Source organism: Vibrio hyugaensis, from assembly GCF_002906655.1.
Classification (GTDB): domain Bacteria; phylum Pseudomonadota; class Gammaproteobacteria; order Enterobacterales; family Vibrionaceae; genus Vibrio; species Vibrio hyugaensis.
In genome coordinates this window covers 346,030-461,372 of sequence record NZ_CP025795.1, presented here as the reverse complement: position 1 = coordinate 461,372, position 115,343 = coordinate 346,030, and the positions used below count along the sequence as shown (strand labels likewise).

The following is a 115,343-nucleotide window of genomic DNA, read 5'->3' as shown; positions in this document are numbered from 1 at the left end:
GAATACCTGCTTGCCAACTACGCAACGGTTGATGAAGTTGTCAAAGCATTACCAACATTAGAATATGCATCGATTCACATGGATGGTATGCCAGTAGAAATTAACCTGCACTGGTCTGTCACAGATAAGAGTGGCGATCGCCTTGTCATCGAAATGGATAAAGACGGCTTGAACACCTATCGCGGCGAAGAAGCGATGGTGATGACGAATGACCCTTCGATGAGAGAGCACATTGAAATGCGCAAGAAGGTTCAGCCAACGTGGGAGAACGCGAGTCGTGATACCGACTATGGTTCAATTGGTAACGGCAACTCACACAGCCGCTTTGTTCACGCCAGCTACTTTATGAGTAAGCTCACGGAGCCAACCAGTATTACTAACGGTATGATGAAGTTGTCGACTGTCCCTTACCGTGTGCCTGCGGATGCACCTTACAAAAACTTTGGTAACGGCAATGGTATGTCTGGTTACGCTACAGAGTGGACCATGACACAAAGCTTGGATACCGGTGACAGTGTGTTCGAATACAACTTTGAAGAAAACTGGAGCACGGTGAAATTCAACGTTTATGAAATGATGGGCAAAGATTTCCGTCTACCACTGACTAAGTCATTTATGGCGAAGTTCTAGTTGCTAACAAAATACTGAGTGCCATTTGCACTCAAACAAAAGCACCGCAATGTCGGTGCTTTTCTCGTTCGAGCACCAAGCCACTACTTCCCTCGCCCATACATCTGGTCGAAGTTTGGAATGTTCTTCTCCCAAATAGGCGTCTCTTCTCCAACAATGGATTTGAGTGTGTCGATGAATAGCTTCGTTTTGATTGGTGCATCTCGGTGCGGATACACGGCATAGAAGGTGCCGAAGTCATCAATGTTCAAGTCCGTCATGATAGGTACTAACTTGCCTTGTTTGATTTCATCTTGCACCATTTGTGCGGTCACTACGGCAAGCGTATTTCCTCCCGCAGCGCTTCTTGCCAACATTTCTACATCATTCACTTTATAAGCGATGTTAAGCTGGAAATGCTGTTGTTCGCCTTGCTCATCTTGATAGCCGAATTTATCGAACAACAGACCTGGTGCGGCATAGATGATGGCGGGTAGTGATTCCAATTTCTCTAGACTGTTCACCTCACCATGTTTTTCTAAAAACGCAGGGGCAGCGACAATCAACAGGCGACTTCGCGCAATCTTGCGAGTAATCAAACTCGAGTTTTTGGGACGTCCAATACGAAAACCAATATCAAAGCCTTCTTGCACCATATCAACCATGCGATCTTCTAAACGTAGCTCAAACTCCACATCTGGGTACTGTTTTTGAAACACTGAAATCGCATCTTGAACGTATTGACGTCCAAACATGGTCGAGCTGGTAATGCGCAAGACCCCACGAGGCTCTTCGTGATAGTTTTGCGCCAAACGGTGAGTATCACTGAGAAGTGTACGAAGGGATTTGCCTTGGTTGACCATTTCATTCCCGGCAGCCGTTAATGATAAGGAACGCGTGGTTCGGTTAAGCAAGCGAACGCCCAACTCCTCTTCCAAACGGCTGATCTGTTTTGAGATCACCGAACGATCCACATTTTTCTGTTCTGATACCTTGGTGAACGAGCCAAGTTCAACCACTTCAAGTAACAGCAATAAACGACTAGAGAAATCCATAACGCCTTACCTACAAAACCATTGTTGCTTTTTTAGCACCAATTATATGCCATTTAGCTTATTTTTCTCATCTTATAACAAATCTATAGTAGCTGCACACAACGGGGGAGAGACAAACCTCCTCAATACCAAACCAATAAATTCGTGTTACTGAGGTCTGCTGATCTTACTAACGCTGAGGAAACAGCTATGAAAACTCTATCAATCACACAACAAAATGGCATCGCTACTGTTGAAATCAACAACCCACCAGTGAACGTGCTGACTATCGATTTAATTAATGAAATCAACGAATTTGTCCTATCACTTAAAGATGACCGCGATACGAAAGTGGTGGTATTCAAATCACTTCATGAGTCTTTCTTTTTGGCGCATTTAGATTTGAACGTTATCAACGGCACACAAGGTGGTCAGGCAGCATCGATTGAATTCAACCACATGATTGCCAACATCAAAGCGATGAAACAAGTATCGGTTGCTGTGGTTGATGGTGTGGCTCGTGGCGGCGGTAATGAGTTTGTGATGGCGTGTGACTTGGCTTACGGCACTGAAAACGCAGCATTTGCTCAGCCAGAGATTCACGTCAATATCCCAACGGGTGGTCAAGGTGCGGTACAGTTCGCTCGTCGCATGGGCAAAAACAAAGCGCTTCAAGCACTGCTACTTGGTAACGACTTTACGGCACAACAAGCAGAGCAGTTAAACATCATTACTCAATTTGTGCCTAAAGCAGAACTGGATGGGTTCTTGGCGGCAACATTGGGCGTGATTAGCCAACTAGAAGTGCGTGACATCGTGATGTACAAAGAGATCATCGCAACCTCTATTAAAGATGAAGACGCAGGTGCAGAGCTAGAGTTGCGTTACTTCTTAGAGCGCGCAAAAGAGCAAAAAACCGCAGCGATCATCGATGCGTTCCTAAAACACGGTGGTCAAACAGAGCGTGAAGCGAAAGACATCCAAGGCATCTTTGTAGACACCGCGGCAGAGCTAAACAAACAATAGAAGTTGGTTCATCATCGACCTAAGGCACCGACAGTCCGTTGGTGCCTTTTCTATTTGCAAACTCTGAGGAATCTTATTGCATGAAAAACGATTAAATCATTCGTTTATTGCAAACTTGGCTTTTCGACAGCAATGTTAGAAACAAAATTGCGTGTGCGAAGAAATACAATGGAGACAGTTAAACAATAGTCAGATCAATAGAAAAACGAGGTCCTCCATGAATCAACTTCCCGACGAAAACCAAAAGCGATTTGTTGCCGTAATCAGTAAAAAAGTCGAGGTGGGGCGCGCCGTTAACGTATTAGGACACTTGAGCGTAAGCCTTGCGAATCAACTTTCTGATGGTGACGCGGTTTATACCGACTATCAAGATCTCGATGGCAATGTTCACCCAAACATCTCCCACTATCCGTTTATCGTATTGAGAGCGGATAATTCCAGTAAAATCAGAAAGCTTCGCCAAGAAGTGCTCGATAAAGGCATCCCCTTCTCTGATTTTACTCACACCATGGTAGAGGGCGGGTCTGAAGTACAACAACAAACCACCAAAAACACACCGGAAGCCGAATTAGAGTATTTGGGTATCTGTTTGTTCGGCAATACTGAAACACTCCGAGGATTAACAAAGAAGTTCAGCTTGTATCGGTAAAAGCGCGTGATACCTTGGTGATCCTCTCATCATTTTTTCATCAAGCTATCTGTACATTGCCACTTTTAGGGTTAGAATCTAGCGCATCTATCAACCAAAAGTGGCAACACTTACAACGAAATTAAGGAGGAATTTATGTCTTTGTGGTGTTCAATCAACCCACGTTTTTATGGCATGAAGGACCGCTCAAGAGTTTCAGATTTCGCGCTGCGATAATCTCGACTTGAGCGAATAATTACCTTTCGACGAAAACACGTCACCCGAGTACTTTCCCTTAAGCTCGAAGAATTATTGTCAGCTATGACAACGGCGTCTTACGCCCAAAATTCTTGAGAACACTATGAGTACTTTTTTAACTGCACAATCATTAACCCTTTCTCACACAGCAACACCAATCTTCAAAGATCTAACGTTTACGATTCATCGCGGCGACAAAATTGGTCTTATCGGTCACAACGGCTGTGGTAAAAGCTCCCTACTCAAACTGCTTAGCGGTCAATTTGAACCAAGCCAAGGCACGGTTGCCAAAGCCAGTTCATGCCTGATGCGGTATGTTGAGCAGCATTTACCTGAATCTTTAAGCACACATTCCGTCTTAGATGCGTTAGCGGACTCTTTATCCGATGATGAGATTTGGCGCGCCGAACTCTTATTGGATGAACTAGGATTTTCGACCACAGAACGACACATGCCGGTTGAGAATTGCAGTGGTGGTCAGCAAATGCGACTCCTGCTTGCTCGTGCGATTATCCATCAACCTGACTTACTGCTTCTGGATGAACCAAGCAACCACTTGGACTTGCCATCGCTCCTTTGGTTAGAGCAATTCCTATCAAACTGGAAAGGCTCATTCGTATTGGTATCTCACGATCAAACCTTACTCGATCGCGTCACCAACACCACTTGGGTCATGCGAGATCGATCTCTGCATCATTTCTCTTTGCCTTGTTCTCAAGCAAGACAAGCATTGAAAGAGAAAGATGAAACCGATCAACTTCGCCATGCCAGCGAGCAGAAAGAGATCGACCGAATCGAGAAAAGCGCGAAACGTTTAGCCACTTGGGGCAAAGTCTACGACAACGAAGATCTTGCTCGAAAAGCCAAGACGATGTTTGCGCGCAAAGAACGTTTAGAAGAAGAGCAAACCGAACTGACAGAAGGCACACCGTGGGCGCTACAACTTCAGGGTGAATCACTGCCAGCAAATCGACTGTTAGAGGTTTTGCCTTTCTCGGTAACGCCACCAAACAGTGACTATCATTTGTTTGATATGGCAGAAATGCGCGTGAAAAGTGGCGACCGAATTGCCGTTCTAGGCAGTAATGGTTGCGGTAAATCGACTTTATTAAACCTGCTTTATCGTCAGTATGAAGTCATCCAAACCGACCTAGGCAACCAACATGAGAGTGTGACTTTCCACGATCGCTGTCGCTTGGGTTACTACGATCAATCCCTAAAGCAACTCGACGATAATCAATCCATCACAGATGCGTTGCAGTCGTTTGCTAGCATCAGCAGTGAACAAGCAAAACGTTCGCTAATTGGTGCAGGATTCGAGTACGCAAGACACGAGCAGAAAGTCGTCAGTCTAAGTGGTGGAGAACGAGCAAGACTGCTGTTTGTGGGCTTAACCCTCGCTCGTTATCACATGCTGTTTTTAGATGAACCGACCAACCATTTGGATATGGAAGGCAAAGAGGAGTTGATTGAAACTTTGCAAAACTTCGAAGGTGCCGCCTTATTGGTGAGTCACGACCGAAGTCTGATAGAACAAAGCTGTAATCGATTCTGGTTTATTGAAAATGGCTTACTGACGGAGTATTTAAGCGCGGAGGAAGTGTATCAACGCGTGACTGATACTGCTCCCAAATCTGCCATATCGCATCATTGCAATGAAGTAATGTCGATGGAAACAAACACCGCATCTGATGAGCAATCCGAAGAGCAAATGCTGGAAAGACTGTTGGAGCTGGAAAGCTTGCTGGAAGCCGATTTAGGGCGAAAACCCAAACATCAAAAACCAGCGATGCAAAAACAGTGGCAGCAAGAGATAGAGGAAATTACGGCGCAGCTATAAAAACAAAAGGCACCATTAACTGGTGCCTTTCTACTTTCTAGCAAGGAGCTTATTAGTCTTTTTCGAACGTCGCTACGGTCTTAATCACGCCAGACATCATTTCATCAGCGTCTGATTTCTTAGCCGAACTTTGCATGGTTTGAGTATTTTGACGCAAGCGTTCACGCAATGCTTCAAGTTCCTTTTGTGTATCCGATAATTCCGCAGATTGGTTGTTGCTCATCTTATTCTCTACTTGTACTTAACGATTAATGGAGCGATTGTCATCTAAAGTTTTAATAAGATATAGTTAGTTACCATCTAAAAATTAGATACATCGTTATGTTCAATCTTCAACAACTTGAAACGTTAGTGATGTGCGTTGAGTGTGGTTCGTTTTCTGCGGCGGCAAGAAAGCTTGGTAAAGCACAGTCTGCGGTCAGTACTACGATTTCAAACTTGGAAATAGACACAGGGCTGACCATCTTTGATCGTACTTCTCGATTGCCAACTTTAACAGCACAAGGCGAGCGACTGCATGCTCAAGCCCTCTCTTTATTAGAGCATGCGCAACACATCCAAAATATGCTGCAAACGTTCAATGTGGGAGTAGAAGATAGGATCTCGATAGGGATCAATGCGCTTTTATTAACACCGCAATTTTTTGGCGTCATTGATGAGTTTTATCAGCAATTTCCGCACACCGAGCTCAATCTCAATGTATTGAAAAACAATGACATTGCTGATGCTGTCGCGAGTAATGAAGTGGATATCGGTTTTATGTTATGGGGAAGTACACAACCTAAGAACGTGCTTTTAGGTTCGATTGGTTATGTGCCGTTTTCTATCGCGGTGCATCAATCACACCCACTATTGGTTAAGGACTCCGTTTCTTTTGAAGCGCTTAAGGCGTATCGACAAATCGTATTAAAAGACTACCCTGCTCACTACAACGCAAACTTATCTAATTCACTGACCAAAGTGAATGACTTAGAAACCCTAATAGAGTTGATTAAACTGAATAATAACTGGAGCTTGATACCTGACCACCTGTTTCAAAAGCACCCAGATATCAGTCCCCTTAAGCTACAAGGGGAAGAGAAAGATTGGCTTTTACAAATTGACCGTGTGACGAGCAAAGCAAAAGAAGCAGGTCCTGTCATGCAATGGCTTACTGAGCGTTGTTTGGATTTTTATCCTAGCGTACAGCCCAAGTAATAGCCCGGAGAGCGTAGAGTGAACTGCTCAATATTACGATTGAATTTAAATGTCATCAGCCGTATCTCGATACGTTTCTGATGACATTGCGCTCGTTACTAATCAATAGCGGTCGGTGAACCAAGCCTATTCTCGATCCACGCTTCATTTTTATCTTGTTCAAAGCCACTCAATCTCAGGCCCTGCGGGCACAATCCCATTTGGATTGATGTGCTTGTGCGAAAAGAAGTAATGTAGCTTCATATAATCAATATCGATGGTGCTGTGAATACGCTCATCGGCGACCAAATCCAGCATGTAACGATACACGTTTTGGTATGCCTTTAGAGGCTTTTTATTGGCTTTGAAGTGCACTTCGTACACCGCCTCGAAACGTACCAATGTTGGCAGTAAGAACAAGTCAGATAAGGTAACGTCGTCACCATGCAAGTAGCGCGACTGCCCCAAACGCTGATCCAATTGCTCTAGCGCATCAAACAAGGTTTCACTCGCTTGGTCATATTGCGCTTGCGTGGTTGCAAAGCCGACTTGATACACCTTGCCATTCACATTGTTGTGAAGCCATCGATTTAGGCTTTCGATCTCTTCACGCAATGCTGCTGGTACCAACTCCACCGGATGTTTTGCCAAAGGTAGCCAACGCGTAGCGAGGTCCATTGCCATTACGGCTGAATCATTGCCCACAATTGCATGGTTTTGCTTATCCCATAGCAAAGAGACTGTCACACGTCCGGTGTAATCGCTTTTCGCTTTCACATACAACGCCGCTAGATTGTCCGCGCTGTATAGAGGATCAGGATGTGCATTATCAAACTCCCAACCATTGCTGTAACGCTTTGCAGCAACGGAAGAGATGGAAATGATCTCATCCAAACCAAGGTACTTGATCACTAGGTAAGGGCGATGGGCAAATGGACAAGCCAACGACATGTACAAGTGATAGCGACCCGCTTCAATCTGACTTGGTAACGCGAATTGATCTTCTGCTGTCAGCTCACTTGCGTCTTTGTTTGGATACCAAACGCCTTGTTCTAATACCGCCATACCTTACCTACCTTTCTTGATTAGCTACCCTGATGAATCGCTACTTATGCGAGTATAGATAACTTAAAGAGACTTCTCGAAAGACATCATTAGCTCACTCAGTTCCGCTGAGGTTGCGGCGTCAAATTCACCCTCTTGGAACTTGTCGTAGAAGCCGCCCAAGCTGTATGTGCCTTTTACATCGCCACCCCACCAAGGCATCAACTCAGCCATGGTTTTGATGTTAGTCGCGCCGCCGTTTGCACCTGGAGATGTGCTCACCAGTAGAACTGGTTTCTTCGTGTCACCAAAGAAAGACGTACCTTGAGGCGCAACGCGTGATAGCCAGTCGATCGCATTTTTCAGGAATGCAGGCATTGAGCCGTTGTGCTCTGGTGATGCAATGATGATCGCATCGTATTCGTTTAACGTTGCACGCAGTTTGTGTGCGTTTTCTGGGATACCCTGACCTTCAACGTCCAAACCGTACATTGGCAATTCAAAGTCGTTTAGGTCAATGGTATTTACTTCTGTTTGGGTAGCTTGGTTTGCCAACGCTTGAACCAATAGGTTGTGGATTGATTGGCTGTTGTTGCTACCAGTAAATGCGACGATCTTTTTCATAGTGGAATCCTAATTACGTTTGCCCCTACTTATGTCGGGCACTCAGTGAATGAAGTGATATTAATTAACTCCCATTAGTGAATAAACACTATAATAGTGGCTATATAGTTCACCATTAGTGAACAATAAGAATGTGAGGAAACCGCTGCGTGGATAAGATCAGAGCATTAACCGTATTTCGTCGAGTGGTGGAGCTAGGCAGTTTTGTCGCTGCTGCAGAAGATTTAAACCTTTCAAAAGCAGCCATCAGCAAGAACATCAATGAATTAGAGAGCTATTTGAAAAGCCCTCTGATTAACCGAACCACACGAAACTTACACATTACCGATAATGGTCAGCTTTATTATCAGCAAGTATGTCAGGTTCTTGATGCACTCAACAATGCGGATCGTTCGGTGATTTAATCTTCGCACACCTTAAAGGGCACACTTAAAATCAGCATGCCGATGTCATTAGGTTTGATTGAACTGAACCCCATCATCTGCGAGTTCATGAAGCTGCATCCAGAGCTGTCCATCGAAGTTGTCATGAGTGATGAACACATTGATTTGATCGAACAAGGTGTCGATATTGCGATTCGTGGTGGAGGTGAATTAGGTAACTCTAGCCTGCGATCGCGTAAGCTACTGGACATCCGCCGCGTGCTTTGTGCTTCTCCTCAATATCTTGAAGAGTCTGAGCCATTTCGGTCTCCATGTGATGTCGTAAACCATCGCCTGCTCAGTTACAGCCTCTCCTCAACTTCTCGCCGTTGGACATTTCAAAATGGCAACAGAGTATTGGAAGTCGACCTTCCTGCAAGTGTTTACACCGTCAACAGTGGTTTGGCACTTACCCAAGCAGCATGTGCGGGACACGGTGTCGCCTTACTGCCAGATTTCTTTGTCGAACCTCAGTTAGCGTCGGGCGAGTTAGTTGAAATCACTCCCGAGTGGCAAATGGAAAAGCACGCGTTGTATATCATCTACCCTTATCACAAGGAGCAATCGCAGAAGTTGCGCGCATTTATTGATTATGTCGTGGAAAATTTCCAAGCTCGTTTCAATCGCCAACCAAACCCAGAGCGGCTTTATTCTTCCATCATTAAACTGAATTCTTGATAGAATAAAGATTGCTCGTGCTTCGGAAAAAGTGACCTCGTATTGAGATATGCCCAACGAAGCACGTATTCACGAGGCAATAAAAAGGTTCACACGCTAGAGAGATGAAACCGAGAGAAGAACTAACCTACGGCAAAGACCTTTCACCTTGAGGCTACTTGGCTAAGCAATTAATTTATTTATTATTTACTGAACCAGCTACTTGATTTAACTCTAAAATATTACCAACGTTAAACTTTACTAAAATCCTACTCTTATAAGTACTAACCGTTTTATCACTTATCGAGAGCAACTCACTAATTTTCCTATTTGAATACCCTTTTAAAAGAAGCCTTAACACCGCACTCTCTCTATTCGAGAGACTAGGTGGTTCTTGTGTACTTGTATCACTATCAAACTTAAAAAAGGTATACCCTTTGCTGACAAGTTTAACTGTATCAGAGAAAACTTCGTTACTCTCAACTTTACTAATGTAAGCATCAGCTCCTGCTCGAAAAGCTAGTTGTTTATATACTTTCTGACATTCAGCAGACATAAAGATGACTTTATTATCATACCCATACGCTCTAGCTCTTTTTAGAAAATCAAACCCGTCACCATCTGAAAGATTAATATCTAACAATAAAAGACCGATCTGCCTGTTTTTTATTATGTCCAAACCATCTCGAAAAGTATTAGTAATAACTATATCATTTATTTGCTCACAATCGAGCAGTATGTTTTTAATGGCACTGCAAACTAGCGGATGGTCATCAACAACCAAACATGTTATCTCTTTCATATCTCAATCCTTAATTACTCTGTGTATCCTCAAATACTTCCTGATAAGTATTTTGTTTACAGAGATCCACATCCATTTGTTCGTTGCGTTCATTTTCAATCGCACAACTAACTATCATCGATTTTATTGAGTAATCTATTTATATTTGAATTATTATTGAACGCGCATAGACCCAAATCGACATCAAGCCTCACCTTCTAACCCTTCTGGAACGTGAGTATTTAATGTATGTATCTATGCGTTACTTTTATTTATAAGTGCGCTCCCAAAATCAAGCTCCTAACGTTATCGACACTAATGGAAACATCGAGCAGTCAATGTCTCTGAAGGTGTAACAAACAAACTATCCGTCATGTTTCCTACCTGTAGAAACCAAAAACCTATTATCAATACCGAGTCATCTTCTGGGTCAATTTTCATATCAAATGGGTCCGCATAGTGCGCAATAGACCCAATAGAATTGCGACCTTTGCCTAACCTACCTCACCGAAATACCCTGTCTTTATCATCGTCTCGCGCAGATGTAGCACATTATCAAGATTACCCGAAGGTCCCTTATCTCTCAGATATCACATACGTGTACGTGCGTAAACTCCTGAGACGACGACAGTCTAAAAAAATTGCTTAGGGTCGAAATTGGAAACATTATCTCTTTTTTATTTATCATGGAACACAAAAATAAAAATTTAATAAACAACCTACAAACAAAGGTAAACCTTCCTACATAGAATCATGAAGTATTCATAAAAAATCAGGAAAGATAAGAAATTGTAAGCCAGTGCATTTGGTTGAAAATACAAAAACCATCTATCTATAGAAGCACAAATAACCCATTTAGAGTATATAATCCACCACAATACTTTAAGAAAAATATTACACACACGAAGGAGAAGCCCTATAGAATTTCAAAGAATTTTAATCTAGTTTTTCGTGATAATTAAAAAGCCTAGCTAAAATCATTAGAACATGAGGATGCTATTTAATTCCGTAAAACTAACCTCAGGTAATTAATGGCAGTAGTTCAAAGCATCCTCAACAATACGTCACTCTATATTTGGAGAACATCTCACTTTGAGGGGAAGATACAATGACATACGATGACAAAGTTAGAACACTATTAACGACATTAATAAATTTAGAATTAACAAAACTTAACACAGAACAAAAGGTTCAGATATACAATGTTATATCAAATTATATCGCAAACCTTGTACCTTTTAATCACCCTGCTCTAAATGTAAAGCTTGTCAGAAACGAAAAGTTATTACTAGATAACGCTTACAAACCAAATAATGTCGCTTCCCCTGAATACAAACTTTTACGCAACTCTATAATAAAAGATGGTATCACCATGCCAATTATAACTGGTAGACTGCGCGCCTCTCAAAATTTAGCCATTATTGATGGTTACCATCGAAACCAATTGATTAAAACAGATCCAGACATACATGAATCATTACAAGGTTACGCCCCGATTATTACACTTGAAAAAACGCTGGATCAAAGGCTCTACTCATCCATTAGACACAATCTGGCAAGAGGTATTCACCAAGAGTCAACAGCTCAATTGATGATGAAATTGAAAGCACTAAATTGGTCTAACGAAGACATTAGTCAAGAGCTTGGAGCGGATTGTGATGAGATTCTTGGTATGCAAAAGACTGATCTTACGAAATAATTTAAAGATAACTAGTTTTCAATAGCTAGAGTGACCTTTGTTCTTTAGTGACATTCTATCTGACTATGACTATCTGAATTAAAGTGTTTCTTTAACTATAATTTCTGGACTTTCTGAGTTTGATAAAAATCGACCATTATAATCAACTTTTTTTCTACTAAGCACACATTTAATACTTTTTTGAAGTTCTTTTATAATAATTGGAGAAGCGATAATTTTCATTATATCAAACTCCATCAAATAAACTCCAACTGTATTTCCACTCTTAGATGGATAACATTTAATTACTTTAGCTTCAAATATGCTTTCACATAATCTAAGAATCGGCTTTAAGCTTGGAACAAAAACATAAGCAACCTCTTTGTCATTGATACAATCAAGCACATAGTTTGCAATTGCATATACTATAATTTCAAAGAAAATTTTAGAAGTTTGGTAATATGCCAAATTAATCAAAACACTCTTCTTAATCTTATCTTTATGTAAATCTATAAAGTATTTTTGATTTCTGACCACTTTTTCTAAATTGATATTTCTAACCAAATGTCCAAGTATAATATTGTCTTTATCTTTAACTATAATCACTTCATAACTTATATTTTTGCATTTTTTATAGATCTCATCTTTAAAGTCCTCTAATGCATCTATATTACGGTAAAATCTACCAAAAATTTCTTGATGTTCAGCAAATGAATGTTTACTTATTTCTAAATCATACTCATTAAAGCATTGACCGTAAGAGAAAGCATTCATAGAGAAATCAACACTTCTTATGAAACCTCTTACTATCGTTTGACGCCTCATACATAATTTACTTTGACAGTCAAAATCGTTCTCTAAAATAAACTTATAGAAACTCCCCCCTAAATACTTAACAACATATAACTGTTTGTAAAAAGCTGGTTTTGAATAACCACATTTCCACCTAGAAAAAGTAACCGAATCTAACTTACAAAACTCATTGTGATTATGATTATGCAATAAACGTACTGCTTCATTATTTGAAAGGTTATTTTCAACACATAACCCATACAGTATTTCAGAAAAATCCATTAATCCATCCATCTTGTAACACTAGTTTTATAGTATCCATCAATAGCTTTTTCGACTCGGGATGTGTATTTTTAGTAAAAAATTTATCCGACGAAGTCTCGCAACGATAACATAAGACACCTTAAGCTTAATAATCCAGCCATCTATGATGAAAAATCTAAGAAATAGAAAAAAAATCAAAGATTTAAGTATTAATCGCTTAACCAAGGTTATCTTACATTCTCAGTACAATTATAAACTCAAGATGTAAATATTGTTATTCAGAACAACATAAATAATAAGTCAGATTCCATTAATTTGATTATAGAAAGTTTCCTACTCTCCCTTTAATATTAACGATATCGATTATAGGATAATGCTTATTCTTGTTTGTACTTGATTCGTAAAGAAAGAATCTTATCATCACAAACCTTAGAAATAGGCGAGCCTCTATTTTCTTAGAACCATACGAAGTCTCGGCAACATGTATAATCAAATAACCCTCTAACCTCTTATTTTTGTTACATTTTATATCATTCATTGGCCATTGCCGTGGCAACCAATAAAGTACCATCGCTATGCTCATACATGTCGATAAAAGTGTTGCACTTAAAGTATGATATTAAATTAGCTAAATTCTGCTTGATTAAATCAGTAAATTCTTACTTAACAATATGTAATTACCCGCATACGTCAAGTACTTTAAGGTTTATTGTCTAAAGTGGTTCTTCACAAATGGAATATGATAATGTTTCACTTTATTATTAACCAAAATCCACAATCAAACCGTGACCATGAAATTCACCAAAAGAATAGTGGTTGCTCTCATATGCCAGATATAAGTAATCAAATCGATCTCGGATATCATGATGACTGTCGAGGTGCGGTCTCAGAGGCGAAAAGAAGGTGGCCAAATCACCGAATTAACGGATGCTATTACTGTTGTAACCCTTGCCATACAAGCTAATGTAATTTGGACTAGCGGCAATGCTAGTTCAATAACACCCAACGAAGAGGTGAACAACGCTATGCTAACGCTGTCGCAGGCTGCTATTTCGCCGATATCATCATCGACGAAATAGAATGCGGCAGGTGACTTATGAGTTACCGTTAAACAATCACTAAAGCGCTCTACTGGTTAGCAAACAACAAAGCAACATGAAAAAGCTTATAAAAAAGCCAAACAACGATGTTTGGCTTTTCATGGAGGCTATTGATGGCCGACACTTTAATCAGATAGGCAAGCTGACAGGATAAGAACTATCGGCGACGGTTATTAAAACGAGCGCGATCAGCACGTTGCTTAGATGAACGCTCTTTATGAGCAGAGGCCGCTTTCGCTTGTGAAGCGAGGATCGATTCTACTGTTAATTCCATTGGCTCACGTGGTTCTAGTCCATGGCGGAAAGTGCGCGCACGTGGTGGTAGGTTGTATTCGTATTCAGACGCCTTTGGCATGCGCTTGTAGCGGTATAGGTAAAAGTTCTCTACACGCTCGCGAGCCCACTCCGTTTTCTTCAGGTATTTAACACTGCTAGCAATACTTGGCTTGGTGTTAAAACAATTCATACGCATTGCAGTGTCTAGAATTTCCCAACCGTAATGGTCAACAAGCTGCTTCAACATGTCTTCTAATTTAAGACCGTGCAGTGGGTTGTTTTTCTGCAATTCGATTCGTTCTTCGTCGGTCATAAATTCATGGCTCATGAACGGCTCCTTACTTATGGGTGGCGAGCGTTGTACTCACCACCGTACCTTTATTAGGTTTAGATTAATTCACTATTGCGAATAACCTTTAGTTTCCTTCGTCGTAATGACGACCTTTACATCCAATTATTCGCGATGACCGGGCGCTTGGCTACGCAGCACTAAGTATTTTTTGCTGATGCGCCATGTACTCTTCAAACGTACCTTGGAAGCTCACCAGTTTTTTGTCTTTCACGTCAATAATCGAAGTCGCCAGCGATGATACAAACTCACGGTCATGGCTGACAAAGATTAAAGTGCCAGTATAAACTTTTAATGCGCTATTTAGTGCTTCAATCGCTTCCATATCCATATGGTTGGTTGGCTCATCCATCACCAGTACATTGATGTCTTGCATCATCAGCTTACCAAATAGTAGGCGGTTCTTTTCACCACCAGAACAGTTTTTGGCTTTTTTGTTCGCATCATCAGCGGTAAAGAGCAAGCGCCCCAAAATACCACGCACCATTAAGTCATTGTGTTTCACAGTACGCCATTGTGAGATCCACTCAAAAATAGTCAGATCATTATCGAAGTCTGCGCTGCTGTCTTGCGGGCAGTAACCAATGGATGCGTTTTCGGACCACTTAACAACACCTTGAGTTTGATCTAGTTGGTTCACGAGACAGCGCAGCAATGTTGTTTTACCGACACCGTTTTCTCCGATGATCGCTAAGCGAGTGCCGGCTTCTAGTAGCAAGTTACCATTTTCGAATAACAATTCGTCATCAAACGCATGGCCAAGGTCTTGCAGTTCAAGCGCTAAGCGATGCAATTTTTTACCCTCACCAAAATCAATCGATGGGCTGACACGACTGCTCGCTTTCACTTCGTCCAATTGAATTTTATCCATCTTCTTCGCACGAGAGCTGGCTTGCTTGGCTTTCGACGCGTTCGCACCAAAGCGGTTTACGAAGTCTTGCAATTCGTTAATTTCAGCCGTTTTCTTAGCGTTAGAAGCCAGAAGCTGCTCACGACGCAGACCCGATGCTTCAAGGAAGTACTCGTAGTTACCTGGGTAAATACGTAGCTCACCGTAGTCGATGTCTGCCATGTGCGTACACACTGAGTTCAGGAAGTGGCGATCGTGCGAGATGATTATCATCGTACACTTACGCTGGTTTAACTCTTCCGCCAACCAGTTGATTGTATGAATATCTAAGTTGTTGGTTGGTTCGTCGAGTAGCAAGATATCTGGATTAGCAAATAACGCCTGTGCCAAAAGAACACGCAGCTTCCAGCCCGGAGCGACTTGTTGCATCAGACCGAAATGTAACTCTTCTTCTATACCCGCTTGCAGCAAAATATCACCCGCTCGGCTTTCTGCGGTGTAGCCGTCCATCTCTGCGAATTCGCTTTCCAGCTCCGCCACTTTCATGCCGTCTTCTTCGCTCATCTCTGGTAGTGAATAGATGCGATCACGCTCCTGCTTCACTTCCCACAATTTGCGATCGCCCATGATCACCGCATCAATCACGCTATATTGTTCAAACGCAAACTGATCTTGGCTTAGCACGCCGAGTTTTAATCCAGGGGTAATAGAAACGTTACCTGAGCTTGGTGTTAATGCACCGCTCAGGATTTTCATGAAGGTAGATTTACCACAACCGTTCGCACCAATCAGGCCATAACGGTTACCGTTACCAAACTTAGCAGAGATGTTTTCGAACAATGGTTCAGCACCAAATTGCATGGTGATATTGTTTGTACTAATGATAGCAGTGCCCTCGAAGTAAATTTCTTTTAATAACAAGCTCTTAATTTACTTTCGAGATACTGTTAAAAAAGGTCATATTGAATGTGGCCGCCATTCTATATGATTCGTTAATAAGGTGATATAGGTCACATTCATATTGCGACGGATTTTTTCAAAACAAAGCATGTCTATTGCCGAGATTATTAACACCAACTCGTGGATGATTACAAACGAGCGGCCATGGGATGACTTAGGCTCATCTCTAGTAAGTCCCAAAGGTTGCCATAAAGATCCTCAAACACGGCTACCGTACCATAATCTTGTTCCGCTGGCGGGCGAACAAACTTAATGCCCTGTTCTACCATTCGGTTGTAATCACGCCAGAAGTCATCGGTATTCAAAAATAGGAAAACGCGACCGCCAGTTTGATTCCCAATAAAGTCATGCTGCTCTGGCTTCGACGCTTTCGCAAGTAACAGAGTCACACCATTTGAGCCCGGTGGAGAAACCACAACCCAACGTTTGTCTTGCTCTGGCTGGTAAGTATTTTCGACCAGTTCAAAGTTCAGCTTATTCAAGTAAAATTCAAGCGCTTCATCGTAGTCTTTAACGACCAAAGCAATGTGGATAATGGATTGTTTCATATAGTTATACCTTAAGTTTTCCGCTGATCACGGTAGTTGCTGAACCAACCAGCTTAATGCGTCCGTTTTCAAGTAATTCGGTTTGTAAGTGACCACCACGTGCTGACGCTTGATACGCTCGGAACTGTGTTTGCCCCAGCTTTTGCGACCAAAACTGCGTCAGCGCACAATGTGCCGAGCCTGTGACGGGATCTTCATTTACTCCTACCCAAGGTGCGAAATAACGAGAGATAAAGTCGAGATCTGACGAGTTTGATTGTGCGGTCACAACCACGCCACGTCCTCGGATGTTCTTTAATACTTCAAAGTTAGGCGCTAGGTCTAGCACGGTTTGCTCACTGTCGACTTCAATAAAGCCTTTGCCATCAAACTGTCCGTAAGAAACGATTTGTTCAACCCTGAGACCAAGCCCTGCAAGTATTTTTGCATCGTGTTCAACATGCATTTCTAGCTGAGTTGAGGGAAAGTCGAGCGCAATGGTGGATGGGTTTACTTTCGCATTAAGCTCACCGGAAAGCGTTTGAAATTCAATGGTGTCACCAACGTTCGCTAAGCCCTTCTCTTTTAAGATTTGTGCCGTTGCTAACGTACCGTGACCACATAATGCCACTTCCACTTTTGGTGTAAACCAACGTAGTCGCCTATTTTTCAAACATAAGAAAGCGGTCTCTGAGACTGCCATTTCTTCTGCAATAGAGAACATCAGCGCTTCTGGTAACGGCTCTTGTGAGATGCAGACTCCGGCAGGGTTTCCCTTAAAAGGTTCAGTAGTAAAAGAGTCAACTTGGTAGATATCTAGTTCCATGATGCGCTTCCTAATATTACTATTTTGACAAGATGCCCAACAGCTTATCGATTTCATTGCGAAGCGACAATGCATGCACTAAGTGTTCTGACCTATAAAGGAACAAAAAGCACCATTGCGGCACATTTTATATCCTGATTTTCGTTCAGCTCAAACCAATAACGTTCAACTTAACTGAATGAAACTTTAAAATCACTCGATGGTTCAGTTCTAACTGCAGTCACCGTAATTTCAATCAAAACATCCCCTTCTAAGTCCACTCCTAAACAAGCACGTTGTGGCCAATGATCTGGATTTGCTCCCATCCACTCGCACCAAGCCGTATCCATTTTTGGCTTTTCTTTCATATCAGCGATGTAAACTTGTGCACTCACGATTCGCGTTTTATCAGATCCTAATTCGATCAAATTGTTTTCGATGGTTTGCAGCGTCAGTTCAGTTTGACCAACGATATCAAGAGAGGTGTCATAAGACGTCGCGACAGTCCAAACGAGGTCTTTATAGGCCGATGATTTATTTCTTCCTTGGTAAATTCCGCGCTTCCTTTCAATCATTCCTTATCCTTAAGTGTTTGAATATTTACAACGTGATGTCACTCAGTCATCAACCGATAACGGCGTACTTCGTATTGGTCTTGTTCTGAATAAAACGTATTGAGAAACTCACCACCCGCCTTTTCAATCACACGCCTTGAAGCAATATTGTTCACATCACAAGTCACGATCACGGTATCTTGAATAACTTTGAGCTTTACCCAGTTCAGCATGGTTGTTGCGATGCCTTTTCCTTGCGCATCTGGCGCGGTTTCGTAACCAATATGCCCAATCACTTTTTCAAGGTAATCATTGTTACCTTCGCGAACTCGAATCGAACCAAGTATCACCCCATCTTCGATACAGAAGTAAGTCGCAGATGGCGTCCAGCCTTCGGGCAAACCTTCACCGTTGGCGTATCCAATTCTTTTTTTCAGCAGCGCTTCACTGTCGCTTTGGGCGGCAATGTACATTTCCATTCCTGCTTGAGCGCACTTTTCAACATATTGTTCAAACACTTTTAAATGACTGAGGTTAGCTTTAACTATTTCCATATAGCACCATCTATTCAGGCTTAAATATCACAAAAAATAAAGCTCAAAAGAAAGGCATTACTTTTGAGCTTTCATTGTGTTCTTAAGCTGTGTATTTAGATTTCACCAGATTTGATTTTCTGTTGAGCATCGCTAATTGTCTGCTCTCCAAATAAGATCTTAATCATCGACTCAATACGCTTGGTATCTGTACCAAATTTGTCTAAATTACCATTGTTGGACGCTTTAAATTCAACGTGGCCGACTTTCTGATCGTTCTTGTAAGCGTTAATTTTTGCATCAGCGATAAACGTTCTCAAATCCCAACTCCAGCGTGAAACATAAGTTAACGTCAGTTCGTCTGTCTTAGGCACTGTACCGTCACTTACAACAGTACATTTGCGTGCCGTGTCTAAGCACCATTCTTGCAGCGAATCCATGAACACTTCCCTTGTCGCATCATCTTTTACGATAGTGATTTCTTTGCTTTGATTCGACTGTGCAATAGGCTCAGCAGTGAATTTAGGAGCAGAACAACCTGCTAATACAATCGGAAGAGCCAGAACGAGTGCTTTTTTAAACATATTTTTTCTCTGTTTGTAAATGACAACCAATGACGCCAAATGAATAATCAGCATCGAATATTGGATTCTGGCAGCTTTAATTCAACACCTCAATAATCTTTCTCACAAAATCAACAGGGTAAATAATTCACAACTCATTTATTTTTAAGAAATGATTGGAGTTTCATTCTCGGAAAATAAACATTCAAGTGGATAAGGTAACGCAAGCATTGGCATGTCTGATTTGGAAAACCAAGCCAACTCGATAGTCTCGTCGTCTATTTCCTCGCTGGCCAGCCCTGTTTGCTTGCACTTAAACATGATCACTGTGTATTCAACTTGGTCGCCGTTTCGGTAGGTAAAACCAAACCCTTCCCCACCAAAAACACCTAGCACACGTTCAACTTCAACCGCGAGTCCGGTTTCTTCTCTGACTTCTCGAATCACGGCTTGCGAAGGTGATTCGGCTGGCTCAATCATGCCTGCAGGCAAACTCCAACTGCCATCAGATTTCTTTTGCAACAGAAGTTGCTTGCTTTGATTGAGGATCACCGCAGCAACGCCCGGAATCATTAATACTTGATTACCAACTTTGCTGCGTAGCTCTTTTAGGTAGTGACTGGCACTCATTTATCTTCCTTGAACTTAGTATTTTAGGGTCTGTTGACCTTTCGAGCTGATTTTTGCAGCGAATTGTTGAATATTTATACAAGACAGAGACTTTGCTGTGTAGCTAGCCTACATGAGAAGTCGATAACACAGTAGAAATGACCAACAAACGCTGCCCAAAGGGTTCGGCTAGGCGCCCCCGGCTAAAATCGTTTTATACTTTGTTAAGGAGTATTTGCTTAGAATGACTAGGCGACACACTCCTTGCCTCACCTAAAACGATTTTGACTAGGCGTCCCCATCCGAACAAAATTTAACCGCGAAAGATCAACAGACCCTAGTTTCTCACCAGACATTCATTTTGAAATACAACAAGAAACAGCTAATAAAGACCAAGCCACACCATGAAAAAAAGGTTATCGCCTTCTGTTCAGTCGTTGCTTCTTCAGGATCTGGGTGCAAAATGCCATAAAGGCAGGCGATGGGGATCAGCTCGTAGGTTTTGCCAATGTATTGATGCCCCATTTCGAGAAATGGTGGAACGTACAAATACACCACAGCGTAAGTAATAAAATAAAGTATGCCGAGGATCCGGTTCAAGCCAATGACTTGCCCTTCTCGATAAAACCAAATTAACGCCGCTACCCCTGCAAGTATTGCGATGAGTAAAAACATCCGTTCTTCTACCCTTCTTTTTAATTTTCTCCCACACTATTGAAAGCGCTATATTTTTCAAATGGTTATGTAGCCAAACATGATAGAGATCAAACAGATTTATTTGGTCAACTTAGCTCGATAATTGATTAGCTTTCTTCCACTGAAAGGGTGTGATGCCATTTGCACGTTTAAATGCGCGAACAAACTGAGTGGCATCAGCGTATCCCAAGTGCACAGCAATATCTCCAACGGCACTGTTTCTTTGAATCAAAACACGTTTGGCAAAAGCAAAATTGAGCGCCTCTTTTACCTCTCGAAAACTGGTGCCTTCTTGCTTCAAACTGCGCTGCACCGTGCGCTTTGAAATGCCTATTAACTCGCTAAACACTTCCAAAGACATATCAACTCGCCCTACATACGCAGACAAAGCTTGTTCAACATAGTAAGCAAAAGGCTTGTCCTCAGCGTGTACATTTATGCTTTCAATCCCTTCTAAAACGGGATACTCCAGCGCTAAATGTTCTTGACCAAGAAACTGCGGAATATCGTTTCTGATTTGGAGCTCATTTAACGACTGACCTTGCGGGTGAAGCAGATAATAAGCGCTCGGCTCTTGCAGATTTGGGGACCAAGCTTTCAGATACGCATGAAGATAAACCGTTAGAAACAGCTCTGCCTCTATTTGCTCAAAAACACTAGCATGAGCTTCTACTCGAGTGACATGAGCTGATGTTTCAACGCTCAAGGCTCTTAGCCCTAAGCTCGTTACGACGTTTTCCGGCGTGGCTTGATTGAACTTTAAATTAAGACTCGTTTGCCTCGCGATACGTTGTAATGAAGAGACAAATACCGTTGCGCCTAAGTGATGCCTCAACCCAGATAGCAACCGAGAAAATGCATGGAAAGGGATGAGCTCAGCCGTTGAAGTGTCTAGCGCAAATGGCATGTCGGCTTGTTCTTGCAGTTGCGTCAATGCTTTAGGTTCCAGAACTAACTGACCGAGAAAATCATACACGATTGTTTTTCTAATCAATGGGATGGAATGGCTCACACCTTCTCCTAAGTTCAACACGTCTCTTTTCATTACACTACTTCTGACGTTACTTGACTGGCTTTTAAAAAGATAGGACACGTGGCGCAAAATGCACATTTTCACATTCCTAACTGGCTAAGATAACCACATCGCTTGAGTGAAGCTAAGGCAAAAATTTGAGCCATAGATCGTATTTCACATCAAGTTTCCGTTATCGCTTAGAGATTGGCAGCAAGAACGTGAGTTTTGACTAATATTCAATTAGTTGAATTAAACCGTTAACGACAAAAGCCATCTCTAAACGCTAGATGCACCCATCAAAATAAACGGACTTACACTCACTATTGAGAGGTTACTATGATCAAAAAAATGTCATTGGCAACAATCACTATCGCCGTATCAATGGGCTCCGCTTACGCCAGCGTAGAAAGCAAAACGTGGCCAACCTCAGACAAAGCGAAAGCCTTTGTTCAAGACACCATTGTAATTGGCATGCTAGCGAGCCCTTATGGCGCTGGTTGGACAGACGATCAGCAACTTCTCGATTACTTCCAGTTAGCACGCGATAACGGCATTACTGGTCATGAATATACGATTACTGCGGCTGACCATAGCTTTGATGATTTCATTTTCCACCACCACAAACACCGCGCAGCCATGGCAAAAGAGCCGGACAACTTTATTGTTGCCCATTCCAACCAAGACATTGAGAAAGCGCATGTAGAAGGCAAAACTGCCGTTCTTTGGAATAGCCAAACTGCCACCATCTTAGAAGAAGACGTGACTCGTATGGCGCTGCTTAAAGACATGGGTTTGAAAAGCATGATCTTGGCGTACAACGATATTTTTCGCACTGGTTCAGGTCAATTAGCTGCCTATAATGGTCGAGATATTGGCTTAACGCCTTGGGGTCAATCGGTGATCGATGAGATGGTGAAATACCGTGTAATTCTCGACTTGAGCCATACCGGTTCCAAGACCGCGAATGATGCGATGGATTACATGGAAAAGAACCATGCTGGAACGCCATTTATCTACTCTCACTCAGTCCCAGCGGGTTTGTATAAGAGTGCACCCGATGCGACACCAAAAGGCTGTTACCGTGCAATCCCTGATGATGAAGCGATTCGTGCTGCGAAGTCAGGCGGTTACGTATCACCAACCTTTACTGAGTGGATGATGGATGGTGTATGGCCTGAGGACATCTCACCAAAACAAGCGGCAGATATGATTGATTACTATGTGAAATTGGTTGGCGTTGACCATGTTGGTATCGCAACCGATGACATGTTCTCAACAAAAGGCGTGGTCGATTTTGCGATGAAAAACGCCAAGATGTATGACGATGGCGGCTACATGATTGATGCCTTCAACAAGGGCGCAACAGGCAACGGCGAACTATCCAAGATCTTAGCCGCAATCACTGATGACTTGTGGGCACGAGGCTACAGTAACGAGGACTTAGCGAAGATCTACGGCGGTAACAAGATGCGTGTTTATGCTCAAGTCTCCGAAGGTACTGATCCAAAAGCATTCCAAAAACAGTATTCAAAACGACTAGAAATGCTGACTAAAATGCGTCACGAGCATATGGGAAAATAGCTTTGAACCAATATACAATAAAGGCACCAATCGGTGCCTTTATTGTTATTCTGTTTTGATAGCAGTTTGCTACTTGAACTCAAATACACTTCACATCAATTTATGTACTGAGCTTGCGTCTCATGTTTTAGAAACTCAACTTCTGCTATTTTTTGCTCCAATTCTTGCTCACTGATCACGCCTTCTTTTTGTAACCAATGGAATTTATTGATCTCATTTTCCGGATCATTCTCTGGGTCTACATCACCGTAGTACTTAAGAAGCTGTTGAATGCGTCTGCCCTTGATCTCTTCAATGATCACATCGTGATACCTTTCTTGTATGACATAGACTTTCATCGGTTCCATTGAAAATACACTGTATTTTACGGTGGAAAAGTACGCCCAGCAGATACACACCAACCCAATTACCATCCAAAAACCTTTACCGCTTAACGGCACGCCAGAATACATAGCGTGGCCTATTTGGAAAAGACCAATAACAATCCACAGTGCGCCCACATTTCGAAGCCACTCATTACGTTCAATGACGACTGATGACTTGCTGGGAAAATCGGCATATCGATAGTTCTCGTCACCGGAACCATTTTTGTCTTTTACGGCGTAATTGAAATAATCATCATAAAAAGTAAACGTATGTTTGTTCGATCCTTTCTTTTGTACAAGTTCCATCGTCATTCTCTATTGGTTTTATTCGCTTCCTGTATCAAGGTATGTCTTACAGTTATTACAAACCTATCAACAAGTTATCTCCGCACAGAATATTTATGCTGTTGGTAATATCATGCGAAGCTATATCAAAACCTTTACTTATAATGCGACCTTCACCATATTTTATAAACCCAAACCGTTACCTAGATTCCATTTGCTTTTATTTCATACTAAATGACTAATTTAACAATGAAAAAAGGCACCAAGCGGTGCCTTATAAGGGCAGATAAACCAAGCGATTAGCCCCCCTACAACAGCTCTCTGCTGGTTAGTGACCAAAGATATACCCGTTTGAGTAAACTGATTCTGAGTCTCTTACGAACACCTCGCTTTGACTGGTTGCATTGGGTTCTTGTAGAAACCACTTTCAACTTCGTTTTCATTTCTTTTCCATCCACCAACACAGTAGACCTCCGATGCAGTAAGCCAGCAGATCTTTCCAATCAAACGTAGCTCCCAAAATCACGGTTAGAGGCGATGAAGGTTCGATACCAAGCCAAGCCGCGACCTGAACCAATTGCCCTAACTCGACAGCAAACGCAATCAACACCACCAGCGAAGCAAGCCAGTGAACGGGCATGGAGAACAAGCTTGCAAGAAAGTAGTAGAGCCAAACCACAACGAGAGCATCACCAAATGTCGGGCGAATAAAGCTGTCTCGAACATAGAGCGCAATAACGACCAATGCGATAAAACACACCAAGCTTTTGAGTCCATTTTTTGCAGAGAATCGCAGGTGGATAGCGGACGTCTCTTCCATCATTTCGCTTGGCTGACCAGTGAGAGTTGCTCGCTTAAATATCTTCATGATTCGCCTTTGCGGTCTCTTCTGCTTTCTTATTTCGGGCGTACCAGTCGATGTTGCGAGTAATGACCATAGTGAAGCTCAAAATCGCGAAGCACAGTAATGTCCCCATGACCAATGCGTAGCTCTCTGCTTGTAACAAGCCAAACAGCAATCCGTAGAGAGTGAGCAAACACGCTCCGAATATCGCGCCGTGTTTGGTGTTGCTCAACATACCGCTCACGTACACACTTAAAAGCCCCGTCGATGCAATTGCCGACACCACATACGCCCAGTTAAAGCCGAGGTGTTCACTCATCGAAATCAGCAATAGATAGAAAAGTGCTAAAGCCAGACCAATAAAACCGTATTGTACTGGGTGAACCGGACGCGCTTGGAACAGCTCCAGCAAGAAGAAACTCGCAAATACTAATGTAATAACCAACAGTGAATAGTTCACAGCTCGATGGGACTTCAAATAGTGGTCCACGGGATCAATCAAATCTACGCCCATTTGTCGCTGTTCAAGCTCGTGACAAGCGTGATTCGATGACAAACAGCTTTGGAACAGCTGCGCGATATTGGTAGAGAAGTTATTGCTCGCCCACTGTGCGTTAAATCCATCTTCAGAGACCTCTGACGAGACTGGTAAGTAATCACCAATAAAGCTTGGATGCGCCCATGTTGAAGAGAGCTCAACCGTTGTTTGACTGCCGATTGGTGTGACTTGAAGCTGACCCATCCCTTGCAGCAAGAAGTTAAGATCGAAAGCCAAAGGTTGTTCTTTGTTTAGGTCTGCAAGTGTCAGAGCACTGTGGAAGCCTTGTGGTAACTGGTCTAACCCTGTTCCCGGCTCGACTTCAATATCAGAGCTCGCCATGGTCATGTCATCCAAACGAATCAATCCACGGCTGTCTTCAATGCCAACGACTAGGCTCATGTTTTCAATATCAAGCCCCTGCAACGCCGCGAGATCGTCTGCATCAAAAGTGCCTTTCAGTGCCACTTGTGCTTTGTATAAACGCGCGCGGTAAATGCCACGATACTTCTCAAAACTGTCCAGATTCGCGCTCATATCGAAAGTGCTGGGTAACAGGAATTTACGACGCTCTTTAATCTGTGCTTTGTCATCTCGGTAACTGGTTTCGGTGTAGTTAACCATGATGAATGGGCCAATGATGCGCTGCTCGCCGCTGCTGCTGCGTGCGATGTCGTTTCTGACTTCATCTTGGCGATATGAGCGCTCTGAGATCAGCCCTGTGACCATTGAAAGCGGGATTTGCAGTAAGACAAACAAAAACAGCACGAAGGCTAACTTCGTGCCGAGTTGGTTATTGAGGATCTTTTTCATGTTTCATTCTCCATTTGCTGATGGGAGTAATCTAAATCAGCAATTTGGAGAACGAATGGAGCTAATGTGGAGTTTCTATGGAGTTGGTAAAATCAGGGTCACTTTCACGCCAGAATCGACGTTCTCTACTTGCAACTTACCTTTGTGCAGCTTGATCACTTGCTCAACAAAATTAAGCCCAAGCCCAGTACTCTTAACACCATTTTCTCGAGCGAGGGAATAGAAGCGCTCAGTCAAACGAGGCATTGCGTAGTCGGGAATGTGAGGGCCTGAATTGAAAATCGACAAGCACACCTTCTCTTTCGTGACCTCAGTTGTCCATTCAATGCATCCCTCTGAATGAACAAAATCCAGCGCATTGTCCATCAGGTTAAAAACGGCTTGTTTCAGTAAGAAGGCATCACCAAGCACGGTGAGATGGTCATCAATTTGGATGTTGGCATCGACCGACTTAGCACTCAAGCGCGCATCCGCCGATTCAACCACTTCATTGACCATTTGTTTTAGCGAGATAGCTTCGACTTGCTCTAGCTCAGGGCGCTTTTCAAGACGAGCAAGTTCTAGCAACTTATCAATCAATGACTGCATGCGGTCGCTCTCTCGCTCAATGTTGCCAGCAAAGCGTGTGACCTTTTCTTCAGGCAACGGCATTTGCAATATTTCACTCGCGCCTTTAATTGCTGATAACGGGCTTTTCAACTCATGAGTCAGCGTCTGCACGTACTCTTCCACATACTGTTTACCATCGAGTTGGTTGCGCATTTTCTCTAATGCGTCGCTTAGCGTGCCGTACTCATAAAAGATACGAAATGTCGGCTTAGAAACCTTTTCACCCTCACCCATTTTGGTCGCGTAGTCTTCTAGCTTGTTCAGTGCCGAGTGAATTCGCCAAGCAAACAATGCCCCTGCCAATAGCACTAAACCACTCATCCACACCATCCAAAACAACACATTGCGTTTAGAAAGATCGATGAAGGGTTGTACTGAGCGATTGGATTTTGCCACCGTCACGCTGCCAATGATTTCGCCTTTGTGGTAAATGGGCGCAGCAACGTGCATAACGGTTGAGAGCGGATCTTTCGGGTCTTCGATGGTACTGCGCGCCCCGTATTGACCACGCAAAGTGAGATACACATCATTCCATTGCGAGTAGTCTTTGCCAACGTCTTGCTGCCAAGAGTCCGCAATCACGATGCCTTGTTTGTCGGTAATGTAAATTCGATGGTTAATCGCTTTTTTGCCAATTTCCCAAATGCGCGCTTGAGGTTCTCGCTGCCCATAAGCCGCTAGTAGTTTGGAGAAGCGACTCTCAGGCAACTTTCCGTTTGCAACGTCTTCTTCCGCCAATACCGCAAGCAAGTTCGCCATATCCACCAGCGTCTCTTCGGTGGTTTGGCGCACGGTTGGCTTAAGTTCTTGGACGACCGTTTTGCTCACCATGTAAGCCGTCATTCCGACTAAGATGAAGTAGAGAAAAAACAGTCTGAGTCCAAGCGGGATCTTCGGCCAGCGATTCATCATTCACCTTTAATGCAGTAAAAGTAACCAAAGCCACGCTTGGTACAGATGCGTTCAGACATCTCAAACGGCTTCAACTTATGGCGAATAGCTTTGATGTGGGTATCGATATTGCGCTCGTACGCAGCTTCCGGCGCCATGTCAGCAGCGACCATGAGCTGCTCTCGGCTCAATACATTGGAAGAGACGGAAATCAGTTTATCGAGGATCTTAAATTCGACTGCGGTCAGCCCAAGCATTTGCCCACCCACACCATAGTCGAAGTTTTGCGCAACCAAATCATGGCTCAATTGAGGTTGTTCTGGAACAGCCACAGGCTCCGGTTTGTGCTCCTTCATTGGCGTTTTGGCTTTGATTCTAAGCTTAATGCGCGCCAACATTTCGCGCGGGCTAAATGGCTTCGTCACGTAATCATCCGCGCCAATCTCCAAGCCTACCACTCGGTCAATTTCATCGCTTCTTGCGGTGAGAAAGATAATGGGAATATCAGAAAACTCACGGATGGTTTTGCACAATTCAAAACCATTGCCATCCGGCAAGCCTACGTCTAACACAAGTAACGCTGCGGAGTTGCGTTCTAAAAAGGCCAAGCCCTCTCCTGCCGTTGCAAACCACTCTGCGTGGTAGCCATCCATCTCTAATACATGAATCAGATTCTCTGCGATGGCAGATTCATCCTCAATAATGACGACGGTTGATTGGTCGCTCAATGTTCTAACCTCACTGACGATACTTGTTTAGATGCACATCTTGTTCACTTACTTTGGAGCAAAGGCTATCGAATTGATACCACAAAGGCAAAATCCGTGAATAATATTAATCAAACACCCTCTCATTCAGCGTGGTGAACTTATCACTCACGCTGATGAGTCACTACAATTGTGAATACAATGATTTCAACCATTGATATGAACAGTGTTCATTTTACACTCGAGTTATCAATTCGATTTTGTTTAAAGGACAGTAACTGATGAAAAGAGCGCTAATCCCCCTAGCTTTACTCACTTTGCTCTCTGGTTGCGCCAGCATGTCTCCGGATGAGTGCAAGACGGCGAACTGGTACAAGGTAGGTTATCAAGATGGCCGAGACGGCAACGATCCAAACGTTATTAATAGCTATACCGAAGACTGTGGTGAAGCGGGGGTGACACCAGACCGAGCGAAATGGAAAGAAGGTTTTGATAAAGGTACGATCCAATATTGCTCACCAGACAATGGTTACACTGTCGGTATCGAAGGCAAAGAATATTACGGTGTGTGCAGCAGCAAAGAGTTCATCGAGAACTACCAGTTAGGTCATCAAGAATATCAACGCCAACAACGCATCCAAGAGATCGATACTGAAATCTCGGTCATCGATAATCAACTTGATGGCAATCCAGACAAAGACAATGCCAAGCGTCTGAAAGAGAAGAGAAAGCGATTGGCTGACGAGCGTTCAGACCTCTTGTCGCCAACCATCAACTTGAATCTAAATTTCTAAATCGTTTGGATTCAGCTAACTAAATATTAGTGACCCTAGCTCAGTTCTAGGGTCATGAATTGGCTGTTCGGATCGAGTTCGTAATCACCGAACGGCTCGCAGTACGCAAAGCCATGCTTTTCATACAACAGGCGCGCAGGTTTAAAAAACTCCATCGAGCCCGTTTCTAAACTCAAGCGCTGCAAGCCTTTTTGCTTCGCTTGCTCAATCACATGAATCAATAATTGAGATGCCACTCCTTGGTTTCTTGCCGCTGGCGTGGTGCGCATGGATTTCAGCTCCGCGTGTTGGTCATCCAACTCTTTAATCGCAGCACACCCAAGCAGTTGTTCACCCTTCCATCCGGTCCAAAATGTCACTTCTGGCGCTTTGAGCTTATCCAAATCTAACGTGTGCACGCTCTCTGGTGGCGACGTGGCGTACATGTCTTGCAGATGTTCTTCTAACAATGCGATGACTGCTGTTCTTTCTAAATTGTCGATTTCAATCTTCACATCTCTTCCTTGAGTCGTTCTTCTTAATCATTCAATTCCATTGAATTTATTGCAAAGTCTGAGCTGATACAATCTTTTATTTTACTCTTACTAGAGCGCTTGTCGCATGATGTACTGAGGTCCAACTGGGCCACCGTGATACAATTTATTCATGTCTTCAAACCCCGCTTTTAGATAACACTGATACGCTGGTATATTTCGGCAATTAACGGTCAAACAGAGAAAATCAAACGCTGGGTAATGTAGTTTGGCAAAATCAGCAAACTGGCTGATGGCTCGCTTGGCAATGCCTTTGCCTTGATGACGATGATCCACCAGTAATGAGCGAACACCTAAACTTCTTTGAGGGCAGAAGTCATAATCTGCACTGTACGCAGCATCAAATAAAAAGAACCCGACCACACGATCATCTTCAAGGATCAAATGAGGCAGCTCTGTCGGTTTAAGACTTTCCAATCGCTTACCAATATTCTCAACCGTAAACTGAGCTTGATCTTCTAAGACTTGCAGCTCAAGGGTTTGCTCATGACGGCATGGCGTGTACTTTTCAATGGTAATCATAATCATCCTTGCTGTTTTTACACCCATTTCATACAGGGTATGTCGTAAATGGAAATATCTACGGTCGTATTTCCCACTCGCAGGCAAACGTTTAGCACACTATTATCCTCATCAACTGTTAGTGAGGTTGTCATGTTTCGTTTTCTGCTTTGTAGTTTTTCCCTTGTATTACTCTATCCTACCGCGATTGATCTTTACCTTGTAGGTTTGCCACAAATTGCCGAGGATTTAAACGCCAGTGAATCACAGTTACACATTGCGTTCTCTATCTACCTTGCTGGTATGGCAACGACTATGTTGTTTGCAGGGAAGATCGCCGACTCCATTGGTCGAAAACCGGTGGCTATGGCTGGCGCTGCGATCTTCATTGCGGCATCACTACTTGGTAGCATGGCTGAGCAATCCACGACGTTTTTAATTGCTCGATTTGCCCAAGGTATTGGGGCTGGCTCTTGCTATGTGGTTGCTTTTGCTATTCTGCGCGACACATTGGATGACAAACGCCGCGCTAAGGTGCTGTCGATGCTTAACGGCATTACCTGCATCATTCCTGTCATCGCCCCCGTTGTTGGCCATCTCATTATGCTCAAATTCCCTTGGCCAAGCCTGTTCACCACAATGGCAGGCATGGGTGTGGTAGTTTGTTTGCTTTCGATCTTGGTGCTGAAAGAATCAAAGCCTAGCATAATACCACAGCAAAACACCGCTTCAGCTTCTACCCAAGAAATGTTCGCGGAGCGCTTTTTTATCAGCCGACTCATCATTACGGCCATCGGCGTGACCACCATTCTTACCTACGTGAATATCTCTCCAATGCTGGTGATGGGCGAACTTGGTTTTGATCGTGGTGGCTATTCTTCTGTCATGGCAGGCACAGCATTAGTCAGTATGATCACTTCTTTCTCTGCGCCATTGGCATTGTCTTACTTTAAGCAACGTACTCTGATGCTGACTTCGCAAACCTTTCTTGTCAGTGCTGCGATGGTGATTGGTTTTGCGCATCTAAACCAATGGGGAATCCCATTTTACTTATTCGGATTTGGGCTGATTTGCGCAGGCTTCTCGATTGGCTTTGGCGTGGCCATGAGTCAAGCGCTCAGCCCTTTCTCTCTGCGTGCTGGTGTAGCAAGCTCCCTACTAGGCATTGCTCAAGTGTGTTGCTCTGCCCTCTACATCTGGTTTATGGGTTTAATCGGCGTTAATGCGCTGAATATGTTGGTGTTTGTGTTAGCTATAGGTGGCGCAATCAGCTTGGCTCTAATACTATTTATTCCTAAGCCTGCTCATGAAAGTCACTATGAAGAAATCACTAGCCCGTCTTGATCTCAACCTGCTGTTCACTCTGCAATTGCTACTGCAAGAGCAGAGTGTTTCCAAAGCATCGAAGAAATTGAACGTCACGCCGTCAACAGTGAGTAAATCGCTCAATAAGCTTCGTGACTGGTTTGATGATCCTCTGTTTGTGAAAACACCGAAAGGATTAGCACCGACTCCATTAGCGCAAAGCATGGAGCAGGATCTTGCGGAATGGCTACAAATTGGCAGTCAAATTGCGGAGAAGCGCAGCGATATAGCACCCAAAGGCGTGCGCTTTGACCTGACCATTGAGTCACCTTTAGTGCTGACGATTCTTGATGATCTTCTTGTTGCAATCCACCAGCGGTACCCAGATGCGAAAGTCAAAACCAGTAACTGGGATTACGATTCACTCGACGCGATTGTGCGTGGAGAAGCAGACATCGGCTTTACCGGCAGAGAGAGTCATCCCCGCTCAAAAGAGTCACTCGACCTACTTCCTTACTTTCTTGATTTCGAAGTGCTGTTCTCAGATTTACCTATGGTGTACCTACACAAAGATCACCCCGCATTAGAGCAGGAATGGAACCTTGAGACCTTTTTGAGTTACCAACACATCAACATTGTTTGGGAAAAGAGTGAGACGTGGGCACTGGACGAAGTGTTGAGTGAACTTGGCTTACAACGCTCTATTGGCTTAACCATGTCGAGCTTTGAACAGTCTCTGTTTATGGCCGCGCAACCACACCACAATATGCTGACCACAGCACCGCAGTACTGCGGCAGTTACACCAAAAAGCTGCATCCAGATTTGGTGTGCTTACCCATTCCATTAGAACAAACTCAACAAGATAAACTGCTGATCCCGTTCACCATGATTTGGCACAAACGTAATGCTTACAACCCAAAACTGTTGTGGTTACGGAATACCATTAAGGTGCTATATCGTTCAGAAAATAAGTAGCTACCATTCAAACACTTAACCAACTTAATGTTCATCGATTACGTGAAAAGTACATTTTTTAAACACAGAGAGCACCATTCGGCTTAGTTAACGTGATAAGCGTGCCTTTTGAAGCGGCTTGATGAAAGGCATCATCACTTACGTTTGTGTTCGCAAAGTTTGTGCGAAATAGATCGGCACGATACAAATCAACGTCTAGCATTTGCGCGTAACTCATGTCTGCATTTCGTAAATCTGCATCGCGGAACGTGGTGTTGTTCAGCTTTGCATGGCTGAAATTGGCGTAAGTGATGTCAGCCTCATTCATGTTCGTGCCCGATAAATCTGCGCCACTGAAGTTAGTGCGGATTAGGTTAGCACAACGCAGGTCAAGGTTTTGAAGTTCTAAGTGACTTAAGTCGGCATTACGTAATTGTGCACGCTGACCGCCTTGGTTTTCTAGCCAGAGTTTGTGCTGTTCAAGAATAGAATCGAGCTCTTTCTGAGTGTAGGTATTCATAGTTCACACCACCATTTTCATCGGGAATACCGGTATTAGGCATCCCTTTATTGCGTATCTCGTTATCACGTCTCTTTTTATCGCGCTTCATTTTATTGAGAACTAGCTAATCTTGCTGTGCCATATCTCGCTGTCTGGACCGATAACACATTCGCCATCAACTCGCATTGATAAACGAATCAGGCAACGTTTGGCCACTTCTTTGAAATCGTCTTCAGGCAAGTGTCTTACTGAGTCGACCAAGGCTTTACAGTGCGGAGCGGTTTGCTCTTTTAAGGTGTAGAACACCCACTTGCCTTTCTTCTCATGGTTGAGCAGGCCAGCTTTGTAGAGCATTTTAAGATTACGAGACACGTTGTATTGAGTTTCACCAATGATGTCGATTGCCTCAGCCACTGCCATGCATTCATCTACATGCAGGAACAACCAGAACAATCGCAGTCGATTCGGTTCTGATAAGGCTTTTAGCGAATCAATGTATTTTTCATCCATCATGGTTTTACCCTTCCAACTGAATAGCGCCACTCTCTATGAACGGCGCGAAGTTTTGTATTGTTCTGAGTAACCGATTTTACACAACGTATTGGAAGATAGCGCCACCAATGATGGCTGTCGTTAAGACGATTCCTACAAACGCGATTACGGCTTTTCTTTTTAGAACTGCAGATACTAGCGCGATTTCAGGCAAACTGGCACCTGTACCACCAATAATTAGTGCTAATGCTGCGCCTAAGCCCATTCCTTTAGCAATTAACACGTTAAGTAGCGGTATCGCCATCTCGATACGTAGGTAAAGCGGGATACCAATCAAGGAAGCGACCACGATAGATTGGAAGCTATCTCCGCCCACGTATTTCTCTACCAAGTCTGCTGGTAAGTAAGCTGCCGAGAATCCACTGATCGCCGCACCCAATAGTACATACGGGATGATTCGCTTAAATAAAGCCCAAGCACCACCCATTGCATTACGCATTCTTGATGCAGAAGAAGGGGCTACGCCACAAGTGTTGCCTGTGTTTTTGTTTGAACCTGAACAGCCTTTGTTTTTGGTGTCTTCAAGCTCAGCTCCGCGTTTGATCTCGTTTCTCCAAGGTGATTTAGAAATCAAGTAGCCACCTAGAACCGCAGCGGTGAAGGTCACCAAGAAGTACACCAGAGTGATCTTCAATCCAAACGCCGCATACACCATCGCCAATACGATGAAGTTACACAGTGGCGCCGAGATGATGAAGCTCATCACAGTACCTAATGATGCGCCCATTGACGCCATTGCCATGGTCACCGGAACCACGGCTGCGCTACAAAATGGGGTCAGCATCCCGAACAATGCGCCTAACAAGGTTCCCCATTTATCGTGTTTGGTCAGCGTCGCTTGGAGTTTATCTTGAGGGATATACTCTCGCATGATGCCAGTCAGTACCGACACAATAGCGATGATAACGACCAGACCTTTGGCCACATAAAAGAACTCATTTAACGCAATAACTAATTTAGCATCCACAATTGGAATCTCTAGCAAGTAAAAAGAGGGTGAATCATATACACACATGCACAATCGTGCAAGTATGTATATTTTATTTTTTAAATGACTGAGAGGAATCAAACGCGATTAAAAATCTAGACTTGGTTTTCTCCCAATGACTATTTCGTTCCAACAGGTACAAAAAAAGGGACGATACTCTCGTCCCTTTTCTCGGTTCATGCTTTGGTGTAAACGCAAGTTGTCATACACCAAAGTGTTTCCCATATTTTCGATAATACACAGGAGCTCATTTGCTAGTGGTTGTTCAATAAAAACAACTTACTAGGTTAATGCTGTTCGAAAAAATGAATGATCTTATCTACGGCTTGATCGACGTATTCGTCTTCATCATAGAGCCCAATGTGATTCGCACCTTCAATTCTAATCAGTTGTTTAGGCTGCAAAGCCGCATCAAACATTTGCTCACTTTCGTATGCGGAATCCGCTTCTGTACCGACAATCATCAACAGTGGTGTCGGTGTCAGGTTTGCAGCAATATCCAAAGCTGAAAAGTTAGCCAAAGACTCATAAGACCAAGGCAAAAACTTGCTTTCGTATAAGCCTTTTGCTCCGCGCTCTGTCATGTAGTACTGGTAGAACTCTCGAAACAGACGTGGCATTTCCTCACTGTCTTCAGCTGGTGCATGAGGCAGAAAATCAATCTGCCCAGTAGCAAGATAACGTTCTCTCGCTTCATTACCTTTAAGCAGTAAATCTAACAAACTCTCTCGACCAATGACGTTGTGATAAAAACCTCGGTGGTCAAAGTAAGCACTCACGGTCGCAAGTGATTTTACGCGTCGATCTGTCGCAACGGCGTGAGCTAAATACCCACCACCAGAACAAACACCTAACCCATGGATTTGCTCACTGTTCACATACGCTAAAGAACGTAAATATGTCACCCCGTTGCGGCAATCTTCCGCTTTATTATATGGGTTTTCATGAAATCTTGGCGCGCCTTCACTCGCGCCAAAACTGGCATGGTCAAACGTTAATACCACAAATCCCTTGGCAGCAATTTTCTCGGCGTAGATTCTTACCGTCTGCTCTTTCACACCCGCCTGTGGCGCAGCAATCAAAACCGCTGGTAAAGGGTTTTCCACTACGGATGGACGATGAATTTCCGCTGCAAGTCGGTTGCCATTGCTGAAAAATGAAGCTTCATATCTTGTTACTGTCACTCGATTCACTCTCTATGTTTAACGGTTTTTAGACGATAAAGACGAGCATTCACAAACATTTGCACTCTGCTCCTCTCTTTTAAACAAGTATAAGGAGCGCTATTATTCGGATATATATAGGCATTATGAAAACACTGTTAGGTTTATATGAACAATCTATCTTGGCGCGGTATTCGAGCGTTTATTTATGTAGCGGAATGTGGAAGCTTCACCTCCGCAGCCGAAACGATGGGCGCATCAAAGGCAAACGTAAGTCAGCTCGTGAGTGAATTAGAGTCCTCGCTAGGTGTTCAGTTACTCTATAGAACCACACGTCAGCTCCGCCTTACTGAGATTGGCGATGGTTACTTTCGTAAATGCAAAGAAGCGATGCTACAACTGGATACCGCCGCAGAATGGGCACAGCAAGCCACCAGCGAAATTAAAGGTCGGATTCACATGAATTCTGTCGGAGGTCCGATTGGCGAAGAGTTAATTGCACCATTGGTAATGAGTTTTCAAGCCGCCTACCCGAACGTAGAAGTAGAACTCGATTTCTCAAAACATCGTGTCGATCTGATAGAAGATAACTACGACCTAGTTCTACGAGTTGGCGAGATGCCAGACTCCACTCTCATCGCGCGCCGACTCACCACACTTCGCACACACTATGTCGCAAGCCCGGATTTTCTCGAACGACACCCAAATATCCTCGTCCCAGAAGATCTTAAAGCCTTACCTTTGATTCATGGCAGTGTGGAGCATTGGATCATGAAGAATCACAAAGAGCAGCGCGTCATCAATGTAGGGCAAGGTATTAAATCGGCAACGGGTAGAACAATGCGCCACGCCGCGATTTCTGGGCTAGGGGTAACGAGGCTAACCGATGTGTACTGCCATGCTGATTTAACATCAGGGAGACTTATCGAAGTACTCCCTGAGTGGTCAGAAAAAACCTTACTTTCGCTCGTCTGCCCGCCAGTCAAATATCAACTGCCAAGAGTCAAAATGCTTATGGATTGGATAAGCAACCGATTCGAAGAGCACTATAAGCAGTTCAAACTTGAATACTAATATCGAGCGAAAGAGCCTTTAAGTCGGATGCGTTTAGCGAAAAGCCATCGCCCCTTTCCCCACGCCTTCGTAGGCGATAACTTGTAGCGACTGCCCCTCACCCAAAGAGGTGGCTATTTCTTTGACAATAAATACCGCAAGGAGCTCAACCGTCGTATCAGTGTTCAACACTTCAGTCTCACTGTGTGCGATAGCAAGCTGGAACTCACCTTGTGATGTGGTGTAGCGAAAACCAAAATGAGTGTCGCAATTGATAAGGCTTGCATGCTCGCTCAGTTCGAGATTTGCGATTTCAACAAGATCTTCAATCGCTGCAAGGTAGATGTCTTGCCAGCGCTGGGCAAAAGCCAACTCGCGAGTTGTATCGCGTTGGCCATCAATCAAGATTTTGAGAGGAGAGCGATGCCCATGTGCAATACGTTGGCAGTTACCATCGTGCTTCTTCAAGCCGTGCGTATAGTGATAATATGCGCCATCAATCTTCTCGTGACGCAAAGTGATGTCTATAGAAGCCACGTTACTTGGTAGATTGCCTTTGAGTACTTTATGAATGTGCTCGGTCACGCTCTCAATAGAGATTTCTTCAGCATCAATAAAGCAGAATGCTTCATCAGGACAGTTCAAATGAATGCCCTTTTCGCCACGAGTGAGGTCGACCATCGAGTAGCCCACTTTGGCACGCGCAGAATGCACAGCTGAATTCTTGGACGGCACAAGTAACCGGTGATCGACATGTTCATCAACCAACTGTTTGATTTGCTTTTTGACTTTGGAGAAATCCAGCACCATGTTCATCTCATTGAGATCACCATGCATTACGACATCTAGAATCCAACTCTCTCCGACCATTCCTCGTGTTTCACACAAGTAAGAAGCATCAATAACGGTGAGATCCTTAACAAATAGATTCAAACTGAATTCCTCATTCATCTAGTTCACGGATTAAGATGAGTTGTTATACCATAACAACTATCTTTTCTACTCAATTTAACCTAATTCTGTACTTTACCATCTCATCTTGAGCTTTGTTTTCAGCTATAACTAATCACTTTATCAACTAATTAGTGGGGGATATTTAAAGTTACACTGCCTGCTCTCGCTGTAAATTAAGGATAAGGGATGTCGACGTTTCTACTGACTGCGATTGCTATGCTGGCCTTTGCTGCCAATTCACTGTTGTGCCGATTGGCATTGGCAGAGGGATTGATTGATGCTGGCAGTTTTACCCTTATCCGCTTACTCTCAGGTGCGGTCACACTTGTGTTCATTCTTCTACTTCGCGGAAACTGGCGTAGCCAATTACCAACAACTACGTTCAGTGTACTAGCCGGATTGGCACTATTTGGTTACGCAGCACTGTTCTCTTTCGCTTATATAAACCTAACAGCAGGAACGGGGGCCTTGTTACTTTTCGGGGCGGTTCAACTCACTCTGCTCGCACTCTATTGGTGGCAGGGACAGAGCTTTAAACCATTGGAGTTGGCTGGCATCACCGTATCTTTGATTGGGTTTGCTTGGCTAATGTTACCATCTGCAACGCGTCCAGATGCTTGGTCAGCGGTATTGATGGTTGTCTCTGGTTCTTGTTGGGCAGGGTTTACTGCGCTTGGCAAGCAAGCTCCTAGCCCAAGCAGCGGCATTACTTGGGGTTTTGTTGTCGCGTCTATTATGGGTCTGCTGCTTTCCCCTTTTCTTCTTGATTTCACAGGCTTCACCATCAAAGGCATACTGCTGGCAATAAGTTCTGGTGCGGTTGCCTCTGGCCTTGGTTACGTCTTCTGGTATCAAGTCATGCAAAAACTGTCTTTGCTACAGGCAGCAGTGAGCCAACTATCGGTACCAGTGATTGCACTAGCTCTAGGATCTTTGTTGTTGGATGAAATGCTGACGCTTCATTCATTGATGACCAGTGCGATTATTCTTAGTGGTATCACGCTAGTATTTTTATCTCGCTCCCAAAACGCGTCAAAGAACTCGCCAAGCCAATAAAAAATAAAAACTTTCCTGTCTACTTGGCTATCATCATCTATGCTTTTGTATAGGCAGTCAGTCTCACAATTTTATGGACGTGAACGCTGCTTAACGCACAGGCAATGTGTACTGATAGAAAACTTGGTTTGGTAATTCCTGCAAATCTGTATCAGTAATGAGATTATTTAGTTAAACGTTTTCTTAGTCATTCCCCCCTCACGCCATAGTCTGTGGGGGATGAACGGCAATTTGAACATTTTGACCCGATTTGGTTTTGACAAAGGATTTACAAACCGACGCTTTTCAATCGCTATATTCCGCCTCCGCATTTTTTTCAGAACGAAATTCTGATTATTGATTTAATAAATTCATTAACTTACAACCATAAGCCTGAGCAAACTTTGACACTATGAACGATAAAATCAAATTCGCCACAAAAGTCGCGCTTAGCCTAACTCTGGCTTATCTGATCCCGTTTGCGATGGGGTGGCCGCAAGCCTCAACCGCAGCAACTACCGTCATGCTGATTGCGTCTACAGGCAGCCGTCGTGAATCATTAGCAAAAGGGACATTACGTGTACTCGGCACGTTAGTCGGTGCCGTCATTGGTTTGTTGTTGGTGGGCATGTTCGCGCAAGATCGCTTGATGTACATGCTCAGTGTCTCGGTGGTGGTTTCCTTTATCTTCTACTTCCGCAATGCCTATCAAAAAGACCCAACTTTATTGGCCCTGACCGGCGTGATGGTCTTAATGATGTCTAATGGCGGTGATGCAGAAGGTGCGTTCATGTATGGTGTGGACCGTGCCCACATGACTGTTTTTGGGGTCGTACTTTACACCTTAGTTGGTACTTTCTTATGGCCGACGAAAACAGAACAAAATTTGCGCCAGATGATCGAGCAGCTTAACCAAGCTCAGCAAGCCTTATTCGCCGCCATCTTGCAGAATTTCGAAGAAAAGACGACTCCACAACACGGCACCACCCCGACTCTGGGCCAAAAGAAGGGGATGAAGAGCCCAACCCCAGTATTGACGAATTATTAGATAAAGTTTTTGCGGCTCAGAATGCTCTAGAGCAGCGCTTTGCAATGGTGAGCGTCGAATGCAGTGATGTATCTGCTTACATGAAAGAATGGCAACTCGCGGTTCACTTCAATAAGCAAATTACCCAAGAACTCAGCGTCGCAGCACACAGTCACTTTAGCCACCAGCAAGACCGAAGCTGCATCAATAACTTCAACCAAGCAGTTGAAGAAATCCAGCAATTGTTCAAGACCAGCCAAGAAATGTGGGATAACGAAGGGCCGGCTTACCGCGCGCAAGAGTTCAAAATCGATTACAACCAAGAAGCTCTCGCAAATGCTTCCCATCTTGTAAAGGGTTCCGCTCTTACACTTGGTCACTTGCTAAAACTGATGCATCAGAGCTTATCGCGCCTATCAGAAAGCATCAGCTGTATTGACTCGGTAACCAACAACGTTTCATTCAAACAAGAGCTACCAAAGCAGAAGAGCAAGTTTCTGTGGTGGGATGCAGAAAACTTTAAAACCGCAGTCAAAACTTTTACCACTTACTGGGTCGCGGGCCTGATTTGGATTTACTTTAATCCTCCAGGAGGTTACTCGTTTGTGACCTTCTCAACCCTGTTTATGTCGCTGCTGTCGTTTGTTCCGGTTCACCCATTTATGCTGCTGATTTTGTTTACCTTCGGTTTCTTGTTTGCGGTGCCTTCGTACGTCTTCATCTTACCGGGATTGGAATTAGGTTCTGAACTGGGTTTATTTATCTTCATCTATACCTTTGTCGGCTTTTACCTATTTAAGGGCCCGGTGACAATTTTCTACATGATAGGGTTGTTCGTGCTTGGACTCGATAACAACATGACCTATCACTTCGGGATTCTGATGACAATTATGACCTTGTTCTACATGGTGGTATTTATGATCATTTTTGCTCACTACTTCCCATTCAACTCACGTCCCGAGCATCTATTCTTGACCTTAAAAGAGCGGTATTTCCGGCACGTAGGTGATTTGTTTAGTAGCTACCACCAACCATCAAACTCAAGCTTCAAATCCATCAAGCGCTCACTGCACTTGGTAACACTGAATGTGTCATCGAAAAAACTCAAAGTTTGGGGCTCGAAGGTCAACCACAAACTGTTTGATAAAACGACACCAGAGGCGATAGGTGCATTCAGCAAGTCATGTGATGCGTTGAGTAACCACGTCAACATTCTGATTGCTGCTGAACAGAAACTGCTAAGTAACCCACTTATCAAACAGTTACGCAGCAAACATACCGATTCCATATTACCTCTGATGGCAGGTGCATTAGCGAGCCATCAACCAACAACTGAACTCGATTCAGTGTTCGAACAATACAGCCAAGATTACCAATCCTTTGAAAATAAACTGGAAGATTTCTTTCGTGAGTTGGATTTATCTGACTACGCTTATTCAGAGATTGCCGGTTTTTATATCTTGCTGAATTTAAAACGGAACGTGTTCGAAGCAATCAACCAATGCAAGCAAACCTACGAGGATATCGATTGGGTGAACTTACGTCAGAAGCGGTTTTAAAGGTGAGGATATGATGCTTCTAAAATTAACGAAACCAAGCCTCGCCATACTCTCTGTGCTCGGGCTGAGTGCGTGTACAACTTTGGGCCCGGACTATGCCCACCCAGAGCAAACCACGCTGCCAAGTGATTGGTCGGTAGAAAAAGCCGCACAAGACACAAAACAATTAGAGAAAAAGCAGTCAGAGCAAAAATTACAGCAGTGGTGGCAGCAATTTAACGATCCTACCCTTAACCAATTGGTCGAGATGGCCAGTCAACAAAACCTCGATCTTGAGGCGGCGGGCCTGCGTATTGTTCAAGCGCGCTCACTACTGGGTATCTCCACTGGATTACAGTACCCGCAAGTGCAAACCGTATCCGGTAACTTGGCAAGAGCTTATGTTAACGACCAAGGTGTGAATAACGCGGCACTTTCTTTTGATGCCGCTTGGGAGATGGATATCTGGGGCAAATACGCTCGTGGCATTGAGTCCGCAGAAGCGAGTTATTATGCGTCGATTGCGTCTTATCACGACATTATGGTGACCATCACTGCAGAAGTGGCGCGCAACTACATCAACTACCGTACTTTCCAAGAACGTATTCTGCTTTCTCGTCGGAATATCGAAATCCAAGAGCGTGTGGTGAATATCACTCAAGTGCAGTTTGATTCTGGCAACGTGACTGAACTCGACGTTCAACAGGCGAAAAACCAGTTGTTCAACACCAAAGCAGCGCAACCATCGCTAGAGATTGCGATGAAGCAATCACGAACAGCCTTGGCGTTGTTACTTGGCGTCTTGCCAGAGGAAGTGGAAGGCTTACTGAAATCTGCCAGCTTTGCACAACGCATGGCGGATTATGAAAACCAATTCAAATCATCAGGCAGAAAACCAGCCTTGTCCGGAAATGACGAACGTTCAATAGTGCCTCGCCCACCGCTTCTTGACGACAAAGTCGATGCAAACTTAGTGATGCGTCGCCCCGACCTTCAAGTGTCAGAAATGCAGGCTCGCGCTCAAAGCGCCAAAATTGGTGTAGCAGAAACCGCGCTTTACCCAAGCTTCTCCCTGTTTGGCTCTATCGGCATCGACAGCACAGTGCCAGATGGCCGCAGCTTTAGTTTCAGTGACTCACTCACCATGGTGGTAGGTCCTACATTCAGTTGGAACATCTTCCAATACGGTCGAGTGAAGAACAACATTCGTTTCGAGGATGCTCGCTTCCAAGAAACGCTCACCAACTACAACAAGAAGGTACTTCAAGCCGTCAATGAAGTGACCAATGCGCTCGAAGCATATGACTTGTACTTAGAGCAAAAATCATTGCGTCTGCAATCGGTGAACTCCTCCATTCGTGCGTTCAATATCTCGATGACTCAGTATGAGAATGGCCAAATTTCGTTTGAGCGGCTGCTGAACTCGGTAGAAAAAATGACACGAGCAGAAGACAGCTACGCCACCATTAAGGGCAATGTCGCCAACCAAGTTGTGGCGCTGTACAAAGCGCTCGGGGGTGGTTGGGAAACCCAAACCGGCAAACCATTCATATCCGAAACCGTCGCGAAGCAAATGCAAGACCGCAGCGATTGGGATGGTTTGTTGGATGAAGAGGAACGCGCTCTGCCACCGCTCCGTATAGAGAATTCTACCTCGAAAGATCAAGTAGAAAGCGATAACACACAGCAAGACGGTGCGCAACAAGATGGGGAGGTGCAGTAATGCCACATGAACTCTCCTGGGGTGACGTGTATTTCTCTCCCTTATTGCTAGTGCTGTTTCTCTCAGTCACCGCAACTTGGATTACAGTAATCATTTTAAATAAAACGCGTCTGTCTCGTTTCATTGCGTTTCCGTCTCTGACATTCCTTGCCATCATGGTGTTTTACGTGGTGGCCATCGACAGTTTTTATATACAGTTTTAGGTGTCCAACAAGATGAAAAAACTACTCGTTATTGCACTCAATCTTGTCATTCTTGGTGGCGCGGCATGGTTCGGCTATCAGAAGTTCGAAGAGTACTTTAATAACCCGTGGACACGGGATGGTCAGGTTCGTGCCAACGTCATTAAAGTTGCACCACGAGTCTCTGGTCCTATCGTGAAAGTTACGGTGCAAGACAACCAAGAAGTGAAAAAAGGCGATTTGCTGTTTGAGATAGACCCTACCACTTATGAAGTTGCGCTCTCTCAAGCGGAAGTAGCATTGCAAAAATCAATCGTAAGTTCACGTGGTAAGAAGATCGAATACGACCGTTTAAAAGACATTCGCGCTAAAGACCGTGGTGCCGTTTCTCACAAAGACTTGATCCGCCGCGAGATCACTTACGAAGAGTCACTACTGCAAATCAAATCCGCTGAAGAGCAATTGAAATCCGCTCGTCTGAATCTGAGCTACACCAAGGTCTATGCGTCAGTTGACGGTTTTGTCTCTAACCTAGATATCCGTGACGGTACGCAAGCAGTCGCAAACCAACCGTTAGTGGCACTTATCGATAAAAACAGTTTCTGGGTATTTGGTTTCTTCCGTGAAAACCAATTGGCTCAAATTGCTCCGGGTAGCGACGCGCGCGTGACATTGATGTCGCACCCTGACAACCCTATCGATGCCACCGTAGATTCTATCGGTTGGGGTATCGCCCCTAAAGACGGCACTGTGGGTTATAACCTTTTGCCTAACGTGAACCCGGTATTCCAGTGGATTCGCCTAGCACAACGTATTCCTGTTCGAGTGTCACTGCATGAATTGCCGGAAGGCGTTGATCTGAGATTCGGACTTTCCGCTTCCATCATGGTGATGAAGGACTCATCACAAGAACAAAAATAGGAGTTAAACAGGCAAACCATGGCTATTGGAAAAAAACTTAAAAACATTAATGAAGAGAACAACTTCTTCTACCTGACTTTGGCTCTTATCGGCCTGTTGATCGGTGGTGCATTTGTTCAGGTCGTAGGGGAAGGTGCGATGGAGCATCTTCTGCAAGGCTTCACCATTCTAACTTTCGTCGTTTGTATGGCGAGCCTGCGTTTTGACAAGAATTGGTCGCGCTTCCTATACACCTTATTAGGTACATGGGTTGTGGTCAGCGTGATCAAAACGGTGCTAGGTATAAAGGAAATGGACGTTGTCATGCTCGCCCTAACCTTCGCCTTCTTCTTTGGGACATTTAAGTCGATTGCAAGACAGATTCTCTTCACTGGGCACGTCAACACCAACAAGGTGATTGGCTCTGTTGCACTCTTCTTGCTGCTAGGTTTGATGTGGGCAATTGCCTACCTCATTCTGCTGGAATTCTCTCCAAACGCTTTCACCGGAATGGAAGCTATCTCTTGGGGTCAAAACTTCTCTAACGCAGCGTATTTCAGTTTCGTCACTCTAACCACTCTGGGTTATGGCGACATCAGCCCTCTAACACCCTTGGCGCAAGTCGTGGTGTATCTAGAGGCCATCGTAGGCGTGTTTTATATGGCGATTGTTGTTTCAAGTCTCGTCAGTTCCAACATTGAACATCAGGTAAACAAAAATGGATAAACAATCGGTAAAAATTGAAAGTAAGCTTTTCATCAGTAACATGGTGGAATCGGCAATACGAATCGGCTTGATCTTAATCTTGCTGATGTTTACATACGACATCATCAAACCTTTCATCCTTCCGGTGATATGGGGTGCCATCATTGCCGTCGCCCTGATGCCAATCTGTAAGAAACTGGCAAAAGTGTACGGTGGCAAACGTGGTCTCGCGGCAACCACCATTGCCCTGCTGGGTATCGCTCTACTGGTTACGCCTCTAGTGATGGTTTCAGGTTCTATTGTAGATGGTGCAACACATGCGTTGGATGTATTGCAAAGTGGCGATATTAAAATCCCAGGTCCAAAAGCATCGGTAGCGGACTGGCCTCTGGTCGGTGACAAGCTTTACGAAGTATGGACACTGTTCGCAACAAACCTAGAAAAAGCAATCCAAACCTTTATGCCACAAATCAAGGCAGGTCTGACTTCTCTGCTTGGTATGGTCGGTGGCGCGCTGGGTAGCTTGTTACTTTCTATCATTTCTTTAGCGATTGCAGCTGGCTTTATGACTTACTCTGAGTCTCTAGCATCTGGGCTGCAAACCATTGCGGTTCGTACTGCTGGTGAAAATGCGAAAAGCTGGACAACACTTATTGCTGCAACCATCAAGAGTGTTCTGCTTGGCGTCGTTGGTGTGGCAGCCATTCAAGCACTATTGATTGGCGCTGGCTTCTTCATCTTTGGCGTACCGGCTGCGGGCTTACTGACTCTAGTATTGATGATTCTGTGTATCGCACAGCTACCTGCGCTACTAGCGGTTCTGCCAGTTATCGGTTACATGTACATGACGCAAGACACAAGCACAGCAACAATGTTTACTGTTTGGGTTGTAGTTGCGGCATTGTCTGAAAACCTATTCAAACCAATGTTAATGGGTCGCGGCGTTGATGTACCAATGCCAGTGATTCTCCTTGGTGCTATCGGCGGTATGTTGTTCTACGGCATTGTTGGTCTGTTCTTAGGTGCGGTTATTTTAGCGATTTGGTATGAACTGTTCGTTTGGTGGTTGAGCATTGAAAAAGCGCAGCAGCAACAAGAAGCTTTAGAGGATCATTCCGAACAAGTAACAGAACAGAGCGAAGCCGGAGATGGCGCTGGTATCTAATTGTTCTATCAATTGAAACAAACCGCTGCTTGCAGCGGTTTGAGCTATTTGGCTCACAGTTTCATCGACCCGAATAAGATTAAAATGACGTTCTTGTTAAATTTTCATACTTCTTACATTCGAGAGTTGCAATAAAGCACTTTACGATGCACTCTCGGTGACCACAAATGACAGTGCTTAGGATAAAAACAATGAAATTGATCAAGCCTTTAACTTGCGCGCTTGCTCTTACAATGAGCGGAATGGCATTCGCCGACGTAACCGTAAGTGTTCCTGACGACGTTTCAGTTTTGGCAGCAAACGGCGAAAAAGTAAAACTATCTGGTGGCTTCTTCGCTTCTGAAAAGAGCTTCACTCTACCTGACGGAGTAAACCAAGTTGTTTTCCGTTACGCGCCATACTTCAGCCAAGGTAATGACCGCCTAAGCGTTGAGAGTGACGTGATCGTAACTCGTTTCGATGCGACAGATGCAGAACTGACGCTACAACTGCCGGAATACCGTGACCTTCGTGAAGCCGAAAATAAAATCAAAGATCTAGATTGGAAACTGGTTGATGGTTCTGGCAACGCGATCGCAGTAGAGCAAGACAAACTAATGAAGCCTGGCATGCAAATCGGCCGCGACTACGTTCGTGAAGTGGAAGATTACAACAAAGCTGGTGGTGCAGCGGCTATTGGTGTTGCGACTGTAGCGGCTGTTCAACCAGTAACTCTTCCTGCAAAAATCCCAGCAGACATGAAGCAAACTAAGCCTGCGACAATGAAAGCAGATTCAACGGCTGAAGAGATGCTGCATTTCTGGTACCAAAAAGCGGACGCAGAAACACAAGCGCGCTTTAAAGAGTACATCAACAACTAATAAGCCTGCTTGAATAAGCAAAAAGCTCATCGGCAAGTTGCTTTAAAGAACCACTCAATGTTAAAGCCACACATCGTTGTGGCTTTTTTGTTCAGAACTTATACGCCATTGTCAGCATCGGACCATAAAACCGATACGTTACATCCAGCGCGGTATTCTCGCTTTCGTAATCCACACCGACTTCGTAATAGTTGAATGACCCTGTCATACTAAATTGATCAGTGAATAAGTACTTAGCGCCAAAATCGACTTCCAGCAAGTAACCTTCAATATCATCCACCGCTAGATAGAACACCTGCGCGTGGCTCTTCAAAATCCAATCTGGCGTCAGTGAATATTCCGCTCGAATCCCTAAATCAGGCAAAGGCGCAGTCACGTCGCTCAACACAGCATCATCGACAAACATGACGGGAACCTCATCCACCCCGCTTACTTTTGCACCAAGCTTTCCATCTAAACCTAATGACAACCACATCACATGCAAACCAGCTAATACATCCACCGCCCATTTATCGCTGGTATAGAATTGATAGCCATAACCTAAACGTGCAATATCGATATTCAACTCTGTTGTAAGCTTGGAACCTGCCTGAACCGCGTACGTCGTACCATCTATCGTCACCTCAAAAGGCTTGGTCACTGCGGTGCGCGTTGCTTCTCGGTGTAGGCTACGCCAATCCACATACACACTGTGTTTGGGGTTAAAGTAATACTCAATTTCCACGTACGGCAGCACAGTAAACTCTTTCAAATCGAGATCCGATTCAAAATCGATGGTGCGTATTTGGTCGAGGTAAGGGTCGTAAGCGTTGAGTTTGGTATCGGTTCGGGAGAAAAATCCACCCGCTTCAATCTCCCACTCACCTGCACAAGCAGCCGATGAGAAAAGTGCCGCGAGACAGACCGCCCAACCAGCTTTGTTCATCATCCTTGATCCTAAGCTATTGAATTTATATCTGAAGAAAGTGTAGCCGCTGGAGGAGGGTTATGGAAAGACGAGTCGCTCGCAACTCTGAATAAAACAAACGATTCAAAACCGAATCAGCGAGCGACTTAGCAATTTACTACTTTAGTGCCAGAGAGCATGTCATGCAGTAAGCGTCGTTTAGGATGGAAGAAAAACAAAGTGATGTTCATCAACGGTGTAAACGGGATAAGCATTTCAATTGAGTAGCTTATGCACAGTCGCAGTGAGGCGACCACTTTAGTCGTGTCATGGCCATTCTTCATCACCACTTTAATGCCGACTAAACGCATGCCGATAGTCTGGCCTTCACGCAACAGATTCCAATTCACTAGCATCAACATCGGAATCGTCAAGATATAGTTTGCTTTCGTCTCATTGACGAGCTGGAGGTTTTCATGGAGAGAAAGCTCGAAACCGTTGATAAGTGAATTGATCGTTAAGGCAATAAGCAGCACTATCCCCGTCACGATCATGAAATCAATCAGCCCACCAATAAATCTGCGCTTTTTACTGGCAATTGAGCACCACATGCTTTCTCCTTAAATGCAAGCTGATGCATTCTAGGGATGAGGGTAAGCGTACTCAATTCAGAGAAGTTATATTTGTGACTCTCTCTCAGAAGTGAGATGGTCTAAAAATTGATCAACACTTACCAATACCTCTCGTAAATAATATTGCCACCGGTTCGGCTACGATACTTCTCTAAACCTAACTCTTGCAGCACTGGAGAGGTGTCTTTGATCATTTCTGGGTTACCACACATCATGACAAAACTGCTTTCTTTAGAAAAAGGTAAGTCTGCGCGATTGACCAGCTCTCCCGAAGCAATCAACTCTGGAATACGACCTTGTAGTTTACCGGGAATACTTTCTCGGCTGACAATAGGAACATAACGCAAGCGACCTTCGTATCGTTGTTGAAGCTGCTCGATTAGGTATTGGTAAACCAAGTCTTTTTCGTAGCGAACACCATGTACCAGCACAATATGGTCACTGTGTGGCAGCAAGTTGATATTGTCTAACAAAGAGAGAAATGGACCAATGCCAGTACCGGTTGAAAGTAACCACAAATCATTAGCTTGTTTGGGAATGGTATCGTGAATTAAGTCACCGTGAGCAGTCTCACCGACATAAATAGACTCACCTGTCTTGAGCTGTTGCAGTTTAGGAGTTAATTGCCCTTCGGGGTTGGCAACGATTAAGAATTCGAGCCATTCAAACTGTTCGCTGGGAGCATTCACCACCGAGTAAGCACGACTGATTGGGTTGCCCTGCTCGTCGAGCAACGCGAGTTTGGTAAATTGTCCGGCTTTGAAGGAGAGCGGTGCGCCGGAAACTCTTAAACTGAACAGTTCTCCTGTCCAATCGATTCGCTTTTCTACCAAGGCAAGATTGAAACCTTTCAGTTCAGTCATTGGACATCTCCTTTTGGTTACGCTTACTTAAACCTACGCCTCACAACTGACTATGTAAAGTTTTTAGTTTACAAAAATAAGCATCCATTTTATTTTACAATTTAAATACAATCTTATTACATTTTAATCAGTTCCATCTAGAATAAATACTCAAAATGATAAGTCGCTTAGCAAATTGCGGCAACATCGAGGAAAAAGGAACAAGAGCAATGGATACACTATTAAAAGACTTCTCTGTGATCACCGAAATCAAAGTGGCTTGGGGAGAAATGGATGCCCTACAACACGTCAATAATACCGTGTACTTTCGGTACTTCGAGACCGCACGTTTGGACTACTTCAACAAGATTAATCTGTTAGTTGATTTGCAGACGTCTCACATCGGTCCGGTGCTGAGTGAAACCCAATGCCGCTACAAACTGCCAGTCACGTTTCCAGATACACTCCTGATTGGCTCGCGTGTTATCGACATGCAAGAAGACCGCATGACGATGGAGTACCAAGTGCTGAGCAAAAAGTGGGGCAAGATTGTGACCATCGCAACAGCAACCGGTGTGATGTTTGATTTTAAGAACAACGTGAAAGCCGCGATTCCCGACCACGTGCGCCAATCGATTTTAGAGTTAGAAGGAACGGTGGGCAGTACGCATAATTTGGAATAGCAAATAGGCGAGAAGCGAGGGATTAGAGTCGAGATTCCCGACTACGCTCCTTCGTCGCTATCGGGAATTACGCAGAGGTACTCTTCCAGCCCACGCGATAAGAAAACCTGCTTCATTCTAGCGAGACAAGGCGAGACTAAGAATCTACTTACAGCTTGCTGCAGACCATAGAGCGATGAATAAACTCAATATAATCTGAGAGTAGATTCTCGTTTGGTACTAGCTCTACAATACCATCTCAGGCGTCATTCCGGACGAGCCTAAGCGAGCCATCCGGAATCTCTCTTTTAGACATTCACCAAATCCAATTAACAGAACGTCTCAATATACAACGCTTCCACTTTGTCTCGTGCCCATTGCGTTTTACGTAGGAACTTCAAAGACGATTTGATCGACGGATCTTTCTGAAAACAATTAACACGAACACGTTCATGCATTCCTTTCCATCCAAAATGTTCCACTAAGCGGGTAAGGATTTTCTCTAAACTCAACCCGTGCAATGGGTTATTCGGTTGTTGATTGCTCATGGTTTTGATCCAGTATTGATTTCTCTAATGCATTGCGGGCTAATCTAACTCAAACCCAGCACGTAACCTAATGTTATTACGGTTTGGCATTGAATTACTCTGCGCATCTCCCCTATAGTAGCTCAAACTTCAAAAAAGCCCTTTTCACTATGAAAGCCCTCAACGATCTCAATATCTTTGTCGAAACTGCACGCCAAGGCAGTTTTTCAAAAGCCGCTAACAGCATGGACATGACACCTGCTGCCATCAGCGCATCGATCAAACGTCTTGAAGGACAAATTGGGTTTCCGCTTTTCGTTCGCTCAACGCGCAGCTTACGTTTAACCTCGGAAGGCGAACTGTTTTTGGATAAAACCACCCAGGCATTAGCGACACTGCAAGAAGGCTTGGACCAAATTTCTAGCGCACGTGGCGAGCTATCAGGTCAACTGCACATCACTGCGCCATCCGATTTTGGGCGTAACATGCTCCTAGATTGGGTGGATGAATTCATCGATATTTACCCTAATGTGACTATCAAACTTGAGCTTTCTGACAGCCTCACCGACATGTACACCCAACCAGTAGACATTGCGATTCGTTACGGTGAACCAGCGGACTCCAACCTTGTTGTGTTGGCATTGTGTGGTGCAAATGAACGCATTCTGTGTGCCTCTCCAGAATACGTCGTGAATAATCCAGTGCTGAACAAACCGGAAGATCTTAACCAACACAACTGCTTGTGTTATATGGTCGCCGATTCGGTGTACAACAAATGGACGCTGACTCGTGAGGGCGACACCGAACAAGTAGTCGTGAGTGGCAAGCTATTAAGCAACGACAGTGACTTATCGCATCGATTAGCGATTAAAGGCAAAGGCATCGCCAACAAGTCACTGATGGACATCAGCCAAGATTTAATTGAGGGAAGATTGGTACGAGTGTTACCCGAGTGGGATTGCGGCCCTGTACCACTTTACATGGTATGTGCTGACCGCCGTTTATTGACACCGACCATTCGCACCTTCCGCGAATTCATTCACGAAAAATGCTGCCAGCAACGTAAAAAAGTACTGGCAACATTCCGCTCGGAAGCTTAACCGACAAACGTCATTGGGCGAATCTGAGAATATTCAACCCAGTCGTTATCTTCTAGCGTCGAGATAAACTGTGCGATATGTGGGCTTTGTAGGTGCTTATCTAACGCTTCTTGCGATGCCCAAATTTCTTGGAACATAAACAAGCCTTCGATCTTTTGATCCAAATACAGTTCGTATTGGCAACAACCCTCTTCTTCACGAGAAGGTTCTAGTAGACCAGAAAGTAAGTTGGTTACGTTGTCGATACTATCTGGGTACGCTTTAATTTCTGCAACTAAGTGGATCATCTCTAAACCTCTGTGAATACTGTTGTATCCCAACAATTTAAACGCTCAACGAACAGAGAAAAATCACCCTAAGCTAAAAACATCTTCAAAATAAATTTGAAAATAGGCGTTCAAGTACAGACAACCATCAACATCTAAGCTCACGATTGTGACCGTATTCCCAAAGCCTGTATCATCCAATAACCCATTGCCATTATTCGGGTACATTAAAATAAACTAGGCGAACATGATCTCGCACTACGGTGATTTCAGGGTAGGAAAACACATGGACTTGAATCTACTAACGACATTCTTGGCGGTCTATAACCATCGTTCGATTACCGTTGCTTCTGAGGAGCTCGACCTAACCCAGCCGGCGGTGAGCTCTGCAATTAAAAGGCTAGAAGCCGTTATTGGAAAGACTTTGTTTGTACGTGAGGGCCGGGGAATTGCGCCAACAGGGGCCGCTGTATCACTGGCACATAAAATCGAAGATCCGCTTACCGTGTTAAGTGGTATCGAGCAGAACAAACAAACGCTCAATGTATATTGCACAGAGAGCTTAATACAATTCATGGCTGAGATACCTAACGTACGCTTTATTGAGGCGCCACTAGACGAAGAGCAGCTTTTTGATGCTCTTACCACACAGAAAGTCGACCTGGTCATTGATGTGATATCCAACAAACGTCACTCATTGATTGAAGAGATCCTGTTTGAAGACGAAGCAGTTTGCTTAACGAGACAAGGGCATCCGAGAATCCACGAGTCCTTACACTACGACCAATACTTTGCAGAAGCACACATCGCTTTGAAAGTCAGACGCTCACAAATGAACACGATTGATTTTCTCTCCTATAAACCTATTGAGCCACGCAATGTCGTTATCGAGACCAGTTCAATATCCAGCATGTTGATGCTTGTAAGTACAACCGATTACATCGCTTCATCAACCAAGTCATTGGCCGAAAAACTAGCCCCTAAGCTCGGGTTGAATATTCACCCTATTCCTCTTGAATTGCGTCCTATCCGCTTTCGTATGCTTTACCACCGTCGCTACAGAGATGATGAGCAACACATCCATGTACGTGAGGCCATCAAGCGCGCTATCCCACAGCACGACTAATTAACCAAATTTATTCCTTAACCTAAGTTCGCTTTATTTTTCAGCAAAGCCGTTTCAGAAATAATCTCCAGCACTTGTTTTTCATATCAATGAACTGGAGATATCCATGAAAAATTTTCGTATGTTACCCCTTACATTAGCGTGCGTGAGCACCTCTGTTTTCGCCAACAAGACACAGGTCTATGTCGAGCAAAACATCGCTTCTAACGCAGCCGAACAAGGCACTTATACGACCGAGGCCGGGGCTACGATAAACACTTCCGAAAATGGTCAAGTGTACATTGGGTTTGATGACCAAGGATGGCTCGCTGCGGGTTATGGGCATGACTTCTCCCTCAGCGAATCACTCACGCTTAATTTATACGGTGAACTCGGAAAGTGGGAAACGGGCGAAGAAATGTTGCTAGAAGCAACCATCGATTATCAAGTAACCGACAATTTCAATCTCTTTGCTGGCTATGGATACAACCGCTCAAGTCAAACGCTAGAGCAACTCAGTGATACCTCCATTAATAGCAATCAACTTATCCTTGGTACAGGGCTAACCATGGGTAACTGGGCACTTGATTATCAGTACACACATGAAAATCGTGATGGTTCTAACGGAGGATTTACGCATGTTGGTGGTGATTTTTACTTCAGCCAAGATGCCTACCGCACCAATGAGCACGAACTCGTGCTGTCGACAAAAATCGATGACTGGACACCTTACTTGAAATATACCTATTTCAATACCAATGAGGGCGAGCTATCGACGTCAAGCTCCATGAGTAACATCGTCGAAAACGACAGTATTTGGACCATCGGTTTGTCCTACGATTTCTAACCCCTAACAAATCAGAACCGCTAACCTTTGGCAGATGGATTTGCCCCCTCCCTTTCACTGACATATTACGACTTATCGTTAACTGGCATGGATGGATAGACAAATAGGTAGAAAACGCATCTTGTCTAACATGATACGACAAAGTGCTAGAATCTACCCCACTAGAACGCAGTATCGAGCTAGCGAAACAGCGACTTCACCCACAGCACCAAACTGTCCCATAGCTTACCAATCCACGAGCCCTCTTCCACTACTTGGTTACTTACCAACGGATAGCTGGCCACAGCTTTATCGTCACTCTTCCACACCACTTTGCCAACCACATCCCCTTTCGCGATGGGAGCAATCAACGGCTCATTCACTACCACGCTCTTGTCTAAACCGGCGGTTAGAGAGCGAGGCAGCGTCAGGTACGCATCTTGAGCGAAGCCCAAATCAATCTCACTGACGTCACCTTTCCACACCTTTGCACTCGCCTGGACCTCGCCCTGTTTTGCCACTTGTTTGGTGTCATAGAAGCGGAAGCCATAACTGAGCAGATTCTTAGACTGGCTAATACGCGACTGTTTGCTTGGCGTTCCCATCACTACAGAGATCAATCGCATCTTTCCTTGTTTTGCAGAACTCACCAAACTGTACCCTGCATTGCTGGTGTATCCGGTTTTACCACCATCGACATCCATCGATTTATCCCACAGCAGTTTGTTGCGGTTGTATTGGGTGATCTTGTTCCACTTAAATACCTTCTCACTGTATAGCGAGTAGACATCAGGCACGTCATTGATGATAGATTGCATCAGTGTTGCCATATCATTGGGAGAAGTTTGAATGCCCTCGCTATCCAAACCATGAGAGTTAACGAAGTAGGTGTCGTTCAAGCTGAGCTTATCCGCCCAACCGTTCATCAACGCGACAAACGCCCCCTCACTGCCCGCGACATGCTCGGCAAGTGCCACACATGCATCATTACCAGATTGAATGATCACGCCACGCATTAAATTCGCGACTGTGATTTCGTCTTTGGGTTGAATGAACATTTTTGAGGAATCGGGGAATTTGGCTGACCACGCGTTTTCGCTCACTGTCACCTTGTCATCCCAATTGAGTCGCCCTGCTTTGATTTCTTGCCCTACCACATAAGCGGTCATCAGCTTGGTTAAACTGGCAGGGGCAAGTCCAGCGCGAGCATTTTGCTCAGCTATAATGGCACCGGATTGAAAATCCATCAGCACGTAACCCTTCGCCTGCAATTGAGGCGGGTTCGGCGTCACTACCGCCAATGCGGGCGCACTAATGGTCTTTAGCAGTAAACAAGCGAGCGTGATTCGGGTTAGTGACGTGTTCATCAAGCATCCTCCATGGTCAATGACCGCCAAATGTCTCGTTTCATAAAAACGGTAAGACAGTGATGTCTAAACTGCACCTATCAGATCATAGTTCACTCAGTGCATACCAACACGGAAAGATCGAAGAGTTTCTGTTTTGAGTGCCATTCCATGCCTTTCAGGCTTCAAAAATCGAGTTCTTACAACAAATCTATTGTTTCTAATAAGGAATTCGATATCGTAAAGCGACTATAAACAAGGACAGACCATAACAATGAACGCTCAATCATTTATCGACGCAGGACTGCATTACACGCCCCACTCGTTCACCGTGCCACTGGATTACCAAGATCTAAGCAAAGGCACGATCAACGTCTTCGCTCGCTCCGTTTGTTTAGTCGGCGATGAAGACTCAGACAAACCGTGGTTAGTGTATTTTCAAGGCGGTCCGGGCTTCCCTTCTCCCCGTCCAAACGGGAACAACGGCTGGATCAAACGCGCACTGAGTGAGTATCGTGTACTGCTGCTCGACCAACGCGGCACAGGCAACAGCAGCGTGATTAATCACCAGACGCTTGCACACCTCACGCCGGAGCAACAAGCAGACTACTTGAGCCATTTCCGCGCAGACAACATTGTTCGCGATGCAGAATTTATCCGTGAACAATTTGGTGTTGAGAAGTGGGCGATTTTGGGTCAGAGCTTTGGTGGTTTCTGCTCACTAACTTACCTATCGCTGTTCCCGAACAGCTTGCTGCAAAGCTACATCACAGGTGGTGTGCCTTCGGTTTCTCGCCATGCCGATGATGTGTATCACGCGACTTTTAAGCGCACGATGGAGAAGAACCAAGCCTTCTTCCAGCAATTCCCACAAGCGCAGCAACTGTGCCAAAACATTGCCAATCACTTATTGGAGCACGAAGAATTTCTGCCAAATGGTCAGCGTTTTACTGTCGAACAGTTCCAACAAATCGGGATTAACTTTGGTGTCAGTGACACCTTCTTACCCACTTACTACTGGCTAGAAAGTGCTTTGATTGAAGTGAACGGTAAGCCTCAGCTTCGATATGAATTTCTCAATGACATGCTGGCGCAGCAAAACTTCCAGACCAATCCAATTTACGCGATTCTGCACGAGTCGATTTACTGCCAAGGGTTTGCTTCTCAATGGAGCGCGCACCGAGTACGTCGAGAGCACGATGCGTTCAACTACGAACAAGGTAAGCCGTTCTACTTTACCGGAGAAATGGTCTTCCCTTGGATGTTCGACCAATACGTAAACTTAAAGCCACTGAAAGAAGCGGCAGAGTTACTGGCAGAGAAAGCCGATTGGACGCCGTTATACGATGCGCAGCAGCTGGAAAACAATAAGGTACCTGTTAGTTGCGCAGTCTATGCGGACGATATGTTTGTGGAAATGGACATCAGCCGTGAAACACTCGCTGCAATGCCGAACTCGAAAGCGTGGATCACCAACGAATATGAGCACAACGGTCTTCGCGCAGATGGTGAGCGCATTCTCGACAAGTTAATTGCGATGGGTAAACAAACCGCAGCAACGTTGAAATGAGCAGCTAGCGCTCAGAAATCGCTAAAAACCTAGATAGAAAAACGCCTCTTTATCACAAGATAGAGAGGCGTTTTTGGTTCGATTCACGTTTAAATCGACGCTAGTCTTTGACTCGCTTGGTCATCATTTTGGTGATCACGCGGTAGCCCATCTTATGGTAGAAATCTTCACCTTCGTGATTAAATGACGCCACAGTTAAACCCAGTTCTTCAATATCTTGGCCGCACAAATCGCTCTCGATTTTATCCATCAAAGACAAACCAATACCTAAGTTACGGTGGCTTTCAGACACCACCAACTCATTGATATAACCGACGCGTCTTTCTGGAGAGAGAATCGAGTTGACTTCTCGCACTGTGCCAGAGATAAAACCAACCACCTGTCGGTTCGAACAAGCAATAAAAGCCGTGATGCTGCCATCAAAATATTTATCGAAGATGTTGCGATCTTCCCTTAACTGCGCCATTTCTTCCGGAGAACGGTAGAAATCTGGCTCAGCATCATAATGAGAGGTGTCGAGTTCGACCAAGAGCGTTTTCAACAGTGGGACGTCTTCTTCTCTTAGTCTTCGGATATGAAACTGTTGCATGTTGAATTCCTTTGCCAACCAACCTGCATCGAACACAGGTCATTGCTTCAACTGATTATCGAATAAGAAGTTTTAGGAATGTGAAGCGAAACCACAGTACAAATTTCGACCATTCATGTCGAGCATGTTTTCAACACTTTGAAGATTTTTTACTAATAATTTGAACATCCACAAAAATTTTAGGGCATTCCGGTCCAATTGTTTTCAATAGCACTTTGCTTGATGGATATAGAAAATATCCGCATAGTTTGTCCGTATTTCCGACTAAATTACTCAGGTATACTCCGAGCCGCTAAAATTGTTAGGTATCGAGCCGTCGAACCATCGACCTTTTAAAGTAAGGAATAATCATGAGTCAGTATGTTGTCTGTGCCCTGTATAAGTTTGTGGAACTGGAAAACTACCAAGAGTTACGCGAGCCATTGCTTGCTCTAATGGAAGCCCTCGGTGTACATGGAACGTTGCTACTGGCGAGTGAAGGTATTAACGGCACGGTTGCAGCGAAACGCGAGGGTATTGATGCACTGCTTACACGGCTAAATGCCGAGCCGAGCCTTACTGGTATTGTTTACAAAGAGTCGTACTCAGATACTCAGCCGTTTAACCGCACCAAGGTAAAGCTAAAGAAAGAGATCGTGACATTGGGCGTTGAAGGCATCGATCCTCGTCATGTCGTTGGCACCTACGTGAAGCCGCGAGATTGGAACGATCTGATTGCTGATCCAGAAGTTTTTGTGGTTGATACTCGTAATGACTATGAAATTGAGATCGGAACATTTAAAGGTGCAGTTAACCCAAATACTGACACGTTCCGCGAATTTCCTGACTATGTAAAACAAAACATGGATCCAGAGAAACACAAAAAAGTCGCGATGTTCTGTACTGGTGGTATTCGCTGTGAAAAGTCGACTGCTTACATGAAAGAGCAGGGCTTTGATGAGGTATACCACCTAGAAGGCGGTATTCTGAAATACCTTGAAGAAGTACCAAAAGAAGAAAGCTTGTGGGAAGGCGATTGCTACGTATTCGACGGTCGCGTTGCGGTGAACCACCAGCTAGAAAAAGCGGACTACGACTTGTGTAACGCTTGCCGACTGCCAATCACCGAAGAAGACAAACAATCAGAACAGTTTGAGCAAGGCGTAAGCTGCCCGAAATGTTTTGGTAAACACAGTGAAGAGCAAGTAGCGCGCTTCCGCGAACGTGAAAAGCAAGTGTCGTTAGCAGCGGTTCGTGGCGAACAACACGTCGGTGGTGAAAGTGCCAAACAACGTGAGCAGCGACGCGCAGAAAAACTGGCGAAGAAAGACGCACAGCGCAAGCAAGCGTAAGATTCAAACACATTAAACACAAACGCCCCGCTTCTGGCTTGGAGACGGGGCGTTTTTGTTATCGTTGGAAGGTAAAACCTAAGATGATCGGATAAGGCCTGCGTAAGCTTTATCTGAGCCGCTGTCAGGAAATACGCTTTCTAGCGCACTCGATTCTATGCTCATGTGTTGTTGTAGAACGGCTTTGATCACCGCCCTCATATCATTAGCAGGCGCTAAGTCTCGCCCTTCATAAAGCTCAGCTTGGGCAAGCCCCGGAAATTCTCCCAACACCTTGCCTCCTTCGATGGCTCCACCAGCAATAAACATGGCGTTTGCTGTTCCATGATCGGTGCCTTTGGTTCCGTTTTCCGCTGCGGTGCGTCCAAATTCACTTGCCGCCATCACGACGGTTTTCGACCAGTTATCCCCTAACGCTTTCTTTAGGTTGGCAAGACCACTATCCAATGTACGTAATTGATTGGCTAACCTTCCTGTTTCTGCGCCTTGGCCTGCATGAGTATCCCATCCGCCCAGTTCCAATACCGCGATGTTAGGACCACCTTCAGCAGAGAGAAAGGTTCCCGCTTGAGACGCCAAGACAGGAAACTGCTTACCGGGACGATTTCGATTCGACATCATTTCGATCTTCAGCGCTTCTTCAAAATTACTCGCAAGCTTCTCATCACTTTGAAACAACGCCTCTAGCAGCTCCACTTGGCTGTCTCGCGCTTGCAAATTGTTTGGATACCAACTGCTGACCGCCTTCTCTCCTTGAACAATCAAAGGTAACCCTGAATCGATCGCCAAGCCTTTCGACTTCGCATCCAGTTGCAGCAATCGGTTTAACCACCCATCACGATGTAACGGATTGTCTGTGCCGTTTTCTAACACCTTTTGCCCATCAAAATGAGAGCGCTCACGATACGCGGTGGCACAAGCATGAACCATCGCCATCTGCTTATTTTGATACCACTCGAAGCTGGTTTTCATCGCCGGATGCAAACCATAAAAATCGTCGAGTTTATTCAGTTTTTCTGTTGCTAAACCAATCGTCGGACGGAGAGTTAAATACTGCTTATCAGCATAAGGAACCACAACGTTTAATCCATCCATCGCACCACGCAGCGTAATCCAAACAAAGATATTTGGAGAGCTAGATTGAGCAAAGACTGCATTAGGCAACAAGCTTGTTGCGCCCACGGCGAAAGCGGATTTCAAGAATTGTCGACGAGTCGATGTTAAGTTCGTTTGTTTATCTAATGTCATCACTCACCTCACCGATACTGAAATTGCGGGCTAAGCCAAAGTAGGGAAAGCTTCATCTCTGCAGATGGGGCTTTGTTCATCACCAACCTTGTGTGTTCGTCCAACGCATTGCCGTAGAGCTGTTGGCTAATTTGCTCAACAAAAGCTTGTGGTTTCACACCTTCGGACTTGGCACTTTTCACCGCCAGTCGAGCGATTCGATTCGCTAACTGCCACCGCTGAGTTAGCGCCGAAGGACTGTTGTAATCCGCATCTTTGTCTGGCCAACCAGCAGGAGAACCCGCCATAAAAGGAGGCTGACCTAAGCTTCTTTGCGCACCGAGTAATTTATTCCCCGACTTGCTCATTTGCATCTCATTCGATTCGGGAAAACGGACATCAGCACTGCGCAAAACTGCAAATAACCACTCTTGAGAAGTGCGAAAGCGCACCGCCTCTGCCGATTGGCTCAAAACGCTTTGAATCAACAATCGATAAACCGGAAGCAAATCCCCTTTACCTTTCAAATAAGCTTGGCTAAGCGGTTCAACCAAGGCTTCACCGGAGGGTCCTAGGAAATGCTGCACCAACTTACGTGCAATATGTTTTGCGGTATCAGGATGAAGCGCAAGATCTCTCAAACACGCTCGGCCTTGTTCAATACCTTGTTGAGAGTAGCGCTTGCCAAGCAGAGTTATCGAGCCTGGTTCATGGGTTCTTGAATTAAATTGGAAACCAACTTTTGGTGCTTTGAACCCGACACTCCAGCCAGTAATGGCTTTTGACAGTTCAATCACGTCTTGTTGTGTATATTGGCTATCAACACCAAGCGTGTGCAGCTCCATGATTTCTCGCGCGAGGTTTTCATTGAGCCCTTTACCCTGTTTGAGCCCTTGTTTGGAGTTCGGCCCTACCGACAAGTTGTTGTCCAGAAACATCAGCATGGTTGGGTGCTGACTCACCGCTAAGAGCATCTCAACAAAGTTGCCATTCCAGTGTTCTCGAATCACTTCATTTTCGACGCTTGCCACAATCGGACGCACCTTTCGAGTATCTGCCGATATGGCAAAATGGTTGCTCCAAAATTGAATCAAGCGTTCCTGAAATCCATACGGAGTGTGCAAAGTCTGCTCGTTGCGAGCCTCGACTTGCCGCAAATATTGCTCACGAAAGAACGCACCGATTTGCTTTTGCACTTCGCGCTTTTTGGTTGGGGATTGTTTGAGCTCTCGTTTGGTGTCATTGAGCTTTCTCAGTTCCAACAACACTTCATTTGTACTCGGCAACTTGGTTACTGCCTCATGCCAATAGGTCTTACTGCTTAGTTGCTTTTCTAAACTTGGCGAACTGTGTTGATAAAGGGGCCCAAAGCCGAACCGCTGCTCAGAGATAATGTCTTGAGTTGGGTAATACTGCATAGCCGATTCCGTGTGATGCTTTATGTCAGTCTAGCAAGCATCACATGGCGTCGAGTTCAATTTTTGGTTATTTCTCAGTCAGTAAAGCTGATTATCACGCAGAGGAACTTCTAATTCATTAGTACCATCTTTGGATGACTGCCCAACCATTTCGTCATAGGCACTTTGTTGGCGAAGCACCTGCTTTTTCGCTTTTAAGTTACGACACTGCTTTTGTAAATCCAGTATCGAATGCGCTCTTAAAAACTTGCCTTTATCGTCGGTGACAAAGTGTTCCTCTCCATCGACTAAGACGGATACTTGATACAAAGCGAGATCGAGAGAGTGGATAACAAGCTTGTCGATGTAGAAGAATTTTTCCAATTTACTGAGTGGCATAGACATAAAGCACCTCCTTGCTCCGTGCCTTTACGTCAACATCAATAAAATCGATCACTGAGTGAGAAATACGCCCCGCAAATACGTAGAAACCGAAAAAACAAGCGAGGGGCTCAATGCAAACCATCAACTTAGTGTGGCTAAAACGCGATTTACGCCTGACCGATCATACGCCTTTGCAACACGCTTTATCTTCGGAACATCCAACTGTGCTGCTCTATATTATCGAACCCATGTTACTGGATGACCCACATTACTCTGCTCGTCACTGGCGTTTTATTTGGCAATCACTCCAAGATATGAACAAAACACTCTCAGTGAATGGCCATCAAGTATCCGTAATGTCAGGCAGCGTAATAGATTGCCTCAGCGCGATTCAAAAACAGTTCAACATCAATGCTATTTTCTCCCATCAAGAAATCGGATTGAGTTGTACGTTTGAACGAGATAAACAAACATCGGCATGGCTTCAAGCACATAGTATTACGTGGCACGAATTTGAACATGGCGCCGTCATTCGAGGAGCAAAAGACCGACTCGGCTGGGATAAGCATTGGGATACGGTTATGCGAGCCAAAATAGAAGATATCGACCTTGAAAGTGCTTCTCTTGTTATTCTTGATACCGAAGCACTTGGTTGCTCGTTTACGCCACCTCCTTCTTGGTTGGAAAAAATCAAAGGGATGCAAACGGGCGGAAGTTCGCTCGCTTGGCAAACCATGGAAGACTTTTTTCAACGCCGAGGACGCGATTATTACCGAAGTATTTCTAGTCCAACAGCATCTCGAAATGCATGTACACGCCTCTCTCCCTACCTCGCATGGGGCAATATATCGCTTCGAGAAGTGTATCAATACCTGTTGCAACATTGGCAAGTGGCTGGGTTTCGTCGCAGCTTAATTGCGCTGTCTTCGAGACTGCATTGGCATTGTCACTTTATGCAGAAGTTTGAATCCGAATGCGAAATAGAATTTCGTTGTGTCAATAAAGCCTATGAACCTTTATTACAGCAAGCAAGCGTCAGAGATGAGGCACTACTAGACGCTTGGAAGTCAGGTACAACCGGGATACCGCTCATCGATGCTTGCATGCGTTGCCTTCATCACACCGGATACATCAACTTTCGCATGCGTGCGATGTTAGTGAGCTTTTTAACGCATCACATGAACATGGATTGGCGCGATGGCGTAACTCACTTAGCTCAGTTGTTCCTCGACTTTGAGCCGGGAATCCATTACCCACAATTTCAGATGCAAGCAGGGGTGACTGGCACCAACACTATTCGCATCTACAATCCGACGAAACAAGCACAAGAGCACGATTCTGACGGTGAGTTCATTCATAAATGGATTCCCGAGCTCGCAATGGTTCCCACGCCCTTGTTGTTTGAGCCATGGAAAATGACTGCAATGGAAACTGTCATGTACCAACTAGCTCCTGATTCCCGATATCTCGCGCCCGTCGTAAATGTAGATGCGAGCGCAAAGGCAGCAAGAGAGCGATTGTGGTCATGGCGCAAACGCACAGAAGTGAAAGTAGAAGGGGCAAGAGTTTTGGCGCAGCACGTTCGGCCTTCGAACAAAAAGAAAGCCAATTGATCGCCTAGAAAGAAGCGCGCGTACAAACAGGGACTTTTATCAGGGAGAGAGCGGTCCCCAAACAACTAAAGGAATGCACTATGTTGAAACGTATTTTGGTTACGACCACGGTTTTGTTTGCCACCTTTTCATTTTTACTGCCAGCAAAAGCCCACGAACACGGAATGATGAAAGAAGACATCGTTGATGTGGCTGTTGCAAATGGCTCTTTCAATACTCTGGTAGCAGCAGTCAAAGCCGCAGGCTTAGTGGATACACTGAAAGGTGAAGGCCCATTTACGGTGTTTGCACCGACTGACGAAGCATTTGCTAAGCTTCCAGATGGCACGGTGGATATGTTGCTGATGCCAGATAACAAAGACAAGCTGGTCGCGATTCTTACTTACCATGTGGTTCCGGGGAAAGTAATGGCCGCAGACGTAGTAAAAATGGATAAAGCGACGACAGTTCAAGGGCAAGACGTGATGATCAAAACCATGGGCGATAAAGTGATGATCAACAACGCCACCGTAATTGCCACCGACGTCAAAGCAAAGAATGGCGTGATTCATGTAATTGATGAAGTCATCATACCGAAATAAAATTAACAAGGAGGGCGGGCTCACCCGCCCCTTTCAAGGATATGGAAAACATCAAACTCTCGAAGCACGACATTCAAGCGATGGAGCAACGCCAACGCACCCGATTGATTAACTCTCTAGCGGGATACAAAAGCGCTAACCTCATCGGCACAAGGGACAGGCAGGGACAAGAGAACCTTGCTGTGGTGAGCTCGGTGGTTCATTTGGGTTCGCATCCACCTCTATTCGGCTTTATCGTTCGTCCACGCAAAAGCCGACGTCACACGCTAGAAAACATCCTCGATACCAAGCATTTCACCATCAACGCTATCGGCGTCGACTTTGTGCAAAAAGCCCATCAAACCTCCGCGCGCTACCCAAAGCATATCTCAGAGTTTGAAGCCGTAGGCCTGACACCTTATTACGATGATGCGTTTCCTGCGCCTTTTGTCCTTGAAAGTAACCTCAAGATGGGCCTAGCTTTGAAAGAACACATCAAGATTGAGAGCAATCAAACAGAGATGCTGATCGGTGAAGTATTAATGGTGCACGCACCGGAAAGAGCGATCATGCCAGACGGTTATCTCGATTTGGAACTGCTCGACTTGGTGACCATTTCCGGGCTAGACAGCTACCACGTGACACAGCGCCTACATCGGTTAAGTTATGCCAAACCTGACTCTCGTCTGTTCCCCTTAACAAGAGAAGGAGAACCTTCATCTTGGGGAGCGCTTGAAGTCGATTTGGACTAACTCCTCATACTCAAGAATTAAACACAAAAATGGCAGTTTTCTCTGTCTAAGCCGTGTTCACCTGCTCGATTGGTAAGGTGAGCGCGTCCTGCTTCCAACCCCATTTCATAGCCTTCGAGCAAGACAGATTGGCGCATAGACAATCGCTGAACGTTGAATTCATCTGGCGGAGCAACCACACGAACACGAGTGCCCTTGGGAGGATTGCGAATAAACTCAAGCGACTCATTGTAGTTCTCTGAGCGATGAAGCATAGCCTCTGCCATTTGTGGATGTTCAGCGAACAACTTCTTCATTAACCAAGGCGTCTTCACTGGCTTTTTCTCATAAGCCAAAGGATGTGAAAGAACAACTGTGATATCACGAGCACCGCGACGGTAAGCTTCTCGTACAGGAATGGAATCTGCCACACCACCATCGGTATAACAACCACCGGAGAAACACGGAGTATGTTTGTAAGCAATAGGCAGAGCGGTTGTTGCTTCCATCGCGTTGTGGAAGTTATGACGATTCACTCGATAGTAATCCGCTTTACCTGTATTGATGTTCGTCGTTGCCGCTAAGAAAGGAATGCCTTCAAACAGTTTCGCTTCATCGACTGGGTACAAACGATTTGACTCTTCAAACAACCATTTTACGTCGATCAAATCTCCACCTTTCAAAAAGCGTGTAGGATCGAAAAAGCGTTTGCTCGTCGCTAACTTGGTGATGACGTTAATGCTACGGTGCGGGTAATCAGTTAGATAACCGATCAAGTTTGAAGCCCCAGCTGATACGCCAATCGCAAAATCAAATGGTTTGTAGTCTTGCTCTAAGAATGCATCTAATACGCCGCTGGCAAAGACGCCACGCATTGCGCCACCTTCGACTACGATTGCTTTTGTTGCCATGTTTCCCCCCAATAAAGACGTTAAAAAGATTACTGAAATTCGTGCTACAGCAACAATCGGTTATTCTTATTATTGAGATAGGCGAAGTCTATGTGTTTCTTGCATTTTAAGTGGAAACTTAGGATCAAAAAATCGACATCAACCAAAGCGTTGATGTGGATATGCAGTCGTTCAAATCAGAAATTACGCAAAGACGGTTTTATACGCTTCGGCAGCACCTTCAATAAACATCTGTGTGCCAATCACCGCAAGGATCAATCCCATCATTTTGGTGATCACATTCAGGGCGCTTGGACCAACGGCTTTAACTAACTTGTCACCAAACAAAAACAGGACATAAGTCATCACACAAAGGACTGCGAATGAAGCAATGGTAATGATGGTTTCGGTGATTCCACCCGTTGTTGCAAAGTTCATCGCCGTCGCAAGTGTTCCTGGCCCTGCCAATATCGGCATTGCTAATGGCGAAACGGCAATGCTCAACGCGGCTTGTTCTTGCTCTGGTGAATAAGCCTTTTCCTTGGTCTTCTTGTGTGTCGATTCCCCTTGCAACATGTGGAAACCAATAAGGAATACTAAAATACCGCCAGTAATACGCAGTGCGTAAAGGGTAATACCAAATAGGTCAAAAATGACTTTGCCAGCAATAGCGAACACTGCAACGATAACAAAGGCGATAAATACAGAGCGAAACGCAATTGAGCGCACGGTTTGCTTGTCTTCATCCGCGGTCAGGCTTAAGAAGATAGGTATATTGGCGATAGGGTTCATAATGGCAAAAAAGCCCATGAATACAGTGACGGTATGAAGTATCAGTTCTTTCATGTTTTCTACATTCGTTAAGCTATTGATAATTCAAACCAGTATATACCTAACTTTATAAATAACGTCACTTTATGTTCACTGCACTTTCCAAGCGCCTCACTTTTGCTTGTCGCCACAGTTTGAAGCCCATGCTGGTTTACGCTCAATATAAATAGCGTTATGGTGAAGATTCAGCCAATACTAAGAACAAACTAAGGAAGTTGATTGATCATGAACAGTACGATTGAAACCATTCTCGGTCATCGCTCTATTCGTAAGTTCACCTCTGAGCCTATTGCAAGTGAGCAACTACAAACGATTCTCCAATCTGGATTAGCCGCCTCTTCTTCTAGCATGCTGCAAGTGGTCTCTATCATTCGTGTGACAGACGCAGAAAAGCGCAAACTGCTAGCACAATACGCTGGCAATCAGGCTTATGTTGAAAGTGCCGCAGAATTTTTGGTGTTTTGCATTGATTACCAGCGTCATGCAACCATCAACCCAGACGTTCAAGCTGACTTTACCGAATTGACCCTGATTGGTGCCGTGGATTCAGGCATCATGGCGCAAAACTGTTTGTTAGCTGCCGAGTCTATGGGGTTAGGTGGCGTATACATTGGTGGCTTAAGAAACAGTGCTGCGCAAGTCGATGAGCTACTCGGTTTACCTAAAAGTGCCGCGATTTTGTTTGGTATGTGTTTGGGTCATCCAGATCAAAACCCAGAAGTAAAACCACGCTTACCCGTTAACGTTATTGTCCACGAAAACCAATACCAAGCGCTGAATGTAGACGATGTACAAACCTACGATCAAACCATGCAAGAGTACTACGCGAGCCGTACAAGCAATCAAAAGCAGAGTGCATGGTCACAAGAAACCGCCGGAAAGCTCGCGGGAGAATCTCGCCCTCATATACTACCCTACTTAAACAGCAAAGGATTAGCGAAACGTTGATCAAGCCGCTCGGAGAAGGCCTCTGATGAGGCCTTTAAATATTATGAAACCATTCATTGCAATGAAAAAATCTGCATCAGCATCAAACTCTTACTTTTACACAGTTAATTCTTGTCAAAACCATAACAAACCACTATTGACCCGCCACAAAAAACAAGATCCAAATCACACTTCATAATAAATTAAATAAATATTTTCCAAAGATTCCCAACACTTATAAACATTTAATTGTTCACAAAAAAAGAAAAATTGTGAGCTATTAGCAACAATAAGAGCTAATTAAGAAAGATTTCTATCAAAAAATGGGCGAATCGCCCGCACATCCATAAAAAAAATCTATACATCACTGGATTTTAATCCATTTATCGTCTATTGCCCCAATGAACGAAATTCTTTAGAGTGCGCTCGCCAGATGCAACCCGTTTCCTATTGAGCATTTTATAAATTAAAAAAATAATTGTACTCAATACGTTATAGCGTGTTGTTTTAGCCAAAAAATAATGTTGTTCCTAGCAACTCGCTCTTTACGTCAGATGAATGAAAAAGCATGAATTTCAACCATACAAAGCTAGCCAGTTTACTCCTTTCCTCTGTACTTATCACTGGATGTACAGTACCGGGCAGCCACTTATCCACGAGTGGTAAGCACATCGTTGAAGACAGCAATGCCAGCTCGGCTGCAGACTTTAACGTATTTCCACTGACTCTTGATAACGTCTCTCAGCTGAAAAGCTCGGATGTAGAGACAAAAGCCAACCCTGCACTTGACCATCAGCTCGCGGCTTACGAGTATGAGGTAGGTCCTGGTGATATTCTGAATATCACTATCTGGGATCATCCGGAGCTAACTATTCCAGCAGGTTCTTACCGTAGTTCAGCGGAAGCAGGCAACTGGGTACATGCTGATGGCACCATCTTCTATCCATATATCGGTACTGTTGAAGTCGCGGGCAAGAACGTCCGCCAAATTCGTACCGATATTTCTAAAAAGCTGGCGAAGTACATTGAGAGCCCTCAAGTTGATGTGAGTGTTGCGGCATTCCGATCCAAGAAATCTTACATTACTGGCGAAGTAAACAAGCCTGGACAACAACCTATCACCAATATCCCCCTGACTTTGCTAGATGCCGTTAATCGTGCAGGCGGTTTAGCCGAAGACGCAGACTGGCGCAATGTCACACTGACTCGACAAGGCGAAGTCGAAAACATCTCTCTCTATGAGCTGATGCAAGAGGGTGACCTTACTGAAAACCGATTACTTCAACCAGGCGACATCGTGCATGTACCAAGAAATGACACTCAAAAAGTGTTCGTTATGGGGGAAGTTAACGATCCCAAGCTATTGAAAATGGATCGCGCAGGTATGAGCTTGACCGAAGCTCTAAGCAATGTTGGTGGTATCAATCAACTTTCTGCAGATGCGACTGGCGTGTTCGTTATTAGAAAAGCACTAGACAATCAAGCATTAGGCGATATTTACCAACTCGATATATCTGACGCAGCCGCGTTAGTAATTGGTACTGAATTTGACCTAAAGCCTTATGACATCGTGTATGTCACTGCGGCACCAGTCAGTCGTTGGAATCGTGTTATAGCACAACTAGTACCAACGATTTCAGGCTTCAATGAGCTTACAGAAGGTGTACTTCGTGTAAGAAATTGGCCGTAGCTCAAGCATTATTGACAGGGCTTATCTAGAACAGGCAAGCCCTGTCGGAAAGCTATTGATAAGGAATAAATCATGTTTTCAAACATTCTTGTTGTGTGTGTAGGTAACATTTGTCGCTCTCCGACAGGAGAACGAGTGCTTCAACAGCTTCTTCCGAATAAAACCATTTCTTCAGCAGGTATTGCCGTTGAGAAAAGCCGCCTAACTGGGAAACCAGCGGATGAGACCGCAACGCTGATTGCCTCAGAAAAAGGGTTCTCTTTAGAGAATCACCAAGCTAAACAACTGACTGCACAGTTATGTGCAAAGCAAGATCTTATCTTAGTGATGGAGCAAGGTCATATTGATGCGCTGACTAAGATCGTTCCAGAAGCCAGAGGCAAAACTATGTTATTTGGACATTGGATGAACGCAGTCAGCATTCCTGATCCGTTCAGACAAAGCAGAGAAGCCTTTGATCATGCGTTTTCTCTAATTGAACAATCCGCCCATGCTTGGGTAAAAAAACTATAACTTCAGATTACTTGGCGAAATAAAAAAACAATGGCTAACCAAACTATAAGTTCATCTGCACCAACTGATGATGAAATCGATTTAGGCAAACTGTTTGGCATATTAATCGATGCTAAATGGTTCATCATTGGTATTACGCTTCTCTTTGCAACGTTAGGCATTGCTGTTGCATTGCTATCTACACCAATCTACAAAGCCGATGCGCTTATTCAGATCGAACAAAAAAGCTCTGGCGGCATATCTGCGATGGTTGGCGACATGGGGGATCTTTTCGCTGCCGAATCCTCGGCAACTACAGAGATTGAAATCATTAAATCTCGCATGATCCTTGGCGATACCGTCGATAAGTTTAATTTAACGACCATAGCCACCCCAAACTACCTAGCGTTCGTTGGTAAAGGTCTAGCTCGCATCAATGGCACTCAAGATTACATTTCTGTCTCTACTTTCGAGATCCCGCGTACCGCACGAGCTTTAAAACATGAGTTACTGGTGACAGATGCAGAAAAGGGGACTTTTGATCTTATGATTGAAGATCAGGTCGTACTATCTGGCATCGTTGGCCAAACGATTGAAATGAATGGCTACCGCATCAAAGTAAGTGAACTGATTGCGCAAAACGAAGACAGTTTTTCAATCAGTAAAATTAGCAAACTTGATGCTATCAACAGGTTAGCTTCACAACTGTCTATTTCAGAACGCGGCGCTAAAACAGGTATTGTGTCACTGAGCATTGAAGGTGAATACCCAGAGCGTAATCAACTAATTCTGAATGACGTTGTGCAAAACTACTTCCTACAGAATGTAAGAAGAAATTCAGCAGAAGCGGAACAGAGCCTAAACTTCCTGAAAGATCACTTACCTGAAATAAAAGATAAACTAAACGGCTCGGAAGATGTTCTAAATCGTTTCAGACAAGAAAACGAATCGATCGACTTAAACCTTGAAGCGCAATCAACGCTAAAAGTGATGGTCGCTCTTGAAGCGCAGCTGAATGAACTGACATTCAAAGAAAGTGAAATCAGCCAGAAGTTCACTCAAGATCACCCTGCATATAAATCACTGCTAGATAAACGTCAGACGTTACTTCAAGAAAAAGAACGTCTTAGCCGACAAGTTCAGAAGTTACCTAAAACACAGCGTGAAGTACTGCGTATGACGCGCGATGTTCAAGTAAACCAACAAATCTACATTCAATTGCTGAATAAAGTTCAAGAGCTGAATATTATCAAAGCTGGAACCGTAGGTAACGTGCGCATCATTGATAGTGCTCAGTCATATGCGATTCCCGTTAAGCCGAAAAAACCATTGATTGTAGTGCTTGCGACTTTACTCGGTGGCATGGTTGCTATTGCTTTTGTCCTAGTTAAAACGGCTTTCCATCGTGGTGTAACCTCTCCTGATGAGATTGAACAAAATGGTATTTCCGTCTACGCGAGCGTACCAAAGTCGGTTCAACAATTAGAGGTGGCGAACAAACTCAAACGTAAGAGTAATAAAGATCTACTTCTTCTAGCAGAAGAAAACCCTGCTGACCTTTCGATTGAAGCATTACGTGGACTTCGAACTAGTCTTCACTTTGCAATGATGGAAGCAAAAAACAACGTATTGATGATCTCAGGCCCAGCCCCTTCAATCGGTAAGACCTTTGTCTCTACCAACTTTGCAGCTGTTGCTGCGAAAACAGGTCAAAAAGTACTTTTGGTCGATGCTGATATGCGTAAAGGTTACCTACAACAATGTTTTGGTCTAATAGCAGATAATGGTCTTTCTGATTTCTTAGGAGGTAAGGTTGATAGAGAGACTGTCATCAAATCAACCAAGGTTGAGAATTTGGATGTCGTCACTCGTGGCCAAGTTCCACCAAACCCGTCTGAGCTTTTGATGCATCCTCGATTTGTTGAGTTTGTAGAAAAAGCATCACAAGAGTACGATCTAGTGATTATCGATACTCCACCGGTATTAGCGGTGACTGACCCAAGTATAGTGGGCGCCATTGCTGGTACGACACTCATGGTAGCTCGCTTTGATCAAACAACATCCAAAGAACTGGAAGTTGCTCGAAACAGATTTGAGCAAGCAGGCGTAGAAGTGAAAGGTGTTATCCTTAACGCAATAGAGAAAAAAGCCGCTAGCTCATATGGTTATGGGTATTATAATTACGCCTACAAAAGCGAGTAATCTAGCCAAATAAGAATCGGCCCTGCAGCTATAGCAGGGCTTTTTTTAAATGATTATCACAATCTTGGCAATCGAAGCTGTCCTCCTTATAAATATCTCTATCTTTTCAGTGACATCAATATCATCCGTACTTATTCTCACAACTCTTATGCAAACAGTTGTAGTGCAAATATTATGTCCGTTGATTTAGGTACCCAACTTTTAGTCGTTGAATACGACCCACACTCTCACGAGTCTTTACACAAAGCCCTCAGAAACTATCGAGAAGCGCTTCACCAAGAAAACGCTTTCGATAACTTTCATTGTCATGTTCGCTTTAAAATCAAGGAAGGATGCAGCGATCAAATTGGAGAGCTTGTTGAAGATAAAATTGCTCAAAGAGTGTTTGCTTACGTTGGCTACTCTTATAAACGTGATATTCAGCCAGCTCAATCATTGAGCGGTACATATTTAACCAGTGAAGGCGCGTTCTTTCTCCGTGCGTGCCAACACAAAACACTAGAACCCGAGTTAGAGGAAACAGCCAAATTGATTTGCCACCTCGCTCGGCAATTCAATGACTCTAGTGAAATGTGGGTATCTGAAGAGCAAGTGTTTGGATTATTACCGCTTTTGATTGTAGGGCTTACTTTCCCTCGCTTGGCTTTTTATCTTGGCGGTTACACCATCCCATATTGGGACAGTGAGCACGCTCCCCACGGTGAGTTTGCGTTGGGGGTTCTAACAAACCATTTGGGTTATACCCACGATACACTGAAAGCATTCTGCTATTGTGATAACAGTGTCGCTCGAGGCTACATGTTTGATGATTCTATACATGAAAGTACAAGCGACCTATCGACTCGTAATCCGGTCACTGGATTACTTAAAATATTTCGCGAAGAGCCTGACGAATTTGAAGCATTTCGATCTTTAATGAAGCAACGCTTCGCAGACCAAGACTACCTGCAATATACCGATGATTCTCGCTACTATGTTGAACGTCCAGTGGAACGATTCATCTATTCCATCATGTCCCCCATTCATGGTATCGATATCGACGATCACGAGGTAGATCACCATAATGTGATGATGAGCAACTTTATTGACTCATCAGCAGAACATGCGGCGGCAGAGCTAACCACTGAAATCGAAGCTTATCTTGGGCGCCCCATCGTACCACCCAAAGTCATCGAAAATGAAGACGATTACTACCGTGATTACTACTATTGCCGTGGCAGTGGTATTGCCCAATGGAAGTCATTCATTACCGAAGGTTTTGATGATGGCAAAGCCATTTGGCGATATATCGAAAGTGGGGAGGACGCAGAAGTTCTTGAGCTCATTGAGCCATGTAATATTCAACTCATGGCAAGAAAGGGCAACTTCGATATCTCCGAAAAGTTCGAATATCATCTCGGACGCTATGACTCTTACCACGAAGAGATGATGACCATTGCCGGTGACATCCTACACGATTGGCACAATGAAGACTTGGATGACGCGGCGATAGCGGAAAACAATCAAAAGATCTTGCGCTTCTTTGACGTATTACATTGCTGGAACAACAAAGCGTCTTTTCATGCCGATGTGGCTCATGGGCTTGTCCATGACTTTGAGCTCATAAGTGATGAGGATTTCACCCAACGTTATAACGGTGATTGGAAGGCGCAATTTCTAAACTACGTCAAAGAATGTGGTGCATACCGAGATAATATTCGCCAGAAAGAGTCCTACCTTGCCCATGAGTTATTGAACAAACATCGTGAAGAAGCAACTGCTCTTCTCGAGCAGTTAACTGACGCGTTTGAAGATGAGTTTAGCTTAGCCAGTCAACTGGCCTTCTGTGCTGGCATGCTTTACCACGATAAAAAGCTTGGAATAAACGACAGAGCGACAGAAGCATTTGAGAACAAACTGGCCTTAAACTTAAAGTCAGAGCTTCTACTCACTTTGCGTGAAAACAGTTATTTTCATTGCATTGAAACCGAAGAAAAACCTTGGCGATATGTCCCCCTTACAGAGGAAGAAGAGTTAAAAGCACAAAAGGGGTGGGAACGAGTTAATGCATACCTAAGCAATGAAAACCATGATTTCGACAAGGCGCTAAGTTCGTTTAGAGAAAATGTTGAACCGCTCAGCGACCACAGACAAATCAACGTGAACCAACCTTACTATCAATTCCTACGTGACTTTGACGACAAAGCCCAGAAGCTATTAGTAGCCGCTCATGTTTGGGGAGCGCGACAAAATACCACAGAGCAAATCTATTGCCATCGCTTCTTTGCGCTTTGGTTGGCATTGGCGCCAGCCAAAGTTACTCGCATGCTGTCGTATTTTTACTGCGATCGTTATGGAGAGTTAAGCGACCAATCACACTCATTTATCGAGAAATTAGAATACCATTCAGAAATCGACAAACTGACTGGACAATTGGAATTACTATTATCTCAAATTGATCGCAGAGACTATGAAGAGGTTCAGTTCTTAGAGCAATATTTCGACCAATTCGAAGCAGAGCAACAGTCAGAGCAAGACCAAACACCACTAAGATTGGCGCTAAAACGCCTGCTTCCAGATGCCGAGCTGTGTTTCTTCGATTTGTTGCTACAACGGAGACCTCAAGTTCGCACAAATTATTATAATGAAGCACTACTGAACGCCATTCGTTATACCACAAGTGAGCAAATGGGACGTCGTAACCCCAATGGTTACACCATAACGAACGAGCAATCCAAAACAGTTGAGTGGATCACTGCTCAGATCGCCCAAACGACATCGCTAAACTCAGAGCAATTACAAGAATTACTGGATACACTAAAAACCAACTTCATCAGTGAGTTTGATACCAGATACGGAATCCCTAGCATTGATGAGCTGTATTGGAAGGCCTCAACACACATACAAGATAATATCTTGCGCTTATTTGCTTTAAATCCAAGTCTAGGGTTGAAGCAGCTTGAGAATGAACGTGTGCTTTCTCTACCTGAATTATTCCAACAACTGTATGAACGTGATGCGCAACTGATCGTCTTACTCAAGTATGCAATTAAGCAGCATTGGGTCAATGCGATACCTTGGTTTAATGAACAAACCGATCTAAAACCTTATACGGATCAGTTGGAGATAAGCCAACTACTTACCTTACTTGAGTTGGTCGCTAACCTCCCAGAGTTCACAAAACTCATCAGTGAATATGCCCAGCACCCATCGTTGAAAGTCCAGCAGCTTGTAGCAGATATACAGGCAGGAAAATATCGCCATGCCGCCTTTTCTCCTTTTGAGCTTCTCGATTGGGGTATCTACCATATTCCAGAAGATGATGACCCAAGCGAACTGATCAAACAAACCACGTTAATTCGGGCAGAAAACCAGCGTTGTTTCGGACTTCGTATCGGCTATTTCCCAGAAGACGGTGAAGAAGATAACTACGAACAAGAAGTAACCTTAATTGTTCGCCTAGATCACCCGTATAGGGCCTCGATAGGAGGTTATTCACACGAATATGAATCCTCAATTAAAGTGAACCACTCTAACTGCTTAACTTGGAATTTGGGCGATAAAAGTTCGAGTTCTATCGGTGTATATCGATATCGTATTTATTACCCAAATGGCGAGTTATTAGCAGATAAAGTTTTTCATGTCGTGGATGACACTTCTAGGAAAATCGAGTTACTAGAAGCAGCACAACAAAAAGCGCCGCTTGAAAGTACTCATATTGGTTCGATCTGCCTTACTCATGGCCTGCTCGATTTTGTAAACGCAAAGTCTAAACCTTATGGAATGGTCGTTGGCTGTAAACTGCCAGATAAGGCAATGCCCGTCCATAGCCTTAAAAAAGACGGTCAGTTGCAGTATGCCGAAATACACGTCACTCCTGCCGAGCCAACGCAGTGGTTCTATGCATCAAATCCAACTTATGCATACATGGAACAACGAGTAAAAAGTGGCGTCCTTCTCATAGGCAGCACAGATACAATAACGCTAACTCAGTCCAAAGAGTCGTTATGGAAAAATGTCGTAAAACAGGGCTTTCCAGTCGCTCTCATTCAACCAGATGAAACGAAAGCGACTAATGTGGCTGCGATTTATCTCGATAAAAGAGGAGCAAAAGTGTTTTATGGTTTTGATGAGAAAGACAACTTATGTCGTATTGCAATAGCGGACGTTAAATATGGTTTAGTTCGGCGATTTTTCATCCGTGTGATGAATCGCATTGCGAAAAAAATCATGAAAGATGGTGGTGAGTTTACGCCCCATTAAAGCAAAGCTCCGCTATTATCGCGGGGCTTCTTTATTTGCGCTGTAGGAACCGTTTTTATTCTTATTGCTTCTTCCATTGAAGAAAAGTGAGCACACTCAATAGCAAGAAGAAAGCAGGGTCACTCCAACCAAAGCCAACAAACACACCTGTAATGCCGGCGTAAGTGGTGATCACCACGCCTAAGAGGTTCGTGACCAGCAAAGCTTTGAACAGTTGTTTAGCCATGTTGCCAGATTCAACATCACGCAGCATCAAACTGACCGCAGCAATCCCACCTAAAAAGATCGACGTGTGCTGCGATAAAAACAGCGCATATTGGTCGTTAATTTGTACGCCATACATCGGCCACATCATGGTCGGAACAAAAAACAGCGCAAAAGCAAATAACGTGTAAATGACGCCATGAACGGTTAGAAAAGTGCGGTTAGTCATAATGTTACTCTCCGATTGGACCTTGGTTGATAGTGCTCAGTGGTGCGTTGATATCAAATATCTGCCCTCTTACTTCTTCTACACCCATCTGTTTCAACCGAGTAGTATGCATTTCAAGATAAGCTTGCGCCGTTGCTTCGTCTTCAAAAAGATAGATGCCGCCGCCAAGTTTGTCTTTCTCGCTTTCCGTCCAAATTTTCCAAATCATGCCTGGCTCTTGGTTAATTGACTGAGCTAGGTCTACCAGTGCGTTCGACATCTCTTCACCAAATGGGCCGTGAAATTCAAAATCAACTTGCAGTAATTTCGCCATCTTGAGTCTCCTCTTCTTTTTTGACTCGCTTTCGATGAGAAGATTATTACCTTTATAAAACTGACAAAAAAGTTCATAATTTTGCCATTACCTGTTGAAAAAACTGACCAATGAGACTCAAAACAACCCTAGAGCAGTGGCAAACATTACAAGCAATTGAACAAGCTGGAAGTATTCAGTCAGCCGCAGTGACGCTCAATAAAAGCCATACCACACTTATCTATTCGGTGAAAAAGCTCGAGGACCAACTCGGCATCAAACTGATAGAAGTGAAAGGTCGAAAGGCTGGATTAACCGAACACGGCAAGACCATGTTACGACGCGCGCAGTCTATGCTCGAACAAGCCCATGAACTGGAAATGATCAGTGAACAGCTAAGTAATGGGGTAGAATCGCAAATTACAGTGGCGATCGACCATCTGTGCGATCCAACCTGGCTCTATGCACCACTTAGTGAATTTTTGGCACAAAACAGTACTACCTCCGTTCAAATCGTGGAAACTTCGCTAAGTAAAACCACCGATATGGTGGTCAATGAGTTAGCAGACATCGCCATTATCAATCTTCCGATCACCAACCACCCAGCCGAAGCATTTGGAACAACAACCATGGTGCCCGTTATTGCAGTTGAACACCCATTGGCAAAGAAAGAGCACGTTTCATTGGCAGATTTTGCGACCACTAGCCAAATTGTGGTTCGAGATCTAGGTGAATCAGACAAGGCAAAACGAGACGTGGGCTGGTTGCGCGCGCGTCAAAGAATCACGGTGGATAATTTCGACCACGCTTTTCGAGCGGTAGAGCAAGGCGTTGGCTTCTGTCGGCTCCCTAAACATCTCGTCGAATACCGCCACAGTACAGGCATCAAGGTGTTAGACCTCGAACACTCTAACCAATATCAAGTCGCACTGCACCTCACGCTACCAAAAGGTGCGAAGAGCGGACCAGCCACACTCGCTCTTTATCAAGCACTGCTGGATAGTGCAAAAGACCGCATTTAACTGGCCACACAACTGTTGTCAAAACCACAAAAGTCATTTGTGTTAAGTGCTATTTTTCGCAAAGGCCATTTTCCTCATAATCTCCCTCACTGATAGCGCACCTGAGACGTGCGCTTGAACAAAATGAGAGAGTAAATTATGCCAATCGCATTATTAGCATTAACCCTAAGCGCCTTTGCGATAGGGACAACTGAATTTGTTATCGTTGGATTAATTCCAACCATGGCAGCAGACCTTAACGTTTCTTTACCTTCTGCTGGTTTGCTGGTGAGTTTGTACGCATTAGGCGTGGCTATTGGCGCGCCCGTTTTAACTGCACTTACGAGCAAGATGAATCGCAAGCACGTCCTTCTCGCTGTGATGGGCTTGTTCGTTGTCGGTAACCTGTTAGCTTGGCAAGCTCCGGGTTACAACACTCTGATCGCCGCACGTATTTTAACGGGCTTGGCTCACGGCGTGTTCTTCTCTATCGGCTCAACGATCGCCACTGGCTTGGTGTCCAAAGAAAAAGCGGCAAGTGCCATTGCAATTATGTTCACTGGTCTAACCGTTGCTCTAGTGACTGGCGTGCCTCTAGGTACTTACATCGGGCAACATTTTGGTTGGGAAACCACATTCTTAATTGTGGCCATTCTTGGTTTGATTGCATTAGTCGGTAGCGCTTTACTTGTTCCAAACAACTTAAAGCAAGACGCGACGGCTTCTTTAAAAGATCAGCTTAAAGTACTCACCCAACCTCGTTTGTTATTGGTTTATGCCATTACTGCGCTAGGTTACGGTGGCACCTTTACTGCATTCACTTATCTTGCGCCAATTTTGGAGCAGGTATCCGGCTTTGATGCCAGTGCAGTTGGCTTGATCATGCTGGTGTACGGTGTCTCTGTCGCGGTGGGTAACATCCAAGGCGGCAAAATGGCAGACAAATTTGGCCCCGTAAAAGCACTGACGATCATCTTTGCTGGCTTAGCCGCAATCTTGTTTGTACTCAACTTTACCGCATACAACCCAATTGCTGCTGTGATTACTATTTTGGTTTGGGGTGCGTTTGCTTTCGGTAACGTACCAGGATTACAAGTTTATGTTGTAAAACTGGCAGAGAAATATACACCTAATGCCGTTGATGTTGCTTCAGGTTTGAACATCGCCGCCTTTAATGTAGGTATTGCACTCGGTTCATGGAGTGGCGGTTTGATCGTAGAGAGAGCAGGCTTAATGAATACGCCATGGGTCGGTGGTGTGGTCGTCATCTCTGCACTTCTATTGACTCGCTTGAGCGGCGCGTTAGATAAGCGCGAAAACAAACAAGTTCAACAAACAGCCTGCGCTGAGCTTTCATAAACAGTCTTTAAAGCCCTAACTTAAACGTTGGGGCTTTTTTATGTGAGATCAAAGGCAGTTTTGCTTGTTTATATGATTCTAAGTTGCGAACCCCATTTCGATTACATACCATTGAAACAGCTCAAGCCTAAAGCACCCAACACTCGCGGAAAGAACTCGGTTCATGGCAACTCAACTTCCCTGCTTTCGTTAGCAGGAACAATCTGTTTTTACCTTCTTTTTAACTTCTAATAAGGCGAGTGTGGAAGAGGTAAGAAAGGTGAAAAATGCAATCTCACAATAGCTTCTCTATTAACCTTAACCAGCAAAAGTCCGTTGCGAAAAAGCGCTTAAAAGCAATCCGCCACAATGACACCAACTCACTTGATCAGGTTAAGCAGTTTCATTCCCGACCAGAAACCCTCACGCCAGAGTCTATCCAGCTTGTAGATGTTCAACACGCCCTAGCTAGAGAGCTTGGCTTACCTAGTTGGAGCAAGTTAAAAGCTCATGTGGAAGAACTAGAGAGTCACAAACTCGCTATTAATAATCAAGCAAATCCACTTGATGCCGAACTAAACACATTGCATGTCCGCTGTGGACACGACATTCAACAACAAATGAAGACATGTGGGTTCGAGGGTGACTTCTTACCCATGATTGATCCATTGTGCATAGGCCCAATTCCTAGTAATGAAAAAGGATTTGTCGCTATTCGAGCACAATACGTTGTGGACACATTACTGCCTGTAATGGGGAGAAAAGACTCGGTGCAAGAGGTAGCACAGTTTGAGCAAGGTAATATCCATACCCTGCTCGACCAGCAATACAAACGTATCGTTTTTTGGGTCGAACATGACGCCTACGATCAACTCATGCTACTTCGAGGGCTCTCTCTGCTAGAGGAAACCGAAAGCAAAATCATTGAGATCATCGAATTCAATCAGTTTCCGGGAACTGAGCGGTTTATTGGCTTCGGGCAACTTCCTGCTGAAGCGATTCGCTCGTGTTGGCAGCATAGAAAGCCAGTGACAGCGAAGCTTTTTAGCCAAGCCAAACGCTGCTGGCAAGCCTTGCAAGCTCCAACACCACAGCCACTCGTGAATCTATTAGAACAACATGAATTAGATTGCTTGCCGAACATCAAAACAGTCATCACTCGGCACCTTCAAGAACTGCCACATTCAGAATCAGGATTGAGCTTCACACAACATTTGGCTTTGCAGATATTGAACGAGCAAAACGCACCAATCAACGTGAAAGATTGGTTTCAGAAGTACCAACAACAAGAACCACTCCCTACACTTGGCGATGTCATGTTCTATGCATTACTGCTGCCACTCGCGCAAGCAGAAAATCCACTGTTTACTGTTGATTCATTGGATAAGGATTGGTGGGAACAACAAGTGAATATCAGCGAGAAAGGCCGCGCATGCCTTAATGGACACTCAACTTTCTTACAAGATTATTGGGTAGGTGGAATACACAACCTAGCAAATCGCCGCTGGGCATGGAACCACATCCAGCTCTCATCTTTACATCACTTAATCACGGCTTAGGTGCTAAATCACTAGTTCGGTAATAAAACGGAGAAACTAGCAGCGGTAGCCATCGAAAAACAGCGTGAGAATATCTTCGACGATTTTCTTGCGCTGCTCGGCACTAGGCACTGCTTGATTGGCAACCAGTTGTGGCCATAAGCAGTTCCCCTTTAATAAGCACATCAACATACTGCTCATCATTGCTGGGTCGAGTCCTTTGACCTTGTTATCCGCAATAGCTTCTGTAAACCAGTTCTCCAACAATTCGTCTTGGCGTTGAAGTTGATGCAAGTAGTTCTCTGCCAGTTCTGGTGTGCGCATAAATTCACTGATCACCATTTTTGCCAATGGCAAGCCGAAGTCCTCATACATGGAATCCAGTTTTGCATGCAAATAAGTTCTAAGCTGGGTTTCGACATCAATGTCTGATGTGTACTTAAGCTGCAAACGCGCACGCTGAGTTTCGAGCACAGTTTGAATAGACTCAATAAACAGCACGTCTTTGCTTTCAAAATGGCGATACAAGGTGCGCTTTGACGTCCCTGCTCGCTCACATACTCTGTCCATATTGGCACAACTGAAACCGTGCTCAATAAACTCCTGTTGAGCCGCTTCAATAAGCGCTAAGCGTTTTTTTTCTGACAGTTTCATCGCTCTAGATTCACCAACCTCATGTAAGTGGACGCAGAGTATAGCGCACAATAATCAAAAGTATACTTTGAAGTTTACTTTTTTAATTTTAGGAGTAAGATGCGCTCGCCGAAGTTAAGAACCCACTAAAAATACGAAGTAATAATCACTCTTAACTCTTGCTGTGGCGCTTTGTCTTTCTGACGAAGCTATGATTTTTCCGTGACACGAACGCCAGAGTCGACGCCCAATATACAAGGCCTCCGGTATTTTTGTGATAGTCACGTTCAATGAAGTTACTTATGAAATTACGCTCCTTGCTTGTTGCCGCTTCCTGTCTATTCACTGGTGCGGCTAATGCTGATTCGATCTCACTGCCAATCTGGAAAGATAAAGCAGAAGCACTTGGCTATGACTTACCAAAACCATTTGGCTTAAACCTTAGCTATATGAGTATGGAACAAGGCATCAACGTCGATTCGATTGCCCTAAGCGGACTCCATGGCTTAGAAAAAGCGCTAAACATGGAAGCGGGCGCTGGCAAACAAGCAAGCGACGTGATGACACTGCGTGGTGATGTTTGGCTACTTCCATTCTTAAACGTCTATGGCTTGGTTGGTACACTGGATGGTTATTCAGAAACCAATGTAAAAGTGAGTGTTCTTGGGCAAAAATTAGGAGAATTCCCATTTCGTCTCGACCTTGAAGGTTATACCTATGGTGGTGGTTTTGTCCTTGCCGGCGGCTACGACCAATTGTTTGCACTTGTTGATGCCAGTTATACCCAAACAAATTTAAACGTGATCGACGGTGCGATTGACGCCATCGTGGTATCTCCTCGAGTTGGTTTTGACTTCCACAAAAATGGTGTACCGGTTCGATTTTGGGTTGGTGCGATGTACCAAAACGTAGAGCAAGAACTATCAGGCACATTAAAACAAGCGGGTATCAATCTCTCGGGTCGCTTCGATGTAAAACAGCATTTGGAATCCGAATGGAACACCATTGCCGGTATGCAATACCAGATTAATGACGACTGGTATTTGTTGGGCGAAGCTGGCTTTGGCGACCGTCAAAGTATCTTCTTCTCTCTCGATCGCCGTTTCTAAGGTAAAGAGAAGATGAAAGCTTCTTATTCCCTAGTAATTGCAGCACTGTTTTGCACACCACACGTTTTTGCTATGCAGCAAGACGAGAGTAGTTTGGTGGATGACATCCTAACCAAACTAGGCTCTAGCGAAACCGTGGATGAATCGAAGTTGATCGACTGGGGCGTATTACCCGGCCCGTTCGTCAATCCAGAGCAAGGCTTTGGGATCGGTGTTGCTGCGGTGGGGTTGTACACCCCTTACGATTGGCAAAAAGGCGATCCTTATTCAACCGTCACTGTCACTTCTTACGGTTCGACGTCTGGCTCTTATGGCTTGGGGGTGAACAACCGCACTTATCTAAACAGTGACAAAGTACGCCTGCTTGGCGAAGCGTGGATCAGCCATACTCCAGGTTATTACTGGGGTATCGGCTCGCAAGCCGCAGAAAATGAGCGTAACAAAGTCCAGTATGAGGGCCAACGCCTACAACTGAGTCCCAAAATTGCCGTTGAAATAGCGCCAAATACCTACGCTAAATTAGGCTGGCAATGGCAGTCATTCAATAAAGTGGATGGCGTGGATGGCGATATTCTGCCTTCCGAAGTCACAGACGCCACCAGCAGTGGCGTATTAGTCGGAATGGAATACGATACTCGCGATTTCGAGCCTAATCCAATGAAAGGGCAATTTCTCGATATCGAATGGGTTGCGAACAGAGATTCACTGGGCAGTGATGAAGACTACGACAATCTTATTGCTAACTACCGCCTTTACCAACAATGGTCTGACACGACGATTGTTGCGATGGAGGTATATTCACAATCTATTTTCGGTGACGCGCCTTGGTTCGATTACGCCCAACTGGGTGATGACCAACGCATGAGAGGCTATTACCAAGGGCAATATCGCGACAAACATCAGCTTTCTACACAAGTAGAAATTCGCCACACCATTTCAGGTCGTCATGGCGTCGTCGGTTGGTTAGGCGCAGGTAATATTGCACCGACCTATCACGACTTATTCGCCAGCAGCTGGCTACCAACCGTTGGAGTTGGCTACCGATTTGCCTTTAAGGCGCGCATAAACGTGCGTGTCGATTTGGGCTTTGGTAAAGACAGCACCGGTTTTTATTTCCAAATCAATGAAGCATTCTAGGAGTATGGTTTGAAGAAAACAGCACTATTACTACTTAGCCTTTGTAGTGGATTCGTCCAAGCACAAGCACTGAAAGCACCGGTTGGCGTCAGGCCATGTTGCGCATTCGGAGTCGATCTCAAGGCCGAGTTAGGAAGCGTGCCAGTACCATTCTTCTCTCTTGAAAATGTCTTATCCAGCAACGAAGTGGGTACTCACCATTATAACGATGGCAGTGAGTCTGTTCCCGGTAGTTTGCTTGGATTAAATGAAGAAGCTAACGGCATCATCTTTACTGAACTGGGTGGTTTTATTGATACCGCGCACGTTCGCGATACTGCTGATTACACTTATTATTTGTTCACTCTCAACCAACATTATTTAGGTCGCGCTGCGCACCTAGATTTGCCGGAAGAGCTACGTGTTCGTCGTATTCATTGGTACGAACAAAAAGAACAACTGAGTGAAGAAGAGAAGCTCGGTCGCAGTGCTCAGGCAGCAGCGTTAACCGCTTTTCGTCTTGCTCAATGGCATGAGATCGCTCAATGGTTTGGCATGGTTTCCGTGAGTGGCTTTAAAGAACTCGCGTCTGCATTCTCTTCAGAAGATCTCTACTCCAACATGCTCGGCGCAAATTTAGCCAAGCAAGTATTATTGGACAACCCAACTCTCGACCAAAAAGGCTTTTCTCAAGCGATGGACGCCGCTTTTAAACAAGCGTTGAAGGACTTAAAAGCTCAGTCCAAAACCGTCACAAAAGAGAAAATTAAGCAACTTGATGGTGATTGGTGGGATAGCTCAAAACGCTTACCAGATAAATGGGTAGTAAGATTCCGTGACTACCATATGGCGCTGAGTCTAACGCCAAACTATTCTGGCGCGAATCATGAGCTTTCATTATCAGCCACCTTTGCGGATCAGCAGCCGATCGACCAATGGATGAGTGTCGAGTTTAGAGCGAGCGACCATGAAAAATCCTTCTCGGCACTGCCTAAATCATTAACCTCAAAATCAATTTGGACGCCTGCAGATTACCAACAGATTTCAGACTTCGCTCGTACCGTCGATAACCAAACTCGCCCACAACTAAAATAACGACACAATCAGCAAGTGAATAAAAATGCCTAGTTATGCACTAGGCATTCTAGCCTCTACCTCTATGCAAACAGTTTTCTACCATTTGAGAATGTAATAAATCATTTCCATTGGTTGTAAATTCGATAAATTTGTTAATCAGCAAACTTTTCAACCAACCAATTCGTTGCTATTTGGTTAATATTCTATTTTTTAAAGTGACTAACTTCACATCTACAGACCATTCAGAGGATTATTCTTTCGTATTTTCACACTCCACTGCTAATCTGCTCGCCGCCTTGAAGTGAACTTAAGGTGCATAACTATAAGGAGTGTTCTCATGAATACCAAGAAACCGATGTCGCTTACCAGCCGCGTAATTTTGGGTATGGTTGCGGGTATCTTGACAGGATTTGCAATTCGCACACTTTTCGCCGACAACGGATTTGTCGACGCATACATTGTTAATGGATTATTCGAAGTTGGTGGACAGATCTTCGTTGCCAGCTTAAAAATGCTTGTTGTACCGCTAGTATTTGTTTCGCTAGTTTGTGGTACCAGCTCTCTAAAAGACCTATCTACATTGGGTCGCATGGGTGGTAAAACCCTTGCTTTCTACGTAGCAACAACGGCTATCGCAATCACACTTGCTCTAACCATGGGTACGCTATTCCAGCCAGGCGCTGGGGCAGACCTAACTGCAGCAAGTTCATTCAAATCAGCAGAAGCGCCATCTTTGGGTCAGGTGATCATTGATATGTTCCCGACTAACCCAATCAGTGCAATGGCAGAAGGTAAAACCCTGCAAGTTATCGTGTTTGCCGTACTATTCGGTATCGCGATCAGTGCAGCGGGTAAGCCAGGCGAGCGTATTGCCGCTTTCTTCTCTGATCTGAATGAAGTCATCATGAAGCTGGTTGCGATTTTGATGAACCTAGCGCCTTACGGTGTGTTCTTCCTAATGGCGAAGCTGTTTACAGGTCTTGGTCTAAGCGCAATCTTCAACCTTGCTGAATACTTTGTTGTACTAGCAGGTACGTTATTGCTGCACGGCCTTGTGACTTACAGCTTGATGCTAAAAGGCTTCACGGGTCTAAACCCAATTACGTTCTTACGTAAGATGGAAGACGCGATCATGTTTGCTTTCTCTACAGCATCATCGAACGCGACGATTCCAGTGACAATGGAAACGGCTAAGCACCGCATGGGTGTTGAGAACCGCGTATCATCGTTCACAGTACCGCTAGGCGCGACCGTGAACATGGATGGTACGGCGATCATGCAAGGTGTGGCGACAGCGTTCATCGCACAGGCATTCAATATCGACCTAACTATGGGCGACTACCTAATGGTTATCATGACGGCAACATTGGCGTCTATCGGTACCGCAGGTGTTCCTGGTGTTGGTCTAGTAATGCTAGCAATGGTATTGAACCAAGTAGGTCTGCCACTAGAAGGCATTGCACTTATCATGGGTGTTGACCGTCTACTTGATATGATTCGTACCGCAGTAAACATCACCGGTGACAGCGCAGTGACTATTATTGTTGCTAAATCGGAAGGCGCATTGGATGAAGCCCGCTTCAACGATCCAAAAGCTGGGGTCGAAGAAGAAGAAGTACATCTAAAACGCGCGGAAGCTTAATTCCTTCCAAACTCAATTATCCTGTCTAAATGAAAGCCCCGATGGAAACATCGGGGCTTTTGTTTTAGCTGTCGAAGCTCAACGAAATGATAAATAAGTTCATTTTTATTCTTCGTATATTCCAGAGTCTACATAACCAGTTAACTTGCACTGACTGTATACATAAGTATCATCTTCACCAGTTCCAGAATAAGAAAAAGCGAAGTAGTAAACTTCATTGGTTACTTCACAATTCAAATTTCCCATATTTTCGCTAGCAAACTCGCAAGTCTCATAACCATCAATTGAAGATTCCCATATCGTCACCTCTTCTCCATTTGCTAGAAGAGTTTTCAGGAAAACGAGCACGAACTTCTGATCTAGGTTTAACACGCCTTGAGACTTGTGCTCTTCAAATGCAGGAAAAGCAAACGCTCCGCTGGCATCAGTAAGAATTTGAAACTCATGTATGGTTCCACGAACACCAACTCGAAGGACCACTAATTGAGATGACAACGGTTTTCCTTTCAAAGTTAGCATACCGCGGATATCTGGCGTATACCTGTACATGGAAGGCTTCTCTTAGCTAAAAACTTAAATCCAAAAGTACCCTTTCCAATAGACCAAATCTACCACTGTAAAGTGCATTGCGACGAGCTCGTGTACTTTGAGTAAATATTAAAAATAACAATTTCTCGTTTGAGTTAAACCAAACATAGACCATGTTTGATGGGCACTTTTCCTCCTACTCCGTCATCGAACTCAGCTTTTCTCTCGCTTGTTCTTCATGCTCGTCGGTAATGGCATTGCCGACCGAGTTCGCCGCTAGGGTAAGTGCTGCCATGTCATCGGTAAAGCCGACGCCTGCTAGTACGTCTGGCACCATATCAGTGGGGAGAACGAAGTAAGCTAATGCGCCACCTAGGATCGCTTTGTGGCGAACAGAGGTGTTGGAATCTGCCATCGCGAGCCATGATTTAATGCCCATGACCGCTATCTCTTCGCCTGCTTTCTTGATGGAATTTTTCATTTTACGCCAAAAGGTTTTCTCATCTGGTGCTTGCATCGTTTGGTCTAAAACGTCATCGGACGCCGAATTTACAGACATGCTTGTGGTCATCGTGCCTCCTAAATTTATGACTGTGGCATAGATATTAAGACGATGAACCTGAACGTAGGATTAATAGCGAGTAATGATAATGAAGAAAGGAAACAAAATGCCTTATTGAGCAATCTTCTCCAGTACACGCATCAGCATTTTGATACGTGGTTCAATAGACTCAAGCAACAAGTACTCTTGATCACTGTGGAAACCCGCACCGATAGGTCCTAGACCATCCAAAGTTGGAACGCCAAGAATTGCAGTGTTGTTTGCATCAGAGCCACCACCTACTTCTTTCCAGTTGATGTCGATCGCCAGTTCACTTGCGGCTTCTTCAACTAGCATCATCAGGCTTTCCGTTTGTGGGCTTGGCACCATCGAAGGCTTATAAGCTTCACGAACCAACTCTATGCTCACGCCATCAACGAATGGTGTTTCCAGCATACCGTTTAGCTTGCTATCGACATCATCGTATTCTTCGTTGCTCCAGAAACGCACATCCACGATCGCTTCAGCGTGTTCAGGGACGATATTCGCGCCGTTACCACCAGAGACAATACCGACGTTCAACGTGGTGCCAGATTCAAAGTTCGTCATTGCATTGACTGCCAAGATCCAGTTCGCCATCTCAGTGATTGCGCTACGACCATTTTCTGGCTCGTTACCTGCGTGAGCTGCAACGCCGTTGAAGGTCATTTTGTAGCGAGCCATGCCTTTACGCGCTTTAACTAAACCACCGTCTGCACGTGCCGCTTCAGCAACCAGTACATTCTTAGCATTTTTCGCAACTGATTGAATCCAATCAACAGAGTCCAGAGAGCCTGTCTCTTCATCTGGGTTCATGCAGATAGCGATAGACAACTTATCCAACACCGCTTGGTCTAGATTGCGCATCGCGTATACGATGTTCAGCAAACCAGATTTCATGTCAGACACACCTGGACCGTAGGCTTTCTCTGCATCTTGAGACATTGGACGAAGCTCAGCCGTTCCAACAGGGAACACGGTATCCATGTGACCAATCAGCATCACGTCGATTTGTTCAGCTTCCGGCTTGTTTCGAACTTCAAGACCGATGCCCGCTCTACCACAGTCGATGCGTTTTACGCTCCAACCTGACATCGCTTGATACTTCTCTTCAAATTGAGAAGCGATGAACTCGATACCATCAGTGGTGTAAGTACCACAATCCACATTAATCAGCGGACGTAGCTCTTCTAGATATTCATTTAGAGAGAATTGCATGACTCACTCCTAGACAAACAGATTCATCACCAGCATTGCGCCAAACGCGTTCAATACTGAGATTGCAATCATAACTGGGATGTAACGACCTTCAGTACCGATTGGACCCATGATACGACCCATGTACTGAACTTGAGAACCCATAAGGTAGATAGCAGGCGCTAGAATCGCAATGTGCGTGCCGTTAAGGATACCTTGGTCAAACAACGTGATAACCACACCCACTGCGCCGCCCATCGACATCCAAGCGCCGATAAGAACGGCTGCCGCTTCACCAGGAAGACCAAACACCGCCATGATTGGAGAGAACACAGTACCCATCAGATCCAGCGCGCCAGTGATTTGCAGCGCTTTGATGATAACGAACGCCATCAATACGTTAGGAACCGTAGAGGTAGTCGCAATCACCCAACCTTTCTTAGCACCTTCGACGAAGATATCCGTCACCATTGGTTTTTTCGCTTTAACGTCACCCATTATGCCGTCTCCTCTTTTAGGTTCTCAGATTTGTTTTGGTCTTGCTTATCTTCTTTACCTTCAGTCATGTTCAGGTAGATACGGAACAGGTTCGCGCCAACGATCTTGAATGCGAACATCACCACAACCGCCAAGCCAATAGAAGACGTTACCGCTAGAGAGCCGTCAGCCATCGTCAACGTGAACAGTACCGCACCCGATGAGAAGAAGTTCACGATAGTTGCACCCGCAGTGAACTGGAACATCGTAAATACGTCCGTTTCACGCTTAGTTAGGTGACCTTCATCTTTTAGCTGACGCGTCATTGCCGCACCTGCATCGGTACTTTGTAGAGAAGCAATCAGAGCCAAACCAGAGTTACCAGGGATGCCCATTAGAGGACGTAGAAGAGGAGTAAGAAGCTTGCGAGCTGCTTCAAGTGCACCGTAGTGCTCAAGAACGTTGATCATACCTAATGCGAACATAACGGTTGGAATCAAAGTAAGTGCAAAAATGAAACCGTCACGAGCGCCGCTACCACCAGTACCGCGGAAAGACGTTGTCGCCGCTTGTACCGTACCGTCAGCGCCTTCGGTTACGCCGTACGCAACTTTACCGAAAGAGCCATTAAGAGTGGTAAAGTCGAATACACCGTACCATTCGTTGGATTGCATTAAACCAGAGAAGAACACAACCGCAAACGCGAGTGCGATGTAACACCCAATCGTTACCTTGCGTTCAGCATGAACAGGGCTTGTCATAAATTCACCTATATATGTGGTACAGAACACATAGATGATCCCTTGAATAATGTGCTAGAGAGATGATCAAAATCAATCCGTTTGCCGAACAATCATCTCACTCAGTTATGAAGTTTTATTTTATGATTTAAATCACATTTAAAAGATAATAAATATTTATGACCAAGATAAGGTAGATTTATCTAACATCCGTACGAATCAAACGTTTAACAAAGTATGTTTAACTTTTGAGCAAAATTGTATTTAACCACACCTTCGACGTGCTTCATGTTTTGTTGCTTATTTGGTGTTTTCTGACCAAAAATTAACAAAAGCCCAATGAAATTTAATTTAGGGTTGTGCGGTCATATATAGAGTTTCACCTAGGGTTTGCCTTTTGTTTCGATCACAATCTAACATCGCTCGCTGGACACTTGCCCTCGTAGCTTGGGTGATCGTGATCTGTTTAAGTAAAAATGCGGGCTTCTACCAATCTTGCCCTCTGATTGGCGAGCAAGTGACAGCTGAACACGCCACTGCGCAGCAACAAAAGAGCGAGAAAGGGCTGACTAAGCAGTGTGAACTGTCTGAAAAGCTGATTCAGGTTTCACAAAACCATCTCGACAGCTTCATTGTGCCCTTATTCCTATTTGCGTTCGTCTTGCTATCTATCACTAGCACCGAGCGTAATGCTTTCCGCCATCATACCGAGCCGATACCCGACAAATATCGGGTGCACCTCAAGCTATGTGTGTTTAGAGAATAAAACCCGATTGCTATTCATCCCCAAATCAATTGTTTTATTTTTAATCACTTCGCGACAAAAACCGCGAAGAAAGAGAGTTTTAGGAAATATCATGAAATTCACACGCACACTATTAACTGTGGCTATCGCGCTGGTACCTCTATTTTCACACGCAGCAGAAAAAACGTCAGAAGAGAAGCTGCAAGAAATTACTCAATTGCTGAAAGAAAACCCGCAGATCCTCGATTCACTGCATCAAAACCTACAAGACTACGTCGCTTATCAAAAGACGTTTAACGCGACTTTGGATGAAGCGCGCGCCTATCTTAACGATGGCAAGCACTCTTACTTCGGTGCAGAGAACCCAGAGCTGACGATCATCAACGTGACCGATTACAGCTGTCCTTTCTGTAAACGCCTTGAAGGTGAGTTAGTGAAGGTAGAGAAAGAATACCCGCAGGTAAAAGTGCTGAACATGACGGTATCGTTCAAAGAACAGTACGAGAAGAACGGTTACAACTCGGCAAGTTACGCATTGAACGTTTGGCAGAACCAACATGACAAGTACAAAGAAGTGCACGACTTGTTGGTGAAGAAGCCGGGTCCACACGATGCTAGTTCACTACAAAAAATAGCTAAGAAGACCGGCACAGAAGCACAGCTTGTCGACGACAAAGAGACCAAAGCGCTGTTGGATAAGAACTACGAGTACTTCACTCGCCTAGGTCTACGTGGCACACCAGCGATCATCATTAATGACCAAGTTATTCCGGGTTATGTACCTTTCGAAGAGCTTGAGAAAGTCATCGACCAAGAGCTAAAGAAATAAATAGCGATTGATACCGATAGCTATTGAAGTAGCTAAGTAAGAACCGAAAATAACAAAGCCCTTCCCTGAGTCGTCAAGGGGAAGGGCTTTTCTTTATCAAAAGAGCACGAGGCTAAATAGAAATTGGACGACTATTTGAGTTGGCTCCCACCAAAACTTGGCTCATTGTTTAAGTAACTCATTGGCGTGGTCCCCGTCTTTTGGCGGAAAAAGTAAATGAACGCGCTGTCACTTGAAAACTCCAACCGATGCGCAACATCCGATAGCCTCATGCCGCTGGATAACAACTCAATGGCCCCCAGCAGACGCCATTGCTGACGCCAACTTTGGTACGGCATCCCCGTCTCACGATTAAAGATCCTCGTTATCGTCTTTTCACTCGCCCCAACCAATTGGCTTAACTTAGCCAAAGAAGGCGCTGTAAACGCTTCATCATCGATTTTCGCGATCCACGACTGTAATCGATAATCTTTAGGTAACGGCAATTGTAAATAGACATCTTCAGAATTGTTAAGCTCTTCTATAAATAAATTCAGGGTATTGACCTGTTCACTTTCAGGTTTATCAAATGGCCAGAAAGACATCCTTTCGATCAAGATTCTCATCAGAGGCGTCACATCGAAAATTCGAATCTTCCGCGGCAAACGCTCTGTCAATGACGGGTCAAAATAGAGAGAACGGTATTGTGCCACATTCGTAGACTGAGCGTTGTGTGATACCCCTTTAGGAATCCATGCTGCTCTCATAGGTGGCAACACATACTTGACGTCCTCAAGCGTTATCGTCATGCAACCATGTTGTGATGAAAGTAATTGGTCTTTCGCATGGAAATGAACACCTGAATCATGATCCGATACCTCGACAGCGACGCCAATGACCAATCCATCGTGTTCATCAGCACAAAAATGATCACCTTTCGAAAGTAATGCCATTGAAATCAACCTGTCCTTATTTCGATATTTTGTGTTTGATTCTCATTATAAAGCCAAAGCATGGCACAGATATACTTTGCTGCATCACGTAAACCAAGAAACGTGAAACACGTAATCGAATGTCGTTCACTCAACATCACGCTAAATGTTCAAACGACGCTCAGCAATAGAGGTATTTTTGAGAACTTAACAATGAATAAATTAATAGAAAAAGTGTCCATTCCGTTGGCTGTTGTGCTCTTAATGTTTCCACAGATCATCGAGACAATGTACAGCCCTGCACTGACTTCCGTGAAAAGTACGTTTGGCGTCAGTAGCAATGAAGCCGCACAAGCGATGTCCATTTTCTTTGTCGCTTTTGCGTTTGGTGTGGTTTTTTGGGGAAGAATGTGTGACGTCATAGGTCGAAGAGTATCAACGATACTAGGGCTTATCGTCTTTATTATTGCGGCCATTTTTACCATGCTCGCACCAACATTCAATTTGCTGCTAACTGGTTTTGGTTGCTGCGCTTTTGGAGCGGCGGTTGGTTCTGTCTGCACGCAAACCATCATTCGTGATGGCTATCATGGTAAAGAGCTCAGCCACGTTTTTTCGATTGTTGGAACATCGATCGGCATTAGCCCTGTGATCGGAATGTTGGCTGGCAGTTGGCTAACATCATTCGGCGGATACCAATGGGTTTTCATCGCCATGGTCGTGTTCATCATTGCACTGTTGGTTTGGTCGTTGTTCAAATTGCCAGAGACAAAGCCAGTACACACCAAAAAAGATAGCCTGTTATCCGTCGGTATAAAGATGCTGACCGATGCGCACATCTGGTACATCACACTCATGGTAGGGTTGTTTAATATCGCGCTGTTTTCTTATTACAGCATCGCACCATTTATGTTTGAAAAACTGGGCGCAAGCGTTAACTTTTTCGGCAATACAGGGTTCATACTCGCACTGGGTTCTGTATTAGGTTCTGTCATCAATATGAAGTTAATACGCATGCATTTAAGTCACGAAAAGATTGTGATGTTTGCATCGTGGCTACTTTTGATTGGCGGATTTGGTGTATTCATCATGCAAGAGTCAGTTTGGTTTTTCATCCCTGTGGTATTGGTTTCCCTATCATTTGGACTGGCTATTCCAAACCTCTTAAGCGGTGCGTTAACTCACTATCGCGATCACTTAGGGAGTGCAGGGGCACTATTAGGCTTGTTCTATTATCTGGTAATCGGATTTGGCCTTCACAGAGCCGCTGAGTTTGGTGATTTAGCGATGACTTTAATTGGCTGTGCTGGCATTGCTTGTGTCATATCCATCATCAAATATCTTGTTGGACTGGTTACTTTCAAAACCTCTGATATTGATTTTTAAATACGACTATCTAGGAAGAAAAACCTATTAGCACTCACGCAGCCCCTTCCCACAATCAAGCGAGAAGGGGCTGATGCCGTAGTGTCATTTATTTCTCACGACCAACATACGCGACAACGACTTTGTCATTGCCAAGTGAACGAGAGAACACATACGCACCTTCTTGTTCAATCACTTGGTGCTGACCCGCACCAATCGCTGGGTGCGCTTTACGGAACTGACCAAGTGTTTGCCAATGTTTAAGCAATGCTTGCTTCTCATCTGACAGTTTCCATACCATGTCAGAGCGTGTGCCTTGATGGAAATCGTCTGCGTAAGGACCAATGTTACGACCAACTTCGTCACCGTAATAAACCTGAACAGCACCTGGGCTCAAAAGCAGTGCATTCGCGGCATTACGCTGCATGCCATAGTCTTTGAAACGAGAGAAGAACAGTTCGGTATCGTGAGAAGACATGTAGCTCACCGGATTGAAATCTTTCTCAGTATTGATTGTGTTCGCATAGCTTTGGTAAGTGTCTGCCATTTGGCTGAAACACGCTGCGCCTTTGTCTAGCTTCTTCTGCATGTCGAAGTTAATCAACGCATCAAAACCATCGTCAAAATATGGGCTGCGATAAGCAGTATGTCCCCATACTTCACCCATCAACCAGAATGGTTGACCCGGTTTTCCGTTCTCTTTACGCCACTGCTCAAGGCTGCTCGACGCTTCTTCTTTTAAACGCTTCCACACATCACCTTCAACGTGCTTCACCGTATCGACACGGTAACCATCAATACCAAAGCGTTTCACCCAATCAGTTTGCCACTCAATGAGGTAATCTGAGACGGTGTAGTTGTCACGCGCTTCTACGCGAGTGCCTGGGTTATCCAATAGCCATTGCGCAGGCTTCACGGCTTTGTCTGATTCAGTGATAAAGTCAGGTAAGCCCGCCAATGACATAGTGATATCGCTGCTGCCCGGTGCTGGGTAGTCCGGTAAACCGGTTCTTACCCAGTCACCGCCCCACCATTTCGACCAGTTTGGACTCTGGTAATCAATATTCTGGTGGTAACTATGCCAATTTTCGCCGGCTTTTGGTTGCCAATCACCCCACTTCTTAGGTAGGTCAGCATCTGGTTTTAACACCTCAATACCATCAAATTGCAAATCGGCTAACGTCGAGTAACCAGTGTGGTTGATGACTGCATCCATCAAGACTTTGAGACCACGCTTATGCGCCTCTGCCACCAGCCTTTTAAGGTCATCTTCGTTACCGAAGTTTTCATCAATCTTGGTAAAGTCACGTGTCCAGTAGCCGTGGTAAGCGTAAAACGGGAATGAGCCGCTATCGCCGCCGCCCACAAAACCATGCACTTGCTCAACGATTGGCGACAACCAAATCACATCTGTACCTAGGCTCTTGATGTAATCTAGCTTTTCGATCACACCTTTTAGGTCACCACCGTGGAAGGTACCAATCTCTTCTTTGCCGTCTTTCTTGCGCCCATAGCTGTTGTCATTGCTCTTATCGGCGTTGTTAAAACGGTCGACCATCACGAAGTAAATGTTGGCATTGCGGTAATCAAACGGTACTGCCTCTTTGGTTTTCTTTACTGGCTCTAGCAGCACCAAACCGCCTGAGTCTTTACTTGGCGTCAGCGATACTTGCTGATCTTTTACTTCGACCATTTGACCAGAATAGGCATCACGCAACTTGGTGCCATCTGGGAAACTGTCACCTAACGCGATGGTGACCTCGCCGCCTTGGTAAACCTCACATTGCACTTGTGGGATTGGGCGTTTGAATTCTGTCTTCGCGGCTTTCTTAGGTTCTCGCTTGAAGCGCAGTGTTTTCGCTTCCGCATCAAAAGCAAAAGAGTAATCGCCAGTAAAACGGATTTTTAACGGCAGTTCTGTTGGCTTTCCACAGTTCAGCGCGATAGGTTTGTTGAATTTGACCTTCTGACCATCAGGCGCCACACAGTCGCCTTCAACACCTGTGATTTTGAGCGTATAGCCATCTTTGGTTAATGGTACAACCAGAGGCTGCTCTGCACTTAAAGGAAAGTCACGGCTGTTGGTTGTGGTAGAAATGGTGATGTTTGGCTCGGCGATGGCACTTGCCGATGCAAGCAATAAGGTAGTCGTAATCAGATTCAGTTTCATCGTTCAGTCCATTGGTTGCGCATAGGCGCAGTATTCGTGTTGTAGTTTTATTCACACTAATAGTAAATGGATGAAAAACTGAGCACATCATTCTGAAAGGCTACGCCCTAAAGCTTGTGACACTTCACATTTTGCTTTTATTGGGGCGTAGTTCTATTTATGAACAGGGGAAAAGGGAGTTTAAAGCTGCACGCTACCAAGATTACGCATTTGTCTCATCGCCCAATTGACGCGGCTGATGGTGTAAGAAGTCTGAGGATAGACTTTGATGCGATAAGGGTTTGGCAGCACTACTGCAAGCCTTGCTGCTTGGCGCATCGAAAGTTGTTTAGCAGGAATACCAAAGTAGTTTTGCGCAGCGGCTTCCGCCCCATAAATACCCGGCCCAAACTCCACCACATTCAAATACACTTCAAGAATGCGTTCTTTACTCCACATCGCTTCCATCAGCAGAGCAAAATAAAGCTCGTACGCTTTGCGCACATAAGAGTGTGAAGGAAACAGAAACACGTTCTTTGCAGTTTGCTGAGTAATCGTACTCGCGCCGCGAGAAGGACCGTTCTCGCCAGACTCTGAAATCACTTTAAATAAGGAATCAAAATCCACTCCGTAATGGGTCGGGAACTTTTGATCTTCTGTCGCAATCACAGCCAATTGAATGTGCTTAGAAATGTCACTCAAAGGCACCCATTCATTTTGACTCTCTTCAGGGAATCCCTCAGGAGGAGAAATCATGCGGCTGATCTTCCATCCCCAAATTGGTGGATCAACGTATTTCACTATGCCAACGAGCATCACTGGTAAAAGCAAAAGCACCAATAAGATATTGAACAGAAGGGATTTAATCTTTCTCAAAGTCCGACCTAGCTTGATTTCATAAAACAATATGATGCAAGTATAGAGTATGCAGTCTGTTTATCGTTAGTGAAAACTTGGTCAAAAAAAGCCCGATTTACATTGTAAAGCGGGCTTGGTATTGATTGTGTGTTTTGGCTAGTTACGTTTGTTTTGCGAACTCAACTTACTTTGTCAGTTTGTAGAATACGGTTGACAGTGGCGGTAAACGCAGCTCAAGAGACTGAGGTAACGATTCGCTCTCTACTTCTTCTGTTTCTAAGCTGCTTAGTACTTCAAAACCGCTGCCGTCGTATTTCTCGTCGTCAGTATTCAACAGAAGCTCGTATTTGCCTTCCATTGGAACACCTAAACGGAAACGCTCATGCGGCACTGGTGTGAAGTTACTGATCACCAATACACGCTCGCCTTTTTGACTAATACGCTCATGCGCCAAAATGCTGGAATCAGCTTCATCTTGCAGACGCCATTCAAAGCCAGCAGGCACGCAATCTTGGTCGTGCATCGCCGCTTCGTTTCGGTATAAGTGGTTTAAGTCACGAATCAGCGCTTGTACACCTTGGTGGCGACCAAACTCAAGTAAGAACCATTGCAACTGATCGTCGTGGTTCCATTCAGCCGTCTGGCCTAACTCAGCGCCCATGAAGTTGAGTTTCTTACCTGGCTGCGCATACATGTAGCCGTAGTACGCACGTAGGTTTGCAGTTTGCTGCCACTCATCACCCGGCATCTTGTTGTGAATAGAACCTTTGCCGTACACCACTTCATCATGAGATAGCGACAATACGTAGTTCTCACTATGTGCATAAACAAGCGGGAATGTGATGGTATTGTGGTGGTATTTGCGGTGAATAGGGTCTTCTTGAATGTACGATAGACTGTCGTGCATCCAGCCCATGTTCCACTTAAAGCCAAAGCCTAAACCGCCCATATACGTCGGAGCAGACACACCCGGGAATGCGGTCGATTCTTCTGCAATCGTCATCGCATTCGGGAAGTGCTTGTACACCTCTTCGTTCATCCACTTCAAGGTTGCGATCGCATCGTAGTTCTCATTACCACCGTCGACGTTCGGGATCCACTGATCGTGGCTGCGTGAGTAGTCTAGGTAGAGCATTGAAGCGACAGCATCAACACGAATACCATCAATATGGAATTGCTCGAACCAGTACAGTGCGTTAGACACAAGGAAGCGACGTACATGTTCACGACCTAAATCGTAAATGTATGAGTTCCAATCTTGGTGCCAACCACGACGAGGATCTGGATCGTGGAACAGTGGCGTACCGTCGAAGTTCGCTAAGCCATGATCGTCCGACGGGAAGTGAGCAGGTACCCAATCCAGTACCACGCCCAAGCCAGCTTGGTGACACGCATCGACGAAGAATTTGAAATCGTCAGGTGAGCCGTAACGACTGGTTGGGGCAAATAGGCCAACTGGCTGATAACCCCAAGAACCAAAGAACGGGTGTTCAGACACCGGCATGAGTTCAACGTGGGTGTAGCCCATGTCTACAAGGTAAGGAACTAGCTCAGCGGCTAATTCACGGTAGTTTAGGAAGTCGCCCTCTTCGTTGCGTTTCCAAGAACCCGCATGCAGTTCGTAGAAAGACAACGCTTCATCACGTTTCTGCGTCACTGGACGGTTTTGCCATTTCGCATCTTGCCATTGGTAACGATTATGATCGTAAGTAATCGATGCGAAAGACGGGTATTGCTCTGAGAAGAAACCCCAAGGGTCTTGTTTGTGAGGAAGCCCTTCCCCATTTGGTCCTTTGAGCTCAAATTTGTATTGTACGCCCTCTTCCAAACCAGGAATGAACAAGCCCCAAATGCCGTAATCAAGGCGTTGCATCGGATGACGGCGGCCATCCCATTGGTTGAAACTGCCAACTAGGCTAATGGCGGATGCATGAGGTGCATAAACAAGGAATCGAACACCCGAGATATTTTTACCATCTCGCTCCATCGTCACGAAATGTGAGCCCATGAAGTGGTACATGTCTTTTGGCGTGTGCAGGTGCTCGTATTCTTGATAAATATTGTGATATTGGTAAGGGTCATCGACAAGCTGTTCAACACCATCCCAATTCACCGCTAATTGGTAGTGTGTTAAGTGCAAATCGCGCACTTCTTCTAGGACAAAAATGCTGTCACCATCGCGCTTTAATTCCACACGTGGCTCGCCTTCGACAACCAGTTCAACTTTGTCTGCACCTGGCATCCAGACTCTTAATGAACCTTCTTCGTCATTCGCAAAAGGACCTAGTGTAGCAAACGGGTCTGAGTAAGCCGCCTCAGCCAATAGTTCGTATGCGCGTCTGTGGTTTTTCTTTACCTTCGTTTTCAAATCTTTCTCCCTAGCACCGATATTCTCCTAGTGGTTTTTGAATATCGGATTTCCTCAGCCAAACGTTGCGAATTCACAAAAATATAAAACCGCTCACTTTATCCATTCAATGAATAAAATGGCATCAAAAAACAAAAATGCCCGCTATTGTTGCGGGCATAATAACGGTACTCCATCCTAACGGATCGTACCGATTTAATGAGTGACCTAGGCTGTACTTTCGTACCTCTACGCAATTAAATTCACGATTTTCTACATCACTCAATACTCATTATTTGCCTACTTTCGCACGCACTTCAGTGAGACGTTTCGAAATGCGGTTTACGTCTTCGCGGCTAAAGATTTCATCAAGGTTCATCGACAACTTACGACGCCAGTTAGGGTACTCATTGACGGTGCCAGGAATGTTGACTGGTTGATCCATCTCTAGCCAGTCTTCAAGCTGAACACTCAGTAATGCAGAATCACCCGCAGCGACGTGTAATTGAAGCGCTTCACTCAAGTACGTGTCCATTGGAACGTATTGAGCATCATGGCCAATACCTTCTGGCAAGTAACCATGCCAACGAACGCTGTCTAGGATGCCTTGTTTACACTTCAAACGATCCTCAAATAGACCTTCTAATTGTTGCTCGTCTGGGTAAAGACCAATCTCACGCCCCATCTTTAAGTCATCGCAATGCCAGAAACCACGGAGGGTTGGCATGTCGTGTGTACACAATGCCGACATCGACTGTTCAGCGTAATGCTTCGGAGAAATGAAGCCGCCATCGTCTTTTGATGTTTCGAAGAAGAACACTTTGTATGAGTGAACGCCTGCGTCACGTAGGATATCGACAATTTCATCTGGCACGGTACCCAAGTCTTCACCGATAACTGAACACTGATGACGGTGAGATTCAAGTGCTAGGATTGCCAGCATGTCTTCAACTGGGTAGTAAAGGTAAGCACCTTTAGTCGCCTTTTCGCCTTTTGGAATCCACCATAGACGAAGTAGACCAAGAACGTGGTCAATACGCAGTGCACCACAGTGCTTCATGTTGGCACGTAATAGCTTGATGTACGCATCGTAACCAGTTGCTTCTAGCACTTGTGGGTTTAGCGGTGGTAGACCCCAGTTTTGACCTAGAGGACCAAGAATATCTGGCGGCGCGCCGATACTTGCATCTAGAACTAGGTTGCCTTCATCAGCCCACGTTTCACTACCTGAATCCGCAACGCCTACAGCGAGGTCTCGGTAAAGACCAACGGTCATACCTTTTTCTTCTGCAAGTGCTTGAGCTTCTTTGATTTGATCGTCAGCGATCCACTGTAGGTACATGTACAGGTGAACACGCTCTTGATTGTCTTTGATGTACTTCTGAGTCGCCGCCGAGTCAAATGTACGGTATTTCTCAGGGAATACAGGCCAACCCCACACGCTTGAATCTTCCGCGTGTAACTCACCATGCAAAGCATCAAATGCCGTTTGGTGAAGTAGGCTGTCACCGCCAAGCTCTACAAACTCTAGGAATGCACGAGCACGGTCAGTGTTCTTGTCTAAGTGACGAGCTTTGAACTCACTAAATAGTAGCGGTAACACGCTCATCTTCAGCTCAGACACTTCGGTGTAATTCACCCAATGTGATTCACGCGCTTTTTGCAGACGTTGTTGGAACTCTGCGCTGCCAACACGTTGTTGTGCTTCTGCACTTAACGCGAATTCAGGTACAGAGCTTACGTCGATGTACATGATGTTCAGCCAACGACGAGAAGACGGGCTGTATGGGCTCGCACCTTCTGGGTTCGCAGGGAACAATGAATGAATCGGGTTCAAACCAATGAAGTCACCGCCACGGGATGCGATGTCACTCACCAGTTGCTTTAGATCGCCAAAATCACCGATACCCCAGTTATGCTGGGTACGCAGTGTGTAAAGCTGGATGCTTGGGCCCCATAGCTTTTTGTGTTGGTTTAGATCTTCTTGTTTGAAACACGCTTTAGGTGTGATGATCAGTGACATTTCGTAAGGCGTTTTGCGACGCTTACGGCTGATGATCAGTTTGTGGTAGCCCCATGCCAAGTTCTTTGGCAATGCAAACACTAGAGGGCCACCCTCAGCTCGTTCATCACGAACAATTTGCGACTGAAGATAGCCTTCAAGTACCTCTCCTTGTTCTGTTTCTAAACGCCAGCTAAATTCACTCTCGCGAGCACTCGTACCTAGGTTTAGTTCCACTTCGACTGGTTCGCCGTCGCGTAAAACAAGAACAGGGGCTAGTACGTCTTTCTTATGTTTTTTCTCAGCAGAAGCCAATAGCTTCTCATCGCTGCTAGTATCGTAGCCAAGTGAAGTGAGCAAGCGGCGCAATGTCTCTTCTGAAACTTTTGCCTCGTCTCCCCACGCGCTGACGTAGCTATCTGCTAATCGCGCCATGTCTGCGACTTTCTTTAATGCTGTTTGTTCTTTCATCGCTTTCTCCGAAGGTAATACCAACACCTTCCATGTAGGGTTTTATTGTTATCAATAACTTATCTTTGAAAATGACCAAAGGTAGCACTCGGCTACCTTGGTCTTAACTGGGTATCACTATTAACGTTTCACCGTCTCAAGTTTCCAGATGTTGTTCACGTAGTCGCGAATCGAGCGGTCTGATGTGAACTTACCAACTAGGGCGGTGTTAAGAATGGCTTTCTTAGCCCAACCCGCTTGGTCTTTGTATTGTTTGCCCATGTCTTCATGCGCTTTCACGTAAGATGCAAAGTCAGCAAGACATAGGTATGGGTCACCGCCATCTAATAGGCTATCGAATGTCGCGCGCAGTAGACCTGGTTGACCTGGCGTAAACTCTTCGCCTGTTAGTAGGTCTAGAGACGCTTTCAGTAAGTGGTCAGCATTGTAGTAATCGTAAGGGTTGTAGCCAGCTGCTTTCACCGCTTTCACGCCCTCAACATCAAGACCGAAGATGTAGATGTTCTCGTCGCCCACTTCCTCACGAATCTCAACGTTAGCACCATCCATCGTACCGATAGTTAGGGCACCGTTAAGAGCCATCTTCATGTTACCTGTACCAGATGCTTCTTTACCCGCTAGCGAGATTTGTTGTGAAACGTCTGCCGCAGGGATGATGATCTCAGCCATGCTCACGCGGTAGTCAGGGATGAATACCACTTTCAGTTTGTTACCGATGCGTGGATCGTTGTTGATCTTCTCTGCGACCTTGTTCACTGCGAACATAATTTCTTTCGCTAGGTGGTAACCCGGTGCTGCTTTTGCTGCGAAGAAACATACACGTGGCTCACACTCGAAACCTGGTTCGTTCAGGATACGGTGGTATAGAGACAGAATGTGTAGCAGATCTAGGTGCTGACGCTTGTACTCGTGTAGACGCTTGATTTGAACGTCGAAGATAGCGTTAGTATCTAACTCGATACCCATGTTATCTAGAACCCAATCAGCAAGACGCTGTTTGTTTTCTTTCTTAACAGCCATGAATTCTTTTTGGAATTTCGCGTCTGTTGCGTATTTAGCAATACCTTCTAACTGCTCTAGTTTCGCAGGCCATTCTGGACCCACTTTCTCAGTGATTAGCTTAGATAGACCTGGGTTACAGAACTTCAACCAACGACGTGGAGTGATACCGTTCGTTACGTTGTGTAAGCGAGTTGGGTACATCTCGTGGAACTCTGGGAATAGGTCTTTCTTAACCAATTCCGAGTGAAGTGCTGCTACGCCGTTTACCGCGTAAGAACCGATGACACATAGGTTTGCCATGCGAACCATGCGGTTGAAACCTTCTTGGATGATAGAAAGCTTCGCTTGCTTCTCACCGTCACCAGGCCACATCTTACGTACTTCTTGTAGGAAACGGTGGTTGATTTCAAAAATGATTTCCATGTGACGTGGAAGTAGACGCTGGATTAGCGACTCTGGCCATGTCTCTAGTGCTTCTGGAAGTAGCGTATGGTTGGTGTACGCAAATGTCTTAGAACTGATTTCCCAAGCAGCTTCCCAAGTAAGACCTTTTTCATCCATTAGAATGCGCATTAACTCAGGGATAGCAATTGTTGGGTGCGTATCGTTAAGCTGGATAGTCTCTTGCTTCGGTAGATCCGCTAGCGAGTAGCCTGCAGCTTCGTGGCGACGTAGGATGTCGCGTACAGACGCTGCTGAGTGGAAGTACTGTTGCATTAGACGCAGTGTTTTACCTTTCTCGTGGTTATCGTTCGGGTAAAGCACTTTAGTGATGTTACCTGCATCGATCAGCGCGTGCTGAGCTTCGAAGTAATCACCGTTGTTAAAGCTTGCTAGTGAGAATGGTGCGATAGCCTGACATTCCCAAAGACGTAGAGGGTAAACCGTGTCTGATTCGTAACCGACGATAGGTAGATCCCAAGGCATTGCTTTTACAGACATGCCAGGAACCCATTTACGAACTTCTTTACCGTTCTCGTTTACCACTTCAACGTGACCGTAGAAACCGATTTCTTGCGCAAGCTCTGGACGAGCCACTTCCCAAGGGTAACCTTCTACACCGCGCCATGCGTCTGGTGCTTCTTGTTGACGGCCGTCTTTGAACGACTGCTTAAATAGACCGTATTCGTAGTGCAGGCCGTAACCTACAGTGGGGAATTCTTGCGCCGCACATGAATCCATGAAACATGCCGCTAGACGACCTAGACCACCGTTACCCAATGATGGGTCGCGTTCTTCTTCTAGAAGGTCAGTTAAGTTGTGACCTAGTTCAGCCATTGCTTCAGTGATCTCTTCGTAAAGACCCATGCTGATTAGGTTGTTACCCGTCAAACGACCGATTAAAAATTCTAGAGAAAGGTAGTTAACGCTTTTCGCATTCTTGATGCGAGGATCTTCTTCTGTAGCAAGCAAGTCACAAGTCGTGAATTCTGCCAGTGCGCGACCCATTGCGAGGTACCATGCACGGCTGTCTGCATTTTCAATCGTGTGTGCATAAGTTACAGATAGATGCTTCTTCACACTCTCTTGGAACGACTTCTTGTCAAATTGTTTTTGTTGAGTTGGTTTCATTAAGAAATTCTCACGTCATTTAGTAATTCATCTGCCATACATCCTGCATTTCCCTCTGTGAATAAACATCCTCCTGTTTCTCCTCCTTCGTGGGAGGAGGGGGTAGGGCGTAGAGGGGGTACCATTGAAAAGTTAGTGATCCAAATCGCAACACAGCTGTCTCTCGCCCTGTTCTTAGTGATTCGGATCACAACCAATCTTGAGAAAGATTAAAATTTGTTCATGACGGTTTTTATGACCCCTTCTTACTCCAATGTAAAAACTGTCTAATCGATCACATTACGCCTTTTAACATCGATAATTTTTTCGTAATAGATGTGCAACTCAAACTACATGAAATCAATACCAGCGACGTTTAAGTGACCAGAATCACAAATACAGGGCGTAGTTGACGGCATTTTCATCAACTCTCGAGAATTAGGAAGTGGATCAAAGTAAGAGGCATTTCTGATGTCGTACCATCCCAAACGACTCACAAGCCTGTACACTTTTCATACAAACTAAAATTTTTAGTGGTGTGGGTCAGTTTTCTAGTTTCGCTAGCTCAAAAAACAAGGACAGAATCAATAATGTGGATTCCATCTAAACTTACTCGTCCAGGTCGTTTGCATAACGCGATCGTCCGTCCGCGAGTATTGGACTTACTACAACAAGCGCCTTACTACAAATTAGTATTATTCCGCTCGCCTGCTGGTTACGGGAAAACCACCATGGCAGCACAATGGCTGTCAGACAAACCAAATGTTGGCTGGTACAGCATTGATGACAGTGATAACGATGGTTTCCGCTTCGTTAACTATCTACTGCAAGCCTTAAATAAAGCCACCAACTACAACTGCTCTAATGCTCAAAAACTGGCTGAGAAACGTCAATTTTCGTCTTTGCGTTCTCTATTCAGCGAAGTTTTCGCTGAGATGGCAGATTTTCAGCATGAGTGTTACGTCGTTTTGGACGATTACCATTTGATCACCAACGACGAAATTCATGAGTCCATGCGCTTCTTCTTAAAGCACATGCCAGACAACCTAACCGTGGTTGTGACAAGCCGTGCGGCACCACCTTTAGGTACGGCTAACTTACGCGTACGCGATTTAATGATCGAAATTGGCAACGAAATGTTGGCATTCGATACAGAGGAAACCACACGTTTCTTCAACCAACGTATTGCCGATGGCATTGATGAAGATATGGCAAACAATCTACGTACTTATGTGGAAGGTTGGCCATCCGCGTTGCAATTGATCGCGCTGCAAGCACAACATCAAAACCGCACACTGGCACAAACCGTCGAGTCGGTTTCCCAGTTTAATCATGCGCACCTATGGGATTACCTCGTCGAGGAAGTGTTTGATTTGCTTGATCACGAAACACGCCACTTCTTAATGCAAGTGTCGGTGCTGGACCATTTCAATGATGAGTTAGTTTTCGCACTCACACAGCGTGAAGACGCGCTAGGTATGATTGAATCTCTGAACCGTTATGGCCTGTTCATCTATCCGCTGGAAGGTGAGCAAAACTGGTTCCGCTTCCACAATTTATTTGGCGAATTCCTTTCTCATGAACGTCTTGCTCGAATTCCACAACAAGAAAAAGACCTACATCGTAATGCCGCCGTTGCTTGGTTGAACCAGAAAGCACCGCATCAAGCCATTCATCATGCGCAGAAATCTCATGATACCGACTTGATCGTCGAAATCTTAAATGAATTTGGTTGGAAGATGTTTAACCAAGGTGAGTTAACCACCTTAGAATCGGCGATCAACAAACTGGATAAAGAGTTACTCTTCAGCCATCCAAAACTGTCGATGCTACGAGCATGGTTGGCGCAAAGCCAACACCGTTACAATCAAGTGGGCGAGTTGTTGGCAGAAGCCGAAGAAGAACACACTAAGCGAAATATCGAGTTGGATTCTGGCTACCAAGGCCAAGCTCACGCCCTGCTCGCTCAAGTTGCGATCAACAGTAACCAACCAGAGCGTGCATTGGAACTAGCCGAACTGGCATTGAGTCAACTTGACCCTACCGTGTACCGCAGTCGCATCGTGGCGACATCGGTCGTCGGTGAAGTTAACCACGTATTGGGTAAGCTCGATCGTGCATTGCCAATGATGCAACAAACCGAAAAGCTGGCTCGCCAGTATCAGGTTTACCACCAAGCGTTGTGGGCAATCCTGCAGCAAAGCGAAATTATGATTGCGCAAGGTTACGTTCAAGCAGCATTTGAACTGCAAGACTCAGGCTTCCGTCTGATCGAAGACCAGCAGCTTCAGCACGTACCCCTTCATGAATTCTTGCTGCGTATTCGCGCTCAAGTATTGTGGTGTTGGAACCGTCTGGATGAAGCAGAAGAGTGTGCGTACAAAGGTCTGCAAATTCTGGAAAATCACTCACCAAGCAAGCACTTACATAGCTACTCAATGCTGGCACGTATTGCAATTGGCCGTGGTGAACTCGATAAAGCAGGAAAATTCATTGAGCACATCCAACACTTGATGAAACAATCTACTTACCACGTAGATTGGACCGCAAACGCCTCACTTTCTCTGATTTTGTTCTGGCAAGCGCGCGGTAACACAGAAGCGATTCAAGAATGGTTAAATACTGCCGTTCGCCCTGAATCCGCATGTAATCACTTCCAACAACTGCAATGGCGTAACATTGCTCGCGCTCATATCAACCTCGGCCAATATGATGAAGCGCGTGAGGCACTGAACTTTTTGCAAAGCGAAGCTAGCCGTACAAATTTGGTGACGGATACAAACCGCAACTTGGTTGTAGAGGCTATCTTGGCAGCACGCCAAAAAGACGAAGACCAAGCGAAAGCGCTATTGAAAGAAGCCCTAGTCATGACGAACCAAACTGGCATGGTAGGTAACTTCCTTACTGATGGTGCCACCATTGGAGGTTTGTTAGAGAAGCTAAGCTTGCGTCATGAACTGGGCGATCTAGAACGCCACCGCGCACAGCAATTGATGAAAGACATTTCCTCGAATCAACGCAGCCGCTCGATTCACTTCGACGAAGACTTTATCGAGAAATTGGTGAATCACCCGAACGTACCGGAACTGGTTCGTACAAGTCCACTGACTCAACGCGAATGGCAAGTACTTGGTCTAATCTACTCGGGCTTTAGCAACGAACAAATCGCGCAAGAGTTGGATGTCGCAGGCACAACGATTAAGACTCACATTCGTAACTTGTACCAAAAACTCAACATTGCTAACCGTAAGGAAGCCATCGTAACAGCGGAAAATCTGTTGCAGTTGATGGGTTACTGATCGGACTGAATAAATTAGTGCTAGATACTAGGGTTGGCGTTATGCGTCAGCCCTTTTTTATTGCTCATTAATCGTTGAAAAGTGCAAATTGCAAAGCACGTAGGAAACGTTGTACATATATACCCGAGTCACTTTCGCAGAACCAAGCATCTCAAGGTTACTTGAGTATATGACAGACAAAAAAATAGCCAACCGCAATTAAGGCGATTGGCTTATGTATGATGTGAACAATGTGTATTCACTAACAACGTCAGTTGGCTAGGTGACCCTCGGCTTAAGAAGGGTCGAAAAGAATTATGCATTAATCATGCCAATTTGAAAAGCTTTATTTTTGGGCACAAGATCTCATATCAGATCAGACCAGAGCGGGCAAAATTGCAATATGCAAAACCAAAACGCAAAACGCAGTTGCAAGACGCAATCTAGTCACATAAGTGATAAATAAATCATCAATTAGCCAGATTCACGAGATTTATTGTTTAATTGGGTTAATTTAGACAGTGTTGAGCTATTTATATCTCCCCCTCTTCACGCTGCCAAATCTCGTTTATCGCTCTGTTTTTATTTGTAGAAACTGGCCATAGGGTTTGTGTTTCTCTAATAAGCAATCATTTCGATATTTTCCGAAACACTATTTCATACTTTTTTGACATCAATGTTTGTATACTCAGTGCCATCAACATGACTTAGTACTTGAGAAATGAACTATCTAATCACCTACTTTAAAGGAATGGCCATGGGTGCAGCCGATGTTGTCCCTGGCGTATCAGGCGGCACCATTGCATTCATTACCGGCATTTACGACACGCTACTAGAAAGCATTCGACGTATTAACCCATCACTTTTCTCGATTTGGAAAAAAGATGGTTTTAAAGCCGCATTTAACCACATTAACGGCTTCTTCCTGATTTCATTGTTTACGGGCATTTTCACCAGCATCGCGACATTGGCAAAACTGATCAGTTGGCTATTAGAAACCCATCCAATTCCAATTTGGTCTTTCTTCTTCGGCCTGATTTTGGTGTCGGTCTACCACATCATCCGCCAAGTAGAAAAGCGCGATGCGATTCGCTTTGTCGCGCTGTTGATTGGTATTGGCTTTGCTTACAGCATCACGGTACTAAAACCACTCCACATGGAACCAACCGCGATCAACACCATTCTTGCGGGTGCGATTGCGATTTGTGCAATGATTCTACCGGGTATCTCAGGCAGTTTTATTTTGCTGTTGATCGGCATGTACGCTCCCGTTCTTGGCGCAGTAAAAGGGTTCCAAATTGATATCCTTGCCCTGTTCCTTGTTGGCTGTGTGGTTGGTCTACTATCTTTCTCTCATCTGTTATCTTGGTTACTGTGCAAATTCCGTGATTTAACTTTGATGTTCCTAACAGGCTTGATGATAGGCACGCTACCAAAGATCTGGCCTTGGAAAGAAACACTAACATGGCGTACGAACTCGAAAGGCGAGCAAGTGCCATTGCTAGAGCAAAACCTGTCACCGTTTGAGTTTGAGCACATCACGTCTCAACCGTCACAACTGGTGTTAGCCGTGATCATGATGCTAGCCGCTATCGCACTGGTACTTGGTTTAGAGAAGTTTGCAGATTCAAACAAGTAAGCCAAAACCTCAAAACCATAATTCAAGAAGCGGAGCCAATGGCTCCGTTTTTTATTACCACCAGAACAAGCCTGAGCTTTCAAATAGATAGGTATAGCGCACAATTTGTTGAAGTTACGAGTTTTCGTACATTCCATCTGTGCTAGGATGCAGACAATGTTAAGTGATAAATACTGAATCTTAATGAAATTGTTACAAATCGCAGGGATAGCCGTCGCACTGATAGCTGGCTTTTACGCGCCTACCCTGATCAAAAACTTCTCTTCAGCGCCCGAGCCTAAGTCGCTCGATGAATACTGTTTCCTCTCTACCGAACCTTGCATCCAACATGATGTTGCGATGACGCTCAGTGTCGATACTGCCCAACCACTGATCCCTGCTCAGCTCGAAGTCGAATGGCAAGACAGCGAAGCCGATCAGCTCGTATTAAGCTTAGTCGGTCGAGAAATGGAAATGGGCGAGCCAAAATTCATGTTGAAGAAAGTCGCTCCGGGTAAATTCGTCGGCGACGTGACCCTGCCGGTATGCACTCAAGATTCAATGACGTGGGTTGGTGAACTTTCCGATGGAAAAGACACCCTCTACCCTGCCATTAAAATGCAAAGATAAGGAAATGCTATGAGCCGCAATTGGTCTCTATTTCTCGTAGTCGCATTCGTGCTTGGCTTCGGCACCAAAACCTACTTTGATGGGCAAGCAGAAGTCGAAAAAAAACAAGAAGTGACCACCGAACAAAGTGTGCTATTCGGTGAAAACAACAAACCCGTCGATATTTTCGATACCAGCGATGATCGTATTCGTGTTGTGTATTTTGGATTTACTCGCTGCCCTGATGTCTGCCCGACTTCTCTAGCTATGCTGGCAGGCGCACTCAACCAAATCGACGATGCACAAAAAGCACAGTTGCGCCCGATGTTCATCTCGCTTGATCCAGAGCGTGACGAAGCCGATGCATCAGCCAAATACGCGCACTACTTCCACCCTATGATTGAAGGCCTGTCAGCACCGTTGGATGTCACCACACCACTTGCTCACAAGTACGGTGTTATCTTCCGTAAAACGGAACTCGAAGGTTCTGAGCTGAAATACACCCTCGACCACAGCTCATATTTCTATTTCTTGAAGCCCGACGGCACACTCATCACCAAAGTGCCTCATACCCTAACGCCTGCACCAATTGTCGAGGCGATTTCAAAATTGACAGCAGAAGGAAAAACCAATGAAAGCTAAACAAGCCATCAAGAGTCTGGCACTTACCGCCCTTCTTCTGAGCCCATTTGCTCAAGCAAACTTAAACGTGATGCCTCATGAACCATACGCGCGAGCGATGGCGCCAGGCGCAACGACAAGCGCGGTCTTCGTGACATTCGCTAACCGAAGCCAAGAAGGCATCAATATCGTCGCTGCAGAAACACCAGCGGCAGGCAAAGTCGAGCTGCACGATGTGATTAAAGAAGGCGATGTGATGAAGATGCGTCAAGTAGATCACATCACACTAACAGCAAAAGAGACCACTGAGCTAAAACCGGGCAGCCTACATATCATGCTATTCGACCTTAAACAGCCCCTTAACGAAGGCGACAATATCGAAGTGACAGTGACTTACGATAACGGTCAAAAGCAGAGCTTTACCGCACCGGTTAAAAAAGTCATGGCTGGAATGAAAAAGCACGAGCATCAGCATTAATTGTTGCTCGGCAAATCAGTTCAAAGCTCCTCCAACGTGAGGAGCTTTTTTGTTCCGCAACCATTTATCAAACCAGTGCAACATTTTGTGTTCTAAATCAGAGCGAAACAACCGCAGCTGAGATATAAACAAGGCTTTGCTTCTAAACGAGTTTCTCGCCATGTTAAAAGCCCTCTCTCGCGTCTTCAAAATGCTGACCCAAGTTAATCCAAATCTGGAACAAGATGTCGACACCGTGATACAAGCCATTGGCGGTTTGGATAACTTGGTCGAAACGGGCGCTTGCGCGACAAGACTACGCCTAACGTTAAAAAGCACCGCTATCGTGAATCAAAAAGCATTGAAAGAACACGGGGCACACGGTGTGGTGATCATCGATGACCGACATATCCAAATCATCTACGGCGTAAAAGCCAACACCTATTCACAAGAGATGGAAGAACGTCGAATAAAACACATATAAAACGCAAAGGAGTTGTAAGATTCGAATCACAGCCGCTATACTCCGGCCGTTAACTCACCAACGAAGAGGAAATATGATGATTGTAATGAATAACACTAACTGGGCAGTGAAAGGGTAAACGTCCAACTTTTTCTCGTGGCTAAGCCACAGCACCTCCCTTCTTTGCCCGGTTTCCACCGGGGTCAGCTCTATGCGAATTAGACCCTCATACGATTTGTATTAAGGCGCTTTGTGGCGTCTGGGATAATTCAACAATGAATAAAACACATTCTTTTTGTGAAACACTACTTACTCAACCTAACCCGTTAAAGCTATTAGGTTGGAAGCCTTTTTTTCAACAACAACTGACGTTAGACGATTACGAAGACACGCTCTTCGCGCGAGTGATTGCTCACCATCGCAGTGGCTATGTCGTGGTAAGCGAGCAAGGTGAAACCCATTTACCTATCCAAGCCTCACTACCCAGCATGACAGTGGGCGACTGGGTGATACTAAACCAACAACAGCAGTTTTCTCGTTTGCTTGAACGCCGCAGCTTATTCAGTCGTAAAGCCGCAGGCAGCAAGGTCGCCGAGCAGCTTATCGCCGCCAACGTGGATACCGTATTTATCGTTTGTTCAGTCAACCACGACTTTAACCTCAGCCGCATTGAGCGTTATTTAACTTTGGTCAATGAAGCCGATGTTGAGCCCGTGATTGTGCTGACCAAAGCCGATTTATGTGACGATGTCGATGAACTAAAAACTCAGGTGCAAAGGCTCGATCCATTGCTAATGGTCGAAAGCGTAAATGGCCTAGATGAATCGAGCGTAAGCAAGTTAATGAGTTGGTGCGGCGAAGGGCAAACCGTTGCTTTTATTGGCTCATCTGGTGTGGGTAAATCCACTTTAGTGAACACCCTACTAGGCCAACAAGAACAAGAAACGGGTGGTATCCGTGAAGACGACAGCAAAGGTCGACACACTACCACTTCTCGCTCTATTCACTTGTTACCTTCTGGCGGCGTCTTAATGGATACGCCAGGAATGCGTGAGATCCAATTAGCCGATTGCGAAGCTGGCGTTAGTGAGACCTTCTCTGATATCGAAGTATTAGCAGAGCAATGCCGATTTGGTGATTGTCAGCATCAAACAGAGCCAGGTTGCGCCGTTCAAGCTGCGATTGAAGATGGCACATTAGAGATGCGTCGCTTTACTAACTACCAGAAGTTACTGCGAGAACAAGCCCACAACGGCGCGACACTCGCAAAGAAGCGGGCACAAAGCAAGCAGTTTGGAAAGATGGTGCGTAATATCGTCGGAGAAAAGCGTAAACGCCAACAAGGTTACTAAGTTGTAGTATTTAGGTAATCAATAGAACAAAGGAGGCTAACGCCTCCTTTTTTAATAACTTAATGAAAAACCATCATTCATATTTGGCGACACAAATCAACACAAAAGACCAATAATGGCAACATCAAGCAAACATTTAAACTAAGAACAAACTAAAACTAGACACAAAATATTACCAAGCTAAGATATGTGATATTCAGCAAGAATATGGCTGAATTTATAAAAACAGGATAATTGATAATCAGGACGTCTTAGCAACGCAATTCCAACCTTCAGCCCTTGTTTTACAAGGAACATTACGCCGTGTAATGACTGAATTTTGCGCGCTTGCTCAGACATCACATTGCAGGAATGATGTATGCAACACAACAGTCTAGTTGCCCGATATGCTCGCGGTAACCTCGTTCTCCAAATCCTCGTCGGTATCGTCTTTGGTATCTTGCTAGCAACAATCTCTCCAAGCCATGCTCAAAGTGTTGGCATGATTGGTAGCCTTTTTGTTGGCGCACTAAAAGCCATTGCACCGATCTTGGTGTTCATTTTGGTCGCAGCGTCTATCGCGAACCAAAAGAAAAACCAACACACTTACATGCGCCCAATCGTGGTTCTTTACCTAGCGGGTACCTTCTTTGCAGCACTAACCGCGGTATTACTAAGTTTCCTTTTCCCGACCAATTTAACGCTAGTAACTGGTGCTGAAGGTGCAACGCCACCACAAGGTATCGCAGAAGTTCTACAAACCTTGTTGTTCAAACTGGTTGATAACCCAGTAAACGCATTAGTAGAAGCTAACTACATTGGTATTCTTGCTTGGGGTGTTGGTCTTGGTCTTGCACTTCACCACGCATCAGCAACGACGAAAGCGGTATTCGAAGATCTGAGCCACAGTGTTTCTCACATTGTTCGCTTCATCATTCGCCTTGCACCATTCGGTATCTTTGGTCTGGTTGCATCAACATTTGCAACAACAGGTTTTGGCGCACTAGCGAGCTACGCACACCTTCTAGCGGTACTGTTAGGTTCGATGATGATCATCGCGCTAGTCGTTAACCCAGCGATCGTATACTTTAAGACAAAAGAAAACCCATACCCATTGGTGTTCCAATGTCTACGTGAAAGTGGCGTAACGGCATTCTTCACACGCTCAAGTGCAGCAAACATTCCTGTGAACATGAACCTGTGTAAGAAGCTAGACCTAGACGAAGATACGTACTCTGTATCTATCCCACTGGGCGCGACCATCAACATGGCAGGTGCAGCAATCACCATCACGACGCTAACGCTAGCAGCAGTACACACTATGGGCATCGAAGTTGATCTAATGACAGCAGTACTTCTAAGTATTGTTGCCGCAGTATCAGCGTGTGGCGCATCTGGTGTTGCAGGTGGTTCTCTACTACTTATTCCACTGGCATGTGGTCTGTTTGGTATCTCAAACGACGTAGCAATGCAGGTTGTAGCGGTTGGTTTCATCATCGGTGTGATTCAAGACTCTGCTGAAACAGCGCTAAACAGCTCAACAGACGTTATCTTCACTGCGGCCGTTTGCAAGTCAGAACAGCAAAAAGCTCAGTAAGACTTAAGCATCTGTAAGATATAAAAATAGAAAGGGGAGCCAACGCAGCTCCCCTTTTTGTTTATCAGACACTAGAATTTGAGAACCAATACCTAGCACTTTTAGAACATCAAACACCTATTCTTCCAAGCGACAACATACGTCTAGCACTTTATTTATGAGAATGATTTTCACAATTTGACTTTCTCACCCAACCTCCAAACAAATCAAATCACTACCATTAACCAACAATAAATAGGACCTTTGGTTAAATACACCACCAAAACAGTCGTTATTAAAAGCATCAAACCAATTCTTTCCCTCTTTTCGCCATGCCACTTCTGAAGAACTTGACTGATAAAGTTAGGATTTGCTTTCTAAAACAACGCATCGCAATGAACTGGTCAAACAATCAAAAAAATGAGCAAGAGATCCATTCTCGAATTGGATGGATTAGAGAAATTCATCCAGATGGTCATCGCCTCAAAATTGATTATGAGGGAAACCCATTAACCCAGCCAATATGGGGGAGCATTGGCCGAGCCTTCACTCGGAGTCAGATTAATGCAGCAATCGACAACCAACTAGACTGTCGTGTCGAATTTTTTACGGGTGATCCCAGCCTCCCGATCCTCACCGATATCTATTTTTCACTGATAAACCACGACACGCTGATCTTAAAAGCGAATCAAGTGGTGCTTGAAGCCACTCAAGAAGTAGTCATACGGTCCGGAGAAGCCACCACCCGCCATAAGGCCAGTGATGGCAGTATTCAAACCAACGCCACATACATCAGCAGCTCTGCAGATAAGCTGCATAAGCTTCAAGGCAAGAAAATAAACCTAAACTAACCAGAAAGTGAGATAGAACATGGCAGCAACGATAGGTGCAAATGGATTAAGTGTCGTGCACAAAGGTTCCGAAGGCGAAGCGAATGCTTCTGTACCCGATGTCTGTTTAACCAAAGTCGGTAAACCTGTTGTGCCTATCCCTTATGGTAATAATGCCAAATCCTCTGACCTTGCAAATGGTTCAACTACGGTGACTGCCGATGGCGGCAACAGCATTGCACTTCAAGGCAGTACATTCTCTACCAGTACAGGTGACGCTAGCGGCGACAAAAAAGGCGTCAGTTCTGGCACAATCGAAGGTGAAGCAAAATTTGTCACCGCTTCTTCCAACGTCATTATTGAAGGGCGAGGCGTTGCTCGTCAAACCGACCAAATGACCATGAACAACGCCAATACCATGTGTTTTGGTGTTCAAAATCCGTCTGTTACTGTAGAAGAAGCGGCCGAGCCTACCTTTGGTCTTGATGTCAGCATCCGATACCCAAATGGAAAGCGCTTAACCAATGCAAACTACGCTCTCACAGATGACAGTGGCGCAACCGTTGGTAGTGGTTCTTTAGATGCTAAGGGCCAAAGTGAAGCGGTTGGCTTAAAGCCTGGTAAAGTAAAGATTAAAGCTGAAGAGAGCACCGACAACTATCAAATCAGCTCAGTCCGTCGTGAAAACCCGCACTATGTTGAATCCATATCAGATGACGAATTCTTCGATATAGCTAGTAAAGGGCAACAAACATTTTGGTTACCAGCCAGAGTCGAAACTCTAGGTACCCCTTGGGGAAGCATCGGACAATCTCTAGCAAGTGATGTTTACTTTCAAGATATTGTTGAAGCCGAAATCAAGCGCCACTTTACTCACTTCCATCCAGAAACCGCCTACGAATTTGGTAAAACTTGTGAAGCAGTGATTGGCAGTATTGATATGCCAATGCCTCATACAACAGAAACATTACTCGCCTACTCTATGCCACTGGCATTAGAAGAAGGAGAAATGTTATCGACGTT

General features: G+C 44.7%; 106 protein-coding genes and 2 pseudogenes (2 of these 108 only partly in view). 54 read left to right on the top strand and 54 right to left on the bottom strand.

Translation table 11 applies throughout. The features are described from left to right. A protein-coding gene (locus C1S74_RS19315) for a linear amide C-N hydrolase (protein WP_045396981.1) crosses the window boundary here: on the top strand, positions 1–630 show its 3' portion. It extends 366 nt beyond the left edge of the window; 630 of the gene's 996 nt are visible here — the last part of the coding sequence; its start codon lies off the left edge, out of view; the stop codon is at positions 628–630. Between the two features lie 83 nt (positions 631–713). Here C1S74_RS19315 and C1S74_RS19310 read toward each other — a convergent pair whose 3' ends face one another. Then, positions 714–1,664: a LysR family transcriptional regulator gene (locus C1S74_RS19310; RefSeq protein WP_045396979.1), complete on the bottom strand. Its 951-nt coding sequence runs from the start codon at positions 1,662–1,664 to the stop codon at positions 714–716. Between the two features lie 189 nt (positions 1,665–1,853). Between C1S74_RS19310 and C1S74_RS19305 the strand changes: the two genes are divergently transcribed. The 3 genes from C1S74_RS19305 to C1S74_RS19295 all read left to right on the top strand — a co-directional run bounded on the left by C1S74_RS19305 (position 1,854) and on the right by C1S74_RS19295 (position 5,395). Beyond that, on the top strand, positions 1,854–2,669 hold the full coding sequence (locus C1S74_RS19305) for an enoyl-CoA hydratase/isomerase family protein (RefSeq protein WP_009700909.1): 816 nt from the start codon (positions 1,854–1,856) through the stop codon (positions 2,667–2,669). 217 nt (positions 2,670–2,886) lie between these two features. Next, complete coding sequence (locus C1S74_RS19300) at positions 2,887–3,318, top strand: DUF2000 domain-containing protein (RefSeq protein ID WP_045396976.1); 432 nt, start codon at positions 2,887–2,889, stop codon at positions 3,316–3,318. A 340-nt stretch (positions 3,319–3,658) separates the two neighbouring features. Continuing rightward, complete coding sequence (locus C1S74_RS19295) at positions 3,659–5,395, top strand: ABC-F family ATP-binding cassette domain-containing protein (protein ID WP_045396973.1); 1,737 nt, start codon at positions 3,659–3,661, stop codon at positions 5,393–5,395. 52 nt (positions 5,396–5,447) lie between these two features. On the opposite strand, the gene C1S74_RS26535 is transcribed toward C1S74_RS19295, so the two are convergent. Next, the gene (locus C1S74_RS26535) at positions 5,448–5,618 is read right to left on the bottom strand and encodes a hypothetical protein (protein ID WP_167391151.1); all 171 of its coding nucleotides are present in this window, start codon (positions 5,616–5,618) and stop codon (positions 5,448–5,450) included. A 98-nt stretch (positions 5,619–5,716) separates the two neighbouring features. Between C1S74_RS26535 and C1S74_RS19290 the strand changes: the two genes are divergently transcribed. Further along, on the top strand, positions 5,717–6,592 hold the full coding sequence (locus C1S74_RS19290; protein WP_045396971.1) for a LysR family transcriptional regulator: 876 nt from the start codon (positions 5,717–5,719) through the stop codon (positions 6,590–6,592). 159 nt (positions 6,593–6,751) lie between these two features. On the opposite strand, the gene C1S74_RS19285 is transcribed toward C1S74_RS19290, so the two are convergent. After that, complete coding sequence (locus C1S74_RS19285) at positions 6,752–7,636, bottom strand: glutathione S-transferase C-terminal domain-containing protein (protein WP_045396968.1); 885 nt, start codon at positions 7,634–7,636, stop codon at positions 6,752–6,754. Between the two features lie 63 nt (positions 7,637–7,699). Beyond that, positions 7,700–8,239, bottom strand: coding sequence for an NADPH-dependent FMN reductase (locus C1S74_RS19280; protein ID WP_045396965.1), 540 nt, complete (start codon positions 8,237–8,239; stop codon positions 7,700–7,702). Positions 8,240–8,388: 149 nt separating this feature from the next. Between C1S74_RS19280 and C1S74_RS19275 the strand changes: the two are divergent. Continuing rightward, positions 8,389–9,339, top strand: a pseudogene (locus C1S74_RS19275) (LysR family transcriptional regulator). Positions 9,340–9,514: 175 nt separating this feature from the next. Here C1S74_RS19275 and C1S74_RS19270 read toward each other — a convergent pair. After that, positions 9,515–10,120 (bottom strand): response regulator transcription factor, encoded by a 606-nt coding sequence (locus C1S74_RS19270; protein ID WP_045396963.1) that lies wholly within the window; start codon positions 10,118–10,120, stop codon positions 9,515–9,517. 1,087 nt (positions 10,121–11,207) lie between these two features. On the opposite strand from C1S74_RS19270, the gene C1S74_RS19265 reads away from it, so the two are divergent. Further along, complete coding sequence (locus tag C1S74_RS19265; protein WP_082038991.1) at positions 11,208–11,798, top strand: ParB N-terminal domain-containing protein; 591 nt, start codon at positions 11,208–11,210, stop codon at positions 11,796–11,798. A 78-nt stretch (positions 11,799–11,876) separates the two neighbouring features. Here the strand turns inward: C1S74_RS19265 and C1S74_RS19260 are convergent, their stop codons facing one another. From C1S74_RS19260 to C1S74_RS19200, 11 genes are all read right to left on the bottom strand, one after another. Further along, the gene (locus tag C1S74_RS19260; protein WP_045396961.1) at positions 11,877–12,851 is read right to left on the bottom strand and encodes a hypothetical protein; all 975 of its coding nucleotides are present in this window, start codon (positions 12,849–12,851) and stop codon (positions 11,877–11,879) included. Between the two features lie 1,239 nt (positions 12,852–14,090). Beyond that, on the bottom strand, positions 14,091–14,522 hold the full coding sequence (locus tag C1S74_RS19245) for a VF530 family protein (RefSeq protein WP_045397630.1): 432 nt from the start codon (positions 14,520–14,522) through the stop codon (positions 14,091–14,093). A gap of 166 nt (positions 14,523–14,688) precedes the next feature. Further along, on the bottom strand, positions 14,689–16,293 hold the full coding sequence (locus C1S74_RS19240; protein WP_082037664.1) for an ABC-F family ATPase: 1,605 nt from the start codon (positions 16,291–16,293) through the stop codon (positions 14,689–14,691). A 203-nt stretch (positions 16,294–16,496) separates the two neighbouring features. Then, positions 16,497–16,916 (bottom strand): VOC family protein, encoded by a 420-nt coding sequence (locus C1S74_RS19235; RefSeq protein WP_045396954.1) that lies wholly within the window; start codon positions 16,914–16,916, stop codon positions 16,497–16,499. Positions 16,917–16,920: 4 nt separating this feature from the next. Next, positions 16,921–17,721: a PhzF family phenazine biosynthesis protein gene (locus C1S74_RS19230; protein WP_045396951.1), complete on the bottom strand. Its 801-nt coding sequence runs from the start codon at positions 17,719–17,721 to the stop codon at positions 16,921–16,923. Positions 17,722–17,891: 170 nt separating this feature from the next. Further along, positions 17,892–18,275 carry a RidA family protein gene (locus C1S74_RS19225; RefSeq protein WP_045396948.1) on the bottom strand — a complete coding sequence of 128 codons (384 nt, stop codon included), beginning with the start codon at positions 18,273–18,275 and terminating at the stop codon, positions 17,892–17,894. A 38-nt stretch (positions 18,276–18,313) separates the two neighbouring features. Continuing rightward, positions 18,314–18,808 (bottom strand): GNAT family N-acetyltransferase, encoded by a 495-nt coding sequence (locus tag C1S74_RS19220; protein WP_045396945.1) that lies wholly within the window; start codon positions 18,806–18,808, stop codon positions 18,314–18,316. 95 nt (positions 18,809–18,903) lie between these two features. Further along, positions 18,904–19,371 carry an Sbal_3080 family lipoprotein gene (locus C1S74_RS19215; protein WP_045396942.1) on the bottom strand — a complete coding sequence of 156 codons (468 nt, stop codon included), beginning with the start codon at positions 19,369–19,371 and terminating at the stop codon, positions 18,904–18,906. Positions 19,372–19,515: 144 nt separating this feature from the next. After that, complete coding sequence (locus C1S74_RS19210; protein ID WP_045396939.1) at positions 19,516–19,980, bottom strand: NUDIX domain-containing protein; 465 nt, start codon at positions 19,978–19,980, stop codon at positions 19,516–19,518. Between the two features lie 324 nt (positions 19,981–20,304). Beyond that, positions 20,305–20,634, bottom strand: coding sequence for a hypothetical protein (locus C1S74_RS19205; protein WP_045396937.1), 330 nt, complete (start codon positions 20,632–20,634; stop codon positions 20,305–20,307). Between the two features lie 112 nt (positions 20,635–20,746). Further along, complete coding sequence (locus C1S74_RS19200; RefSeq protein WP_052437282.1) at positions 20,747–21,766, bottom strand: helix-turn-helix domain-containing protein; 1,020 nt, start codon at positions 21,764–21,766, stop codon at positions 20,747–20,749. A gap of 240 nt (positions 21,767–22,006) precedes the next feature. Here C1S74_RS19200 and C1S74_RS19195 point away from each other — a divergent pair, with 240 nt between their 5' ends. Next, on the top strand, positions 22,007–23,251 hold the full coding sequence (locus tag C1S74_RS19195; RefSeq protein WP_045396935.1) for a dipeptidase: 1,245 nt from the start codon (positions 22,007–22,009) through the stop codon (positions 23,249–23,251). Positions 23,252–23,346: 95 nt separating this feature from the next. Here C1S74_RS19195 and C1S74_RS19190 read toward each other — a convergent pair whose 3' ends face one another. The 5 genes from C1S74_RS19190 to C1S74_RS19170 all read right to left on the bottom strand — a co-directional run bounded on the left by C1S74_RS19190 (position 23,347) and on the right by C1S74_RS19170 (position 28,324). Then, on the bottom strand, positions 23,347–23,922 hold the full coding sequence (locus tag C1S74_RS19190) for a hypothetical protein (protein ID WP_045396933.1): 576 nt from the start codon (positions 23,920–23,922) through the stop codon (positions 23,347–23,349). A 418-nt stretch (positions 23,923–24,340) separates the two neighbouring features. Further along, the gene (locus C1S74_RS19185) at positions 24,341–24,769 is read right to left on the bottom strand and encodes a ribosomal maturation YjgA family protein (protein ID WP_045396932.1); all 429 of its coding nucleotides are present in this window, start codon (positions 24,767–24,769) and stop codon (positions 24,341–24,343) included. Further along, positions 24,756–26,096, bottom strand: a complete 1,341-nt coding sequence (gene creD / locus C1S74_RS19180) for a cell envelope integrity protein CreD (protein WP_045396929.1) — start codon at positions 26,094–26,096, stop codon at positions 24,756–24,758. Before creD ends, C1S74_RS19185 begins: the two co-directional genes overlap by 14 nt. Before the next feature lie 75 nt (positions 26,097–26,171). Continuing rightward, complete coding sequence (gene creC, locus C1S74_RS19175; RefSeq protein WP_045396926.1) at positions 26,172–27,614, bottom strand: two-component system sensor histidine kinase CreC; 1,443 nt, start codon at positions 27,612–27,614, stop codon at positions 26,172–26,174. Beyond that, positions 27,614–28,324: a response regulator gene (locus C1S74_RS19170; protein ID WP_045396924.1), complete on the bottom strand. Its 711-nt coding sequence runs from the start codon at positions 28,322–28,324 to the stop codon at positions 27,614–27,616. Before C1S74_RS19170 ends, creC begins: the two co-directional genes overlap by 1 nt. Before the next feature lie 260 nt (positions 28,325–28,584). Here C1S74_RS19170 and C1S74_RS19165 point away from each other — a divergent pair, with 260 nt between their 5' ends. Then, positions 28,585–29,097, top strand: coding sequence for a DUF2799 domain-containing protein (locus C1S74_RS19165; RefSeq protein WP_009706451.1), 513 nt, complete (start codon positions 28,585–28,587; stop codon positions 29,095–29,097). Positions 29,098–29,132: 35 nt separating this feature from the next. Here the strand turns inward: C1S74_RS19165 and C1S74_RS19160 are convergent, their stop codons facing one another. Next, positions 29,133–29,591 (bottom strand): GNAT family N-acetyltransferase, encoded by a 459-nt coding sequence (locus tag C1S74_RS19160; protein WP_045396920.1) that lies wholly within the window; start codon positions 29,589–29,591, stop codon positions 29,133–29,135. A gap of 90 nt (positions 29,592–29,681) precedes the next feature. Continuing rightward, entirely contained in the window at positions 29,682–30,152 is a 471-nt protein-coding gene (locus C1S74_RS19155) for a GNAT family N-acetyltransferase (RefSeq protein WP_045396919.1), read from the bottom strand. Between the two features lie 132 nt (positions 30,153–30,284). Here C1S74_RS19155 and C1S74_RS19150 point away from each other — a divergent pair, with 132 nt between their 5' ends. Both C1S74_RS19150 and yidZ read left to right on the top strand, forming a co-directional pair. Beyond that, entirely contained in the window at positions 30,285–31,475 is a 1,191-nt protein-coding gene (locus C1S74_RS19150; protein ID WP_045396916.1) for an MFS transporter, read from the top strand. Beyond that, a complete protein-coding gene (gene yidZ / locus C1S74_RS19145; protein WP_045396913.1) occupies positions 31,450–32,412 on the top strand; it encodes an HTH-type transcriptional regulator YidZ in 963 nt (320 codons plus the stop codon). The genes C1S74_RS19150 and yidZ overlap by 26 nt, the downstream gene beginning before the upstream one ends. Before the next feature lie 58 nt (positions 32,413–32,470). On the opposite strand, the gene C1S74_RS19140 is transcribed toward yidZ, so the two are convergent. The 4 genes from C1S74_RS19140 to C1S74_RS19125 all read right to left on the bottom strand — a co-directional run bounded on the left by C1S74_RS19140 (position 32,471) and on the right by C1S74_RS19125 (position 35,617). Next, complete coding sequence (locus tag C1S74_RS19140; RefSeq protein ID WP_045396910.1) at positions 32,471–32,911, bottom strand: pentapeptide repeat-containing protein; 441 nt, start codon at positions 32,909–32,911, stop codon at positions 32,471–32,473. A gap of 102 nt (positions 32,912–33,013) precedes the next feature. Continuing rightward, positions 33,014–33,406 carry an ArsR/SmtB family transcription factor gene (locus C1S74_RS19135; RefSeq protein WP_045396909.1) on the bottom strand — a complete coding sequence of 131 codons (393 nt, stop codon included), beginning with the start codon at positions 33,404–33,406 and terminating at the stop codon, positions 33,014–33,016. 76 nt (positions 33,407–33,482) lie between these two features. Further along, the gene (locus C1S74_RS19130) at positions 33,483–34,412 is read right to left on the bottom strand and encodes a permease (protein ID WP_045397622.1); all 930 of its coding nucleotides are present in this window, start codon (positions 34,410–34,412) and stop codon (positions 33,483–33,485) included. A 308-nt stretch (positions 34,413–34,720) separates the two neighbouring features. Continuing rightward, positions 34,721–35,617: an alpha/beta hydrolase gene (locus C1S74_RS19125; RefSeq protein ID WP_045396906.1), complete on the bottom strand. Its 897-nt coding sequence runs from the start codon at positions 35,615–35,617 to the stop codon at positions 34,721–34,723. 147 nt (positions 35,618–35,764) lie between these two features. On the opposite strand from C1S74_RS19125, the gene C1S74_RS19120 reads away from it, so the two are divergent. Next, a complete protein-coding gene (locus C1S74_RS19120) occupies positions 35,765–36,670 on the top strand; it encodes a LysR family transcriptional regulator (protein ID WP_045396905.1) in 906 nt (301 codons plus the stop codon). A gap of 33 nt (positions 36,671–36,703) precedes the next feature. Here the strand turns inward: C1S74_RS19120 and C1S74_RS19115 are convergent, their stop codons facing one another. Continuing rightward, the gene (locus tag C1S74_RS19115; RefSeq protein WP_045397620.1) at positions 36,704–37,582 is read right to left on the bottom strand and encodes a 6-carboxytetrahydropterin synthase; all 879 of its coding nucleotides are present in this window, start codon (positions 37,580–37,582) and stop codon (positions 36,704–36,706) included. A 207-nt stretch (positions 37,583–37,789) separates the two neighbouring features. Between C1S74_RS19115 and C1S74_RS19110 the strand changes: the two genes are divergently transcribed. From C1S74_RS19110 to C1S74_RS19075, 8 genes and pseudogenes are all read left to right on the top strand, one after another. Continuing rightward, positions 37,790–38,659: a DMT family transporter gene (locus C1S74_RS19110; RefSeq protein WP_045396902.1), complete on the top strand. Its 870-nt coding sequence runs from the start codon at positions 37,790–37,792 to the stop codon at positions 38,657–38,659. A 391-nt stretch (positions 38,660–39,050) separates the two neighbouring features. Further along, positions 39,051–41,224, top strand: a pseudogene (locus C1S74_RS19105) (FUSC family protein). A 10-nt stretch (positions 41,225–41,234) separates the two neighbouring features. Then, a complete protein-coding gene (locus C1S74_RS19100) occupies positions 41,235–42,926 on the top strand; it encodes a TolC family protein (protein ID WP_045396898.1) in 1,692 nt (563 codons plus the stop codon). Next, a complete protein-coding gene (locus C1S74_RS19095) occupies positions 42,926–43,129 on the top strand; it encodes a DUF1656 domain-containing protein (RefSeq protein ID WP_019821560.1) in 204 nt (67 codons plus the stop codon). The genes C1S74_RS19100 and C1S74_RS19095 overlap by 1 nt, the downstream gene beginning before the upstream one ends. A 12-nt stretch (positions 43,130–43,141) precedes the next feature. Further along, positions 43,142–44,029, top strand: coding sequence for an HlyD family secretion protein (locus C1S74_RS19090; protein WP_045396895.1), 888 nt, complete (start codon positions 43,142–43,144; stop codon positions 44,027–44,029). Positions 44,030–44,047: 18 nt separating this feature from the next. Then, complete coding sequence (locus tag C1S74_RS19085; RefSeq protein WP_045396894.1) at positions 44,048–44,734, top strand: potassium channel family protein; 687 nt, start codon at positions 44,048–44,050, stop codon at positions 44,732–44,734. After that, complete coding sequence (locus C1S74_RS19080) at positions 44,727–45,878, top strand: AI-2E family transporter (protein ID WP_045396891.1); 1,152 nt, start codon at positions 44,727–44,729, stop codon at positions 45,876–45,878. Before C1S74_RS19085 ends, C1S74_RS19080 begins: the two co-directional genes overlap by 8 nt. A 191-nt stretch (positions 45,879–46,069) precedes the next feature. After that, a complete protein-coding gene (locus C1S74_RS19075; protein ID WP_045396889.1) occupies positions 46,070–46,738 on the top strand; it encodes a DUF2057 domain-containing protein in 669 nt (222 codons plus the stop codon). 91 nt (positions 46,739–46,829) lie between these two features. On the opposite strand, the gene C1S74_RS19070 is transcribed toward C1S74_RS19075, so the two are convergent. From C1S74_RS19070 to C1S74_RS19060, 3 genes are all read right to left on the bottom strand, one after another. Further along, the gene (locus C1S74_RS19070; RefSeq protein ID WP_045396888.1) at positions 46,830–47,666 is read right to left on the bottom strand and encodes a DUF481 domain-containing protein; all 837 of its coding nucleotides are present in this window, start codon (positions 47,664–47,666) and stop codon (positions 46,830–46,832) included. A 125-nt stretch (positions 47,667–47,791) separates the two neighbouring features. Then, on the bottom strand, positions 47,792–48,235 hold the full coding sequence (locus tag C1S74_RS19065; RefSeq protein WP_045396886.1) for an RDD family protein: 444 nt from the start codon (positions 48,233–48,235) through the stop codon (positions 47,792–47,794). Positions 48,236–48,354: 119 nt separating this feature from the next. Next, positions 48,355–49,119, bottom strand: a complete 765-nt coding sequence (locus C1S74_RS19060; RefSeq protein ID WP_045396884.1) for a ferredoxin--NADP reductase — start codon at positions 49,117–49,119, stop codon at positions 48,355–48,357. Positions 49,120–49,328: 209 nt separating this feature from the next. Here C1S74_RS19060 and C1S74_RS19055 point away from each other — a divergent pair, with 209 nt between their 5' ends. Then, the gene (locus tag C1S74_RS19055) at positions 49,329–49,781 is read left to right on the top strand and encodes an acyl-CoA thioesterase (protein WP_045396882.1); all 453 of its coding nucleotides are present in this window, start codon (positions 49,329–49,331) and stop codon (positions 49,779–49,781) included. Between the two features lie 308 nt (positions 49,782–50,089). On the opposite strand, the gene C1S74_RS19050 is transcribed toward C1S74_RS19055, so the two are convergent. Continuing rightward, the gene (locus tag C1S74_RS19050) at positions 50,090–50,308 is read right to left on the bottom strand and encodes a VF530 family protein (protein ID WP_045396881.1); all 219 of its coding nucleotides are present in this window, start codon (positions 50,306–50,308) and stop codon (positions 50,090–50,092) included. A 149-nt stretch (positions 50,309–50,457) separates the two neighbouring features. Here C1S74_RS19050 and C1S74_RS19045 point away from each other — a divergent pair, with 149 nt between their 5' ends. Continuing rightward, positions 50,458–51,387: a LysR family transcriptional regulator gene (locus C1S74_RS19045; RefSeq protein WP_045396879.1), complete on the top strand. Its 930-nt coding sequence runs from the start codon at positions 50,458–50,460 to the stop codon at positions 51,385–51,387. Here the strand turns inward: C1S74_RS19045 and C1S74_RS19040 are convergent. Beyond that, positions 51,384–51,674, bottom strand: a complete 291-nt coding sequence (locus tag C1S74_RS19040; RefSeq protein ID WP_005436210.1) for a putative quinol monooxygenase — start codon at positions 51,672–51,674, stop codon at positions 51,384–51,386. The two genes, C1S74_RS19045 and C1S74_RS19040, sit on opposite strands and share 4 nt — an antisense overlap. A 265-nt stretch (positions 51,675–51,939) precedes the next feature. On the opposite strand from C1S74_RS19040, the gene C1S74_RS19035 reads away from it, so the two are divergent. Together C1S74_RS19035 and C1S74_RS19030 are read left to right on the top strand one after the other, a co-directional pair. After that, complete coding sequence (locus tag C1S74_RS19035) at positions 51,940–52,779, top strand: LysR family transcriptional regulator (RefSeq protein ID WP_045396878.1); 840 nt, start codon at positions 51,940–51,942, stop codon at positions 52,777–52,779. A 106-nt stretch (positions 52,780–52,885) separates the two neighbouring features. Continuing rightward, positions 52,886–53,605: a hypothetical protein gene (locus C1S74_RS19030; RefSeq protein ID WP_045396876.1), complete on the top strand. Its 720-nt coding sequence runs from the start codon at positions 52,886–52,888 to the stop codon at positions 53,603–53,605. A 179-nt stretch (positions 53,606–53,784) separates the two neighbouring features. On the opposite strand, the gene C1S74_RS19025 is transcribed toward C1S74_RS19030, so the two are convergent. Then, positions 53,785–54,951, bottom strand: coding sequence for a D-alanyl-D-alanine carboxypeptidase family protein (locus C1S74_RS19025; protein WP_045396874.1), 1,167 nt, complete (start codon positions 54,949–54,951; stop codon positions 53,785–53,787). Between the two features lie 253 nt (positions 54,952–55,204). Here C1S74_RS19025 and C1S74_RS19020 point away from each other — a divergent pair, with 253 nt between their 5' ends. Continuing rightward, on the top strand, positions 55,205–56,500 hold the full coding sequence (locus tag C1S74_RS19020) for an alpha/beta fold hydrolase (RefSeq protein WP_045396873.1): 1,296 nt from the start codon (positions 55,205–55,207) through the stop codon (positions 56,498–56,500). A gap of 100 nt (positions 56,501–56,600) precedes the next feature. Here the strand turns inward: C1S74_RS19020 and C1S74_RS19015 are convergent, their stop codons facing one another. Further along, a complete protein-coding gene (locus C1S74_RS19015) occupies positions 56,601–57,089 on the bottom strand; it encodes a GNAT family N-acetyltransferase (RefSeq protein ID WP_045396871.1) in 489 nt (162 codons plus the stop codon). 350 nt (positions 57,090–57,439) lie between these two features. Here C1S74_RS19015 and trhO point away from each other — a divergent pair, with 350 nt between their 5' ends. Next, positions 57,440–58,420, top strand: a complete 981-nt coding sequence (trhO, locus tag C1S74_RS19010) for an oxygen-dependent tRNA uridine(34) hydroxylase TrhO (RefSeq protein ID WP_045396869.1) — start codon at positions 57,440–57,442, stop codon at positions 58,418–58,420. Positions 58,421–58,498: 78 nt separating this feature from the next. Here the strand turns inward: trhO and C1S74_RS19005 are convergent, their stop codons facing one another. The 3 genes from C1S74_RS19005 to C1S74_RS18995 form a co-directional block, all read right to left on the bottom strand. After that, positions 58,499–59,668, bottom strand: a complete 1,170-nt coding sequence (locus C1S74_RS19005; RefSeq protein WP_045396867.1) for a DUF1501 domain-containing protein — start codon at positions 59,666–59,668, stop codon at positions 58,499–58,501. Between the two features lie 8 nt (positions 59,669–59,676). Continuing rightward, a complete protein-coding gene (locus C1S74_RS19000; RefSeq protein ID WP_045396866.1) occupies positions 59,677–61,065 on the bottom strand; it encodes a DUF1800 domain-containing protein in 1,389 nt (462 codons plus the stop codon). A gap of 78 nt (positions 61,066–61,143) precedes the next feature. Next, the gene (locus tag C1S74_RS18995) at positions 61,144–61,449 is read right to left on the bottom strand and encodes a DUF6482 family protein (RefSeq protein ID WP_045396864.1); all 306 of its coding nucleotides are present in this window, start codon (positions 61,447–61,449) and stop codon (positions 61,144–61,146) included. A gap of 110 nt (positions 61,450–61,559) precedes the next feature. Here C1S74_RS18995 and C1S74_RS18990 point away from each other — a divergent pair, with 110 nt between their 5' ends. From C1S74_RS18990 to C1S74_RS18980, 3 genes are all read left to right on the top strand, one after another. Then, the gene (locus C1S74_RS18990; RefSeq protein ID WP_045396863.1) at positions 61,560–63,041 is read left to right on the top strand and encodes a cryptochrome/deoxyribodipyrimidine photo-lyase family protein; all 1,482 of its coding nucleotides are present in this window, start codon (positions 61,560–61,562) and stop codon (positions 63,039–63,041) included. An 80-nt stretch (positions 63,042–63,121) separates the two neighbouring features. Further along, positions 63,122–63,622, top strand: a complete 501-nt coding sequence (locus tag C1S74_RS18985; RefSeq protein ID WP_045396861.1) for a fasciclin domain-containing protein — start codon at positions 63,122–63,124, stop codon at positions 63,620–63,622. 41 nt (positions 63,623–63,663) lie between these two features. Beyond that, a complete protein-coding gene (locus C1S74_RS18980) occupies positions 63,664–64,353 on the top strand; it encodes a flavin reductase family protein (RefSeq protein WP_038869013.1) in 690 nt (229 codons plus the stop codon). A gap of 17 nt (positions 64,354–64,370) precedes the next feature. Here C1S74_RS18980 and C1S74_RS18975 read toward each other — a convergent pair whose 3' ends face one another. Both C1S74_RS18975 and C1S74_RS18970 read right to left on the bottom strand, forming a co-directional pair. Beyond that, a complete protein-coding gene (locus C1S74_RS18975; RefSeq protein ID WP_045396860.1) occupies positions 64,371–65,243 on the bottom strand; it encodes a patatin-like phospholipase family protein in 873 nt (290 codons plus the stop codon). Between the two features lie 183 nt (positions 65,244–65,426). Continuing rightward, entirely contained in the window at positions 65,427–66,068 is a 642-nt protein-coding gene (locus C1S74_RS18970; RefSeq protein WP_005437917.1) for a MarC family protein, read from the bottom strand. 210 nt (positions 66,069–66,278) lie between these two features. Between C1S74_RS18970 and nfsA the strand changes: the two genes are divergently transcribed. From nfsA to C1S74_RS18945, 5 genes are all read left to right on the top strand, one after another. Then, a complete protein-coding gene (gene nfsA / locus C1S74_RS18965) occupies positions 66,279–67,001 on the top strand; it encodes an oxygen-insensitive NADPH nitroreductase (RefSeq protein ID WP_045396858.1) in 723 nt (240 codons plus the stop codon). A 547-nt stretch (positions 67,002–67,548) separates the two neighbouring features. After that, entirely contained in the window at positions 67,549–68,670 is a 1,122-nt protein-coding gene (locus C1S74_RS18960) for a polysaccharide export protein (protein WP_045396857.1), read from the top strand. Between the two features lie 72 nt (positions 68,671–68,742). Further along, positions 68,743–69,183, top strand: a complete 441-nt coding sequence (locus C1S74_RS18955; protein ID WP_045396856.1) for an arsenate reductase/protein-tyrosine-phosphatase family protein — start codon at positions 68,743–68,745, stop codon at positions 69,181–69,183. A gap of 30 nt (positions 69,184–69,213) precedes the next feature. Beyond that, positions 69,214–71,364: a polysaccharide biosynthesis tyrosine autokinase gene (locus tag C1S74_RS18950; RefSeq protein ID WP_045396855.1), complete on the top strand. Its 2,151-nt coding sequence runs from the start codon at positions 69,214–69,216 to the stop codon at positions 71,362–71,364. 174 nt (positions 71,365–71,538) lie between these two features. Beyond that, positions 71,539–75,606 (top strand): hypothetical protein, encoded by a 4,068-nt coding sequence (locus C1S74_RS18945; protein ID WP_045396853.1) that lies wholly within the window; start codon positions 71,539–71,541, stop codon positions 75,604–75,606. 61 nt (positions 75,607–75,667) lie between these two features. On the opposite strand, the gene C1S74_RS18940 is transcribed toward C1S74_RS18945, so the two are convergent. Beyond that, a complete protein-coding gene (locus tag C1S74_RS18940) occupies positions 75,668–76,039 on the bottom strand; it encodes a hypothetical protein (protein WP_045396851.1) in 372 nt (123 codons plus the stop codon). A 4-nt stretch (positions 76,040–76,043) separates the two neighbouring features. Next, the gene (locus C1S74_RS18935; protein ID WP_045396848.1) at positions 76,044–76,352 is read right to left on the bottom strand and encodes a monooxygenase; all 309 of its coding nucleotides are present in this window, start codon (positions 76,350–76,352) and stop codon (positions 76,044–76,046) included. A gap of 110 nt (positions 76,353–76,462) precedes the next feature. On the opposite strand from C1S74_RS18935, the gene C1S74_RS18930 reads away from it, so the two are divergent. The 3 genes from C1S74_RS18930 to C1S74_RS18920 all read left to right on the top strand — a co-directional run bounded on the left by C1S74_RS18930 (position 76,463) and on the right by C1S74_RS18920 (position 80,229). Next, positions 76,463–77,353 (top strand): LysR family transcriptional regulator, encoded by an 891-nt coding sequence (locus C1S74_RS18930; protein ID WP_045396847.1) that lies wholly within the window; start codon positions 76,463–76,465, stop codon positions 77,351–77,353. 138 nt (positions 77,354–77,491) lie between these two features. After that, the gene (locus C1S74_RS18925; protein ID WP_045396844.1) at positions 77,492–78,691 is read left to right on the top strand and encodes an MFS transporter; all 1,200 of its coding nucleotides are present in this window, start codon (positions 77,492–77,494) and stop codon (positions 78,689–78,691) included. Between the two features lie 266 nt (positions 78,692–78,957). Beyond that, entirely contained in the window at positions 78,958–80,229 is a 1,272-nt protein-coding gene (locus C1S74_RS18920) for a DUF1835 domain-containing protein (protein ID WP_045396842.1), read from the top strand. Between the two features lie 36 nt (positions 80,230–80,265). On the opposite strand, the gene C1S74_RS18915 is transcribed toward C1S74_RS18920, so the two are convergent. Then, complete coding sequence (locus C1S74_RS18915; protein WP_045396839.1) at positions 80,266–80,862, bottom strand: TetR/AcrR family transcriptional regulator; 597 nt, start codon at positions 80,860–80,862, stop codon at positions 80,266–80,268. Between the two features lie 281 nt (positions 80,863–81,143). On the opposite strand from C1S74_RS18915, the gene C1S74_RS18910 reads away from it, so the two are divergent. The 4 genes from C1S74_RS18910 to C1S74_RS18895 all read left to right on the top strand — a co-directional run bounded on the left by C1S74_RS18910 (position 81,144) and on the right by C1S74_RS18895 (position 85,785). Then, positions 81,144–81,950 (top strand): hypothetical protein, encoded by an 807-nt coding sequence (locus tag C1S74_RS18910; RefSeq protein WP_045396836.1) that lies wholly within the window; start codon positions 81,144–81,146, stop codon positions 81,948–81,950. Between the two features lie 12 nt (positions 81,951–81,962). After that, entirely contained in the window at positions 81,963–83,087 is a 1,125-nt protein-coding gene (locus tag C1S74_RS18905; protein WP_045396833.1) for a BamA/TamA family outer membrane protein, read from the top strand. A gap of 9 nt (positions 83,088–83,096) precedes the next feature. Then, the gene (locus C1S74_RS18900; protein WP_045396830.1) at positions 83,097–84,161 is read left to right on the top strand and encodes a DUF4056 domain-containing protein; all 1,065 of its coding nucleotides are present in this window, start codon (positions 83,097–83,099) and stop codon (positions 84,159–84,161) included. Between the two features lie 319 nt (positions 84,162–84,480). Then, the gene (locus C1S74_RS18895) at positions 84,481–85,785 is read left to right on the top strand and encodes a dicarboxylate/amino acid:cation symporter (protein WP_038868990.1); all 1,305 of its coding nucleotides are present in this window, start codon (positions 84,481–84,483) and stop codon (positions 85,783–85,785) included. Positions 85,786–85,890: 105 nt separating this feature from the next. On the opposite strand, the gene C1S74_RS18890 is transcribed toward C1S74_RS18895, so the two are convergent. From C1S74_RS18890 to C1S74_RS18870, 5 genes are all read right to left on the bottom strand, one after another. Beyond that, entirely contained in the window at positions 85,891–86,334 is a 444-nt protein-coding gene (locus tag C1S74_RS18890; RefSeq protein WP_045396827.1) for a DUF6795 domain-containing protein, read from the bottom strand. 175 nt (positions 86,335–86,509) lie between these two features. After that, positions 86,510–86,884 (bottom strand): YkvA family protein, encoded by a 375-nt coding sequence (locus tag C1S74_RS18885; RefSeq protein ID WP_045396825.1) that lies wholly within the window; start codon positions 86,882–86,884, stop codon positions 86,510–86,512. Between the two features lie 102 nt (positions 86,885–86,986). Next, a complete protein-coding gene (locus C1S74_RS18880) occupies positions 86,987–88,111 on the bottom strand; it encodes a M20 family metallopeptidase (protein WP_045396822.1) in 1,125 nt (374 codons plus the stop codon). A 9-nt stretch (positions 88,112–88,120) separates the two neighbouring features. Further along, complete coding sequence (locus C1S74_RS18875) at positions 88,121–88,588, bottom strand: YjiG family protein (protein WP_005374849.1); 468 nt, start codon at positions 88,586–88,588, stop codon at positions 88,121–88,123. Next, positions 88,588–89,328, bottom strand: a complete 741-nt coding sequence (locus tag C1S74_RS18870) for a nucleoside recognition domain-containing protein (RefSeq protein WP_045396819.1) — start codon at positions 89,326–89,328, stop codon at positions 88,588–88,590. The genes C1S74_RS18875 and C1S74_RS18870 overlap by 1 nt, the downstream gene beginning before the upstream one ends. A 376-nt stretch (positions 89,329–89,704) precedes the next feature. Here C1S74_RS18870 and C1S74_RS18865 point away from each other — a divergent pair, with 376 nt between their 5' ends. Together C1S74_RS18865 and C1S74_RS18860 are read left to right on the top strand one after the other, a co-directional pair. Continuing rightward, the gene (locus C1S74_RS18865; RefSeq protein ID WP_045396816.1) at positions 89,705–90,073 is read left to right on the top strand and encodes a hypothetical protein; all 369 of its coding nucleotides are present in this window, start codon (positions 89,705–89,707) and stop codon (positions 90,071–90,073) included. A 91-nt stretch (positions 90,074–90,164) separates the two neighbouring features. Then, positions 90,165–90,881 (top strand): DsbA family protein, encoded by a 717-nt coding sequence (locus C1S74_RS18860; RefSeq protein WP_020195400.1) that lies wholly within the window; start codon positions 90,165–90,167, stop codon positions 90,879–90,881. A gap of 131 nt (positions 90,882–91,012) precedes the next feature. Here C1S74_RS18860 and C1S74_RS18855 read toward each other — a convergent pair whose 3' ends face one another. Continuing rightward, positions 91,013–91,813 (bottom strand): AraC family transcriptional regulator, encoded by an 801-nt coding sequence (locus C1S74_RS18855; RefSeq protein ID WP_045396814.1) that lies wholly within the window; start codon positions 91,811–91,813, stop codon positions 91,013–91,015. A 192-nt stretch (positions 91,814–92,005) separates the two neighbouring features. On the opposite strand from C1S74_RS18855, the gene C1S74_RS18850 reads away from it, so the two are divergent. Beyond that, on the top strand, positions 92,006–93,178 hold the full coding sequence (locus C1S74_RS18850; protein ID WP_045397618.1) for an MFS transporter: 1,173 nt from the start codon (positions 92,006–92,008) through the stop codon (positions 93,176–93,178). Between the two features lie 88 nt (positions 93,179–93,266). Here C1S74_RS18850 and C1S74_RS18845 read toward each other — a convergent pair whose 3' ends face one another. The 5 genes from C1S74_RS18845 to C1S74_RS18825 all read right to left on the bottom strand — a co-directional run bounded on the left by C1S74_RS18845 (position 93,267) and on the right by C1S74_RS18825 (position 103,558). Continuing rightward, on the bottom strand, positions 93,267–95,327 hold the full coding sequence (locus C1S74_RS18845) for an alpha-amylase (protein ID WP_045396812.1): 2,061 nt from the start codon (positions 95,325–95,327) through the stop codon (positions 93,267–93,269). A gap of 180 nt (positions 95,328–95,507) precedes the next feature. Continuing rightward, positions 95,508–96,182 carry a monofunctional biosynthetic peptidoglycan transglycosylase gene (gene mtgA, locus C1S74_RS18840; protein WP_045396809.1) on the bottom strand — a complete coding sequence of 225 codons (675 nt, stop codon included), beginning with the start codon at positions 96,180–96,182 and terminating at the stop codon, positions 95,508–95,510. A 166-nt stretch (positions 96,183–96,348) separates the two neighbouring features. After that, on the bottom strand, positions 96,349–98,553 hold the full coding sequence (gene glgB, locus C1S74_RS18835; RefSeq protein ID WP_341871627.1) for a 1,4-alpha-glucan branching protein GlgB: 2,205 nt from the start codon (positions 98,551–98,553) through the stop codon (positions 96,349–96,351). 250 nt (positions 98,554–98,803) lie between these two features. Continuing rightward, complete coding sequence (gene malQ / locus C1S74_RS18830; protein ID WP_045396805.1) at positions 98,804–100,984, bottom strand: 4-alpha-glucanotransferase; 2,181 nt, start codon at positions 100,982–100,984, stop codon at positions 98,804–98,806. A 120-nt stretch (positions 100,985–101,104) separates the two neighbouring features. After that, the gene (locus tag C1S74_RS18825; protein ID WP_042600536.1) at positions 101,105–103,558 is read right to left on the bottom strand and encodes a glycogen/starch/alpha-glucan phosphorylase; all 2,454 of its coding nucleotides are present in this window, start codon (positions 103,556–103,558) and stop codon (positions 101,105–101,107) included. Between the two features lie 569 nt (positions 103,559–104,127). On the opposite strand from C1S74_RS18825, the gene malT reads away from it, so the two are divergent. The 10 genes from malT to C1S74_RS18770 all read left to right on the top strand — a co-directional run. Next, entirely contained in the window at positions 104,128–106,836 is a 2,709-nt protein-coding gene (gene malT, locus C1S74_RS18815; RefSeq protein WP_038868966.1) for an HTH-type transcriptional regulator MalT, read from the top strand. Between the two features lie 700 nt (positions 106,837–107,536). After that, entirely contained in the window at positions 107,537–108,454 is a 918-nt protein-coding gene (locus C1S74_RS18810) for a polyprenyl-phosphate transporter (RefSeq protein WP_045396802.1), read from the top strand. Positions 108,455–108,637: 183 nt separating this feature from the next. Next, on the top strand, positions 108,638–109,063 hold the full coding sequence (locus tag C1S74_RS18805; protein WP_045396800.1) for a hypothetical protein: 426 nt from the start codon (positions 108,638–108,640) through the stop codon (positions 109,061–109,063). A gap of 9 nt (positions 109,064–109,072) precedes the next feature. Then, positions 109,073–109,684, top strand: coding sequence for an SCO family protein (locus C1S74_RS18800; protein WP_045396798.1), 612 nt, complete (start codon positions 109,073–109,075; stop codon positions 109,682–109,684). Next, positions 109,674–110,141, top strand: coding sequence for a copper chaperone PCu(A)C (locus tag C1S74_RS18795; RefSeq protein ID WP_045396795.1), 468 nt, complete (start codon positions 109,674–109,676; stop codon positions 110,139–110,141). Before C1S74_RS18800 ends, C1S74_RS18795 begins: the two co-directional genes overlap by 11 nt. 160 nt (positions 110,142–110,301) lie before the next feature. Next, positions 110,302–110,604, top strand: coding sequence for a PTS sugar transporter subunit IIB (locus C1S74_RS18790; protein WP_038868960.1), 303 nt, complete (start codon positions 110,302–110,304; stop codon positions 110,602–110,604). 254 nt (positions 110,605–110,858) lie between these two features. Further along, positions 110,859–111,935, top strand: a complete 1,077-nt coding sequence (gene rsgA, locus C1S74_RS18785) for a ribosome small subunit-dependent GTPase A (protein WP_045396792.1) — start codon at positions 110,859–110,861, stop codon at positions 111,933–111,935. A gap of 358 nt (positions 111,936–112,293) precedes the next feature. Then, positions 112,294–113,511 carry a serine/threonine transporter SstT gene (gene sstT, locus C1S74_RS18780; RefSeq protein ID WP_045396789.1) on the top strand — a complete coding sequence of 406 codons (1,218 nt, stop codon included), beginning with the start codon at positions 112,294–112,296 and terminating at the stop codon, positions 113,509–113,511. Between the two features lie 374 nt (positions 113,512–113,885). Beyond that, positions 113,886–114,341, top strand: a complete 456-nt coding sequence (locus C1S74_RS18775; RefSeq protein WP_045397616.1) for a hypothetical protein — start codon at positions 113,886–113,888, stop codon at positions 114,339–114,341. Between the two features lie 19 nt (positions 114,342–114,360). Beyond that, positions 114,361–115,343, top strand: the beginning of a protein-coding gene (locus C1S74_RS18770; RefSeq protein ID WP_045396786.1) for a PAAR-like domain-containing protein. It continues 3,454 nt past the right edge of the window; only the first 983 of its 4,437 coding nucleotides appear in the window; it begins with the start codon at positions 114,361–114,363; its stop codon lies beyond the right edge, outside the window.

Bases quoted from the DNA above. Each gene is read 5' to 3' on its own strand.
- C1S74_RS19055 (WP_045396882.1), top strand. From the start codon at position 49,329: ATGGATACACTATTAAAAGACTTCTCTGTGATCACCGAAATCAAAGTG.
- C1S74_RS18935 (WP_045396848.1), bottom strand. From the start codon at position 76,352: ATGGCGAAATTACTGCAAGTTGATTTTGAATTTCACGGCCCATTTGGT.
- C1S74_RS18925 (WP_045396844.1), top strand. From the start codon at position 77,492: ATGCCAATCGCATTATTAGCATTAACCCTAAGCGCCTTTGCGATAGGG.
- C1S74_RS19025 (WP_045396874.1), bottom strand. From the start codon at position 54,951: ATGAACACGTCACTAACCCGAATCACGCTCGCTTGTTTACTGCTAAAG.
- C1S74_RS19205 (WP_045396937.1), bottom strand. From the start codon at position 20,634: ATGTTTTTACTCATCGCAATACTTGCAGGGGTAGCGGCGTTAATTTGG.
- C1S74_RS19000 (WP_045396866.1), bottom strand. From the start codon at position 61,065: ATGCAGTATTACCCAACTCAAGACATTATCTCTGAGCAGCGGTTCGGC.
- C1S74_RS18805 (WP_045396800.1), top strand. From the start codon at position 108,638: ATGAAATTGTTACAAATCGCAGGGATAGCCGTCGCACTGATAGCTGGC.
- C1S74_RS18775 (WP_045397616.1), top strand. From the start codon at position 113,886: ATGAACTGGTCAAACAATCAAAAAAATGAGCAAGAGATCCATTCTCGA.
- C1S74_RS19140 (WP_045396910.1), bottom strand. From the start codon at position 32,911: ATGAATACCTACACTCAGAAAGAGCTCGATTCTATTCTTGAACAGCAC.
- C1S74_RS18980 (WP_038869013.1), top strand. From the start codon at position 63,664: ATGGAAAACATCAAACTCTCGAAGCACGACATTCAAGCGATGGAGCAA.
- C1S74_RS19015 (WP_045396871.1), bottom strand. From the start codon at position 57,089: ATGCAACAGTTTCATATCCGAAGACTAAGAGAAGAAGACGTCCCACTG.
- C1S74_RS19085 (WP_045396894.1), top strand. From the start codon at position 44,048: ATGGCTATTGGAAAAAAACTTAAAAACATTAATGAAGAGAACAACTTC.
- trhO (WP_045396869.1), top strand. From the start codon at position 57,440: ATGAGTCAGTATGTTGTCTGTGCCCTGTATAAGTTTGTGGAACTGGAA.
- C1S74_RS18945 (WP_045396853.1), top strand. From the start codon at position 71,539: ATGTCCGTTGATTTAGGTACCCAACTTTTAGTCGTTGAATACGACCCA.
- C1S74_RS18895 (WP_038868990.1), top strand. From the start codon at position 84,481: ATGAATACCAAGAAACCGATGTCGCTTACCAGCCGCGTAATTTTGGGT.
- C1S74_RS19110 (WP_045396902.1), top strand. From the start codon at position 37,790: ATGTCGACGTTTCTACTGACTGCGATTGCTATGCTGGCCTTTGCTGCC.
- C1S74_RS19230 (WP_045396951.1), bottom strand. From the start codon at position 17,721: ATGGAACTAGATATCTACCAAGTTGACTCTTTTACTACTGAACCTTTT.
- C1S74_RS19305 (WP_009700909.1), top strand. From the start codon at position 1,854: ATGAAAACTCTATCAATCACACAACAAAATGGCATCGCTACTGTTGAA.
- malT (WP_038868966.1), top strand. From the start codon at position 104,128: ATGTGGATTCCATCTAAACTTACTCGTCCAGGTCGTTTGCATAACGCG.
- C1S74_RS19195 (WP_045396935.1), top strand. From the start codon at position 22,007: ATGATCAAAAAAATGTCATTGGCAACAATCACTATCGCCGTATCAATG.
- C1S74_RS19075 (WP_045396889.1), top strand. From the start codon at position 46,070: ATGAAATTGATCAAGCCTTTAACTTGCGCGCTTGCTCTTACAATGAGC.
- C1S74_RS18970 (WP_005437917.1), bottom strand. From the start codon at position 66,068: ATGAAAGAACTGATACTTCATACCGTCACTGTATTCATGGGCTTTTTT.
- sstT (WP_045396789.1), top strand. From the start codon at position 112,294: ATGCAACACAACAGTCTAGTTGCCCGATATGCTCGCGGTAACCTCGTT.
- C1S74_RS19155 (WP_045396919.1), bottom strand. From the start codon at position 30,152: ATGATTACCATTGAAAAGTACACGCCATGCCGTCATGAGCAAACCCTT.
- C1S74_RS19090 (WP_045396895.1), top strand. From the start codon at position 43,142: ATGAAAAAACTACTCGTTATTGCACTCAATCTTGTCATTCTTGGTGGC.
- C1S74_RS18860 (WP_020195400.1), top strand. From the start codon at position 90,165: ATGAAATTCACACGCACACTATTAACTGTGGCTATCGCGCTGGTACCT.
- nfsA (WP_045396858.1), top strand. From the start codon at position 66,279: ATGAACAGTACGATTGAAACCATTCTCGGTCATCGCTCTATTCGTAAG.
- C1S74_RS19225 (WP_045396948.1), bottom strand. From the start codon at position 18,275: ATGATTGAAAGGAAGCGCGGAATTTACCAAGGAAGAAATAAATCATCG.
- C1S74_RS19005 (WP_045396867.1), bottom strand. From the start codon at position 59,668: ATGACATTAGATAAACAAACGAACTTAACATCGACTCGTCGACAATTC.
- C1S74_RS19050 (WP_045396881.1), bottom strand. From the start codon at position 50,308: ATGAGCAATCAACAACCGAATAACCCATTGCACGGGTTGAGTTTAGAG.
- C1S74_RS19100 (WP_045396898.1), top strand. From the start codon at position 41,235: ATGATGCTTCTAAAATTAACGAAACCAAGCCTCGCCATACTCTCTGTG.
- C1S74_RS18985 (WP_045396861.1), top strand. From the start codon at position 63,122: ATGTTGAAACGTATTTTGGTTACGACCACGGTTTTGTTTGCCACCTTT.
- C1S74_RS18795 (WP_045396795.1), top strand. From the start codon at position 109,674: ATGAAAGCTAAACAAGCCATCAAGAGTCTGGCACTTACCGCCCTTCTT.
- C1S74_RS19270 (WP_045396963.1), bottom strand. From the start codon at position 10,120: ATGAAAGAGATAACATGTTTGGTTGTTGATGACCATCCGCTAGTTTGC.
- C1S74_RS19245 (WP_045397630.1), bottom strand. From the start codon at position 14,522: ATGACCGACGAAGAACGAATCGAATTGCAGAAAAACAACCCACTGCAC.
- C1S74_RS18930 (WP_045396847.1), top strand. From the start codon at position 76,463: ATGAGACTCAAAACAACCCTAGAGCAGTGGCAAACATTACAAGCAATT.
- C1S74_RS19150 (WP_045396916.1), top strand. From the start codon at position 30,285: ATGTTTCGTTTTCTGCTTTGTAGTTTTTCCCTTGTATTACTCTATCCT.
- C1S74_RS19220 (WP_045396945.1), bottom strand. From the start codon at position 18,808: ATGGAAATAGTTAAAGCTAACCTCAGTCATTTAAAAGTGTTTGAACAA.
- C1S74_RS19190 (WP_045396933.1), bottom strand. From the start codon at position 23,922: ATGGAACTTGTACAAAAGAAAGGATCGAACAAACATACGTTTACTTTT.
- C1S74_RS18825 (WP_042600536.1), bottom strand. From the start codon at position 103,558: ATGAAACCAACTCAACAAAAACAATTTGACAAGAAGTCGTTCCAAGAG.
- C1S74_RS19065 (WP_045396886.1), bottom strand. From the start codon at position 48,235: ATGTGGTGCTCAATTGCCAGTAAAAAGCGCAGATTTATTGGTGGGCTG.
- C1S74_RS18790 (WP_038868960.1), top strand. From the start codon at position 110,302: ATGTTAAAAGCCCTCTCTCGCGTCTTCAAAATGCTGACCCAAGTTAAT.
- C1S74_RS19095 (WP_019821560.1), top strand. From the start codon at position 42,926: ATGCCACATGAACTCTCCTGGGGTGACGTGTATTTCTCTCCCTTATTG.
- C1S74_RS19210 (WP_045396939.1), bottom strand. From the start codon at position 19,980: ATGAGTGCCAGTCACTACCTAAAAGAGCTACGCAGCAAAGTTGGTAAT.
- C1S74_RS19060 (WP_045396884.1), bottom strand. From the start codon at position 49,119: ATGACTGAACTGAAAGGTTTCAATCTTGCCTTGGTAGAAAAGCGAATC.
- C1S74_RS18955 (WP_045396856.1), top strand. From the start codon at position 68,743: ATGTTTTCAAACATTCTTGTTGTGTGTGTAGGTAACATTTGTCGCTCT.
- C1S74_RS18995 (WP_045396864.1), bottom strand. From the start codon at position 61,449: ATGTCTATGCCACTCAGTAAATTGGAAAAATTCTTCTACATCGACAAG.
- C1S74_RS18960 (WP_045396857.1), top strand. From the start codon at position 67,549: ATGAATTTCAACCATACAAAGCTAGCCAGTTTACTCCTTTCCTCTGTA.
- C1S74_RS18920 (WP_045396842.1), top strand. From the start codon at position 78,958: ATGCAATCTCACAATAGCTTCTCTATTAACCTTAACCAGCAAAAGTCC.
- C1S74_RS19185 (WP_045396932.1), bottom strand. From the start codon at position 24,769: ATGAAGATATTTAAGCGAGCAACTCTCACTGGTCAGCCAAGCGAAATG.
- C1S74_RS18845 (WP_045396812.1), bottom strand. From the start codon at position 95,327: ATGAAACTGAATCTGATTACGACTACCTTATTGCTTGCATCGGCAAGT.
- C1S74_RS19200 (WP_052437282.1), bottom strand. From the start codon at position 21,766: ATGTGCATTTTGCGCCACGTGTCCTATCTTTTTAAAAGCCAGTCAAGT.
- C1S74_RS18915 (WP_045396839.1), bottom strand. From the start codon at position 80,862: ATGAAACTGTCAGAAAAAAAACGCTTAGCGCTTATTGAAGCGGCTCAA.
- C1S74_RS18810 (WP_045396802.1), top strand. From the start codon at position 107,537: ATGAACTATCTAATCACCTACTTTAAAGGAATGGCCATGGGTGCAGCC.
- C1S74_RS19260 (WP_045396961.1), bottom strand. From the start codon at position 12,851: ATGGATTTTTCTGAAATACTGTATGGGTTATGTGTTGAAAATAACCTT.
- C1S74_RS18880 (WP_045396822.1), bottom strand. From the start codon at position 88,111: ATGCAATTCTCTCTAAATGAATATCTAGAAGAGCTACGTCCGCTGATT.
- C1S74_RS18875 (WP_005374849.1), bottom strand. From the start codon at position 88,588: ATGGGTGACGTTAAAGCGAAAAAACCAATGGTGACGGATATCTTCGTC.
- C1S74_RS19020 (WP_045396873.1), top strand. From the start codon at position 55,205: ATGAACGCTCAATCATTTATCGACGCAGGACTGCATTACACGCCCCAC.
- C1S74_RS18950 (WP_045396855.1), top strand. From the start codon at position 69,214: ATGGCTAACCAAACTATAAGTTCATCTGCACCAACTGATGATGAAATC.
- C1S74_RS18800 (WP_045396798.1), top strand. From the start codon at position 109,073: ATGAGCCGCAATTGGTCTCTATTTCTCGTAGTCGCATTCGTGCTTGGC.
- C1S74_RS18990 (WP_045396863.1), top strand. From the start codon at position 61,560: ATGCAAACCATCAACTTAGTGTGGCTAAAACGCGATTTACGCCTGACC.
- C1S74_RS19280 (WP_045396965.1), bottom strand. From the start codon at position 8,239: ATGAAAAAGATCGTCGCATTTACTGGTAGCAACAACAGCCAATCAATC.
- C1S74_RS19030 (WP_045396876.1), top strand. From the start codon at position 52,886: ATGAAAAATTTTCGTATGTTACCCCTTACATTAGCGTGCGTGAGCACC.
- yidZ (WP_045396913.1), top strand. From the start codon at position 31,450: ATGAAGAAATCACTAGCCCGTCTTGATCTCAACCTGCTGTTCACTCTG.
- C1S74_RS19120 (WP_045396905.1), top strand. From the start codon at position 35,765: ATGAACAATCTATCTTGGCGCGGTATTCGAGCGTTTATTTATGTAGCG.
- malQ (WP_045396805.1), bottom strand. From the start codon at position 100,984: ATGAAAGAACAAACAGCATTAAAGAAAGTCGCAGACATGGCGCGATTA.
- creC (WP_045396926.1), bottom strand. From the start codon at position 27,614: ATGAATCGCTGGCCGAAGATCCCGCTTGGACTCAGACTGTTTTTTCTC.
- C1S74_RS18905 (WP_045396833.1), top strand. From the start codon at position 81,963: ATGAAAGCTTCTTATTCCCTAGTAATTGCAGCACTGTTTTGCACACCA.
- C1S74_RS19235 (WP_045396954.1), bottom strand. From the start codon at position 16,916: ATGAAACAATCCATTATCCACATTGCTTTGGTCGTTAAAGACTACGAT.
- C1S74_RS18910 (WP_045396836.1), top strand. From the start codon at position 81,144: ATGAAATTACGCTCCTTGCTTGTTGCCGCTTCCTGTCTATTCACTGGT.
- C1S74_RS19295 (WP_045396973.1), top strand. From the start codon at position 3,659: ATGAGTACTTTTTTAACTGCACAATCATTAACCCTTTCTCACACAGCA.
- C1S74_RS19290 (WP_045396971.1), top strand. From the start codon at position 5,717: ATGTTCAATCTTCAACAACTTGAAACGTTAGTGATGTGCGTTGAGTGT.
- C1S74_RS19300 (WP_045396976.1), top strand. From the start codon at position 2,887: ATGAATCAACTTCCCGACGAAAACCAAAAGCGATTTGTTGCCGTAATC.
- C1S74_RS18855 (WP_045396814.1), bottom strand. From the start codon at position 91,813: ATGGCATTACTTTCGAAAGGTGATCATTTTTGTGCTGATGAACACGAT.
- C1S74_RS19165 (WP_009706451.1), top strand. From the start codon at position 28,585: ATGAAAAGAGCGCTAATCCCCCTAGCTTTACTCACTTTGCTCTCTGGT.
- C1S74_RS18975 (WP_045396860.1), bottom strand. From the start codon at position 65,243: ATGGCAACAAAAGCAATCGTAGTCGAAGGTGGCGCAATGCGTGGCGTC.
- C1S74_RS26535 (WP_167391151.1), bottom strand. From the start codon at position 5,618: ATGAGCAACAACCAATCTGCGGAATTATCGGATACACAAAAGGAACTT.
- C1S74_RS19265 (WP_082038991.1), top strand. From the start codon at position 11,208: ATGACATACGATGACAAAGTTAGAACACTATTAACGACATTAATAAAT.
- C1S74_RS19040 (WP_005436210.1), bottom strand. From the start codon at position 51,674: ATGATCCACTTAGTTGCAGAAATTAAAGCGTACCCAGATAGTATCGAC.
- C1S74_RS19080 (WP_045396891.1), top strand. From the start codon at position 44,727: ATGGATAAACAATCGGTAAAAATTGAAAGTAAGCTTTTCATCAGTAAC.
- C1S74_RS19045 (WP_045396879.1), top strand. From the start codon at position 50,458: ATGAAAGCCCTCAACGATCTCAATATCTTTGTCGAAACTGCACGCCAA.
- C1S74_RS19310 (WP_045396979.1), bottom strand. From the start codon at position 1,664: ATGGATTTCTCTAGTCGTTTATTGCTGTTACTTGAAGTGGTTGAACTT.
- C1S74_RS18885 (WP_045396825.1), bottom strand. From the start codon at position 86,884: ATGACCACAAGCATGTCTGTAAATTCGGCGTCCGATGACGTTTTAGAC.
- C1S74_RS19285 (WP_045396968.1), bottom strand. From the start codon at position 7,636: ATGGCGGTATTAGAACAAGGCGTTTGGTATCCAAACAAAGACGCAAGT.
- C1S74_RS18940 (WP_045396851.1), bottom strand. From the start codon at position 76,039: ATGACTAACCGCACTTTTCTAACCGTTCATGGCGTCATTTACACGTTA.
- C1S74_RS19035 (WP_045396878.1), top strand. From the start codon at position 51,940: ATGGACTTGAATCTACTAACGACATTCTTGGCGGTCTATAACCATCGT.
- C1S74_RS19135 (WP_045396909.1), bottom strand. From the start codon at position 33,406: ATGATGGATGAAAAATACATTGATTCGCTAAAAGCCTTATCAGAACCG.
- C1S74_RS18890 (WP_045396827.1), bottom strand. From the start codon at position 86,334: ATGTACAGGTATACGCCAGATATCCGCGGTATGCTAACTTTGAAAGGA.
- C1S74_RS19070 (WP_045396888.1), bottom strand. From the start codon at position 47,666: ATGATGAACAAAGCTGGTTGGGCGGTCTGTCTCGCGGCACTTTTCTCA.
- creD (WP_045396929.1), bottom strand. From the start codon at position 26,096: ATGAAAAAGATCCTCAATAACCAACTCGGCACGAAGTTAGCCTTCGTG.
- C1S74_RS18850 (WP_045397618.1), top strand. From the start codon at position 92,006: ATGAATAAATTAATAGAAAAAGTGTCCATTCCGTTGGCTGTTGTGCTC.
- C1S74_RS18870 (WP_045396819.1), bottom strand. From the start codon at position 89,328: ATGACAAGCCCTGTTCATGCTGAACGCAAGGTAACGATTGGGTGTTAC.
- C1S74_RS19215 (WP_045396942.1), bottom strand. From the start codon at position 19,371: ATGTTTAAAAAAGCACTCGTTCTGGCTCTTCCGATTGTATTAGCAGGT.
- rsgA (WP_045396792.1), top strand. From the start codon at position 110,859: ATGAATAAAACACATTCTTTTTGTGAAACACTACTTACTCAACCTAAC.